This is a genomic window from Klebsiella sp. Lac1 (assembly GCF_009825425.1).
Lineage (GTDB): Bacteria > Pseudomonadota > Gammaproteobacteria > Enterobacterales > Enterobacteriaceae > Klebsiella > Klebsiella electrica.
Genome location: NZ_VJZJ01000001.1, coordinates 2,558,771 through 2,674,113 on the forward strand (window position 1 = coordinate 2,558,771; position 115,343 = coordinate 2,674,113).

Consider the following 115,343-nt stretch of genomic DNA (forward strand, 5'->3'; position numbering starts at 1 on the left):
GCTCAGCCCCTGCCCGTATTGCGCCGCAAAGGTCTCCAGCGGTTGAGTATTGTTATGCGGTACGGTAATCAGCTGTGGGCTTCCCACCAGGCGGCTTCCTTCCGGCGGCAGCGGATAACTGACAGCCAGCGCACTCTGGCTTGAGAGAATAATGAAAAGAGAGCACAACCATTTCACACGCCGCACCATTTATTTCCCTTCCTCAGTCGCGACAATCGTGAGTGCATTATAGCGTTTTTCTCACCGCCTCGTGGCAGCGGAGCGCAGTTCCTTTATCCGCCACCGCGATAATGTGTTAGATCTGATAATCAATCGCCACTTCTTCCGGTTCCATGGCCTGGCGTTTAATCTCATCCAGCGACAGTCCGGCATTGCACAACTCGATAAACCGCCAGACATAATTGCGTTGCAACTGCCCGCGTTTTAGCCCTAACCAGACGGTATTGGCATCGAAAAGGTGCCGGGTTTCGAGGCGGGTAAAGGTGTCTGATTCCCGGGCATCGCCCGATTGCTCCGCCACCAGCCCGACGCCAAGCCCGAGCTCAACATAGGTTTTAATGACATCGGAGTCCTGTGCGCTAAGGACAATATCCGGCATCAGCCCTTTACGATTAAAGGCTTCATCAATACGCGAGCGTCCGGTGATGCCCTGTCGATAGGTAATCAATGGCCAGCGAGAAATGGCTTCCAGAGTTAAAGGGGTAGTTTGTACCAGCGGGTGGTCTTTCGGCACCAGCAGGCTGTGATGCCAGCGGAACCAGGGAAAGGCCACCAGCGTCGGATCGTTACTCAGGCGTTCACTGGCGATACCGATATCCGCGCCACCGTTATGCAACAGCGCTTCAATCTCCTGGGGGGTTCCCTGAATCAGTTCCAGCCGCACATCGGAAAAGAGCTCGCGGAAAGCTTTGATTACCGGCGGCAGACTATAGCGCGCCTGGGTATGGGTCGTCGCAATCGTGAGCACGCCGGACGCATCGTTGGTAAACAAGTCGGCCAGACGGCGGACATTGCTGGCTTCATTGAGGATACGTTCCGCAATGGATAAGAGCGCTTTTCCCGGCTCCGTCATCCCCAGCAGACGCTTACCGCGGCGGATGAAGATCTCGATCCCCAGCTCTTCTTCCAGTTCACGAATATGACGACTCACGCCCGATTGCGATGTGTAAAGCATATTTGCGACTTCCGTCAGGTTGTAATCCTGACGGGCCGCCTCACGAATAATTTTTAGTTGCTGGAAATTCACCCTTTCCTCCGGGCTATCAGACATAACATATGCACTATTGTTAAAGTCTGTTGTCCTTACTAACAAATAATAAAAACCAGCAACTTATTCCTTTCAGGAATATAGATTAACTCACCAGCAACAATTCACGATTTTCCAGCGATGGACGACTCACCAGCGAAAGTAAAATCTCTTTCACCGCCTGCGCCTGCGGCGACAGGCTGCCTTTCGCCGACATGTTCAGAGATAAGGACAGGCTCATCGAAGGCGTACTGATCCGCGCCATCCAGCCGTTGGCCGCCCCACACAGCGAACGCGCGGCGGATTCTGGCAGTACGGTGACGCCCATTCCGCTGGCGATCGCCGCAGTTAGCGTCGTAATGGATTCGATTTCGCCGATAATCTTCGCCGACAAACGACGCAGCGTGAAGGCTTCCGTCACGCGCGCACGGACTGCGCTGTAATCACGCGGCAGGAACAGGTTCATCTCCGCCACCGCGGTCAGATCGACGCTCTGGCCTGGGCAATCGCGGGTTCCGACCAGATAAAGATCTTCTTTCAGCAGAGGCTGGCTGATGATACCAGCGACCGGCGAGCGCTCGTAAAGCACGGCCATATCCAGCTGGCCGCTGAGCAGTTTATCGTTAAGGACTGTTCCGCTACTTTCCTGCAGGTAGACCATCACTTCAGGCAGCTCATTGCGGACCGTCTGCAGCAGCGGCATGGTAATGGCAGAAGCCGCGGTCCCCGGCGCAAGGCCAATCGAGACCTGGCCGCTGAGCGTATGACCCACGTTATTTACCGCCAGCTGCGCCTGCTCGCACTGGCGCAGGATGGTGCGCGCATGGGTATAGAGTATCTTCCCGGCTTCGGTCGGCGTCACGCCGCGCTTTGTCCGAATCAGCAGCTGCTGGTCCAGTTCGCCTTCCAGGGTCGCCACCTGCTGGCTCAGCGCCGGTTGTGCGATGTGCAAGACTTCAGCAGCCTGGGTCAGACTGCCGATATCGACGATTTTTACAAAATACTTCAGTCGTCTTAAGTTCATTTTGCCTCCTGTAAGGAAAGCCAGTACCAACGCTGGCTATTGAGTTACAGAGGTTTTGCAATTTGCTTGCCAGTTTTTTCGCATCGGTGCAAAGGCCGCGCCAGGCGGCGTGATAAGCGATTCTGATAGCAATGGAGGATTTATTTGCCCGGTAAGCGGATTACGCTATGCCCCATTAGAGGTATACCCGCACCATAACGGTGCGTATTGATGGAAAATCGCGCAAGCGCACCCCCACTGCTGAAATTGTCAGCAATCAAACACATTCCGGTGATTCTGTCTTTGACAAGGCCATGCGCCGCCGTTAATATGCGCCCCGTTCACACGATTCCTCTGTAGTTCAGTCGGTAGAACGGCGGACTGTTAATCCGTATGTCACTGGTTCGAGTCCAGTCAGAGGAGCCATATTTAAGAAGCCCGCTTAAGGAAACTTAAGCGGGCTTTTTGCTTTTCAGCATCGGCAGGATGTTGATTCAACAGGCGAATGTGGCAATGCTTCCGGCGCATTTGATTTTTGCCTCTGCATCGGGAAAAACGGGTGGTCAAATTCGGGGACAGGTCAGTTCGGTAATGGAGTGACCACCATATGTCTCTGAACGACACTAAAACCCGCAGCTTAAAACCATCCGCTAAACCTTTCAAAGTTTCCGATTGTCATAGCCTGTACCTTTTAGTCAATCCTGGCGGTTCACGTCTCTGGTATCTCAAATATCGTATTAATGGTAAAGAATCCCACATCGGCTTAGGTGCCTATCATTCCCCAGCATCCGTAATCCATCCAGACCAATGAGTGAAATACGGTTAATAAGGCGCTGCGGCTGATGGAATATAATACTAAAGAGGATGTCTGCGGCCACGGATTTCGGGCAATGGTCTGTAGTGCCTTGATAGAAACAGGTCTCTGGTCACAGGATGCGGTTGAGCGTCAGATGAGCCATCAGGAGCGAATAACGTTGCTGACACGGTCATCCCGATGCTGCATCAGCATGGCAGTCAGCCTGCGGGCATAATTTTTATCGTGCGTTTTATGGATTGCTTTCTGCATCAGGCGTCGTTCGTCACGGGGAATGGGTGCTATGATCGGCATCGCTCAGTTTGGTTGGTGATTGGTTTGATTTGGCGATTGATCAGATCGCACAATCCGGGCTGAGTTCATCTGATTGCAGTCTGTTGCATCAGGTCCTGATGTCACGTGCTGTCGCCCCGATTCCCGGTACAGGCAAATGCAGAATAACGAGGACAGGTACAATGATTAATCAGCTTCGTCTTTATACAATAAACCCGGATTTACGTGATGAATTTCTGGCAAGATTTGAAAAACACGCGGCCAGAATCATGAGAGATAAGTATGGTTTTAATATACTGGCTATGTGGTTATCTGGTGAAAGTGCCAGACTCCGGTTTATATACCTGCTTTCATGGACAGACCAAACGGCCATGAACAACTCATGGGCAGAATTTATGGCAGATGAAGAATGGCGTACAATAAAAAAACAATTCTGGGAAACCACACCTGAACCCGTATTATCTATAGAGGATATTGTGCTGGAAGCGGCTGGGTTTTCATCTCCATTATAAATTTTAATCAAAAAACCTGTACAGTCTGAAAAATTACTTTCAGACTGCCTCAGAGAATGGAAATCCCCATTCGTCCGATGAGAAACAGTAATAGTATCAGGAAAAAAACTCTGATAAACCCACTGCCATACCGCAAGGCTAAAAATACGCCCGTAATTGCCCCTGCAACATTACAAATACCGACTATACCTCCGGTTATCCACAACACGTTCCCTGACGGTACAAAAAAAAGCAATGCAGCAGTAAAAGTCCCAAGGTTTATTAATTTGGCTGATGCAGAAGCATTCAGAAAATCAAAGCCAAAACATTTAACAAAGGCAAACAATAAAAGACTTCCGCTGCCTGCTCCGAATATGCCATCATAGAATCCGATAAAAGCGCCTAACACTATCCCCAACAGCATCTCTTTCAGACCAATCCTGATATCAGCATGTAGTCGTCCCAGATCTTTTTTTATGAATGTATAAACTGCCATAATAATAAGGACGACAAAAACCAGATATTCCATAAACTCTCTTGGTATAAGAGAGACCGTGTATGCGCCAGCGAATGAAAAAACAAATGCAGCGCCCATTACTGGAATAATGAGCTTCCATATAATCTTTACCCGGCGGAGATACCCTGAGACAGAAAATGCGTTCCCGAGCAGAACTGCCAGTTTGTTGGTACCAAAAATCGTTGCCAGACTGGATCCAGGTAGAGCATGAATAAGAGCAGGAATTTGAACAAGCCCTCCGCCACCAACAGCAGCATCGATCAGACCACCACAGAAAGCGAAGCCTCCCAGTGCAAAAAGAGAAATATCAATATTCATAACTTATTACAGTCTCCCACAAAAGCAACAAAGACATATTTTAAATTTATTTCTCTTGTAACACCTGAGGCATCATTACCTGCCCCATAACAGGCAACGAACAATAGGATAGCCAGTTCCATATTTCAGTGAGTCAGAACGTTTTGTAATGCAGAAAAAGCGACGCCAACTCTCCTGTTATAATCAAGCATGGCATGTTTAAGTCGTTCTGTATCGAATGACAGCCCCGCGATACGGCCAAAGGCCTGTAACGCGGCCAGCGCATGCAAGCCATGTCTGTTTTCCACCTCCCCGGCATGGCCCATGACGTAACCTTTGGCGTTACGCAAAGTTTTAGTGTCCTCATTTAACGATGCATTGAAGGACAATAATTTCCTCTCTATAAACTGGGCAAGAAAATTGTATTCGCGCCCGTTCCAGAGTTCAGAAGCGACAGAGACCATCATGGCATCCATGACAGACTGCAGATGTTGAGGAGAACGCATTGCAGACTTATGTTTTGCAATGCCAGTATTGTAGAGGAAATCAGAGAATTCATTACACCCATTGATTTTATATTGATCATCAACCCAGGCTGCAGCCCTGAAAGCATTTGTCATGTATTTATACATTCCGTCATGCCCCTTCTGGCCAAGTCCAAAGTCATCTTTTGTTACTTCATGCATATGAGCCAGAACGTTATGATAGATAGCCTGATCTTCATGTGAAATATAAAGTGCATCAGCGGACAGGCGCATGATTATTTTTCCGGATACCAGGCTTGTCGTTTTGTGCGTTTCATTCCAGCCATTAAAGAAGCTGAGGACACCGGGATCAACTTTATCCTTTCTCAGAAAGGCAAGAAAAGTCCCTTCTGCATAAGCCTGCGCCTCCTGAGTTATCTCATGACAAAGAACTTTGTACATCATATTCTGAATGTCTTTGACATGATCAATATGTGCGGGCACGGGTGACCTGCGAACATCTCCGGCAATCCAACGACCAGGAATTTTTAACATTGCGATATGTTCAGGCAAACCATCGATGAATATCTCACCCAGTTCCTGCATAGAATAAGATTTTTTCGATATGTCATCACAGCATTGCAAAGATAAGGAAGTCATAAATTCACCTCTGTTATTCGCGGACTGAAAGTATTTAAAGACTCCTGAGCCATTCATTGGTAAATGGATGAAAAATTAACTATTTTCGGTTTTCATTGCGGCATTTAAAAAATAATGTCTGATTCCACCTGCTCCAGGCATTGTAGGAGGATTGATTAACTCACTACAACTGACTTATAGTGAGTTATTTATTCACTTTTAGTGAGGTGTGAAGGGATGGATTTATCTCAGCTGAAAATGTTTAAAACCGTCGCCGAGCAGGGTAGCATCGCCAGAGCATCCGAAAGACTGCACTGCGTTCCCTCAAATATCACAAACAGAATCAAGCTCCTGGAAACGGAACTGGGTGTTTCTCTTTTTATCCGCAAGGGGCGCGGTCTGGTCATCACACCTTCGGGAGAAATACTGCTTGAGTACGCCAGCAAAATACTGACTTACTGCCAGGAAGCCCGCCGGGCACTTGAACCCTCATCAGAACCTGCCGGGATCCTGCGGATCGGAGCGATTGAATCTGCGGCAACAGGACGTCTACCGATGGTTCTCTCAAAATTCCACCAGAATTATCCTGCAGTCCAGGTACAGTTCAGTACAGGGACATGGCAACAGTTAGTCAGTGATGTCGCCGGGCATAAACTCGATTGCGCTGTCATCGCGACAAAGGATGACCATCCGGATATCACTTATGTGAATGCCCACCAGGAATCACTGGTATTGATTACCTCTCCTTTTACGGGAAAGATCTCTGCCCCTCAGGACCTGAAAGGTAAACGGATTTATATGTGGCCGCACGGGTGTCCTTACCGACACGCCCTGGAGCGTTGGGTCAATCAGCATCAGGTCACGGTCGATATCACCAGCATTGCAAGCTACGGAACTATTCTTGGATGTGTCAGCTCCGGAGCCGGTGTCTCGCTGGTACCTGCTGGCTTTTTTGAGCAGTTCAAAAGAACAGGTAATATCAGGGGGTATACTTTTAACGAGTTATTTCCCGTACAAAATTACTTTATAAAAAATAGCAGAATAGACCTTCATCACTCACGTAATGCGTTTGAAACGTTATTGCGTGCTGAATTAAACGATGTATGACTTTTTTATGGCCATAATCAGCACATCACACCGCGAGAACGTAGCCGTAGCGTGTTTCGCAGCGCTAAAACACCTGATGGTGTAATACAATAAATTTTAACGAGGATCAATAATCACTGAATATGAACCAGTTAACGTGCCGCACCAGAATCATTTTTTTCCTCAATCAGTCGTCTGTAGTGCCTTATTGTCGCCCGGGAGAGGCTTGTCGCGGTATCCACGATGGCAAAGTTAAAAGAATTCCTCGATATCAGTGGGCTAAGATCTGTACATGCAATAAGAACAGCATCGGCCTGAGTGCTCCCCACCATCGACATTAAATTATGCCATCTGGCCTGAACTTCCGGGTCCCTGAAGCCTTTTGCTTTTACTAACCCAATTAACGATGTGGTTGTGGAACGAAGCTCCTGCGAATCAATCCCTCTCTGCCTGAATCTCTTATCCGTTGCTGATAAAAACCGGCTTCATGCGTTGGCTCGGTAGCAAGTATTGCGACTTTACCTGCCTCTACTGGTAGGGCTTCAAGCGCACTGTCAGCGATATGGAGAAGTGGGATACCAGCACTAACCTCATTCATTTCATCAAAGTAGCAGTGTGCAAGGTTACAGGGCACGGCTATCAGACTTACGTCTGCTGATAGAAAATACATATTAAAAATCAATTAACTATATATATGTAACAGAAGGTAAATTGCTACTTTTTTTACAGTAAGATGTGATTGCGAGTCCGATAGTCTGAGCATTTCTGCTGAATGGGTGCCTGGCACAAAGCAGACTGCCAGGTTTTTTACTCAGGTTGTAAGTTCCACTACGGGGACAGGATCAACACAACCCTTGTAGATATGACAATAGTAAAGATCACTTAATGCACAAGACTGCTCAAATCAGTTTTATGTAATCAGATTCGATTGGTGGTCATTCTGGTGGTCTTGACAGATTGGGGATTCAGGTTTAGCTTATTTATTAGCCAGTTACTGGCAAAGGCGATCCCAGTCAGAGGAGCCATATTTAAGAAGCCCGCTTAAGGAAACTTAAGCGGGCTTTTTGCTTTCATACCTTCGCATAAATCATTATCTGATTTTGATTCAAAAGGTTAGCGTGAAAACTACTACCGCGCCGGATGGGATCTACCTTTACCTCAGTCGGGCACCCCTTCGTGAAATCATCCATGCGGGTAGGTTGGATTTTTGACGCACTTATCTAATAGCCTGAATTCAGTGCAACCGGAGCACTTCCGGACCGCAGATTTATTTTCAGTCAGAAGTTGTACCTCAGTCCGATACGGAAACGATAATTCTCGGCGTTTTCAGACACAACCCGATCCATCCAACCCGCTTCCAGATATGGCACCCAGTGGTGAAATCCAGTATAGGTCAGTACATTATTAACCTCCCAGTGATAAGTCCGATCGTTATCGGAGTGAAAATTGGCCGCCTGTTGAATATAAGTGGGTTCAATATAATAACTCCAGTCAGGATCAATAATATAGCTCACACCGATGTGAAATTCACCGGTATTATTTTCCTGTTCACCACCGTCAATTGTCATGGAATCATAATTACGGTAATTGTATCGGGTTCGCAGAACAAAATTTAGTTTTTGAGAAGCAAAATATCTAAAATCAAAATAGGCTGCACCTCCCGATCCCTCCGTATTCTCATTGACTATTCCCCCGCCCATTACGGCAAAATCTGCAGAGGACCAGAAAGGATACCACCCTTCAAGTTCATTCCAACTATGTTTAAGCTGATCATATGTTCCGGTGTTATAAGCGTTAGTCAACATGACGCCAGCGCTATTATCAAAATCATACCCCCCGCGAAATGCCAGCTCGTGCTGATTTGTAGCAGTCCAGTATGATTCGCGCCCTTCCACCCAGGGGCCGGCGCTGAACACCTGGCTACTGTAAAGTGCAAAAACTATCGACATTATCACTGTAACTTTCTTTATTTCATCCATAATTATCCCTTCAACTTAAATTATATGGTACATTACTAAAAATTAGCCATGTATAAAAATATCATTCAAGGCTTTAGCTTAATAACTTGAATATAGTTATCCAGGATAATCTATCAGTTCGACGTGTGGTATTTATCCAGCAGAGTGATATTTATTTTCCTCAGAAAATCCCCATTCAGCCTGTAAAATTTAAAGTAAAAGACTAAGGTTATTGCAAAAAAAATCGCGGGTAACAGGATCATAATAATCTGCATGCCATAAACTGTAGATGCTGACTGTGTCACTCTGGGGACATAGCCAATGACAGAAAGAACAAAGCTGACAATGAAACCAGCAAATGCGGCCCCCGCTTTAACTACCATTGTCTGAACTGAATAGGCAATGCTTTCGCTGCGAATCTTGAGTTTGAATTCACCATAATCCACAGTGTCAGCTACCATGATAACCTGCAATACCCAAAAGAGAGCCGTACCAATATTAAGCATAATGCCAGCAATGAAAATCAAGGATATCAATTGATGAGCCGTGATGGTAATCCATAACAATATTCCGCAACTCAGGATAGGCGTGATTGATGCACAGGCCCACAATATCCGGCGCGAGAACTTTTTAACCAGTTGAGGGAAAAATATTAAGGTAATAAGGTTTGCTACTCCAGCATATGACATATACCAGGGGAAAAGATCTGCATTATTCATCACGTAGCTAAAATAATAAATAGCAAACCCCTGAATAATATTAGAAGCGATATTATAAGCTAATGCCATAACCAGCATACAGGTTAACTGATCATTCTTAAAAATAAGACCTAATATCTGTTTTAGATTAGTACGCTCTGCCCCTCCGGTTGTACTGTTATCAGAAGAATAAACTTCGTGAACATTTCTCAATGTAACAATGGTTGATACAATAAAAAATGCAATTAAAACTAGCGTAAACATCTGGAATCCATATCCCCGGTCAGTTCCCCCTACCATATTAACAAACGGTAAAGTTATTCCGGCTGTAACAAAACTGGCTACGCTGGCAAAAAAGCGCGGCCAGGGGACCAGTTGTTCACGTTCCCGTTTATCCAGAGTAATGGTGGGAACCAGAGACCAGAATGGTACATCCATAATGGTGTAGGTAAACCCCCACAGCAGGTACGTTGCCCATACCCATACAAGCTGAGCAATACCTGTAAAGTGATGGGCACTGAATAGCATAAACAGCACAACAGAATTGGTCAGGGTGCCAATTAAAATCCATGGCTTGAACTTACCCCAGCGCGAGCGGGTACAGTCTACGATCCAGCCCATAATAGGGTCGGCTAGTGCATCAAGGATGCGGGCGACCAGAAACAACGAGCCAACCATACCTGCCGACAGACCAACTACATCGGTATAGTAATACATCAGATACATATAAACGATAATGATCGCGAAATCCTTACCAAAAGCACCAAACCCGTAACTCAACTTTGTTTTTATTGACACACTCATAGGGTACAGTCGCTGTTACCAGCGTCTCCATTTGCTATATTTTTATATATGGTCAGCCTTCCTGATAAGCTGACCAGGTGAGTTAGCAGGCAGCAATATGTTGTTGTGCCCAGGCAGGTAGCCAATCGCCATGACTTTCGATCAAATCATCTATAAGTGCGTAGATTTCATCAATACCCAGTACGGCGGCAGTATGCGGATCCATCATCGCGGCATAGTAAATATATTCATGGTTTTCCGTGAGAATCGCTTCGGTAATAAGCGTCTGTACATTTATGTTAGTGAGCATCATTGCAGCAAGATGCGCGGGCAGGCTCCCGACTTTAGTCGGCTGAATACCATTGGAATCGACAAGACATGGCACCTCTACGCAGCATCCTTGCGGCAGATTGTCGATCAACCCATTGTTGCGCACGTTTCCATAAATAACGCTCGGCTCACCGGTCCAGATAGCATTCATGATGGTGCTGGCGTATTCTCTTGATGGCTTAATATTAATGCGCGCGGCGGTTTTATACTCTTCCAACTCCTTCTGCCAGTTTTCCCGCTGTTCAATGCAACGTTTCGGGTATTCATCAAGTGGCACCTGATAGCGCTCAATCAAATCTTCACGCCCGGGTTTGATAAACCACGGTGTATATTCGGCGAAATGTTCGGAGGATTCGGTAACGAAATAACCGAGTTTTTTGAACATCTCATAACGCACGATATTCTGACAGCGAGGGTTGCCATGCATATTCGGCTTCGGTACACGCTTGTCAGCGTAGGCCTGGAGCAAATCCGGGTAGAGGCTGACATAACTACCATCCGCCTGCTTTTTCTCTAAAGATAAATAGAATGCCATATGGTTGATGCCCGCGCAGCGGTAGCGTAACAAGCCCGGATCGAGGTCGAGATCTCTGGCCAACTCCTCCGCAGTACCTTGCACCGAGTGGCATAACCCAACCTGTTTGATATGCGGATAACGGGCATACACCGCCCAGGTATTCATTGCCATCGGGTTAACGTAGTTCAACATAGTGGCGTGAGGACAGACCTCAGTCATGTCTTCGCAAATTTGCCACAAATGTGGAATGGTACGCAGGGCGCGCATAATACCGCCAGGGCCAAGAGTATCTGCGATAGTCTGTTCCAGCCCATGACGTTTACAGACGTCGAAATCTGTCACAGTACAAGGTTCGTAGCCGCCAATCTGAAAAGCGACGACGACAAAATCCGCGTCTTTCAGCGCCGTTTTCTGATCTGTGTGGCAACTGATTTTCCCATCAGCGCCAACAGAACTCATCAGTTTGCGAACAACAATGTGTGACTCTTCCAGTCGCGTAGGATCAATATCCATCAGCGCGACATGCGCAGATTTCAGCGCCGGACGCTGAAAAACGTCACCCAGTATGTTTTTAACAAACACTGTCGAACCGGCGCCGATAAAGGTAATTTTTGGTACAGACATTTCGATATCCCTCTTAGCAGAATTAAACGATCACATAATGCCACTGGCAGTGCCTCATTCCTTCCACCATACGGTCATATTATTCCCGGAAAGTAAGAACTCGCATCTGCTAAGAAAAAATCTGAGTTTCCGGGAATAGAGATAAAAAAAAATGGAGAAAAGTGTTTCAGAGTTAAGTTAAGCTATCAGCTTAACAAGCTTGAACCGGACGATTGTAACCAGTGAAGGAGGGGGGGAGAGATGAAGGTAACGATAGCGCCGCAACTGACTGGCGATCCATATTCACGCCAAAGTACGGAAACGGTAGCCTGTAGCCCTTTATCACTTAACTCTGATTACCAGCGTATGTATATAGAAATGCGCCCTCCCCATATAATGCCATCAAGCCATTGGCATGGACAACTTGAAGTCAATATTCCCTTTGATGGCGACGTTGAGTATTTATTTAACAACGAAACTGTCCGAATGAAGCAAGGCTATATTACTTTATTCTGGGCATGCATCCCACATCAGCTAACGAAGATAGAAAACTGCAGAAACATGGCGATATTTAATATTCCCATGCATCTTTTTTTATTGTGGCCATTAGACCGGGAGTTGATAAACAATATCACTCATGGACGCGTCATCAAATCTCGTTTTGCACAACAAATTGGCAAATTCGAAATTCGTAGATGGCAACGGGAGATCAACAGCGAAGACGGGCAGATACGACAACTGGCCATAGATGAAATGACAATAATGTTAAAAAGATTTTGCTTGTCCGGATGGACTCCTGTTTCAGTAAATAAAATTTCAAAGGTGCATAATAACAAAATTTCAGGGCATGCACAGTTTTATGTAAGTCAAATGTTAGAATATATCTCCCACAACTACCATCGTCCAGTTTGCATTAACGAAATTGCAAACCATGTTAGATTAAACCCTAATTATACGATGGGTATATTTCAGCGTGTTATGCAACTCACGATTAAACAGTACATTACAATTATGCGAGTTAATCATGCGCGAGCGCTTCTCAGTGATACAGATAAACCTATTCTGGACATCATGTTCGCATCAGGTTTTGATTCCAGCAGCCGTTTTTATCATGCATTCAAAAAATATACCGGTATTCCGCCGCAACAATATCGAAATAATGCGCAAAGATTTCATCTGCAAGAACAAGATGATAATTAAAAATAACCATTTTGTTATATAATTAACTATTTCTGGTAGCGAATAGTAGTATTCGCCGGGTTTACTGCCTGCTGAAACTGAATTTTCCTCCCTCCTTGTTTATGCTCACAGGCGCTATAGAGCAAGCACTGAGTCACCATACACGGCCGTACATCTGGAAGTCCGCAGGGCCAGTGCCCCATCGAATCTCTCACAGTTTATGCCGGCACGGCTTTATTGATTTATCCGACAATGTAAAAAACGATGACTGATTCCCGGACATACCTGTCATCCGGCGAAAAAAGGTAGCCAACGATCGCCGAAGATGATAGCTACTTTTAATCATTCGCTGCTATACTCTTTAACGGAATGTTTTATTTCTTCGGTATTTCAGTAATACTGATTGATATCGTTTCAGGAACAGGAGGCAGGGATCGTGTTCAGAATTCAAAGCTTCAATCGAACCGATGAAACACAGTTTTCATTGCCAACCAGTAATGTCAATTTACTTTATTATGACCTGCCAAAGAATTTTAGCGATGAGTATCGCTCTTATGATTCAGCACGGCTCTGTACGATTATCCAGGGTAGCAAAGAAGTCAGCATTAATAACTCTGAGCGATTCGTTTATAACCATAAACAATTTGTTCTCCTGCCGCCGCATTCCACCGTATTCATGTCAATGACAGAATATACCAAAGCCCTGGTTTATGAATTTAATGATGAGATCATTGATGAGGTATACCAGAAAGTATCTGACATACTTAGAATTGACGCGGTCCAGGAGATCTCTTATTCGGCCTTCCGGCTGGAGACGTTAACCGACCGGCTCTGCTCGCTACATCGCAGAACGCAGCAAATCATCATCGAAGAGGATGTTAACATCGACTTTTTGCTCGGGCTGACCAGCCAGGAGATCATCTATGAATTAATTAAGATAAAAGGATGTCATGAAATCATTCACCATCACCAGAAACATCCGATAAATAAAGCGATTCGTATTATGAACTCTTCAGAGGGTAATCGGATGTCAATTTCTGAAATCGCCGAGAGTGTCGATATGTCGCTGTCATTATTCAGTCAAAAATTTAAAACCATCACTTTACTGACGCCCAGAGACTATATAAAAAAACTTCGCCTAAGAAAATCCCTTGAGTATTTACAGAAAATGTCTGTGACGGATACTGCCTATGAGTTAGGTTTTGAAAACATCTCTCACTATATTAAAATTTTCAAACAAGAATATGGTATTACACCTAAACAATATCAATTAACAAAACCAGAAATTCTTCCGCTATTCGCCAGCAAATAAATTAACCTGAAGAATAGCGGAGCGCCAATCACAACGATTGAATGCATTCGCCACTGACGGTCAGGGTCGTTTCCCGGGCGACCTTATCTACCTGTTGTGCCTGAATAGCGGTCAGCGCAATGGTATAAACGATATCGTCCACCAGCGCCCCGCGAGAAAGATCGTTGACTGGCTTACGCATTCCCTGTAAGACGGGACCCATTGCAACGACATCTGCCGAGCGCTGCACTGCTTTATAAGCCGTATTCCCGGTATTCAAGTCGGGAAAGATGAGGACAGTGGCATTGCCAGCCACCGGTGAGCAAGGCGCTTTAGCCATCGCAACACTTCGTACCACCGCCGCGTCATATTGTAACGGGCCATCAATCACCAACCCGGGGCTTTTCCGTCTGGCGATACGCGTGGCTTCCCTGACTTTATCGACGCTACTTCCCTGCCCGGACTCGCCTGTGGACCAGGAGATCATGGCCACTCTCGGCTCAATACCGAATATTCGGGCGGTTTGTGCCGATTGTATGGCAATATCAGCAAGCTGTTGGGCATCTGGACAGGGATTAACCGCACAATCCCCGTATACCAGGACACGATCCGGCAGTAACATAAAAAAGACTGAAGAGACGCCCGACACCCCAGGCGCAGTTTTAATGATCTGCAGTGGGGGCGTCAGCGTCATGGCGGTCGTATGCCCGGCACCAGATACCAGACCATCGGCATCGCCATTTTCCAGCATCATCGTTCCAAGATAGTTGGGGTCCATTAACTTTTCCCGGGCTTTTACCTCATCCATGCCTTTTCCTGCACGTAACGCCACCAGACGGTCAAGATATTTTTCCCTGATGCTGTCAGGATCGATAATAATAATACTTTTACTTATTTTACATCGCGACTGCTCGGCAATCCGGCGCACCCGTTCAGGTTTACCGAGTAAAATACAGGTCGCCAGCCCCCTTTCAGCGCAAATCGTCGCCGCCTGAATCGTGTGGATTTCTTCCCCTTCCGGCAGGATAATTCGCTGCACCGTCTGACGGGCCATTTCTGCTATGCGATAACGAAAGAGAGACGGGGTCAGCGGCAGGCGTCGGTCAGGCGTATGCTTCAACCGCGCCAGCCAGTCGCAGTCAATATAACCGGCGATATAATGGCTGGTATTTCTGATCCTGACGCTATCATCCACTGGCAGTCCCATCCCTATCTCCGCAAGTTTTTGCGACACCTGCCAGCTCTCTTTTTTAATACCCAGCACTGGCAAGCCACTTTTCATCGCTTTGCGGCACAAGCTTTCCATATTGACAGACAAGTGAGTTTCGCCCAGCAATAACAGTGCGCCAAATTCAATCCCTGCCATAGCGGCCAGCGAGACGGAAGCAATAATATCCAGACGATCTGTGGTCGTGACCAGCAATGTGCCGGGGCGATAATAGTCAATCACATGCGAAAGCGCATGGCCGCAAAAAACAGTCTCACGTATCCGGCGAGTCATCATATCGCCGGGATTAATTATTGATGCGTCGAGCCCGCGGGCGACATCAACAGCCCGCAATAGCGTCAGCTCTTTACATGCCGGAATGCAGCCTATAATGGGCAGCGCGCAGTCCCTCAGCACCTGCATCACGTGATCATGTCTGGTATTCACCGGATAACGAAGCGTCGTGGCCTGTAAAGGCCCGATACCCCCCTCCTCATCATCCGGCACAATATATCTATTGATGATAATCCCGGAAATTTGCGATTTTAACCCACGCATCGCGGCACACGCCCATTCAACACGCGTCTTAATATCAATAATTCTTTCTCCGCCCTGAGACGCAACCAGAATCACATCCGCGCCTGATGTTTTCGCCAGTGCCTCATTTATCTGGTAGGCCCCAGGAAAATGGTCAGCCGGATAGATGCCTTCAACAAGGATAATATCAGCCGTCTGCGCCTCAGCATGATTTTCAATACGATAGATAACCTCTTCCAGAAATAGATTAAGTTGTTCGCTGCGCAGAGCATGATTCAGATGTGCGACTGAAAAGGACGCTATAACATGTGCACTACTGTTTAATCCAACCAGCATGCTGGCCATATTGCCAGGTATGACATCCCGGGTCTCCTGTGCGACAGGCCGAAAATAAGCACAGGTCATGCGCTGTTGCTCAATTGCCCGCAACAGACCAAGGCTCACGCTGGTTAATCCCGCTTCCTGGTCGATCGGGATCAGAATAATTATCTTAGGCATAATAAACTCTTTTATTAACCATCACTCCAGAGATAATGACCGTAGCGATCTCATCTCTCCCATATCAACCCATATTTAGTGGCAGGCCCTGATACGATGAATATTTTCACATAGCGGCAGACAATATTTCTTTAATTTGCTGTTTTGTTGCTATTCTGGGGTTAGTTAAGCTACAGGAATCCGCAAGCGTATTCTCGGCGAGGATATCGAAATCCTGCTCTTTAACACCTAATTCTGCTAACCCTCCCGGAATACCAATATCAGAAGAGAGTTGTTTAATTGCCGCCAGGGTTATGTCGACATTACGCACGTGATCTACGGATAGTTTAAGTCCCATCGCGTTAGCGATATCCATTAAACGCTGCGCGACCGCGGGAAGCCCGGCATTAAACCGCTGAACATGTGGCAGCAAAATAGCATTACATACGCCATGCGGCAGATTGTAAAAACCCCCAAGCTGGTGAGCAATCGCGTGCACATAGCCAAGGGATGCGGAGTTAAACGCCATTCCAGCCATAAATTGCGCAATGGCCATATTTTCACGTGCTGGTAAATTATCTCCCTGAAAGACCGTCGTACGCAGATTCTGCTGAATAAGATTAATCGCCTTCAGCGCCAGTCCGTCGGTCACGGGAAATGCCGATGTTGACATATAAGCTTCTATAGCATGGGTTAAGGCATCCATACCGGTAGCGGCAGTCAGCGATTTGGGCATATCCAGCATCAGTTCTGGATCATTAACCGACATAAGTGGGGTAACATTCTTGTCGATAATAGCCATTTTGATATGCCGCTGCTCATCGGTAATAATACAGAATCGGGTAATTTCTGATCCCGTACCGGCGGTGGTATTGATTGCGAAAAGAGGCAGTTGTTCTCTTTCTGAACAATTAATACCTTCATAATCTTCTATTTCACCGCCATTAGTAGCAAGCAACGCAATCGCTTTTGCACAATCATGGGGTGAACCACCACCAAAAGAGACAACCGCGTCGCAATGATGCTCCAGTAATACATTAAGCCCCGCTTTGACGTTGCTTGTAGTCGGATTAGGTAAGGCCCCTGGGAAAATGATGGTATCGACATCATGTCGATTAAGTAGCATTTTAAGCCGCCCCATCATCACTGATTCACTCAGAAAAACGTCCGTAACAATAAGACATTTATGAATACCAAAATCGCTAATTTTTTGAACCGCTTTGGCGATACAACCCGCTCCCATCATATTAATGGGAGGCATGAAAAATGTACTCTGCATAATATCTACCCTGATTTCAGGCAACATAAAGTTAAGCGAAAGCCGCTATTGCCATTTTAAATGGCAGCAATATTCATGATGTTTAGTAGAATTGGATAATTATAATAACATTAATTTTTCTGCATCATAGGCGACTCTTTTTATATTAATTAAGTGCTCCGGGCCGATATTATCCGATACCGAACTTCCTCCGATGGCACCGCACCCCAGCGTCAGCGCGGGCACCAGTTTTGTCGTCGCGCCGATCGCCCCCAGCGCACTGGGCGTATTAATCAAACAACGAGATACCGGCACCCGAGCAGCGTACTCACGGATCACCTGCGCATTTTGCGCATGAATTGATGCCGTATGACCGCTACCTTCGTTTTCCAGTAGCTCAACGCAACGGTCGATTGCATTCCCGGCATCTTCTTCGACATACAAAGCCAGAACCGGAGCCAGTTTTTCCCGTGAATAAGGATTTTGATGAGAAACGGAAAATTGCTGTGAAACTAATACTCTGACATCTCCCGGGATCTGGATACCCGCCATATCCGCAATATAACCAGCAGTACGACCGACAATTTCCGGATTCATCGAGCCATTGTCACGCAGGAGAATTTTGCTGATTTTTTCTGATTCCTGTTGTGAAAGGAGGTAACCGTCATTAATTTCAATAGCACGTTTCACCTGATCCTCAATAGATTTTTCAATCACAATAGATTGTTCAGAAGCACAAATCACGCCATTATCAAATGTCTTACTTTTAAAGATTTTCTTGATGGCCTCTTCTGTATCGGCTGATTTATCAATAAATGCCGGGCAGTTTCCGGGACCAACACCGATAGCCGGGTTTCCCGAACTATAAGCTGCCTTAACCATCGCTTCGCCGCCCGTGGCAAGGATCATGGCAATATCCGGGTGACGCATCAGTGCCTGCGTACCGTCCAGGGAAAGAAGGGTCATACAACCGATAATCCCTTCCGGGGCCCCCGCTTTAAGGGCTGCCTGATACACCACATTTACAGCTTCAATAATGCTATTTCGGGCAGAGGGATGGGGGGAAAGAACAATCCCGTTAGCCGATTTGATCGCAATAATCGTTTTATAAATTGCCGTTGATGTCGGGTTAGTGGATGGAATCAGAGCTGCCAGCACCCCCATTGGTGTCGCGATTTCAACGGTACTGGTCATCGGGTCTTCTTTCAAAACGCCAACGGTCTTCAGATCTTTGATGTATTGGTAAAGCGTAGTGCTAGCGAATCTATTTTTTACCATTTTATCTTCTACATTGCCGAAGCCGGTTTCATAGACGGCCATCTTCGCCAGCCGTTCCGATGCTTCTTCCGCCGCCGCAATCATCCCTGCGACAATAAAGTCAATTTTCTCCTGAGGATACATGTTCAATATTCGTTGAGCCTGTTTGGCTTTTTCGATCAGCGTAATAGCCTCATTTACAGAATCATTATGACAATTCATATCTTTCATCATTGGCTCCCGACAGCATCACTGTCTTTCTGGTTGGCTACACATATCTGCCTGCTTGCTTAGCAGCATAACGACCGGGAGAAATCGCAACTAATCTCCGTTAAAAAAAAATAGCTCTCATTTTAATCCAGCAGAAAAATATCCCTTATGCAGTTCACATTTTTGCTGTTTTTCTGATTTTACCCATTATGAACGCCACCCCGGCGGACAACGATGTGCCACCCGTGCCACATGCATCCACAAAGCAGAACATCGGGATACTCGTCATGTTGTGATCCCTGCGCGATCAGATCACCCGGATGATTGCTGGAAAGCGTTCATCCCATCATATATTTACATGCAACATCATCGTTTTTAGCAGACAAAATTTGCACAATTCATTATATTTCATGATGTTAAATAAGCTACGAAGGGAGATGGAATACCGGAGTGAAGGCGTAGGTAATTTTTTAATACCAATATTTCTTTTTGCGTTTCAGATCACGGATTGTTTTTTGATCAATGGAGTGAGGGCTCTATTAACCCAGGAGGTCGATCTCATGACACATTTTAAAAAGTCTTATCGCCTCATTGCATGTGGCGAGAAAAGCCAGGCCTGGTATAAAAATCAAGCCTGTCAATCACTGAAAAACATTGAGGAAATTCTAAAAAAAAGTCATGCATCGCTGGATACTGTAATTAAAACTACCTGTTTTCTTACCGATATGTCCCACTTTCCACAGTTCAATGAGGTCTATAAAAAATTTTTTAATGGTAAAAACCCACCCGCGAGATCCTGCATAGCCGTCTCTGGCCTGCCAAAAGAGGCTTTAGTGGAAATAGAGATAATAGCCTATATACCGTAAAGGCGATAAATTTTACCTTAGCGATATTCTGGCGCAATATTTTATAAACACTAAAAATATCCACCCTGCCTGATATATAATAGGGATAGTTATCTTTCTGCGTTGATGGCGTCACTATCCATCAACGCAGCTTATTAATGGCAGACAGTGCCAGTAGAATAACTCCCAGTCTCTGCTGTACAAGTCAGAAAAGCACCTCGACCTGCGCACCAAAACTTATCTGATAATTTTTATCGTCATTAAATCTCTGATGATCAATCTCGTTTTCCAGCGCTTTCAGATAAGTACTATAGAGACGTAACTCGGGGCGGGAGTTGAGGATACTGGTATCCACTTTATATACCTGTGCCAATGTCACCTTATAGCCAGACTCATTCAACGAGGTGTTATTGGTGCGATTTTCCTGTGTAAACCAGCCTAGTTCCAGGGCGGTCTGCATGTTTTTGTTCCAGATCCATGACGGGCGAATTACCGCGCGTGCGGTTTTAAAATCAGTATGCGCGCCGGTATAGGGTGAATACAGATCGTAACCACGGCCATATACCAATGCATGTGCCATGATGATTTTCTCTCCCAAATAAACCTCTCCTTGATCCACCAGTCGCCACCCGATTCCACCACGGTGAATACCATAGTAAGAACTATTGAAATCAAAATCAGGATTGGCGCTGGAGATATTCATAAACTGGCTAGCCAGAGAATTGTTGGCTATCTGCAGTGTTAACTCATTTGCCCCTTCCAGTACCGGGGTACGCAAAATCGCCTGCCCGAGCCAGGAGGATTTCACCTGATAATAGTCATTATCCGCCTGTGCTTTTTTCTGTTCATTCGTCTGGTTAGCGAAGGCATATTTCGCTCCCAGTTCCAGAGTTGAATGATCGGTTACTGGCAGGTTTTTATAACGAACTTCTGCAATATTAATGTTCACCTGTGTCGTATCGTTGCATGCGGAAGAGCCTGACGCGCAAACCGTACTGTAGTTATCTACATCATTACGCGTCAGCGCCATGCTGAGTGCGCCAACCGGTAGCTTCCAGTTTTCTATCCCTACGCCAGCACCTGATGAAGTCCGGTTGCTTTTCCAGTCCAGAAGCTGAATTTCATACTGAGGCAGCGTATGTTTGCCTACCCATACTGAGGCTTCAGGAGCAAACGGCAGCAGCCCGTTCCCCTCCACGTAGAGCTTACTGAGTTTGCCCATTCCACCGCCCGACATTCCTTTCTCAAATGACTCATTGCTCTGCGTGAGCCCCAGATCACCTTCGAATTGCACGTTTGCCCAGACGGATTTATCCCCGTCACGCCATGCCCGTTTTTTTAACGCCAGGTTATACCAGCCATCATATTCGTTACCAAAACGCCCCAGCGACCCCACGCCCCATGATTTAGGCCCACCGTTGGTGGTGGTCGCCCAACCGGAACGGAAATAACCGGAATATTTAAAGCCGCTGTCATCCTGTACGTACTGGCTGATCCTTTTCAACGTCCCGGGAGACAATTCCGGTTCTGCAGTTGGCGCTATAGCCGCAGTCTGCGTCGTCGCAACCGATTGAGGCGCAGTAGATATTGTGGATGCGGCAACAGCATGCTGCTGCGCTTTCTCTCTTTCTTCGTACATTTGTAGTTTCTGCTGTGTTGCGCGCAGCTGCGCTTCCATCACCTCCATACGCTGCTCGATAGTTAATTTTGGCGTCTTCGCCTGCCCGCCGGCTGCGTAACACGTCAATAATGCTACCGTAATTATGGTTTTTTTATAGATCTGGTTCTTAACCTTCATTATTTCCCCTCGATATTGAATCCCCTTAAAACAAAAAAGACCCGCAACCGGCGGATAAGAATCCGTCAGTTGCAGGTCTCGCCTGAATTAAATCAGTTACGTCCTGTAGGGTAGATCAGTTATGCATTAATATAGTTAAAACAGGCCATGATAATAATCATGGCCAGCGGTCACTATTATTCCACCATCAGCAAATTTACCGCGACAGCGACATCACTGCATCTCCAGATAGTATGTGAGTCCTGTCGCTGATTTGTAACCCATCCCAGGCTTCACTATTGGTAATGATAACCGGCGTTACGATGTCATAGCCTGCCTGTTTTATCTCATCTAGATCGAATATCAACAGGAGCTGGCCCTTTTTCACTTCATCGCCCTCTTTTACCTGCATATCGAAATATTGCCCATCAAGCTGAACGGTATTAATCCCGACATGAATTAATATTTCCGCCCCCGCCGTTGAACGAATGCCAATGGCATGACCGCTGGCGAAAGTGCTGGCAATGACCCCATCTACCGGGGCATAAATTCGCCCTTCGTCCGGAAGAATGGCCAGGCCGGGTCCAACAATCCCTGCTGAAAAAACCTTATCGTCGACCTCTGCTAGCGGGACAAGGGTGCCTGCAACCGGGGCAGTAATCTGCTCGGCAACAGCCGAAACCGCTTTTGCAGCCGGGGTTTTGCGTGACATGGCGCGATTTTCACCTGGCACACTTTCTGCAACGACTGGCGGTGCGACGGGATCATCGAACCCTACCACTAATGTCAGAGCCAGACTGCCAATAAAGGCGATGCTACAGCCGATAATGAAGCCAACAAAACCTTCACCATAGAAAATTGGCAGAGTCAGCAACCCCGGCATGCCCAGTGAAATAGCCGAGCTTTTGGCATAACCCACCACTGCGCCACCCAATGCTGCAGCAATCACCGCGCAGATAAAGGGTTTTTTAAGCTTCAACGTCACACCGTAAACCCCCGGTTCGGTAATGCCGAACAATGAAGCAATAAATGTACTCCCCGCCAGAGCTTTCAGTTTTTTGTCTCTGGTACGCAGCATGACTGCAAGTAATGCCCCGGCTTGCGCAAAAACAGACGGGCTGGAAGCGGCTTTAAGAAAGCTGTGTCCCATCACGGAAATATCGTTGATAAAGACTGTCACAAAACCCCAGTGCACACCGAAGATCACCAGTACCTGCCACGCTGCGGCCATCAGCGCACTGGCAATAATCGGGTTAAAGCTATAAATCGACACAAAGAGAGAGGCGACAAATTGGCTGATTGAAATGCCAACGGGCCCGATAGTCATTAGTGTCAGAGGGACCATCAACGTCAGTAAGAAGAACGGCGTCAGAATATTGCGCACACTTTCATGAATATACCGGTTCAAAAAACGCTCGATTATCGACATCAGCCAGATGCTGAAGATTACCGGGATCACCGTACCGGTATATTTCATCATGACGACCGGCAGGCCAAAGAATGTCACCGGCTGACCTGCATCGAATAACCCCTGAACGCTGGGGTAGATGAGTGCCCCTGCGATAGAAACGGCTACAAATATATTGGTTTCAAACTTTCGCGCCGACGTTATTGCCAGCAACATCGGCAGGAAATAAAACATACTGTCAGATGCTGCATGCAAAATAATATAAGTACTCTCTTTATTACTCAGCCATCCTGCGGCAAGTACAATAGCCAGAGCCCCCTTCAGCACCCCCGCAGCCGCCATCGCACCTAATAGCGGCGTGAAGATCCCTGCAACTAAGTCAATTAACCGCCCCAGTAATGAGACTTTATTTTTCTCCTCATGCTGAGCCGGTTGTTTTTTACCGTCATCCAATAGGCTGGATATTTCGCCAAACGCGCGAAAAACTTCCGGAACGCGGTTGCCAATCACCACCTGTAACTGACCAGACCCATTAACCACAGCGATGACGCCGTCCAGCATTTCGAGTTCTGCCAGATTCACTTTACCGTTATCGACAATTTTGAAACGCAGGCGCGTCGCGCAATGCACGAGCGTTGCAACATTACTCTCTCCACCCACCCGTTGCAGAATATCCTCTGCCAGTACTTTGCTATTCATAATGAGACATCCCGTTTCACAAACGACAGTAATAATCAGGCCACCCTTTGTATTGCCCATCTCTGCTGGCCAGCAGGAAAAAAAGCAAAAAAAAACCTGGATAAAACAGTGTGAAAACACACTGCTTTATCCAGGTCTCGCCCAGAAATTATCTGGTTACGTCCTTAGCTGATAACTACTTTTAACAAGTTCTGTTGAAAATTACCACTGCAACTGACTAATTTGTGAAACTTATCACTAAATTTTATCGCCGAGAAAATCAGAAAGCAGAACAGAGATAAATCAGGCCCTGTTGATTAATATCAGGTATGTCAATTCGGAACATTATTATTCCAACTCCGCTCTGTCTCCCCGTTTTTGACGTCTCTTATCAGCTTTTTATTACTGATAGCTAAAACTTCCGACATGATTAAACAGACCACTGACATTCCTCCTTCCCGGAAGGAGAACATAAAAAGGAACAAAAAAGCCGCAGGAGACGGTATAGATGATGTTGGGGTTGTCAAATCTATACCGCGATAAAAAACGGTTTGTTCCTCTTGCTGCGACTGGATATTAATCAGCCAGATTTGCGCCATTAGTGTGGATCACATCACGATACCAAAAGAAACTCTTCTTCCGTCGGCGTTCCAGTGTTCCGTTTCCGTCATCGTCACGATCGACATAGATAAAACCATAGCGTTTCGACATCTGCGCAGTCCCGGCGCTTACCAGGTCAATTGGCCCCCAACTGGTATAACCCAGCAACTCCACGCCATCTTCTATCGCCTCTCTGGCCTGCACAAGGTGAGCCTTCAAATACTGAATGCGGTAATCATCCTCAATTGAGCCGTCTGCTGCGGGTATATCTTTTGCCCCTAGCCCATTCTCTACGATAAACAATGGCTTCTGAAAACGATCGTGCAATTCATTAAGCAGGAAGCGCAGCCCCTGTGGATCGATTTGCCATCCCCATTCGGAACTCTCAAGATATGGGTTAGGGATCATCCGGGTAATATTCGTACGAGGGCTCTGATATAATTCCGGCTGCGCGGCAGCGCATCCACTCATATAATAACTGAAAGAGATAAAATCGACCGTTTCTTTAAGATCCTGCAAATCCTGTGCTGTCATGGTCAACTCAATATTATTATCGCGAAAAAATCGCTTAATCCAGGCTGGATACGCGCCACGGGCCTGTACATCACCAAAGAAAAGCCAGTCGCGATTAACACGTTGTGACTTCAGTACATCATCCGGTTTGCAGGTAACAGGATAACGTATTGCCCCCAACAACATACTGCCGATTCTGGCATCCGGGATGATCTCATGGCAGGCTTTAACTGCGCGCGCACTGGCGACCAGTTGATGATGGATAGCCTGATAAATTTCCTGGTGACTTCGTTCTCCTGTCAGCCCGACGCCAGTAAATGGCGCATGCAATGCCATATTAATCTCATTAAAAGTGAGCCAGTATTTCACTTTTTCCCGATAGCGGGTGAAGACTGTACGCGCATAACGCTCGAACAACTCAATCACTGCCCGACTGCCCCAGCCATCGTAGTGTTTGACCAACCCGTAAGGCATTTCGTAGTGGGAAAGCGTGATCAGCGGTTGGATCCCATAATGCGCCATTTCATCAAACAGACGATCATAAAAAGCCAGCCCTTCTTCATTTGGTTCGCCATCGTCACCATTCGGATAAATACGCGCCCAGGCAATTGAGGTGCGTAAAACTTTGAAGCCCATTTCGGCAAACAGCTTAATATCTTCAGGATATCGGTGATAAAAATCGATTGCGACATCCTTGATACAGTCGTTGGTGCCATCGCGTTCAACGACATTGCCATGTATCCCCTGTGGTTGCAGGTCTGAAGTCGAAATACCTTTTCCGCCTTCATTCCATGCACCTTCAATCTGGTTTGCGGCCATCGCGCCGCCCCACAGAAAACCTTCCGGAAATCTCATTTGCATTACTGCTTTCTCCTTATATTGCTGCTGTTAACCACCGCTCAGACGATTAATATGGATAGTCAAAAACATCACTTCATCGGTGGTGAGCTGGCATTGATAATTCCTTTCCACATAGCCATGAATTTTCATCGCGCAAGCATAGGCAGCGGGCATCATATCGGTAATCCCCTTATAAATACTTTCATCACCATGTTCGATGGTATTACGGTTCATCAGACGCAGTGCGAAGAATTTAAGATGGGTAATAAAGCGCTGATAATCCAGAGATTCTTCGTCATAGGTCAGGTTCAAATCGTATTTCAGGATCGTCAGTACATCCTTAATGATGGTGGCACTTTGCATCGTACTTTGCATATCACTGCTATTTCTGGCATTCGCCAGATGCAGGGCAATAAATCCAGCTTCATCTTCCGGAAGTCTGATGTTTAGCCTGCTCTCAATAAGTTGTAATGCCTCAAGTCCAACGGAATACTCCTGGGCATAAAAACGTTTAATATCCCACAGGAGAAAATTCTTTATCGCCAGCCCACTACTTTGCCGCTGAATGGCAAAATTGATGTGATCGCTTAATGAGAGAAACAAAGTATCCTGCACAGTAATAACCAGTCGCTGTTGCGCCAGGTTAATGATCTGCTGCGTGACGGCCAGATACGTCGGCGGAATTTCCGACAATAATTGCGAAAGAACATCAGCCAGACCTTCTGATTTTTTGATAAACTGACTCTCAATCTGGCTATTGTCGATCACATCTCCCGCTTTTTTGCCAAAACCAATACCCCGCCCAATTGCCACAATCTCTTCTTGCTTAGAGTTGGAGAGCAGGACAGCGTTGTTGCTGAGTATTTTTTCTACTTTCATTTCAGCCATCTCACTGTTTAATTCTGGGACCCTTTCTGACGAAGGCATACCAAAAAAAAGCAAAAAAAAACCTGATTCCATTGTTGCCGGATAAAGCAACAATGGAACCAGGTTTCGCTCAGGTCATTCTGATTACGTCCTGAGCATTCTTATAACGAATCACTGCATACAGCTCAAGTGCTTGTAGTGGAAAGTGTGACGATAATCATGGTTGGTTTGGCTACCGATGAAAAGCCGCGGTTCATCGAAGGCAGGGAGAGGCGCCAGCCCCATCAGGCGGCGCAAGCAAAAAGCACAGGTGGGATCGCTTTCCTCATGTAGCAGACAGGGAGCATCGCTCCCCTTAGATGACAATCCCATAGCCCTCTTGCAGAGAGTACAGGAACATACCAGGAGAGATTGTTGTCATTTGTATGTCATGAAAATGACATTTAATGAGTGTTGTAAGAGACATCGCCATGACAAGGGTTAGATTATGACAGTGATAAAAGCTGTGAATATTGAACAAACGTATGAACTACTCAACTCTAATCAGCACGAAGAAATAGAGCTTGATTTTGATATAGATACTGATGACTTTTTTAATATCGCAATCACCTATGGCGACAGAGGCGCAAAAATCAAAAGGAAAAAAGGCCGGTTTGTTATTAAACTCAAAAACAAGTAACCCTGTAAGGATGTTGCGAAGGGACTCTGTAAATAATTCTGTGTAACTGCCACCACGTCAAAGGTGATCGCTCAGGCGGTCACCGAACTCGATAATAAAGCGGCTCATCGCCAGTTCTGGATCGGCATACTCCATTTTTTCGATGCAACCTTGATTGCCAGGTAAATAACTTTTCGTACCGAGTCATCCGTCGGGAACACCTTGCGCTTCTTGATAGCTACGCGGATCACGCTGTTCAGCAATTCGATGGCATTCGTGGTGTAGATGGTATTGCGGATATCCGGCGGATAGCCGAAGAACGTATTGAGGTTTTCCCAGTGCGGACGCCAGCTTTTACTGATTGTGGGTATTTATCGTCCCAGGCATCCGCGAACGCATCCAGCGCCGTTTCAGCGGTCATAACACGCCATGTTCGCATACTGACTTACAGCGATCCTGCCCCGATGCCTCTGCTGGTGGCAAGTGAGAGCGTGGAAGTGGAAGCCATTAGCGCTTTACGCAATGCGTTTCTGTCTTTGAATATGCCGCAGGATGCCGTATTTTTACAGGTACTGGCGCTACAAGGCTTTATTGCTCCGCCTTCCGATGCCTGGAAAATTGTCAATGATCGGGCACAAATCTCATTCGCGCGAGGCTATGGAACGTTGCAATAAAAATAAAATCTCTTCCGAAAGTCATCGCGATTAAAACAGAAACAGCTAATCAAGATTACTGGGTAAATCAGGTAACCGACAAAACTTTCGCTTCATTCACGCTTGTTCAACCTTCCCATGTCATCCTCCCGGTAAGGCCATCTATCACGACACTCAGGTTCAATGCCTCCGACACATCATGATGTTTCCTTCGCGGTACCGTCCACTCCTCGCGCTCACCCGGTTTTCGTCACGACTCTATCTTTATTCAAAAACTGTGATCTTATACATTATTTTTTAAAACTATATAGTTTTAAAATGCATCGCCACACAACAAGGATAAAGATGAAAAACACACAATGACGGAATGAATCATGAAAAAAACAATACTGACAATTACATTAGCACTTGCTTCGTTCAATAGCTCAGCAGATATAAATTTCGATACCTCTTCCGGAAAACTTAAGCTGTACGGGGACGTCGAGTTCAATACCGATGCAGCCAGCAGCTCGAAGCAACTGACCTCCACACGCACCAGCCCAAATAAAGACTGGAGCGCAAGTGATAACGACCGCTGGAGCATTAATGGCCGTATATTACTGGGCCTGGACGGCTATCGAGAACTATCCAGCGGTAATTTCGCAGGTTTTACCGCTCAACCGTTGGCGGACATGAGTGGCCATATGAATCTGGATGATGCGGCCTTTTACTTCGGGCAGAAAGAGGGGGACAAAGATAGCTGGCGTGCCACTATAGGGCGCTTCGAAGCTTATGATATGTTCCCGCTCAACCAGGATACCTTTGTGGAATATTCAGGTAATACGGCTAATGACCTGTATGCCGATGGGTTTGGATATATCTATATGATGAAAGAAGGCCGCGGGCGTAGCAACAGTGGCGGTAACTTCATGTTAAGTAAATCCATTGATGAATGGTACTTTGAACTGAATAGTCTGGTGGAGGATGGCAGCGACCTGTTCGCTGGCGGCTCTTATCATGGAAATACCCTGACCAGAAAGAAAAACACGATCTACCTTCGACCCGTTATCGCCTGGCGTGGAGACAATTTCACTACCGCCGTTGCAGCAGAAAGCAATGTCATTAACAATGCCTATGGTTACCATGATGCCAGTGGAGAATGGCAGGATCAGTCCAGACGCAACGGTTTTGGCTGGACGTCAACCCTGAAAGTTGATAACGATATTACCACTAACATAAATCTCGCGTTTATGGATGCTGAGGATGAAAAAGATTTCACCGCAGGTGCGAATATTTTGTGGGATAAATTTGAAATAGGTTATATCTGGGCCAGGAATAAAATCGCCTCATTTAGTCCTACCCTGCATGTAAATAATGATGATTTTATCGATCGGGATGGAAAGTACCAGATTCACACTATCCACACCTCATATCGTTTTGCCCACGTATTAGATATGGATAACTTTGATATTTTTCTGGGAGCGTACTGGTCACAAATAAAACGCAATTCAGACAATCTCTATTCTGGTGAAGATAATTCTGACGACCGTTACGGTGTACGTGCACGTTTTAAATACTATTTTTAAACTTACTGTCATCCATTCACATTTTGCCGTAGAGAATGGGTTACAGGGGCCATGATGAAACATCAATCTCTGAAAACGGCATAGGTGTTGAGAACGAAAAAAACCGAATAGCCGATGGCCAGGTAAATAACGACTATCGTATCAGTTTTATGCGTCAGCAGCTGGTGGCAGCCCACCAGCAGAAGAATTAAAGGAGCCTTATGAATATCTCATTAGACAATATTGCCAGTTTTTCACAAAAACTGGCGGGACAGGTTCATCTGAGAAGCCTGCGAGATAGTTTTATCATCGCGATCCCCTTTCTGGTCCTGGCTGGTCTGGTCATTATGGTTAACTATGTTTTTCTTGATCCCAACGGATTCATGAGAAATATTATTTCTGCCGAAACCATGACCTATTATCGCGGGATCGGAGAGCGGGCATTAAACGGCACCATGAATATATTTTCCGTTATGCTCGCGGTACTGGTAGCTTATTCTCTGGCCAGTAAACGCAAAGCCGAAAGTCCAATTATTGCCGCAATGGTCTCGCTTGCCTGCTTCTATGTGATAATGCCAATCACGGTACAAGTCACACCACCAGATAGCGATGCCATAATGGTAAGCGGCGTCGTACCCTATGCGCTGACCAATGCAGGAGGGGTATTTCTCGCCATTATTTGTGCCTTCTTATCCACCACTTTGTTTCTGAAGATATCAGCCAGTTCGACGCTGAAAATCTCTCTGGGCGAAGAAGTACCGCCTATGGTGCAGCAATCATTTAATGCTCTGTTCGCCATTATGATCACCGTGGCACTGTTTGCCTGCGGTACGTTCGCTATCACCGGTTGGTTCGATACCGAACTATTTGCGCTGATTCAGACCGTGGTGCAAAAACCCCTGGTGCATCTCACTACCAGTCTGCCGGGCTTCATTACGTTAACCACCCTAACCAATCTGCTGTTTTCGCTCGGCATTCATCCTTCCGGGATTATTAACCCAGTTCTGGAACCCCCCTTATTGGTTGCCATGCAGGAAAACATGGCGGCATTCGCCGCCGGACATATACCGCCGCATATCATTGTCCTGCCATTTCGTGACCTGTACGGTCATATGGGCGGTACAGGCTCTACGTTAGCTTTGTTGCTGGCCATCATGCTCCGCAGTCGCATGAGCAGCCATAAAAAATTCGCCCGGACGGTGATTGCGCCAGGCGTCTTTAATATCAACGAGCCGGTCATTTTCGGTCTACCGGTGATCCTCAACCCGCTTTTGATGATCCCTTTTATCATCTACCCACAAATCAACTTTATCATCGCCTACTTCGCCACCTCATGGGGCTGGGTATCACACATTGTTGCCTACGTCCCCTGGTCCGTACCGCCCTTCCTCTCCGGATGGTTGGGCTCTGGTGGTGACCTACGTAACGTTGTGTTGCAGGGGATACTGATCATTATTGGTGTCGCCGTTTACCTGCCGTTTCTGCACGCCTACGAACGCGCAATCATGAGCAAAAACACCCGAAAAATCATTGAGGATATCGAACAAACGCCCTCAGACACGACAGAGATAAATAACACCTCGGACGGCCATGTGCTGGACGGCAAAACTATCATCCTGATGTGTAACGAAGGTATGTCCACCTCAATGGTGGCTAAAAAAATGCGCCTGTATGCTCAAAGTATCAATTGCACGGCCAATATCAGCGCAACAAACATAGGCAGTCTTGAAGATATTTATCCGCACACGGACCTTATATTCCTCTCACCACAATTGTCTTATATGGAAAGTAAAATACGGGAAACCGTACAGGATCAGTGTCGAGTTGCGCTGGTCAACCCACAACATTTCTCCCATATGGATGGTCAATCCATTATCGAACATGCCGTAACGTTGTTTAAATAAGGAAGCAGTATGATTAATTGTGCATTTATTGGGTTTGGGAAAAGTGCCACCCGATATCATTTACCCTATGTATTGATCCGCGATAAATTTAACGTCAAAACTATTTATGATATTACATCAAAGCCGGAGGTAGAGTCACAGTTGCAATACCGCGGCATTCAGTTTACCCGTGATGTAAATGACATATTAAAGGATAAATCGGTTCAGCTTGTGGTTATTTGTACACATCCGGACAGCCATTTTGAATATGCCAGAATATGTATAAGACATGGCAAAAATGTGATGGTCGAAAAACCCTTTACCACCACTCTGGCAGAGGCAAAAGAACTGTTATGTCTGGCTAAAGAACATGGGGTAACGGTAACCCCCTTCCAGAATCGCCGCTTTGACTCCTGCTTTCTTACTGTCCGGGAGGTGATTAAAAGTGGCCTGATTGGCGATATTGTGGAAATCGAAAGCCACTTCGACTATTACCGCCCCGAGGCTGAGCCCCAGGAGAATCATCCGTTTAACGGTGCGTTTTATGGCCTGGGTATTCATACCCTTGATCAGATGTTGTCCCTGTTTGGCAGACCTCGTCAGGTCGCTTACGATATCCGCAGTCTGCGTCGGGATGGAAATCCGGATGATATATTTGAAACCCAGTTGTTCTATGGTGATCTGAAGGCGATTATCAAAACCAGCCACATTGTCATGACCCCATATCCAAAATTCATTGTCCATGGTACACGCGGCTCGTTTATCAAAGGACAAATCGATCGGCAGGAAGCCTGTCTGAAAAACAACATTATGCCGGATGATCCTTTATTCTGCGCAGACAGCGAGCCAGGTATCATTGAGTACATCAACGAAAATAACGAGATCGTTAAACGAGAAGTCCCGGCCGCTCGCGGAGATTATGGCGGTGTCTACGATGCGCTTTATGAGACCATCGTCAACGGTGCGCCAGGTTACGTGAGTGAGACCGACATTATCACGAACCTCGAAATTCTTGAGCGCGGCTTTGAGCACGCTTCACCATCAATAATCACACTGGATTACTGACATGAAACGTCTACTAAACTGTCGTGCGTCAGATTTTCGGAACCAGCCCACGGCCAGCGGTCTCTTTACGGCCATCCAGGCATCGGAAGGGCGAGTCGTTCTTGCCGAGGTGGCCGCAGAGAGCACCCCGCTCTATCCTGATATCACGGGTGCGGAACTGGTCAGCGCATTCGGCGCCGATATGATTTTACTCAAGAGCTATAACACCGATACCCACACCATAGCAGGTATGCCGGAAGGGGGCGGCTGGCAGCGAATAAAAGATCTGACCGGCAGGCTGGTGGGTATTAGCCTTGAAATCAGCGATAAGCAGAATACGGAAAATCCACGTCAGCTTTCGCTCAGGACGCTGGAAAATATTCAACAAGCCGATTTTCTTTGCCTGACAGGGTATGACAAACCAGAACTGAATATGCAGACTATGCTGGAGGCGATAGACCTGGCGCAGGCGCATTTCCCTGGTTTCATCATCGCCGCGAAATTTTATGCCGCTGGTCTGGCTTCAGCAAAAGAGTATGCAGGCTATATTCACGCAGGTGCGCATGCCATCGTCGTTCCGGCCCCTGGTACCTGTCAGGGGAGCAGTGAAAGTGTCGTAGCCGATATTATCCACGCGGTTCATCAGGCCGGCGGGCTGGCGATAACCACCATCAGTAGTAGCCAGGAAGGAGCGGATGCTGAGACGGTTAAGCTAATTGGTCTGGCAAGCAAGCGCTGCGGCAGTGATATACATAACTTTGGCGATGCCGGTTGTTGCGGGATAGCCGATCCGGAAGCGATTCGGGCACTTTCTGTTGCAATACGTGGTAAAAGACATACTTATGTGAGGATGGCAGCATCCATCTTACGTTAGGATGTTTATCTGCCGTAAACTATAGTATAACAGACCTATGTCTATAGGTCTGTTATGAAAAGTATATGCCTAAGTATATTGATATATATAATGAATTAAAAAAGAGAATTATTTCTGGTTATTATGAACAAAACAGTCAACTGCCTGAAGGACGAAAGCTTGCGCTGGTTTTTGATTGCAGTGAACTCACAATTACCAAGGCGCTTGATATCCTTGTCAAGGAAGGTTTCGTCGTCAGAAAAAGAGGATTAGGCTCTTTTGTAAAACTTCCGTTCAATGCTTCTTTCAATAACCATCTGACAGGGACAAAAGCACGCTGCCTGGGCTCCGGGAAAAATATTGAAACCCGGGTAATTGAATTCTCCGCAATCCCCGCGCCTCCTGAGATTCAGGAAAAGCTACAGCTTAACAGCGATGAAATGGTTTATTCAATTCTGCGTGTAAGAGTGATCAACACGATCCCCTCGATCATTGAAAAAACCTATATGCCGGTAAATATTATCCCCGGGCTCAACTATAGTAACGTTGCCGATTCAATCTATGCTTATATTACCGAGGTACTGGGTTATAACGTACACAGCAGCCATATGATGATCACCGCAGCCCTGTCAGATGAACGACAACGCACCCTGCTTGAGTTCCCCTCCCCTGAAGTTGTTATTCACGTTGAACAAACAGCTTATTTAGATAACGGGAAGTTATTCGAATATTCTGTAGCCTCCCATCGCTATAATACATTTAAGTTTGCAACAGAATTTATCAAATACAATTAATCCCTGTTTTTTCCAAATCAATTCCGGGAGGAAATGGTGGCCTCCTGGTTTTTAAACTCTCATCACTGCTAAAGACTGGTTGCCTGACGGCAAACCGATTTTAGCTTCTGGGTCCAGACATCGCTGAATTTTCTGATTAGCGATCTCCACGGGTTTAGCCAGTCGCCGGTACACAGCAGCGATATTTCTACGGATGAGACTATCTCTTTGCGGATTGATGCCAATGATAATGCCGCCTCTTTTGCTATTATCCTGGTGAAAAGTGTGGTACCCGCCGGGTGGCGATGTGGAATACAGTAAGCTGGCAGACGAACACTTTACAGAACGTGGCGATGAGCGTTTTACCGGCGCATTTGTCGGCATTTGCTGTCAGGCATTCACCGATAAAAACATCCACACGGATTTCGATGACTTTGCCCATAGCACGCTGTAACCCGCCTCTCCGCCCACTCAACCTCATCACCCCTTCGTGGTTCTGACCGCCCCGCGCGACGGTATGGCAGGAACGCTCGCCTGGCGGCCCCTCGCTCTTTTTTACCCGGATCAGGGGCTATCCTCTGATCCGCGCTCAACAAGCCTGTACATTTTTTAGCCCCACCGCCACGGATACACCGCGGTATTCATCGAATAATGCCCTGTGCAAACATAAGTTTTATTTTACTAATAAGATGCGAAATATGATTTTCTTATTTACACCGCAATAATAGCCCCGCGCGGAAGGTGAGATGCCATTAAGCCGTATCATTTCTGTCTGACGAGGATTATGATGATGGTCATTTCGCTATTCGGTGGTTGAGAGTTAAATGGATCTTATCGGCATTATTATGTCGGCGGGAAAATCCTCCGTTGATGTCGCGCTTTATACGCTATTACCCATTATGGTCGTCATGCTGATGATCATGAAATATCTGGAAGTCCGCGGTGTGCTGGACGTTATCGTCCGCTGGGTCGCGCCGCTGCTCAAGCCATTTGGCCTTGGCGGGATGAGCGCATTCGCATTGATTCAGATAAACTTTGTCAGCTTCGCCGCGCCGTTGGCCACGCTGGCCATTATGGATAAGCGCGGCGTCTCAGATAGACAGATGGCCGCCACGCTCGCCATGGTCTTTGCCATGGGCCAGGGCAACGTTTTCTACCCTCTCACCCCTTTCGGCCTGCACTGGATGGCCTCGATTTGCATTTCGATTATCGGCGGTCTGTGCGCGGGTGCGGTCACCTGGCACGTCATCGGGCGCCGTCTGTCAGTGATGGAGAATGCCAGGGCGGAAGCGCTGCCCAACGCCGAACAAAACAGCCAGGGCGTGATTGCGGTCATTAACAATGCGGGATCTGATGCCATTCGTCTTGCGCTCGGCGCGGTGCCGATGTTGATCCTGTCATTAACCATCGTCGGGGTGTTGCAGGCGGCCGGCATCATTAACATGCTTCAGCAGCTGCTGATGCCGCTACTGCAGTGGCTGCATATTCCAGTCAACTTCGTCCTTCCTGCGCTGGTCAAATGTATCGCAGGCGGTACGGCCTATTTTGGCGTGGTCTCTGAACTGGTGCAGCAAGGCAAAGTCACCATCAGCCAGCTCAATGCCTCCGCCGGACTATTCATTCAGACCTTCGATCTGCCCGGCATTGGTATATTCCTCGGCGTGAGCTCGCGATTTGTTCGTCTGTTCCGCTTTGCCGCTCCCGGTGCTATCATCGGTATTCTTATTCGGACCATTATGCACGTGACAATATTCTGAATCTTTGTAAATTAAACGCAGCCTAAACCATTAGGCTATTCTTATTGTCATAAAAAAGGTAACGGGCAATTATCGCCGGAAATAGCGCTGATCAGGGAATGTCTTATGGAATGGTGGGTAAAAAAAGTACAATCTTCGGAGGAATCACCAGATTATTGCGCAGTATTGCAAAGCTCGCATTTATTGGTTATTGCCGAAATCACCACCCGGCAGTGCGCTTTACAGTGCGGAGATAAACTCACGCCGCTGGCAAATGCCCTGTATTGCCTCAATGACGATCCGGCAAAGATATTAAAAGTGATAAAAGCCACGCACTTCAGCAACGAACGCTGGGCGGAAATCGCCAAATCTGAGTAATAAATAAGCACCAGCCCCTTCAGCAATAATATTTAATGCAAACACCTTCACCGTACTGCGGATGAAATTCCCCTTCGCTCTTTTCCGTCTGTGACATACTATCAGGCATGTCAGCAGACCTGAAAAAAGGAGCGAAGATGAACCACAAGGCCGCCAGTCTGACCCCGGAACAAGCGCTGAATCAGCTTGAACTGCAGTATGAGCGTTCGGTCAATGCATTACGTAAAGCCATCGGCGAATATATCAACCACAGCGTTCTCCCGGATGACGACGCTCGTGCTAACGGCTTGTTTGTTTATCCGCAGCTGTCCGTGTCGTGGGACGGCTCGGACCATAAAGCGCTAAAAACCCGGGCCTGGGGACGCTTCACCCATGCCGGTTGCTACAGCACCACCATTACCAACCCTAAGCTGTTTCGCGCCTACCTGCTGGAGCAGCTAACATCGTTGTATCAGGATTACGGTGCGCATATCAGCGTCGGGTTGTCGCGGCATGAAATCCCTTATCCGTATGTCATCGACGGCTCCGCTTTAACGCTCGATCGCTCGATGAGCGCTGGCCTGACCCGCTACTTTCCGACCACCGAGCTGTCGCAAATTGGCGATGAAACCGCGGACGGACTGTTCCATCCCACCGAACACCACCCGCTTTCCCATTTCGATGCCCGCCGCGTCGATTTCTCTCTCGCGCGCCTGCGCCACTATACCGGGACGCCGGTCGATCATTTTCAGCCGTACGTTCTGTTTACCAACTACACCCGCTACGTTGATGAGTTCGTGAGCTGGGGATGCAGTCAGATTCTCGATCCTGACAGCCCCTATATCGCGCTTTCCTGTGCCGGCGGGATCTGGATAACAGCCGATACGCAAGCGCCGGAGCAGGCCATTTCCGATCTGGCGTGGAAAAAACATCAGATGCCCGCCTGGCATCTGATCACCAAAGAGGGTCAGGGAATTACGCTGATTAATATTGGTGTCGGTCCGGCCAACGCCAAGAACATCTGCGATCATCTGGCGGTGCTGCGTCCTGACGTCTGGCTGATGATTGGTCACTGCGGCGGTCTGCGTGAAAGCCAGACCATCGGCGACTACGTGCTGGCCCACGCTTATCTGCGTGATGACCACGTTCTGGATGCGGTGCTGCCGCCGGATATCCCGATTCCCAGCATTGCCGAAGTACAGCGCGCGCTGTACGACGCCACCAAGCAAATCAGCGGCATGCCTGGCGAGGAGGTTAAACAGCGACTGCGTACCGGCACGGTGGTCACCACCGATGACCGCAACTGGGAGCTGCGCTATTCCGCCTCGGCGCTGCGCTTCAACCTCAGCCGCGCCGTGGCCATCGACATGGAGAGCGCCACCATCGCGGCCCAGGGCTACCGCTTCCGCGTCCCGTACGGCACGCTGCTCTGCGTGTCTGATAAACCGCTGCATGGCGAAATTAAGCTGCCGGGCCAGGCCAACCGCTTTTATGAAGGGGCTATCTCCGAGCATCTGCAGATAGGCATTAAAGCCATCGATCTGCTGCGTGCGGAGGGTGACCACATGCATTCGCGCAAGCTGCGTACCTTCAACGAACCGCCGTTCCGCTAGCCCTTCACCCTCTTTGCCCGCCGCCACGGCGGGCAAAGATCAAGCGGCTAAGCGGCCTCGCCACCAACCACTATCGGCCCGGCGGCGGGTCCCGGTCAGGGTAAATCCTGAGCGCGATATAACTCATCGCCTTCCGTTATAACGCCTGTTAATCAAAGCGCGATAAAATCGTTTCTTTCTATTGGGAGTGGATATGCGACCACTTGCGCAGGCATCACAGGGTTTATTCTCCTCGGTAAACTATGTTCTGACCGATATGGATGAGACGCTCACCTTCCGCGGGCGGCTTTCTGCCGCCACCTATGGGGCATTAGAGCGGCTGCAATCTGCCGGGATCCGGGTGATACCGGTCACAGGCGCCCCGGCAGGATGGTGCGATCAGATGGTCAGAATGTGGCCTGTCGATGGTGTCATCGGCGAGAATGGCGGTTTTTTCTTTCAGCGTGCCGCCGAGGGTCATGGGGTAACACGCCATTTTTGGCATGCGGACAAGCAGGCCGATGAGCAGGAAAGACTCACCGTGATGGCACGGAAAATCACCGCACAATACCGCTGGGCAACCCTTGCGGAAGACCAGCCTTTCCGCCTGTCCAGCCTGGCCTTTAACCTGCCTGCTAATACCACGCACCTTGGCGCGCTGCGTCAGTCATTGCACGAGGCAGGGTTAAAGACCACGGTGAATAATTTATGGCTGCTGGCCTGGTCCGGGGAATACGATAAATTAATCATGAGCCGTCACGTCCTCAGGACGTTTTACCACCTGGATGAACGGGCCGCACAGGATAGCGTCTTTTATAGCGGAGACTCTGAAAATGACGCCCCGATGTTTGCCGGATTCCGGCATACCCTCGGTATGAGTACCCTGCGCCATCAGCGGGCTTCCATCCCGGCGCTACCGGCATGGATAAGCCAGGGTCCCGGGGGAGACGGTTTTATCGAAGGGGTGGATAAAATACTGGAGCACAAAAGAGCGCGCGCATCGCGGCTTAATGCCGAGCTTTAATCCGCCGGTAGCCGTTAGCAGGCATAGAGAGTTTACCTTCCCGCCAGGCGGAAATCGTTTTATCCCGGTCGGTCGCTTTGGGGGCGGGTGTCGGCACTCGCTTTTCCCTGCCCAGCATCCGGAGCACATCTTGCGGGAATGGCGAAGCCAGCAGATGAAAGCGAATGCCTGACGGCGATAGCAGCGCCACCCTCAGGGCCCTGCAGTCGCGTGGGTAGGACGACGCGGGATTGTGGTCGGCTATCGGGGATACCGTTGAAAGCAAAAAACCCGCTTAAGTTTCCTTAAGCGGGTTTCTCAAATATGGCTCCTCTGACTGGACTCGAACCAGTGACATACGGATTAACAGTCCGCCGTTCTACCGACTGAACTACAGAGGAATCGTGTGAACGGGGCGAATATTAACGGCGCTGCCTGACCTTGTCAAAGGCTGTTTTCACAATTTAAATCGTTTGCCGATTTATTCTCCACTTTGGGCAAAAAGTATCGTTTTGCCTGAAAAAGGGTTATGTTTCGTCCACTTGAATCTTGCTGCGCGGATATTTCCATAGCCAGCGCCCGCTGACCATTCGGCAATAGAACAGCACGCCACGCACCGCCCAGTCGAGCACCATTCCCAGCCAGACGCCAATCACCCCCATTCCCAGCACAATGCCCAGGGTATAACCCGCCACGACACGGCAGCCCCACATTCCCAGCATCGATACCCACATGGTGTAGCGCACATCGCGCGCGCCTTTAAAGGCGCAGGGCAGGATCCACGAAGTCGCCCAGATAGGCATAAAGAAGGCGTTGAGCCACAGTAGCTCTTTGACCACCACTTTGACATCTTCTTCGCTGGTGTAAAAAGAGGCGATCAGATTGGCAAACGGCGCCGTCCCCCACGCAATCACCGTCAGAACGATGGTTGATAACCAAAAGACATGCCACGCCTGACGCTCCGCCTGGCCGATTTGCCCTTTTCCCAGTCGTTTACCGGTAATTATCGTCGAAGCGGAACCCAGCGCGTTCCCCGGCAGGTTAATCAACGCGGCGAAGGAAAAGGCGATGAAGTTGCCGGCGATAACGTTGGTCCCCATCCCCGCAACAAACATCTGCGTCAGCAGCTTGCCGCCGTTGAACAGGACCGATTCAATACTCGCCGGGATGCCAATGCCCATCACTTCCCAGATAATCGCCAGGTTGAACGGCTGAAAGTAGCTCTTCAGCGAGATGCGCAGCGCCGGGTTAAAACCAATGGCCAGCACCCAGACTATCGCCACGGCGCCAATATAGCGGGCGATGGTCAGCCCGAGACCGGCGCCGACAAATCCCAGCCCCGGCCAGGAAAAAATGCCGTAGATCAGGATGCTGCTGATAATAATGTTGAGGATGTTCATCCCGCCATTGATCAACAGAGGGATTTTGGTATTACCCGCCCCGCGCAATGCCCCGCTGCCAATAAGCGCGATGGCCGCCGCCGGGTAGCTTAATACCGTCAGCTCCAGATAGGTCAGCGCCATGGCCTTCACCTGCGCAGAAGCCTCGCCGGCGACAAAATTAATGATCTCGCTGCCGAATGCATGGATCGCGGCCGCCAGCAGAACAGAGAACAGCGTCATGATTGCCAGCGATTGTCTTGCCGCCGCCCTCGCCCGCCGCCGGTCGCGTTTGCCGAGGCTAAAGGCGACCACCACCGTCGTGCCGAGATCGATGGCAGCAAAGAACGACATAATCACCATATTAAAGCTGTCGGCCAGCCCCACCCCGGCCATGGCCTCTTTTCCCAGCCAGCTGACCAGGAACGTACTCAGTACGCCCATCAGCAAAACGCAGGTGTTTTCGAGGAAAATAGGCACCGCAAGAGGGCTGATTTCACGCCAGTAAAGAACCCGATAACTTTTACGCTTTTTGAACCAGGAGGTGCGAGCAAAGACCTGGCTTACTGCGGAGGTGACGTTCAAAGGAGACCTTAGTGAGAAAAGTTGAAACTACATTTCAAATAATGATAGAGAATGGCGGATCCTGCAAAACATTTTTCCTGATTAATTGTCGTTAATAGCAACAAATTGTTGACGGAAGCGGCAGTTGAACATTTGCCGGCAAATTGATGTTTGACAAAATTTTTTTCGCCGCTAAGATACGACCCCACAACGATTCCTCTGTAGTTCAGTCGGTAGAACGGCGGACTGTTAATCCGTATGTCACTGGTTCGAGTCCAGTCAGAGGAGCCATATTTAAGAAGCCCGCTTAAGGAAACTTAAGCGGGCTTTTTGCTTTCATACCCTCTCATAAATCATTATCTGATTTTTATTCAACAAGTTAGCGTGAAAAGTCTTCCCGATACATGTTCACATCCCCTTGCGCATCGGGAACGAGTGATACGCAATGCTGACGTTGAACATTGATCCGAACGCCTGTAGAACGCTTTTAACATATTGCGTACAAGCCCGCTGTAACCAGCTCGGGCGGAGACGGCTCAATAAGTACATTGAATTTACTCAGCGGGGCTGAGTTTCGCGCAGGCCGATGCAATGCGCCGCCCGGCTTCAGCTACCGTGGCGTTGTCTGTGGCAATCGATAAACGGAAATAGGGCGACAAGCCATATGCGCTGCCGCCAACGCCGGACACGCCGTTTTCCAGCAGAAAGTCCAGCACGTCAGCTTCATTTTCGATTTTCGCCCCACCCGGCCGGTAACGCCCGATTAATCCGGCGCAGCGGCAAAAGACAAAGAAACCGCCCTGCGGCACCCGCAATTCCAGCCCGTCAATATTCGCCAGGATGTCGGTTATCACGTCGCGCCGTTGCTGATAAGCCGCAACCTGTGGCGCCATAAAATCCAGCCCGCCGTTAAAGGCTGCCAGCGCAGCCGCCTGACTCACCGAACTGGCACCGGAACTGATTTGCGACTGTACCACGGTCATGGCGGCAATAAGCGCTTGTGGCCCGGCAGCGAAACCAATCCGCCAGCCGGTCATCGCATACGTTTTGGATACGCCGCCCACCAGCAGGCTGCGCTCCTGCAAATCAGCGGCCACATTAAGCAGATTCTGGTGTTCACAGCCATCAAACAGAATGTGCTCATATAAATCATCGAGCATGACCAGCACCTGCGGATGCTCACGCAGGACGGCGGCCAGCGCCTGCAATTCCGCGGTTGAATATACCGCACCGCTCGGATTTCCTGGATGATTGAGCACCAGCCAGCGGGTGCGCGGCGTAATACTGGCGGCCAGCTGTTCTGGCGTCAGCTTGTAGGCCTGCTCCAGATGACATTCGACAAAAACCGGCGTGCCGCCGTTAAAACGCACGCTATCCGCAAACGTCGGCCAGTACGGAACCGGCACAATCACTTCATCGCCATCATTGAGCGTAGCGGCAAAGGCATTAAAAATGACCTGCTTGGCACCGTTAGCAATCAGGATGTTAGCCACAGCGAATTGCAGCCGGTTTTCCCGCTGCAATTTCTGCTGCACCGCCTCGCGCAGCGCCGGAATGCCCGGCGTCGGCGTGTATTTGGTTTCACCACGCGCAATCGCCTCGTATGCCGCCTGTTTAATGTGAGCGGGCGTATCAAAATCCGGCTCACCGGTAGTGAGATCCAAAATATCCACCCCCGCTTTTTTCAGGTCATTGGTGCGCTGTTTCGCCGCCGCATTGGCGGAAAGTGACACCCGCTGAACGCGGTCTGACAAAGAAATCGTCATCGTAATGTTCCAACGCTAAAGTTAAGTCTGAGGGTTAAAGTCAGGCTCAGGCAGACCGAGATTTTCACGCAGCGTGCTGAATTCGTATTCTTCACGGAACAACCCACGGCGGCGCAATTCGGGGATCACCAGCTCAACAAACAGCGAAAGCTGTTCCGGCATCACTGCAGGCATGATGTTGAAACCGTCTGCCCCGCCTTCTTCCAGCCAGTGCTGGAAATCATCGGCGATATCTTCCGCTGTACCGACCAGCACGCGGTGCCCACGCGAACCGGCAGCAATCGCGGCCAGTTCACGCAGGGTCAGATTTTCGCGATACGCCAGATCGGTCAGCAGTTTCACACGGCTCTGATTACCTTCACCGGCAGGCACATCCGGCACCGGGCCATCGAGCGGAAACGCACTCAGATCCCGATTAAAACGGGTGGAAAGCTGGCGGATGCCGTTATCAATATCCACCAGCGAATTCAGTTGGCGCCAGGTTTCATGCGCTTCTTCCCGCGTGCGACCCACGATGGGCATTACGCCCGGCAAAATCAGCACGTGATCTGGATGACGTCCGGCCTCTTTCACCTGCCGTTTCTGCGCACGGTAAAACGTTTGCGCTTCTTCCAGCGTGGCCGCCGCAGTAAACACGACTTCGGCGGTGGCCGCCGCCAGTTTCTGACCGTCAGCAGAAGAACCGGCCTCAATAATCACCGGACGCCCCTGCGGCGAACGGCTGATATTCAGCGGCCCCTGTACCTGAAAATATTTGCCCTGATGATTCACCGGCCGGATTTTCTCGTTCACGAAATACTGACCGCTGGCGTTGTCCGGCTGCACCGCCCCCTCCTGCCAACCTTCCCACAATTTGAACGTCACCTCGAGAAACTCATGCGCCACGGCATAACGTTCGGCATGCGTGGGCATATCATCGCGGCTGAAATTGCGCGCCACGTCAGCGGAAAACGACGTCACCACGTTCCACGCCGCCCGACCGTGGCTGATGTGATCAAGAGAAGAAAAGCTACGAGCCAGATTAAACGGATCGCTGAATGTCGTTGAAGCCGTGGCGGCCAGCCCGATATGGCGTGTTTGCACTGCCAGCGCCGACAGCAAGGTCAGCGGCTCAAGCCGCGCCATGGTAGACGGCAACCGGTAGACGCTGGTCGCCAGGGCATCGCCGACGAAGAACATATCGAACTTGCCCTCCTCGGCTTTTTTGGCTATCTCCGTCAGCCAGTCGATGTCGGTCGGCGAACCGAGCTTTTCAGTTAAGCGCCAGCCACTGACGTGATGCCCGAGCGGCTGTACAAACAGCCCAAGACGCAATTGACGTGTGTTTTTTGCAGAAGATGAAGCAGAGGCCATGGCGCTATCCCTGTGAATAATGGTGAGTTTCGGTTGCCTGCAGGGCTTTTTCGATATTTTCCGCTGCTATTGAAAACGGCAAACGGGCGGCATTTTCGGCGGAGAATTTCACTTCGCGGGCAATGGCCGCGATGATCACGTCCCGGTCGCCATTCAGTGGCGGCAATGCCAGCGGCGCGTCATATTCACGTAACAATGACAGCAACTGCGGCTCCGGCTGGCCGTCATCGCTTTCCATCAGCGACTGCAGCAGTAACCCGAAACCCACCTTTTCGCCGTGCAGCCAGTCATGCAATTCCGGCTGATGGGTGAAACGATTGTGGATCGCGTGCGCCACGCCCGGCGCGGGGGTGTCATCGCGCATGCTGTTAGCCATACCTGCCACCGCGATATTGGCGTCGATAACTTTCATCAGCGCCGGTGTGACGTCATGGCGGGCGTTGTCCTGCACCGCCTGAGCGCCGTATTGTTCAAAGACATCCAACGCCAGTTTTGCCGCCTGAACTTTCAGGTTCAGCGCCAGACTGTCGTCGCTTTTCTGTTTATACGGGCGGAATTCGTACCATTTCGCCAGCGCATCCACGATGCCCGCTTTGAGATAACGCACATCGTTTTGCGCAATCACATTCGTGTCGACCAGCAGCATCAGTGGCATACGCGACAACGGCTGGCTGCGCACCTGCCCGCCGTGCTCATTATAAATAATGCTGACCGGCGACCAGGCGGCGCAGGTCGCGGCAACGGTCGGTATGGTCACCAGCCCGACGTTAGTCAGCAGGTTCGCCACCGCTTTGGCGCAATCAAGCACCCGCCCGCCGCCAATGCCCAGCACCAGCGTGGCGTTTTGTTCCCGCACGTTATCCAGATGCATTGCGATAGCCGCATCGGTGCATTCCGAGGTGAAAAAATTGACCTGCCAGCGAATACCGGCTGCCTTCAGGCTGGTTTCCAGTTGCGGATTCACCGCCCGCCACGCTTGCGGGCTGGTGATGATGGCGATATCGGAGGAATGAACGGCGAGCAGCTCACCGCTGCGTGAAAGCAGGCCGGGCTGATGATGATAGGTCTGCGGTGATTTTATGGCGAACACGTCGATGCCCTGTATTTGTCGTCTGGTTAAAGAGAAACTGCCCGTAATTAAACAGGAATTTAATATGGAATATATTCAAGTGTTATTAAAAACATCCTACGAGAATTGAAAAAATTAACAAACTACTAAGTGGAGATCCTTATTAACTTATTCTCAATAGTATAGATTAATTTTTGCTATAGACTATAAACCCCTTGCATCCTGTGCTGGATCAAAGAAATGATAGCGCCAGAAAGGGCTAATTTAACGCAATGAAAACAGACGCATCTGGCATCTTCCTGTACCTGATACGCTATTTCGATAATTTGTTTTTAATGACGGCCTTAAAAACAACGTTAATTATCCCTTATATAAGAAGAGAGCATTATGTCCTCACATCCGATAGATTTTCTTTTACTTGGTAATAATTTTGGCACACCAGAAATGCGGGAAATCTGGTCAGAGCAAAATCGCCTGACACAGCAAATCAATGTCGAAGTTGCGCTGGCATTGGCCGAAGGTGAACTGGGTGTGATTCCGCAGCAGGCCGCGCTGAGTATTGCGGAGCTGGCCGATGCCAGCCAGCTGAATATAAAGGACATCGCCGCCTCCGGCGCGCAAATGAAACATTCCCTGATGCCGGTGCTCACCGCACTGCAACAGCAATGCGGTGACTCGGGGGAATACATTCATTACGGCGCAACCACGCAGGATATCATCGATACCGCCACCGTTTTACAGCTGGCACAAACTCTGAAAGTTATCGTCCGTGACAGCACCGCCGTGGCGAATGAGCTGAAAGCGCTGGCGCGTGAGCATCAGTACACGCTGATGGCTGGCCGCACCCACGGTATGCAGGCGCTGCCGACCACGTTTGGCTTTAAAGTTGCCGTCTGGCTGGATGAATTTATCCGTCATCTCGACCGCCTTGACACCATCACGCCGCGCCTGCTGACCGGCAATATCAGCGGCGCGATCAGTACCTACGCTGCGCTTGGCGAAGCGGGCCCGGAAGTTGAACGCCGTACACTGGCGCTGCTGAACCTCAATGCGCCGAATATCGGCTGGCAGGCTGCGCGTGACCGCTTTTCGGAATACGCCTCAGTGGCGGTGCTGATCAGCGGCACGTTGGGCAAAATCGGCAACGAACTTTACAACCTGATGCGCACCGAAATTAATGAAGTCGAGGAGCCGTTCAGCAGCGGGAAAATCGGCTCCACTACCATGCCGCATAAACGTAATCCCGCGGCCCTCGAAGGTCTCGCCAGCCTGACTCAGCCGCTGCTGCACAGCGCATCACTGATTTATCAGTCGATGCACGTGGAGCATGAACGCGATGCGATGAGCTGGCGCGCCGAGTGGATTGCCCTGCCGGAAATCTCGATTTATCTCTCTGCACAACTGCAAAACGCTCAGGCAATTCTCTCCGGCCTGACGGTCAATAAAGCCCGCATGCTTGCGAATTTGCAGATGCAGGACGGCCTGCTGCTGTCCGAAAAAGTGATGTTTGAGGTCGGTAAAAAACTCGGTAAACAAACCGCGCATCATCTGGTTTATGAATGCGCCATGCAGGCATTTGAAAAACGACTCGCTTTTAAAACCGTTCTGCTTGCGCATCCGGCGCTGGCGGCCTGTATGACTGAACAGGATCTTGACCACTGGTTAGATCCGGCTCATTACATCGGCTGCGCCGCGCAGAAAGTCGATGACGTCATCCGCTTTGCCGTGCAGTCCGGTCATCTGACTTCTCCTGAGGAATCCGGGTTATGACACAACATTTCAGGCGGCTGACGCTGGATGATAAACACGATTATCTGACACTGATGCTGGCCGCCTACGCGCCCATCAAAGCACTCGGGATTCAGTTTGATGCTGCCACCGCCGATCTGGTACGCGTGACGCGACACCTCGATGATCATGCGGTGTTTGCGCTCTTTGATGACCAGCGGATGGTGGCTTCGGTTACCCTGCGCTTCCCGTGGGGTGCCATGCCTGGCCCTCTGGGCCTGCCGCATATTGGCTGGTTTGGCACGCATCCAGATTACGCCGGTCAGAGCCTCGGCAAAAAACTGTTGGGCTGGCTGGAAGACAACATTCTGATCCGCGAACTGAAAGCCCCGGCTTACTCACTCGGCACCGCCACCAGCCATCCGTGGCTGCGCGATATGTACCTGAAACTGGGTTTTCAGCCGGTCTTCGAAAGAGACCTCGGCAAAGGACACACCACGCTGTACCTGAAAAAAATTCTCGATGAAAAAAGCCACGCCCACTGGCTGGAACGTCAGCCACCTACAGGAGTTTAAATGTCAGACATCACGCAGGAACATCAGCCACTGGCGGCGTTTATTCAGGATTTTCGCCACCACCTGCACCGCCATCCGGAGCTGTCCAACGCAGAATTTAACACCACCGCCAGCATCCGGGCGGTACTGGAGAAGCATCAAATCCGCGTAATAGATTTGCCGCTCAAAACCGGCCTGGTGGCAGAAATTGGCGGCATCAATCCCGGCGAACGGGTGGTGCTGCGTTCTGATATCGATGCCCTGCCGATTGAAGAAAACTCCGGCGTGGATTACGCCTCGCAAAATCCCGGTGTGATGCACGCCTGCGGCCACGATTTCCACGCCTCAGCGGCGCTTGGCGCAGCGATTTTGCTGAAAGCGCAGGAAGCGTTGCTTTCCGGCACGGTGCGCATTCTGTTTCAGGCGGCTGAAGAAACCGGTCACGGTGCTCCGGCGCTGATTGACACCGGCGCGCTCGACAACGCTGCCGTCATTTTCGGCATTCATAACGATCCGTCTTTGCCGGTCGGCGTTATCGGCAGCAAAGACGGCGCATTAACCGCGGGCGTGGATCGCTTTGCGATCGCCATCTCCGGTACCGGCAGCCACGCGGCACGTCCACACGAAGGCAACGACCCGATTATTATCGCCGGACAGGTGATTTCCGCGCTGCAAACCCTGATCGCCCGCAACGTGCCGTCCGCAGACAACGCGGTGGTTTCCATCACGCAGATTCACAGCGGAAGTACCTGGAACGTGATCCCGGATTCCGCCTGGCTGGAAGGCACCGTCCGCACCTTTAATCAGGGCACACGGGAACTGATCGAACGCCGTTTACGGCAGGTTCTCGCGGGCATCGCTGCGGCATTTGATACCGACATCCGCCTCGACTGGCAGCCGGGCCCGCCGTCAGTCGTCAACACCGCTAAATGGGTGGATTTCGCGCTGGCGCACGGTGAAGGCTCCGGCTTCGAAGCCCGCCGCATTGAAGCCAGCCCGATAGGGGAAGACTTCGCGTTTTATCAGCAAAAATTGCCCGGCGCATTCATCATGATCGGCTCCGGAGGCCCTTACGCGCTGCATCATCCGCAATTTCGCGTTGATGATCGCGCCCTGTTTCCGACGGCACACTACCTGTCGCAACTGGCGGTACAAGCGCTGCGCACTCTCAGTGCGGAAAAGGATAAAAGCGCATGAATCGACAAGCAGAAACCGACTTGCCGGGCATTGATTCTCATCGTTGACCCTTAATGGCCGATGAACCTGAATACCAGAGGCATCGGCAACGCCAGCGCGACGAGCGCCCGGTTTCTGGCGCTACCGCATGCGCTCTGCAAGCGTGAACCTTTTTTATTATCTCCGGTCGCTCAGGCCTGAAACGGGAAAGACACCGATGACATTAACGCAATCGCTGGCGAAACTTATCGTCAGCTCGTCCCCTTCCCCCGCGGCTCATGAAGCCGCACGCGAAGGGTTACTGGATTTTTTGGCGGTTACCCTGCCGGTTTTACGCGGCGACTTCCCCGATGCAGGGCTGAACAGTTTGCATCAGGTTTACCGCGCTGACGATCCGCCGACCCGCGCGTTGCTGCTCGGGTATGTCGGGCACGCGCTGGATTTTGACGATTTCCATCCCGATTTTCGCGGCCACCCCAGCGTGGTGATTTTGCCCGCGCTTCTGGCGCTGGCCTCACAAAGACCCGAGATCAATGGCGGACATTTTCTCGATGCGTACGTGACCGGAGTGGAAATGTCCGGACGCCTCGGGCTGGCCGTCGGTTCTCAGCATTACACTCTCGGTTTTCACAATACCGCCACGCTCGGCACGATTGCCGCCGCCGCAGCCTGCGCGCGGCTGGTGAATGCCACTGAACGGCAAACGGCGGTGATTCTGGGTATCGCGGCAACCCAGTCCGCAGGTTTACGTGCGCAGTTCGGCAGTGATGTCAAACCGCTGCACGCCGGTCTGGCGGCGCAAACCGCCGTCATTGCCACACAGCTGACGCTGGCAGGCTTTCACGGCCAGCCGGACAACGTGCTGGACAGCTTTTTATCGACTTATTGCGCCGGTCAGCAGCAGCCGCAAAAACTCATCTCAGGCTGGGGCACGCCGTGGCGGATTATCTCACCCGGTCTGGAATTCAAACCCTATCCGACCTGCGCAGGCACGCATAGCGCCGCCGATGCCGCACGGGCTCTCCGCCAGGAGTGGCTGCAAACGGGCAACAGCATGGATGCACGGATCGCGGCCATCGAGCGCATTGACGTGTCTTTTCCGCCGGGCGGCGATATTGCGGCGTCGGTGCGAAAACCCAACACCGGCGTTGAAGCCCGGTTCAGTCTGGAGTACGTGATTGCGGCGTGTTTGCTGCGCGGGGAACTACGCTTAGAGGATTTCTCATCGTCCCCGGTGGAGACAGATATTGCCGCGCTGGCAGAGAAGGTGGCGCGTTGCCCGGATTTCTCCGCGCCGCCGGACGAGCAGAACCCGGCCGCGCGTTTTCATCAGGTGACGGTGTTTTTGCGTGACGGCAGCGTGCTGCAGCAGCGCTTCACGCGGCAGCAAAGTCTGGCGATCCCGTTTGATTTACCGGCAAAACTGCGTGCCTGTTTGCCCAACTTCACAGACGCAAAGCGGATGGAGCTGGTGGCGCTGAGCAGGCTGGAAAACCGCGACAGTCTGCCGCGGCTGGTTGATATGTTATTTGCGAAACAAATTAACGCAGCGTCATTATAAAACCGTCGACAGGAAATGGCGGACACGGACGTTCTCCGTTTCATCGAGCACACTTTTCGTTGGCCCCGACGCCACAATCTTTCCGCCCTCCATAAAGATCACGTTATCTGCCACTTCTCGCGCAAAGCCGATTTCGTGGGTGACAATCACCATCGTTATCCCCGAATGCGCCAGCTTTTTAATCACCTGCAACACTTCGCCCACCAGTTCAGGATCCAGCGCGGAAGTGGGTTCATCGAACAACATCACTTCAGGGTCCATTGCCAGCGCACGGGCAATGGCTACACGCTGCTGCTGCCCACCGGAAAGCTGCTGCGGCCAGTCATCTTCACGACTGGCTAACCCCACCTGCCGGAGCAACGCGCGGGCTTTACTGAGTACCTGCTGACGGTTTTGCTTCTTCACCCGCAAAGGCGCATCGGTAATATTTTGCAAAACCGTGCGGTGCGGAAACAGGTTAAATTGCTGAAATACCATGCCGGTACGGCTGCGCTGCGCGGCGATTCTGCGGCTGCTCAGTTCATACAACGCCTGCCCTTTCTGCTGATAACCAACCAGTTCGCCACCGATACGGATCGTGCCACCATCCAGTTTTTCAAGATGATTAATACAGCGCAGCAAGGTGGATTTCCCTGAACCGGAAGGCCCGAGGATCACCGTGACCGAACCGGCCGGAATATCGAGGCTGATTTCATCCAGAATGGTATTACCGGAGAAACGTTTAGTGACTTTGCGAAATTCAATGGCTTCACCCATGGCTGGCTTCTCCTGCGCTGATACTGGGGGAACTCACCGCGCCTGATGCCGACGCTTTCCCGGCCTTGCGTTTTACCTTGCGGTGACTGCTGCGGCTGAAATGTCGTTCAACGTAATACTGAATCACTGAAAGCAATGATGTCAGCAGCAGGTACCACAAGGTGGCGACCAGCAGCAGCGGGATCACTTCATAGGTGCGCTGATAAATAATCTGCGCGGAGAACAGCACATCCTGTAATGAAATCACCGAGACAACCGCGGTGGTTTTCAACTGACCGATCACTTCATTCCCGGCCGGCGGCAGAATAGCGCGCATCGCCTGCGGCAAAATGGTGTGGAGGAATATCTGCGCCGGGCGGTAACCCAGAGCACGTGCAGCCTCGACTTGCCCGGTACCGACGCTCTGGATCCCGGCGCGGATAATCTCTGCGGCATAGGCAGACTGATGCATGACTAATGCAATCACGGCAGCGCTGAACGGGCTAATCAGTGAGTTCGCGGAAGCGCTCCAGATTTCCCCGACCCACGGCAGCGAAAGCGAAATATTTGGATAAAGCGCGGCAATGTTGTACCAGAGAAACAACTGAACCAGCATCGGCACCCCGCGGAAAAACCAGGTATATCCCCAGCTGACAGCGACCAGCACCGGATTGGATGACAGACGCATCAGCGCCAGAATCGTGCCGCCTGCAAAGCCCAAAATCACGGAAATTGCGGTCAGTTGCAATGTCATCAGTACGCCCTGAACGATCGACGGACCGGTAAAGTTTTCGGCAATCACCGACCATTCAAAACGCGGATTGCTGAGCATGGAGTTCCCCATAGCCAGCAATATCAGCAGAACTATCAGGGCGCTTATCCAGCGCCCGATATATTTTTTACCGATGATCCGCAGTTCTTCCGGCTGCCGATCGTGTGTTTCACTGCTCATCCGAAAATCTCTTCATTGCGTTTCGACTCTTTGACTGCGCCAAAACCGATGGACCATTTATCGAGGATCTGCTGGTAAGTGCCGTCCTTGATCAGCGAGTTCAGGGATGCCTGCACCGCCTCTTCCAGCGCCGACTGTTTAGGGAATGCCACGGATACAGGCGCATCATCAACATGAATAGTGCCGGTCAGCGTCAGCGGTTTAACCTGGCTAACCTGATACGTCAGACCTTCATACGGGCCGAAGAACATCGGTACGCGACCGCTGACCACGGCCTGTACGCCAGAAGGGCGATCCGGGAAGACGGCAATCTTGATCGGCGGTTTCCCCGCATCAGTACAAATTTTGCTGGCCGCTTCAAGACGCCCGATCTGCGTCGTGCCCGCGCCGGCGCCCACTTCCTGCCCGCACACGGCATTAAAAGAGGTAAATGGCGCAATATTAGCGTCTTTACGCGAGATAACCCCCAACCGCGACGCATCGTAGTAACTGACGAAATCGACCTGCTCGAGACGTTTTTTGGTGGCATTGATATTGGATAGCGCGACGTCATAGCGACCGGATTTCAACCCCGGAATGATATTGTCGAAACCGCCGGTATCCTGCCAGCGCACTTCCACACCGAGCCTTGCCGCCACGGCATTCATCACATCAATCTCACGCCCGGCGAGCGTTTTATTGTCTTGCTGGAAAAAAGTGGTTGGCGGCGTATTCGGATTGGTGCCTGCAACGATATACCCGCGTTTAGCGATATCCGGCGGAAGCTTACTTTTCAGCGCCTCATCAGCGGTGACATGAAAGGTGGTAGAAGACGGAACAATCTGCCCGGCAGCCCACGCAGAAGAGAGATTCCCGGCAATCAGCAAAGGGAGGAGTAATTTAGATAATGTCATAAAGAAGCCTTTTCCTGGTGAAAACCTGTAAAAACCACAAAAGAGGTGTGGTAAAAGAGGCAAAGCCATCAGAGGAGTTTTATCGTTCACAGAGCAACCCCCTCCCTGCCTTAGACATGATTTTGCGGGCATATACCTTTTACTGACAAATGAGAAAAAGAGATAAAGATTGCGAAAAAGTGGCAAAGTCAGAGGCGGACTGAAGAACGGTTTTAATTCAAACTCAAGGTCAACACCGTGGGTTCGCAGCACACACCAGCCAAAAGGGTTGTCAACGGATAGGGGCGGTACAGGAGGAGAGAGCAGACACCGGGGTGTCTGCCTGATGCATTGACGGTAAAGCTACCAGCCGCAAACGTTGGTCTCTTCATCCGATTCATAACCGCGCACGATATTAATCAGATCTTTGATGGCATCGGCAGCCACGCCCGGCGCCTGCAGTTCACTCAGGGAGGCAAACTCCTGATCCACCGATACGCCATTATTATTATTGGTCACCGACAGCGTGAACCCCTTCCCTTGCGTATTGTCAGACGACAGCCGGGCAACCAGTTCCGCCAGCGCCTGCTCGGCCATGGCGGGAATATATAGCGCCATCGGCTTCAAATAGACTTTCTCTTGCCTGTCATTATTGTTGCCATTCGCAACAGCCAGTGAATAACCCCTGTTTTCGTCGTTCATACCGGTAACCTTACCCCTCTATCAGAATTTGAGGATCAACATAGAAATCCACATTGAAGACGGTGTCTTCAGTCAAGGCTTCAATTCGGTGCCATTTCTCCGGCGGAAATACGCCAAACTGGCCGGCTTCAATCGTCAGTGTGTCCACCGGCTGCGGGCTGGTCTCATCGGCATAGCCGTAATAGCGGATAGTCCCCTGCATCACAGCCAGACGGGGATAGACCCCCTGCCGCGTTCCGGCATCCAGATGTCGCTGCCAGATTGAAGCGGGCGCTGTCTCTTTCGTCCACAAAGGCGTAGTGCGCGTGTGAACATAATGGGTGGGAATAATAATTCGCTGCATGATTCGGCCTCTCTTTCCGCACCCTTGCGTGCGGTGGCAACGGTGAAATATGTTGCATATGATATACCCCTTTCAATCACTGAGGGTATTATTTTTAGAGAGGATAATTTTCTACCCCTGTTAATACTCAATAAGGGTTAGTTTTGTTTAAATATAAAGATGGACGGATCTGATGAGTCAGATCCGCAATAAGACAGGAGCGCAGATGATTTATTTTAGCGGCGTGTTCAGGGGGCCGGGTTTACCAATTAGATAACCCTGAACCAGATCGCAACCTAATTGTTGCAGCGACTGGAGTTGTTCTTCTGTTTCGACGCCTTCGGCGACAATACACATATGCAAACTTTTCCCCATACTGATGATCAAACGCACAATATCGAGATCGTCTTTTTGCTGCGGAATATTAATCACGAACGAGCGATCGATTTTTATCTTATCAAACGGGAAATAGCTCAGCCGCGACAATGACGAGTAGCCGGTACCAAAATCATCAATCGAAATCTGGATCCCCAGCTCGCGCAACTGGCTGAGGATCTCTAAGGAGCGGGTGTTTTCATTGAATACGTCCGACTCGGTAATTTCCAGATCCAGACGATGCGGATCGAGACCCGTTTTTTGCAATACGTTGACAATCACCTCGGTCAACGAGCAGTTAATCAACTGAATCGGCGACACGTTTACCGAGACCTTAAGCGGCGATGACCAGCGCGCCGCCTCTTCGCAGGCGGTGCTGAGCACCCACTCGCCGAGGGCGTTTATCATGCCCGTTTTCTCGGCTATCGGAATAAAGGTGCTCGGGGGAACCAGGCCACGTATCGGATGGAACCAACGTACCAGCGCTTCATAACCGTAAATTTCGCCGCTGACCGTATCGGCTATCGGTTGGTAATAAACCCGGAATTCATCATTATCGAGCGCCTGCAGCAGGTCATCCTCAAACGATTTATTCTCCTGGAGACGTTGCAGCATACCGGGACGGAAGACCTTAACGGTACCTGGGCCCTCTTTTTTCGCCTCATACAGCGCAAGATCGGCGCATTTATACAAATAATCGGTACGCGTTTCGCGATCGGAAAGCACGATGCCGATACAGGCATCGATGTTGATCATCGAGTCATAGATTTGATAGGGCTGGGTGATTTTTTCCCGAATCACCATCGCCCGTTCCAGCGCCATCTCTTCGCTCAGGTCGCAGGAGATCAGCGCGAACTCATCGCCTCCCAGACGATAGAGCGTTTCCGCGGTTTTACGGAAAAACGACAGGCGACTGGCCAGTTCCTGCAGCAGTTTATCGCCGGAATCGTGGCCCAGGGTATCGTTGACTTCTTTAAAATTATCGAGGTCGAACAGCATCACCACGGCACAACCATCGTAAGGCCTGACCTGATTGACGATTTCCTGCAACTTTTGCCAGAAGGAGAGCCGGTTAGGCATACCGGTCAGCGAATCATGGTAGGCATCGTACTGCAAGCGGCGGTTTTGCACCTGCAGTTTCTCTTTTGATAACTGCAGATCGTCGGCCAGCAGTTTCATTCGCACGTGGGCGCGGCGCAGATTATTATTCTGCCGCAGCATCAACAGCCCCAGCGTAATACAGGTTGTAATCAACAGGATGGAGATAATTGAATAGATATAATACAGATTCTGAATTTTATCGTGGGTATGATTAACCACGTCAATCCCCTGCACCAGCGAGGTGGAGGAAAGCGAGGTCATCGGGCCGTCAATCTCTCTCATTTTGCTTAACACCACCTTAATCTGGGCAGGTGTCATCTTATCCAGCCCGCTATCGAGCTGCTGCAAAATACTGTTCAGACGATCGACGGTGGCCTGGCGCCCGGCATCTTTATGAATAAAATTCCCCAGGTCGCCCTGCTGCAACAGCTCCACCTGGCTCAACATAATATCCAGACGCAGACGGACCTGATCGTGGTCAGCGCTCTCCACGCCAAGCGCGTATGCGCCTAAACACGACTCCAGCCGCATGTACTCGGAAACCACCTGAGAGACTGACCAGGTATCCGTATAGCGGGTTAATTTCTGCAACTCACTTTGACGCTCATGCACCAGATACATAATGTATCCGGTGATGATGAACAGCGACAAAATAATTCCAGTAAGTATTCGATTCAAGATCAAACCCTTACTCTATGATAATTTTTGAAACTTGCCACGCCGAACGGGAATAATAAACCTGGTTTTGCAGTTCAGGGCTGCTATCGTACGGATAAACAATAAATAAAGGGCCTTTATCACGGATGTGCATATATTCGCCATTCAATTTTAGCGCGAGGATAACAGGGAACTTGCGAAAATCATCAAGCGGGACCGTCGTCGTATAGTCGTTCAAGGCAATGACCTTGGCCGTTGTCCCCCTGGCGCCGACTAAATCCATGAGTTTGCTAAGGGAAACGCCATCAAAGCGCACTTTTCCTGAGTACCAGGGCGTGGTGGTGACAATCGTCTCCATCCCCAGTTTTTCTAATCCAGCCAGGTCAAACACCGCGGTATCGCCTGCATTTGTATTTCCAATCAAGCCGGAAATGGTTAAAACAGGCTTCCCGACTGGGGCAGACAATTTTTCTGCAAAAGCATTAGGCAAAACCATAACACAAAATAAAACTGCGAAAAGTAGACGCATTTAGCTCACCATTCAGGAATTGGAGATAAGTTAATTGTAAACCATTAAGGCCAATTCTTAAAAGACGTCAGCAGCGGGTTGTGAGGTTCTCGATTAAAAATATTCTCTCTTTCCAGAACACTCTGAACCCGTGTTTACGCCTGACGATAAAAAGCACATTTTTTACCATTAAAGCAGTACTTTCGGTAAAAATCTTTTCTCTCATCCGGTGGCGCGGTAGTCTCTGTACAGACGCCGCCAGGACTGCGTCTCATTCCAATAATGATAAACACAGCAACAGACAGGACAGGTATGGACTCAACGCTTATTTCCTCCCGCCCCGGCAGGGAGACATGCTCACTCAATCGCGCCAGAAGAGCTGCCTGGGGCAGCTTTGCCGGCGCCGTGGTTGACTGGTACGATTTTTTACTCTACGGCATTACCGCCGCCCTGGTTTTTAACCGCGAATTTTTCCCGCAGATTAGCCCGGCAATGGGCACGCTGGCCGCCTTTGCCACTTTCGGCGTCGGTTTTCTGTTCCGCCCCCTCGGCGGTATCATCTTCGGTCATTTCGGCGATCGCCTTGGGCGCAAACGAATGCTGATGATGACCGTCTGGATGATGGGAATTGCGACCGCCTGCATCGGTCTGCTCCCTTCTTTTAATCAAATCGGCTGGTGGGCCCCCGTGCTGCTCGTCACCCTACGCGCTATTCAGGGCTTCGCCGTCGGCGGAGAATGGGGCGGTGCGGCGCTGCTGGCAGTAGAAAGTGCACCCAAAAATAAAAAAGCCTTCTATAGCAGCGGGGTCCAGGTGGGGTACGGCGTGGGTCTGCTGCTTTCCACCGGCCTGGTCTCGCTGATCAGCGCCAACACCACCAACGAGCAGTTTCTCAGCTGGGGCTGGCGCCTGCCGTTCTTGTTCAGCGTGGTGCTGGTGTTAGTCGCGCTGTGGATCCGCAACGGTATGGCTGAATCAGCTGAATTTGAACATCAGCAGCAGGAGGCCCATCTAAAGACGGCCAAAAAACGCCTGCCAGTGGTCGAAGCCCTGTTCCGTCATCCCGGCGCGTTTTTGCTGATTATCGCCCTGCGTCTGTGCGAACTGCTGACCATGTATATTGTCACCGCCTTCGCCCTGAATTACTCAACGCAGAATCTCGGCCTGCCGCGTGAGCTGTTCCTGAATATTGGTCTGCTGGTCGGCGGGATTAGCTGTCTGACGATCCCCTGCTTCGCCTGGCTTGCGGATCGCTTTGGCCGTCGGCGGATCTACATTACCGGCGCGTTCATCGGCACGCTCTGCGCGTTCCCGTTCTTTATGGCGCTGGAAAGTCAGTCGTACTTCTGGATCCTCTTTTTCGCCCTGATGCTGGCTAATATTTCCCATGACATGGTGGTTTGCGTTCAGCAACCGATGTTCACCGAGATGTTTGGCGCCAGCTATCGTTATAGCGGGGCTGGCGTCGGATATCAGGTCGCCAGCGTCATTGGCGGCGGCTTTACGCCCTTTATTGCCGCGGCGTTAGTCGCCTTCTCCGGTGGTGCCTGGCACAGCGTGGCGATTTACCTGACCGGCGGCTGTCTGCTCTCCGCTGTCACTGCCATGTTGATGAAAAAGAACCCTCGCGCCTGATGGCGTGGTGCGCGGCGGGAAACCGCCGCGCAGATGGAGACCTTATGATTCAGGATAACCGCCCGGCCTGCTGGCCGGCACAGTTTCATCCTCAACCGCTGCCGCTGCGCTACTGCCCTGACCCGACGCTGGCCGAGCAGCCGCTGTTTGAGCAAGCTCGCCGCGGCGAAGCGGCGGCGCAGATCTGGCAGGCTCCGCAAGGGCTGGTGGTCCCCGGTAGCTATCGCAAATTCAGTGAACTCAGCGCCGTCAGCGCGCTTTTTTCCCGTCGCGGCTGGCCGGTGTGGCTGCGCCGCTCCGGCGGCGGCCTGGTCCCACAGGGCCCCGGGATTATCAATCTCAGCCTCGCCTGGCCGGTCACGCAGCCGCTGGGCGAAGCGGCAGAACCTATTTATCTACAGCTCTGCGGGCTCCTTCAGCGCACGCTGGCGACGTTTGGCGTCGGGAGTCATTATCAGGCGGTGACAGGGTCATTTTGCGACGGACGCTACAACCTGGCCTGCGGCGAGGGCGACCATGCCCGCAAAATTGTCGGCACCGCCCAGTACTGGCGGCCGCTGGCCGCTGATCAAGGACATGTGGTGCTTGCTCATGCGGTGATTTTGCTGGACACCGATCTGATCGGCGCCCATCAGGCCGCGAATGATTTTGAAGCGCGCCTCAACAGCGGCCGGGTCTATCGGGCTGATAAGACCGTAACCCTGGCGCAGCTGCTGCCCGGCGAAACAGACTTGCTTCCCCGCTTTCACCAGGCGCTGACAGAACAGCTGGCGCTTTTCAGTTGAAGGTGTGCTTCAAATAGTGGCTGAACGTCTCGACCGCGCGGAGCATAGGGCCGGATGACATACGGGTTTGGCGCGAAGACCTCAACCGGTCGCCAGCCTGGCAGCAACTCCTGCACCAGCCCGCGACCAATGGCCTCCCGGGCGCTGAAATCAGGCAACAGCGCAATACCCAGCCCTGCCAGCACCGCATCACGAAGCGATTCGCTGTTATTGGTGGCGAACGGGCCATGAACCTTGACACTCAGCCGTTCGCCCGGTTGCTCGCGGGACTCAAACGTCCACTGCGGGCTTTGCGTCCCGCGCGGATAGGTCAGGCACTGATGGTGGCGCAACGTCTCCGGCGAGTCCGGGCGACCAAAGCGGCGGATATACTCTGCCGAGGCGACAATCAGCGTCGCCCAGTATATAACCGGAGAGCTGTAACCCTCCCGGCACCGTGCCGTTATGCTTTCGGCGCGGTGGCCATTCGCCTTCGCGCCTTTTGCTCGATATTTTCCAGCAGTTCTGTACATCATCCTCATCAATATCAAGGAACTGACCGTCGAGAAGCGCGGCATGAATATCTTCGCGGGTCACCGGGATCCCCAGCGGCACGATGTTGGGTTTGACCTCTTCAGCCGCCAGAGAGTGAGGATAGCGCCGCCCGACGAGGTTGTTGAAGATGATTGCCAGTAACGCCAGCATCATTGAATTGAGCAGTACCGGCGTCAGGACAAAGTGGTATCCCGCGCTATGGACGCCCGCTCCGCCGAGGATCGCCGTCAGCGCAACGGCGCCGCCGGGCGGATGCAGACAGCGGAGGAAATACATGGCGGCAATGGCCAGTCCGGCTGCCAGACCGCAGGCCAGGGCAAGATGAGGCACCCACATCCCTACGGTCACGCCGATCAGCGCCGACACCACATTGCCCCCGACGATTGACCAAGGCTGCGCCAGCGGACTATTCGGTACGCCGAACAGCAGCACCGCGGAGGCCCCCATCGGCGCGATAAACCACAGATTCATTTCACCCAGCAGCCAGTGGCTGAACAGACTGGTGACGGCCAGCCCCGTACCGGCACCTAACGAGCCGAGGAGGATATGTTTTCCGGCAACGGGCAGCGCATGCGGCTTTAATCGCCCAAGAAAAATGCGCACCCGCGAGAACAGTGCGGTCGGTAAAACGCTTAACATCGAACGGCTCACTCACGTCATAGGAATAACTTATATTTTATTTTCATTTTTTAACCATATTTTAACAACCATATCTTTCGCAGGGTGACTTCCCCGCGGAATTTAGCGGTACGCCGCCGTTATGTGATCGCGGAACACTACGTTAGAATCATTTCCCCACCGGGATTTAACCCACTCTACGGATTGAAGGTCACAACACATTGAATAATAAGATAAATTTAGTGAAAGACGTGGCATGGGCCAGCCAGAATATGCCGCGCACGCTGCGTCAGGTCGCCGCCCTTCCCGATCTGAGCCATGTCCGACTGGCCTGCTGTATGCATCTGGATATGAAAATGATTCCGCTGGTGCAGGGGATTCTGGAGAAAGGGGCGAAAGTCTTTCTGACCACCTGTAACCCCACCACCGTGCAGGATGAGGTTGTCGCCTGGCTGGTAGAGCGCGGCGCACAGGCCTGCGCCTGGCGCGACATGAGCGATGCCGACTGGCAGCACTCCTGGGAAAAAGCGATCGCCTGGGATCCTACCCACCTGTGCGAAATGGGTGCCGATCTCACCACCCTGCTGCACCAGCGCGGCGAATTTGGCCACATCGTCGCCGGCCTGGAAGCCACCGGCTCCGGCGTCAGCCGCCTGGGCGATATTCGTCCCGGCTACCCTATCTTTAACTGGGACGATCTCCCGGTTAAAGAGGGACTGCATAACCGCCACATGGTGGGCCTCACGGCCTGGCACACCTTCTTCCAGACCACTCACCTGACGCTGCATGAGAAGAAAGTGCTGGTCATTGGCTACGGTCTGGTGGGACAAGGCGTTGCCGCCGCAGCGAAAGCCTTTGGCGGACAGGTGATGGTGGCAGAAATCGATCCCGCCCGTCGCCTGCAGGCAGCCTATGATGGCTGGCATGTTGTGGATTTACAGGATGCCATCGCCTCGGCCGATGTGGTCGCCACGGCAACCGGCGCGAAGAAAGTGGTCAATAGCGCGGCGCTGGATAACGCCAAAGATGGCGTATTCATTCTCAATGTCGGCCACGTTGCGGAAGAGATCGACTGCGGCTATCTGCGTCAGTTCAGCCACGACGAGGTGATGCCGCATATCAATGCGTACCGGGTGGGCGATAAAACCGTCTACCTGATGGCCAACGGCTCAATGCTGAACCTGACCGCAGGATTTGGTGACAGCCTGAACGCCTTTGACGTCACCCTGGCCGTGATGGCCAGCGGGATTCATCATATTGTAACGGACGGTATGAACGCGAAAGCCGATGTCTATCTGCTGCCGCAAAGCGTCTGGCAAAAAGCGCTGTAAATCCGCAAAAACTCAGGGCGACAGCGGTCGCCCTGAGTCCGGCTTAGCGGCTTTCCGGCAGGACAATATGGCTTTCCGCCAGCGTGCCCATGTCGTTAAATACCGTGCATGCCGCCTGCACAAGATGCATCGCCAGCGCGGCGCCGCTGCCCTCTCCCAGCCGCATATCCATATCCAGATAGGGCTTCAACTGCAGATGTTCCAGCGCGATACGCGCCCCTTTTTCCGCCGACAGATGCGAAGGGATCAGATACGGATGCACGCCCGGAGCCAGACGGCAGGCTGCCAGCGCGGAGGCATAGGAGAGGAAACCGTCCAGCACAACCGGCAGTCCGCAGGAGGCGGCGCCCAGCATCACGCCGGTCATCCCCACCAAATCAAATCCGCCCACTTTCGCCAGCACGTCGAGACCATCATCGGCCTGCGGCTGGTTGACCGCAATCGCCCGGCGGACGACATCGGCTTTGTGTCCCAGCTGCGATACCGGCAGGTTAGCGCCAATGCCGACCACATCCTGCGCATCGCTGTCGGTAAGCACGCTGACGACCGCCGCCGCCGGGGTGGTGTTCGCCATCCCCAGTTCGCCAACGCCGAATATGCGTACGCCCTGCGCGGCCAGTTCTCGCGTATAGCGGATGCTGGCCAGCAGCAGCGCCGTCGCCTGTTCCCGGCTCATGGCCGCCGTCCGGGCGATATTACCGCTGCCGCGCGCCACTCGCATATCCACCAGACCAGGGATCGGATCCGCGTCGATACCGGCATCAACCACATGCACCTGCACGCCCGCCTGGGCCGCCAGCACGCAGACGCCGGTATTTTTGCGGGTCATGTTTATCGCCTGAATCGCCGTGACGGCCTGCGGCGAGATAGCCACCCCTTCATGCCAGACGCCGTGATCGGCGCACATCACCACAATCGCTTTTTCCGCCACTTGCAGTTGGCCGTGCAGCCCCGGCATTCCGGCCAGCTGCACTGCCAGCGCCTCCAGCCGTCCCAGACTGCCCGGCGGTTTTAATAAACCATCCAGATGTTGTTGCGCCTGAGCCATCGCCGCGCGGTCCGGCAGCGGAATGTCGGCGATGAAAGCCGAAAGATTGTCCATCATGTTCCTCGTAGCACTTGCAGGTGATTTGCCATTGCCCGTGGTGAACGCCGTCGCGCGTGAAAGCTGGCGTGGCGCGGCGGTTCGCCGCCGGGGGAAGGAGATAAATCCAGAGAGGGGATCATTCCCGACGGCGAGAGCCGCCGCCGGGCAGACGCGATGCGATTACTCTTCGACCTTCTCTTCGGCCTTCGCTTCGCCCATGACTTTCAGCTTTTTGGAAATGTCACGACGTTCTTTGGACAGCTCGGCATTTTTGATGATGTAGTCATCAACACGATCTTCGTAATCGCTTTTCATGCTGGCGATGATGCCCTGAATAGCTTCAACGCTCATGCCCGGTTTGATGTAATCGCTGAGGTTGTCCAGCAGCAGTACGCGCTTCTGGTTATCACGGATCTTTTTCTCAACGTCCTGAATTTCACGCTGCAATTTGTTCTTACGACGATACAGACGAACAAACTCCAGTACGTCCTGGAAAGAAGGCTTAGTTGTTTCCATTTTTACACCCCTAATATTTGAGATTCGGATTCGCTAAAGCGACTGCTATATAGGGCTAACATAACTGTTAGCAGCCGCGGATGACAATGTTTTTTCCTTTATGTTTATCATACCCCTAAATGCTGCTGAATCGAAGCAACCTGTGGGCAAATGGCGTGCATCTGGTTTTTATTTACGCAAAGCCCGGCAGATTAAATTCGACAGCAGTTCAAGCTGGCGCGCCAGTTCTATCGACAGCCAGACGTAGCCGTGGATCGGAGTTTCCGCCAGGCTATCTCCCTGATGTTCTTTCATAAGTTCGCGCAGTTCGGCGACGATCTCATTAAGTTTTTCGGTGTTGGCGCGAATCGGCTGCGGATTACCTTCATACAGCGCATGCGCAATCGTCAGCAGCGTTTGCTGGGTCATCTGCTGGGTTTCGCGCAAGGTGTGGGCGTTGAGCATCACAAAATGACCGGGACGTGAGCTCCAGTATGCATTGATCTGCAGTTCCAGCATGCAGACCAGGTTACGATTCACGGTTTGAATGGCTTCAAAGATAGCTTTCTGGATATGGGTTTCTTTGCTTGCCGGCGTAATCAGCCCGCGCATCTTGACCACGTCGTTAAGCACTTTTTGCAGATGTTTTTCCAGCCGCGGTCTTTCCACCAGATTGGGGGAGAACCCGGCCTGATACAGGCGGTTGAAGGCGGTGACGTAATTTGCCATCTGGATTCGCCAGTGCAGGAACGCCCGCTGCGGCCAGATGCCGGTGAACAGCATAGCCAGCAGGGAGCCAAAGATAACATCGCCGCTTCGCCATAGCGCCGTGTGCATATCCCCGGGCGGCGCGCCGACCACGACCGCCAGCGTAATGCCGATGAGCAGCGCCTGATACGGTTTTTTGCCCAGCGCCAGCCAGCCGCAGAGGAACATCGCCCCCGCGCACCACAGCACCATCACGGGTAGGGAGATAAGCTCAAGCTTTAACGCGACCAGCCCGAGCGCCGAGCCGAGGATAGTGCCGCCAATACGTTCAAAAGCGCGTGGTACCACGTTACCCCAGAATGAAATCGGCCCCATCACCACCACCAGGGTGATCAGAGGCCACGTCCCTTCCGGTACATTCAGCAAACGAACCAGTAAAAAAGTGAGGACAAAGGCCAAAGCAATTCGAATACCATGCACCACGCGATAGTGGCGATACAGACGGATTTCGAAAGGCTTAAGTGATTTATCAGCGCGCACAGACCTCTCCAACAAGCAAACGGCGGCAGGAAGCAAAGGCCAATTGTAACTGCTTTTTCAGCGTAAGCTGTACGCTAATGTAAAAAACCTTGTCCACAGAAGGGGTAAGCGCTTATTTCTCCACCCGTTCGACCGCGACATACATTTCGATATCCCAGTAGCCGTCCTGATTGCCGTCGTTGAGATAGACCTCAAAACAGGGCTTTGCCGCCAGCTGATACTCTTTGCTCTGCACCAGGCTATTGAAGAACGCCAGCCACGGCGTCGAGAAGTCGTGATTTTCCACCCGCGCGCTGGCGAATGCGTACTTTCCCCCCGCAATCTCAGTGATAATGACCCCTTCGCTGTTGGGCGGAACGACAAAATCGTCGGCCACGGTGACCACCGTAGCGCAGCGCAGCTTCTCCGGCGGGACCTGATCGGGATTGTCATAGTAGACGGCCACCCACTCCTGTGCCGGAATCTGACGGCCGCTGACCCACGCCATGAGCTGCTCAAAACCCTGTTTAACGGTCTGATCCCAGGGCCCCACCCTATGAAAACCGGCAATGGTACGTTTGCCGACGGACTTAACGCTGTAGTTCATAGTGCCTCCACCAGTGATAACAACTGTATAAATGTACATATACTGTAGCCAGGTGATGCACATCAGTATGTGCGCTGATTCACAGAGTGGCCAATGCGGGAGGAAGAAAAATGAGGCAAAAAAAACGCCCCGGACGGGGCGTTGCGGTCACAGCGCGTGATGCAGATAATCGCTCATCCGCGAGAACACACCGCCTTTGCCAACGCTTTCCAGCGTCACCAGCGGCCAGTGGGCGACCACTTTGTCGCCATCATAGAGTGAGATTTCCCCGACCCGTTGATTCGCGGCAATCGGCGCTTCGAGATCTTTTTTATCCAGCACGTATTTGGCTTTAATACGCGACACTTCCGACTTCGGCAGCGCCAGCCAGAAATCCTGATCGGTGCCCAGCTGGATTTGCTCTTTATCTCCGTACCAGATCCGCTCGCTACCGACCTTCTTGCCCTTTTGCAGCACCTGAACGGTATCGAAATTTTGCTGGCCCCAGTGCAGCAGTTTAGCCGCCTGCTGCTCGCGCCCTTTCGGGCTGTCGGCGCCCATCACTACGGCTATCAGGCGCCGCTGGCCATCCACCGCGGAGGCAATCAGGTTAAAGCCGGCGCCGGAGGTATGCCCGGTCTTTAACCCATCGACATTCATGGTCTTATCCCACAGCAGACCGTTGCGGTTTTGCTGGGTAATCCCGTTCCACGTCAGGCTTTTTTGGCTGTACATGTGGTAAACGTCCGGCTCGCCGTGAATGATCGCCCGCGACAGTACCGCAAGATCATACGCCGAGCTGTGCTGACCCGGCGCATCCAGGCCATGCACGGTTTCAAAGTGAGTATCCTGCAGATGCAGTTTTTTTACGTACTCATTCATCATGGCCACGAACTGCGGCTGGCCGCCAGCGACATAATCGGCCAGCGCCACGCAGGCATCATTACCGGAGTCGACGATCAGGCCGCGGCTTAAATCACGAACGCTGACCCGATCGCCAGCCTTAAGGAACATCAGCGACGAGCCGTCGAAAACAGGGTTGCCTTTGGCCCAGGCGTCGCGGCCGACGGTCACAACATCATCAAAGGAGATGCGATGGCTGTCGATGGCGCGATCGACGACATATCCGGTCATGAGTTTGGTCAGGCTGGCAGGATTGCGCTGCTGGTGTTCATTACCCGCAGTCAGTATCTGGCCGGTCGTGTAATCCATCAGTACCCAGGATCCCGCCTGAATGGACGGTGGCGGCACGGTGACGGGCAAATCATTGGCAGCAAATGCGCAAGAAACGCTCGAAGCGAGCAAAGTGACAGCAATAAAAAAACGGCCTTTCAACGGCATATCCTCTAAATTGACAGATTCGCCGTCCTTTTTACGGAAGTTCTCCTTTCAAATCAGGGATTAATTGCAAGAAAATATGACACGACGGAGGCATCGCTCGGCCAACGCCCTTCTGATGCCCAGGTAAATCGTTTACCATAACGGGTGCCAGCCACCATGGAAAATGAACAGATTATGCAAGATAGCGCCAACCAGCCCGGATTTTTATTCCACGATTATGAGACCTTCGGTACCCACCCCGCGCTCGATCGTCCGTCCCAGTTCGCCGCCATTCGCACCGACGCCGGGCTGAATATCATCGGCGAACCGGAGGTTTTCTACTGCAAACTGGCCGACGACTATCTGCCGCAGCCGCAGGCGGTGATGGTAACCGGGATCACCCCGCAGGAGGCGAACGCCAAAGGCGATAACGAAGCCGCCTTTGCCCGCCGGATTCACGATCTGTTCACGGTGCCGAAAACCTGCATCGTCGGCTACAACAATGTGCGCTTCGATGATGAAGTCAGCCGGAATATTTTTTATCGTAACTTTTACGATCCCTACGCCTGGAGCTGGCAGCACGACAACTCTCGCTGGGATCTGCTGGATGTGATGCGCGCCTGCTATGCGCTGCGCCCGGAAGGGATCAACTGGCCGGAGAACGAGGACGGCCTGCCGAGCTTTCGCCTTGAGCATCTGACCGTCGCCAACGGCATTGAACACAGCAATGCCCACGACGCGATGGCCGACGTTTACGCCACCATCGCCATGGCGCAACTGGTCAAAGCCCGGCAACCGCGTCTGTTTGACTATCTCTACAGCCATCGCAATAAGCGCAAGCTGGCGACGCTGATCGACGTTCCGCAAATGAAGCCGCTGGTCCATGTTTCCGGCATGTTCGGCGCGGCGCGCGGCAACACCAGCCTGGTGGCACCGCTGGCCTGGCATCCGGATAACCGCAATGCGGTGATCATGGTCGATCTGGCCGGCGATATGACGCCACTGCTGGAACTGGATGCCGATACCCTGCGCGAGCGGCTATACACGCCAAAGGCCGATCTGGGGGAGCTGGCGGCGGTGCCGGTTAAGCTGGTTCATCTCAATAAATGCCCGGTGCTGGCCCAGGATAATACGCTGCGCCCGCAGGATGCCGACCGGTTGGGGATTCAGCGCCAGCGCTGCCTGGATAACCTGCAGCTGCTGCGCAGCCATCCGCAGGTGCGGGAAAAAGCGGTGGCTATTTTCGCCGAGGCAGAGCCGTTTGTTCCCTCCGACAACGTCGATACTCAGCTCTATAACGGCTTCTTCAGCGATGCCGATCGCGCGGCGATGAAAATCGTGCTGGAAACCGAGCCGCGCAACCTGCCGGCGCTGGATATTACCTTTGCCGACAAGCGGATAGAGCGTCTGCTGTTCAACTACCGCGCCCGCAACTTCCCCGGCAGCCTTGACGAGGCCGAGCAGCAGCGCTGGTTAGAGCATCGTCGCGAGATATTTACACCGGCGTTTTTGCAGGCCTATGCCGATGAGTTGCAGATGCTGTATCAGCAGTACGCGGACGATAAAGAGAAGCTGGCGCAGTTGAAGGCGCTGTGGCAGTACGCGCAGGAAATTGTTTAACCTGCGGCAATTCCCGGGTCGCGGCTGACGCCTTACCCGGGCTACAAACGATGACAGGGCTCGTAGCCCGGGTAAGACGCCACGCGTCGCAACCCGGGAACGTTTCTTTAGCTTTTAGCGCGGCTGGCGATAATCGCTTCCGCTACGTTGCGCGGGGCTTCCGCGTAGTGATGGAACTCCATACTGTAGGTCGCTCGTCCCTGCGACATTGAGCGCAGCGTGGTGGAATAGCCAAACATTTCAGCCAGCGGAACATCGGCGCGGATAATCTGGCTACCGAAGCGCTCTTCCATCCCCTGCACCATGCCACGCCGCGAAGAGAGATCGCCCATAATATTCCCGGCATACTCTTCCGGGGTTTCCACCTCCACATGCATCACCGGTTCGAGAATCACCGGATCGGCTCTGCGCGCCCCCTCCTTGAAGCCGAAAATCGCCGCCATGCGGAAGGCCATTTCCGATGAGTCGACATCATGATACGAACCAAATGTCAGGGTCGCTTTGACATCGACAACCGGATAACCCGCCAGCACGCCGGTACCCATCGCTTCACGCAAGCCTTTCTCCACCGAAGGAATGTACTCGCGCGGCACCACCCCGCCTTTGGTTGCGTCCTCAAACACAAAGCCGCTCCCCGGCGCCAGCGGTTCGAGGGTCAGCACAACATGGCCATACTGCCCCTTCCCGCCGGACTGACGGACAAATTTCCCCTCCACCTCTTTCACCGTTTTGCGCAGTGTCTCGCGGTAGGTGACCTGTGGTCGACCGATATTGGCCTCCACGCCGAACTCGCGCTTCATGCGATCGACGATAATTTCCAGGTGCAGTTCGCCCATTCCGGAGATAATCGTCTGCCCGGACTCCTCATCAGTATGCAGACGGAACGACGGGTCCTCAGAGGCCAGGCGCTGTAGCGCAATCCCCATTTTCTCCTGATCCGCTTTGGTTTTCGGCTCAATCGCCAGCGAGATCACCGGTTCCGGGAACTCCATCCGTTCGAGGGTAATCACCGCGTCCGGATCGCATAGCGTGTCGCCGGTGGTGACATCTTTCAACCCGACACAGGCGGCAATATCCCCGGCATGCAGCTCATCCACCTCGTGGCGATCGTTGGCATGCATCAGCACAATACGCCCGATACGTTCTTTTTTCCCTTTGACCGGATTGTAGACCGCGTCGCCTTTTTTCAGGGTGCCGGAATAGACGCGAATAAAGGTCAACTGGCCAACGTACGGGTCAGTCATCAGTTTAAACGCCAACGCCGAGAACGGTTCGTCGTCGCCAGGATGGCGCTCCGCCGGCTGCCCTTTCTCATCAACACCCTGAATCGCCGGAATATCCAGCGGCGACGGCATCAGTTCGATCACCGTATCCAGCATCCGCTGCACGCCTTTATTTTTAAAGGCGCTGCCGCACAGCACCGGCTGAATTTCGCCGCTGACGGTACGTTTACGCAGCCCGGCCACGATATCGGCCTCGCTCAGCTCGCCGCTCTCAAGATATTTATCCATCAGCTCATCGGTAGCTTCCGCCGCGGCGGAGACCATTTTTTCTCGCCACTGCCGGGCGGTTTCCCGCAGTTCGTCCGGCACCGGCGCATAGCTGAAGGTCATCCCCTGGGTCACGTCATCCCATAAAATGGCGCGCATTTTGATGAGATCGACCACGCCGGTGAAATGCTCCTCGGCGCCAACAGGGATAACGATCGGTACCGGATTCGCCTTCAGGCGATCAATCATCATCTGCACGACGCGGAAGAAATCGGCGCCGGGGCGGTCCATTTTATTGACGAAGGCCAGCCGCGGAACGTTATATTTATTCGCCTGTCGCCACACGGTTTCCGATTGCGGCTGCACGCCGCCGACGGAGTCATAGACCATCACCGCGCCATCCAGCACGCGCATTGAGCGCTCCACCTCAATGGTGAAATCCACGTGGCCCGGGGTGTCGATAATATTGATGCGATGTGGCTCGAAACTACGGTCCATACCGGGCCAGAAGCAGCTCACCGCAGCGGAAGTAATGGTAATTCCGCGCTCTTGCTCCTGCGCCATCCAGTCAGTGGTTGCCGCGCCATCGTGTACTTCCCCCAGCTTGTGGCTCATTCCGGTGTAAAACAGAATGCGCTCGGTGGTGGTGGTTTTACCGGCATCGATATGCGCGGAGATACCGATGTTGCGATAACGTTCGAGAGGGATGGGTCGGGGCATGATACGTCCTTAGTCATTTTGACTGTCAGTAAGCGGCCAGAGTGTGCCGCAGCGTGGTTAACTGCCGCTATCATAGTACAACTGTACGAGTATATTCGAACTATTTTACTATCACTGCCATTGGTGAAACGACGGCTGGCACGCGTAGCGTTAGACCTTCAGTTTGGATATATTACCCGGCAGCCGCCGATACGGGCTGCGACTCCCGGGAGTCGCACAACCGCCGACACAGGAATATTATGATCGCCAATCACCCCGAACGTGAACACATTCGCCTGGAAAATGTGCTTTTTGCCCTTGGTAACCCGATGCGCCTCGAGATCGTTCGCATCCTGGCCGATGGCAGCGAGCAGAGCTGCAACGCGCTGCGCCATGAGGATGTCGCTAAGTCGACGATGACCCACCACTGGCGCGTCCTGCGCGATAGCGGCGTCATCTGGCAGCGCCCTCAGGGGCGGGAGAATATGATTTCTCTGCGCCGGGAGGATCTCGACGCGCGCTTTCCCGGACTGCTGGATGCGCTTCTGAAGGTGATGTAGGAAGGGGTTATTCGGGCTGTCGCGCGGCCAGATCGCGGACTCCCAAGGACAAAAACAAAAAGCCGGAGGTTTCCCTCCGGCTTTTTTCATCACTACGGGCGAGGATTACGCCACGTCTTCGTACTGCGGTACCGGGTTGCGGAAGCTTTTGGTCACGCAGGCCAGGTACACCAGACCAATACCGCCCCAGATCAGACCCAGAATCATAGAGCTCTCTTCCAGGTTAATCCACAGCGCGCCTACGGTCAGGGCGCCGCACACCGGCAGGATCAGGTAGTTAAAGTGGTCTTTCAGCGTCTTGTTACGCTTTTCACGGATCCAGAACTGGGAGATGACCGACAGGTTAACGAAGGTAAATGCCACCAGCGCGCCGAAGTTAATCAGCGCCGTCGCCGTCACCAGGTCGAATTTAATCGCCAGCAGCGCAATCGCGCCAACCAGCAGCACGTTCCACGCCGGAGTACGCCATTTCGGGTGTACGTAGCCGAAGAAACGGGTCGGGAACACGCCATCGCGGCCCATGACGTACATCAGGCGAGAAACGCCCGCATGCGCGGCCATACCGGAGGCCAGCACGGTCACGCTGGAGAAAATCAGCACGCCCCACTGGAAGGTTTTACCCGCAACGTACAGCATAATTTCCGGCTGCGATGCGTCCGGATCTTTAAAGCGCGAGATATCCGGGAAATAGAGCTGCAGGAAGTAAGAGGCACCGATGAAGATCAGGCCGCCAATCAGCGCAGTCAGGAAAATAGCCTTCGGAATCACGCGCTCAGCGTCTTTGGTCTCTTCAGACAGCGAAGAGATGCCATCGAAGCCCAGGAACGAGAAGCACAGGATGGTCGCACCGGTAATCATCGGCACCACGTGCGCCCCTTCAGACCAGAACGGACGAGTGCTGGTCAGTGTGCCTGCGCCTTCGCCGTGCATCACGCCGTAGATAATCAGGCCGACAATCACCGCCACGATACCCATCTGCAGGATAACGATCAGGGTGTTGAAGTTCGCCACGGTCTTGATGCTGCGCAGGTTAGAGATGGTCATAAAGGCCACCAGCGCGACAACGAAGATCCACGAAGGAACAGAAGGCACCAGCGCTTCAAAGTAAATTTTCGCCAGCAGAATGTTGATCATCGGCATGAACAAGTAGTCCAGCAGCGACGACCATCCCACCATAAAGCCCACCGCCGGGCTGATAGATTTCTGGGCGTAGGTGTAAGCGGAACCCGCTGACGGGAAACGACGAACCAGTTTACCGTAGCTCAGTGCCGTAAAGAGAATCGCGACCAGGGCGAAGGCGTAAGCCGTCGCGACGTGGCCGTCGGTCAAACCAGAGACGATACCAAACGTATCGAACAGCGTCATCGGCTGCATATAGGCCAGGCCCATCATTACAACCGGAATCAACGTAAGCGTTTTACGTAATTCCACGCGAGAGGTTTTTGGAGTAGCGTTATGCGACATAGTTATCCCCTTTTACGGCGAAGGCCAGCGCGTAAGCAAAAAATTGCCCCATTTTTTCTATTCCTCAGCGACAACGACTGTCGGTTTTTAGTAAATATCTATCCGGTACGAAGCCCGGCCTCTTGGTATTGAATGATGTGTCTTGAAAACAAAAAAATAACCGACTCTTCAAAAAAGAGTCGGTCAATTTCCATTTTTTCAGGCCGCGTATTTTGCAACACTTACTGGCCAGATGACAAGATGTTGAGACGGCAAATCAACGCCATGCTTATCTAACAGATTAATATTCATACGATTTTAATATCATAGATCGTATGGATAGCATTATTTGCTAAAATTTCGCTACGCCACCACGCGCAAGAGAGCCCAGCGGCGTCTTCATTCCAGCCAAGCCATGCCCGATGCGCCGGTAACGGCGAGGAAACCTCTTTTTCTATCAGCTCGCCGCTCTCCAGCTGAGCCTGTACCAGATACCTTGGCACATACCCCCATCCCAGCCCCGCGCTAATCAACATCAGCTGGCCGGCAAAATCGTACGTCACAAGGCTTTCCTGATCGTCAACCGGCGGCCATTGCTCCCCGCAGACGATGGCCCGATAGTGTTTCATCGCCCGCCAGCTTAGCGGTGCCGCCATTTTTGCCAGCGGATGCTGCGGCGCGATAACAAAGATGTGCGCCAGCTCGCCCAGCGGGCTAAACCCATAGCCGACGAGCGCCGGCGGGTCGCCTGATACCCCCACAATGAGATCCGCCCGTCCTTCCACCAGCGCACTCCAGCCGCTGGACGGTGCCTCGCGGACAAAACGCAGCCGGGCGGCGGTATGCTGCTGATAGAACCGGCTCACCAGAGGCGCCAGTAAAAAAAAGGGGAACGTGCTATCCACCGCCAGCACCAGCGCATTTTCCCAGCCCTGATGCAGTTTAATCGCCTGTTTTTCCAGCTCGCGGACGGTATGCAGAACTTCACGCCCCTTTTCCAGCAGCATCTGTCCGGTGGGGGTAAAGCGCGCCCGATGACCGCTGCGATCAAGCAGCTGAATATTGAGATCGCTTTCCAGTTTATGAATGGTGTAGCTCAGCGCAGAAGGCGTTTTGTACAGCTTTGCCGACGCGGCGGCAAAGCTCCCCCTCTTTTTCCAGCGCATCCAGAATGACGAGGACATCCAGCAGTGGTTTCATCGCCGCCCCCTTAGGTTCGCGATTTCCCGCTGGCGGATTACTCCATCGGCATCACCAGCGGATCGGGGTACTGATAATCAAACCCCAGTTCATAGCAGATACGGTTACCATCAATCAGTTTTCCGCTGTCGCCGTTTGGGCTGTCGGCAAACACCGGCGCCGGCAACCCAAGTTCACGGGCCATTTGCGGGTAGAACACGCCGCGCGCCGGATGTTTGGGCGCACATATATTATAGATGTGTCCGCCCTTCGGAGCCTGCAGCAGCAGCTCGATAGCCGAAATGACATCCTGCAGGTGTACAAGGTTTACGCCGTGCTGACCGTCCGGCGCAGACTTCCCGGCAAAGAAACGCCCGGGATGACGAGAGGGCCCCACCAGCCCGGCCAGACGCAAAATATCCACCGAGGTGCCCGGAAGGTTATGCAGCCAGTCCTCCAGCTCTTTTAGCACCCTACCGCTGGCGGTTTGCGGATCGCGCGGTGAATTTTCTTTTAACATCCCGCTGGCATTGCCGTATACGGAAGTGGAACTGGTAAAGACGATCCGCGGGATATGGTAGGCCAACGCCGTATCGACGAGCTCCTGTACCGCCTGCAGATAAAAATCTTCCCCCGGCCCGCTGCGACGAGCCGGCAGCGTAATCACCAGCGCATCCACATTCATCAATGCATCCAGATCTTCGGCATCGCAGACCAGCTGCGGCTCCAGGCGTAACGGATAGCTTTCGATACCGCACATCCTCGCCGCCTCCACGCCGTCCTGGGTGGTTTTGCTGCCGGTAACCTGCCATCCCCGCGCGCTCAATGACAAAGCGAGCGGCATGCCCAGCCATCCTAAACCGACAATTGCGACCTTTTTCATACCTGGCTCCTGACTCTTTCGCTGTGCTGACTTAAGGCTACGCCAGCCAGCGGCAACTGACAATTTCTTCAGTGAAGATGAAATGAATTAATGATGGTAAAAAGCCCTTGCTTTCTGCGCTTGAAGTGGTTTAGGTTAAAAGGCATCAAATGCATAGTCATTCAAAGAGAATTTTATGAACCGCGTTCAATTTAAACATCACCATCATCACCATCATCCTGACTAGTCTTTCAGGCGATGTGTGCTGGAAGACGTTTAGATCTTCCAGAGGTGCATGAGCGCGAATAGAGCCCCCGGAAGATTTACTTCCGGGGGCTTTTTTTTGAACCAAATTCGGACAGATTCAGACAGGTATTAAGAGGAAAACAAGAATGTTAGACAACAGCCGTTTACGCATAGCTATTCAAAAATCAGGCCGCCTGAGCGAAGATTCACGCGAATTACTGGGCCGTTGCGGCATTAAAGTGAATTTGCACACCCAGCGTCTGATTGCGCTGGCGGAAAATATGCCCATCGACATTCTGCGTGTCCGCGATGACGATATCCCGGGCCTGATTATGGACGGCGTAGTGGATCTGGGCATCATCGGCGAGAACGTGCTGGAAGAAGAGCTGCTGAGCCGCCGCGCTCAGGGGGAAGACCCGCGCTATTTTACTCTGCGTCGTCTTGATTTTGGCGGCTGCCGCCTGTCGCTGGCCACTCCGGCGGATGAGGCCTGGGACGGTCCATCGTCGCTGGACGGCAAACGTATTGCCACCTCCTACCCGCACCTGCTGAAGCGCTACCTCGATCAGAAAGGTATCTCCTTTAAATCCTGTCTGCTGAACGGTTCCGTTGAAGTCGCCCCGCGCGCTGGCCTGGCCGACGCGATTTGCGACCTGGTCTCCACCGGCGCCACCCTGGAAGCTAACGGTCTGCGCGAAGTGGAAGTGATGTTCCGCTCTAAAGCCTGCCTGATCCAGCGCGATGGCGAAATGGCCGATGCCAAACAGCAGCTAATCGACCGCCTGCTGACCCGTATTCAGGGGGTGATTCAGGCGCGCGAATCCAAATACATCATGATGCACGCCCCGACCGAACGTCTGGAAGAAGTGGTGGCCCTGCTGCCTGGCGCTGAACGCCCGACCATTCTGCCGCTGGCCGGTGACAAACAGCGCGTTGCCATGCACATGGTCAGCAGCGAAACCTTGTTCTGGGAAACCATGGAAAAACTGAAAGCGCTGGGCGCCAGCTCCATTCTGGTACTGCCCATCGAGAAAATGATGGAGTAATCCACGGGGAACAGGCCCGACGGGCCTGTCTCAGAGATTAGACAGGGGAAACGACCATGAGCTTCAATACCATCATCGACTGGAACAGCTGTAGCGCCGAACAGCAGCAGCAGCTCTTAATGCGCCCGGCGATTTCTGCCTCCGACACCATCACCCGCACGGTGGCGGACATTCTTGATAACGTCAAAAACAATGGCGATGCGGCGCTGCGCGAATACAGCGCAAAGTTTGATAAAACCGACGTCAAAACGCTGCAGGTCAGCGAAGAAGAGATTGCCGCAGCCGGCGCCCGCCTCAGCGATGAGCTGAAACAAGCCATGGCGGTCGCGGTCAGCAATATCGAGACCTTCCACAACGCGCAAAAACTGCCGGGTGTGGACGTGGAAACGCTGCCGGGCGTGCGTTGCCAGCAGGTGACCCGCCCTATCGCCTCCGTCGGCCTCTATATTCCCGGCGGTTCTGCGCCGCTGTTCTCGACGGTGCTGATGCTGGCGACGCCAGCGCGCATCGCAGGTTGCCAGCAGGTGGTTCTGTGTTCGCCGCCGCCGATTGCCGATGAGATCCTTTACGCGGCCCAGCTTTGCGGCGTGCGCACAATCTTCAACGTCGGCGGCGCTCAGGCCATTGCCGCGCTGGCTTTCGGCACCGAGTCGGTGGCGAAAGTCGATAAAATCTTTGGCCCAGGCAACGCCTTCGTCACCGAGGCCAAGCGCCAGGTCAGCCAGCGTCTGGACGGCGCGGCGATCGATATGCCGGCGGGACCGTCAGAAGTGCTGGTGATTGCCGACAGCGGCGCGACGCCGGACTTTGTCGCCTCCGACCTGCTTTCCCAGGCGGAGCACGGCCCCGATTCGCAGGTGATCCTGCTGACCCCGGATGCGGCGATGGGTGAACAGGTCGCCCGCGCCGTTGAGCGCCAGCTGGCGGCGCTGCCGCGTGCGGAAACCGCCCGCGAAGCGCTCTCGGCCAGTCGGATTATCGTGGCCCGCGACCTCGCCCAGTGCGTAGATATCTCCAACCAGTACGGTCCGGAACACCTGATTATCCAGACCCGTCAAGCCCGTGAACTGGTTGACGACATTACCAGCGCCGGTTCGGTGTTCCTCGGCGACTGGTCGCCGGAATCCGCCGGCGATTATGCCTCCGGCACCAACCACGTGCTGCCGACCTATGGCTATACCGCCACCTGTTCAAGTCTGGGACTGGCGGACTTCCAGAAACGGATGACCGTGCAGGAGCTGTCGCGCGAAGGCTTTGCCTCTCTCGCCTCGACCATTGAGATCCTCGCCGCCGCCGAGCGCCTGACCGCCCACAAAAATGCCGTTACGCTGCGCGTTGCAGCCCTTAAGGAGCAAGCATGAGCATCGAAGATTTAGCCCGCGCCAACGTGCGTGCCCTGACGCCGTATCAATCTGCTCGCCGTCTGGGCGGCAAAGGCGATGTCTGGCTGAACGCCAATGAATTCCCGACCGCCGTCGAATTTCAGCTGACCCAGCAGACGCTGAACCGCTATCCGGAATGCCAGCCGAAGGCGGTGATCGAGAATTACGCCCGCTATGCCGGCGTTAAGCCGGAGCAGGTGCTGGTCAGCCGCGGCGCCGATGAAGGTATCGAACTGCTGATCCGCGCCTTCTGCGAGCCGGGACAAGATGCGGTGCTCTATTGCCCGCCAACCTACGGCATGTACAGCGTCAGCGCCGAAACCATCGGCGTGGCCTGCCGTACCGTGCCGGGCCTCAGCGACTGGCAGCTCGATCTGCCGGGCATCGCCGCCAGTCTCGATGGCGTGAAGGTGGTATTTGTCTGCAGCCCCAATAACCCGACCGGGCAGGTCATTAACCCGGACGATATGCGCGCGCTACTGGAGATGACCCGCGGCAAAGCGATCGTCGTCGCCGATGAAGCCTATATCGAGTTTTGCCCGCAGGCGACGCTGGCGGGCTGGTTGAGCGACTATCCGCACCTCGTGGTCCTGCGCACGTTATCAAAAGCCTTCGCCCTCGCCGGACTGCGCTGTGGGTTTACCCTGGCGAACGCCGAGGTGATTAGCCTGTTGATGAAGGTCATCGCCCCCTACCCGCTGTCGACGCCGGTGGCCGACATTGCTGCCCAGGCGCTCAGCGAGCAGGGTATCGCCGCGATGCGCGCGCGGGTGGCGCAAATTCTCGACGAGCGTGAGTATCTGATTAGTCAGCTGCGCGCGATCCCGTGCGTTGAGCAGGTCTTCGACTCCGCGACTAACTATGTCCTCGTGCGCTTTAAAGCGTCCAGCGCGGTATTTAAATCTCTGTGGGATCAGGGCATTATCTTACGAGACCAGAATAAACAACCCTCATTAAGCGGCTGTTTGCGTATCACTATCGGTACCCGTGCAGAGAGCCAGCGCGTGATTGACGCTTTGACTGCGGAGAATGTATGACCCAGAAGTTTCTCTTTATTGACCGTGACGGTACGCTGATTTCCGAGCCACCGGTTGATTTTCAGGTAGACCGCTTTGAAAAGCTGGCTTTTGAGCCGCAGGTGATCCCTGTTCTGCTGAAACTGCAGCAGGAAGGTTACAAGCTGGTGATGATCACCAATCAGGACGGTCTGGGGACCGACAGCCTGCCGCAGGCGGAGTTTGACGGTCCGCACAATCTGATGATGCAGGTGTTTTCTTCCCAGGGCGTCAATTTCGACGACGTGTTGATTTGCCCGCATCTGCCAGCTGACAACTGTGAATGCCGCAAGCCTAAAACCCAGCTGGTGCTGCCGTGGCTGGCAGAGGGCGTGATGGATAAAGCCCACAGCTACGTGATCGGCGATCGCGCCACAGACATCCAGCTGGCGGACAATATGGGCATCATCGGCCTGCGTTATGACCGCGAGACCCTGAACTGGCCGGCTATCGGCGAACAGCTGACCCGCCGTGACCGCTATGCCCACGTGGAGCGCAACACCAAAGAGACCCAGGTGGATGTCAAAGTCTGGCTGGATCGCGAAGGCGGCAGCAAAATTCACACCGGCGTCGGCTTCTTTGATCATATGCTCGATCAAATCGCCACCCACGGCGGCTTCCGTCTGGAAATTAACGTCGGCGGCGATCTCTATATTGACGATCACCACACCGTGGAAGATACCGGTCTGGCGCTGGGCGAGGCGTTGAAACTGGCGCTGGGCGATAAGCGCGGGATCAACCGTTTTGGGTTTGTGCTGCCGATGGACGAATGTCTGGCCCGCTGCGCGCTGGACATTTCCGGTCGCCCGCACCTGGAATATAAAGCCGATTTTGCCTATCAGCGCGTTGGCGATCTGAGCACCGAGATGGTTGAGCACTTCTTCCGTTCGCTCTCCTACACCATGGCGGTCACGCTGCATCTGAAAACCAAGGGCAAGAACGACCATCATCGCGTCGAAAGCCTGTTCAAGGCCTTTGGCCGTACGCTGCGTCAGGCGATTCGCGTGCAGGGCGATACGCTGCCCTCATCGAAAGGAGTACTGTGATGAACGTGGTGATCCTCGACACCGGCTGCGCCAACCTCAATTCGGTGAAGTCGGCAATCGGCCGTCACGGCTACGAGCCGGCGGTCAGCCGCGACCCGGATGTGGTGCTGCGCGCCGATAAACTGTTTTTACCCGGCGTCGGTACCGCGCAGGCGGCGATGGACCAGATACGCGAGCGCGAGCTGATTGAACTGGTGAAAGCCTGCACCCAGCCGGTACTCGGTATCTGTCTCGGCATGCAGCTGCTGGGGCGGCGCAGCGAAGAGAGCAACGGCGTGGATCTGCTGGGCATTATTGAAGAAGACGTGCCGAAAATGACCGACCACGGACTGCCGCTGCCGCATATGGGCTGGAACCGGGTCTATCCAAAAGCAGGGAACCGTCTGTTCCGCGGTATCGATGACGGCGCTTATTTTTATTTCGTTCACAGCTATGCCATGCCGGTGAATCCTTACACCATCGCCCAGTGCCATTACGGCGAGCCGTTCACCGCGGCGGTACAGAAAGATAACTTTTTTGGCGTCCAGTTCCACCCGGAACGCTCGGGCAGCGCCGGCGCGCAGCTGCTGAAAAACTTCCTGGAGATGTGATGATCATTCCTGCTTTAGATTTAATTGACGGTACGGTTGTCCGTCTCCATCAGGGCGATTACGGCCAGCAGCGCGACTATGGCAACGATCCGCTGCCGCGCCTGCAATCCTATGCCGCGCAAGGAGCCGAGGTGCTGCACCTGGTCGATTTGACCGGGGCGAAAGATCCGGCGAAGCGCCAGATCCCGCTGCTGAAAACGCTGGTTGCCGGAGTGAACGTACCGGTGCAGGTCGGCGGCGGCGTGCGCACGGAAGAGGATGTGGCGGCCCTGCTTACCGCAGGCGTGGCGCGCGTGGTAGTGGGTTCGACGGCGGTGAAGGCGCCGGAAGTGGTAAAAGGCTGGTTTAAGCGTTTTGGCCCGCAGCATCTGGTGCTGGCGCTCGACGTGCGTATCGACGCGGAAGGCAACAAGCAGGTGGCGGTCAGCGGCTGGCAGGAAAACTCCGGCGTGACGCTGGAAGAGCTGGTAGAGAGCTATCAATCCGTCGGCCTGCAGCATGTCCTGTGTACCGATATTTCTCGCGATGGCACCCTGGCGGGGTCAAACGTCTCGCTGTATGAAGAAGTGTGCGCCCGCTATCCGCAGGTGGCGTTCCAGTCTTCCGGCGGCATCGGCGATCTGCAGGATATTGCCGCGCTGCGCGGCACCGGCGTGCGCGGGGTGATTGTCGGTCGCGCGCTACTGGAAGGTAAATTTAACGTAACGGAGGCCATTCAATGCTGGCAAAACGGATAATCCCCTGCCTCGACGTTCGCGACGGCCAGGTAGTGAAAGGCGTGCAGTTCCGTAATCATGAAATCATCGGCGATATCGTGCCGCTGGCGAAACGCTATGCCGATGAAGGCGCGGATGAGCTGGTGTTCTACGATATCACCGCCTCCAGCGACGGCCGCGTCGTCGATAAAAGCTGGGTGTCGCGGGTCGCGGAAGTGATCGATATTCCTTTCTGTGTCGCCGGCGGAATTAAATCCCTCGACGATGCGGCGCAGATTCTCTCCTTCGGTGCCGACAAGATTTCGATTAACTCCCCGGCGCTGGCCGATCCGACGCTGATTACCCGTCTGGCCGATCGTTTTGGCGTGCAGTGTATTGTGGTGGGCATCGATACCTGGTTTGATGCTGAGAGCGGTAAATATCACGTTAACCAGTACACCGGCGATGAGAGCCGCACGCGCGTGACCCAGTGGGAGACCCTCGACTGGGTGCAGGAAGTGCAGAAACGCGGTGCCGGCGAGATCGTGCTGAACATGATGAATCAGGATGGCGTGCGTAACGGCTACGATCTTGAGCAGTTGAGCAAAGTCCGCGCCGTCTGCCACGTGCCGCTCATCGCCTCCGGTGGCGCCGGCACCATGGAACATTTCCTTGAAGCCTTCCGCGACGCCAACGTCGACGGCGCGCTGGCGGCATCGGTGTTCCACAAGCAGATTATTAATATTGGTGAACTAAAAACGTACCTGGCAGCACAGGGCGTGGAGATTAGGGTATGTTAACTGAACAGCTGGACTGGGAAAAAACCGACGGCATGATGCCGGCCATCGTGCAGCACGCCATCTCCGGCGAAGTGCTGATGCTGGGCTACATGAATCAGGATGCGCTGGCGAAGACCGAAGAGAGCGGTAAAGTGACCTTTTATTCGCGGACCAAACAGCGTCTGTGGACCAAGGGCGAAACCTCCGGCAACTTTCTCAACGTGGTGAGCATTACCCCGGATTGCGACAACGACACCCTGCTGGTGCTGGTTAACCCGATCGGCCCGACCTGCCATAAAGGCACGTCCAGCTGCTTCGGCGACGCCGGTCACCAGTGGCTGTTCCTGTATCAGCTGGAGCAACTGCTGGCCGAGCGTAAGCATGCGGACCCGGAAAGCTCCTATACCGCGAAGCTGTATGCCAGCGGTACCAAGCGTATTGCGCAAAAAGTGGGTGAAGAAGGCGTGGAAACCGCGCTGGCCGCGACGGTGCATGACCAGTTCGAACTGAAGAACGAGGCATCGGACCTGGTGTATCACCTGCTGGTGCTGCTGCAGGATCAGGGGCTGGATTTGACGGCAGTGGTCGAGAATCTGCGGAGCAGACATAAATAAGTCGATAACGGGAGGGGATTCCCCTCCCCTTTTCTCCGCCGGGCGTTCCCGGCCGCAGCGCAGGAACCCATTAAATACCGCGCAATAAAACGCAACGGAGCATTAGCTTATTTTGGCGATCTGGCGCTTTAACGCGCGATAGAGAGGATAATCGATAAACCGGGCATAAATATAGGCAATGAATATGGCGGAAAATGCCGCTACTGATATTGATACCCAGGCATTTTCAGGGTCGAAAATGAATCCAGAGACAATAACCAACTCATGCAATAGATACAAAGGGAAACTAATATAGCCGAGAAACAAGAATAAATTAGAGGTGAAAATCCGTTTTATCAACTGATTATCGGGGAGATAATCTATGAACAGCATCGGGATAAACGCCAGGAATAAAAAATAATCCAGTCGACTGTGATTCATAGCATAAACACCAACGATTGATACCATCGTCGCCGCGCCAATAAAACAGGCCATGAACTTTTCTTTCATCAGACACTTGAAATACTCTGTCTGTGATAAAGAGAAAAACAGTGAACCAATCAGCATAGACAGCATAGCGGTCAGCATTGAGGGTGGTATCCCGGATGGGTATTTATGCCACAGAAAAATAAAGAATAACCCTGCAACAACGGCGCGCGTCATATTTCCTAATCGCGCAAAGACCAGAGGGATTAAAAGCGATGCCCAGAACTCAATGCTTATACTCCATGATGGCTCATTAATTAACTTGAAGTCATGCCAGTAAAGACCATGAAGAAATAATATATTTTTTAGTATCACAGTAACAGAAAACACATCCGGGCTGGAAACATAGCCGCCATGGTGGGCATTATAGTAATAAATGCCGACCATCAGAATGGTCGACAAAAAATGCAGCGGCCATAGTCTGGCAAACCGCGTCAGAAGGTATTTGAAAAAGTTACCCGACGCGTGGGCATAGGTCAGAACAAAGCCGCTCATGATGAAAAAGTACACCACGCACAGATAGGCACCACTAAATGGTCTGACTTGCGGCCAGCCCATAAAGCTACCAAACATATGGCTGAGCATGACCATGCCCGCCAATATCCCACGAGTGCCATCAATGGCATCAAATCTGTTAACAGACAATCTACACCCCGTAATTCAATGAGTAAAACTACATTCTTTTAGAAGAAAGAATTTATTAGTAATAAATAGAATAGCCATCAATATTTAAAAGTGATTTCCGCCTGGAAAATTTTTTAGAAAGGCAGATATTCACGTAAAAAAGAAAACCAGTTACACACATTGAGACATTGCTGCCCCCAGCAAAGACTCAACGAGAAATCGATTACCTGCCAACTAATAAATTATTAATCCAACCGAAAAAGCGCTCCTCAAATCATGTGATAAGGAGCTCTTTTATATAATGAGAAAATATTTTTATAAGAAATTATCCAGAAAGAAATGAAACTTGTTTAACCTTCTGTCAAAATCTTTTAAAAAAGCGTCTTACTCCTCTTAGCGGCTGAGTCAACTTCCATGATAAAGAAGAGATTAACTCTTTGTAATGCTGGTAAATTTCATTTAACTCTTGCTGTTTAATCGTCATTTCATGACGCAAAGCATTATTTTTTTCAGTTAACTGATGAATATTTTTTTCCTGTTCAGTCACCCGCTCTTCAATCTCATCTAATTGGGTATGCAATAGCGTATTTTCACTCTTTTGCTCAGCAAACGAGTGTGTAAGCCCCTCAACTTCTTGCTCTAATGTGGCGCTCCTGGCCTGGAAAAACTCAAGCTCTTTCAGGACACGATCTTTAAGGGAGAAGATATACTCTTCAGCAGACAGCACGGTGATCCTACGGTATGCGGCAGTGATAAATTCATCATAAAAATCGTCATCCCTGGCATCCAGCTCCCCAATAAACTCTTGTACCTGCTGATAAAACGGCTGGAATGTCGGTCCAGAGATCGTGTTTAAATGCCACTCCAGGAAAACGACCGCATAGTTTTTGTAATCTCTGAGGCGTTGCCCCATCATCCCCTGCTGACAGATAAACATTTTAAGAGCAGCCAGTGCTTCAACAGCACAGTGGTGCGACTCCGCCCTGGTGGCGGATAAGGATTCAGGACGGTTGATGGTATGAGAAATTAGCGTTTCATCTAAGACCGAAATTCGGTTCGCCATAAGCATGAAAGCACAAACGAAGAAAAGGTCGTTCGTTGTTCTGATTTCCTGAAAACGAAGCTGGTGAGCGGCAATAAACTGACGTCTGAGAAGCTTGTCCCATGGCCACCAGATAAAGGCGCGGAAAAAATCAGAGGGAATATCCTAGGATGAAAAAACCATAAGATCAGGTAGCAACTCCTGACGCACGGACCACGGCATCGGGGCATAAACCTGCAAGGCGGGATCAAACGACTGGCTACGACAGATAACGACATCCGCTTGTATATCGATAGCCCGCGCATACATGTGTTCCAGCATCTGGTGTTCAACATGATCGTCGTCATCGAGGAAAATAACGTACTCACCGATAGCGGCATCTAATCCGACGTTTCTCGAACCTCCGCCACCGAGGTTTGTCGCGTTGTTAATCACTCTAATCCGTGAATCAGTTTCCGCCAGCGCAGAGACAATCTCGGAGGTATTATCGTCGGAACAATCATTGACAATAATGATTTCGATGTCGTTCAGTGTTTGAGACAAAACCGTGCTTAAGGTATCTGAAATATATCCAGCAGCATTGTGTACAGGGATAATAACAGAAATAACAATGCTCTTTTTATCAGACATGCTATCACCTTGACGCTTAGCTTATAAACGCGATTATATTTTTTTTGATAGCGTTTAATGTGTAGGTTGCCAGTTTTTAAAGACAGGTAAGATGAAAGCGTCTTAGCTTCATCAAAAACTACTCTTCAACAACATCACGGTATGTTTTTAATGTTTTATTGATGATCATCACACTCGAGAATTTATCCTGAATGCGCTTTCTACCATTAATGCCCATTGCGACGCGAGTTTCAGGGTTATCTAACAGGAAGCCGAGCTTTTCCGCCAGTTCTTCGACAGATTTACTTTTTACAATCAACCCATTATCGTTATTGATAATTAAACTATCGCAGCCACCAACATCATAAGCAATACAAGCGCGCCCTACCGAAGAGGCTTCCAGCAAAATACGCGGTACGCCTTCAGCATAGACTGACGGCAAAGCAACGATATTTGATTCTTCAATCAAATCAAAGACATTAGAGCAATGACCAAGCCAGTTAATCATGCCTTCACTTTGCCACTGCTGTACCGTCGCGAGCGGAATCGCGTCTTTGTCATTTTCCACTAAGATACCGGCCACATTCAGCGTAAAGTGGATATTTTTATTGCTCAGTATTTTTTTGGCTTCAATCAGATCGCCAAGTCCTTTACTCCACAGCATCCGACTGGCAAAAAGGACGACCGGGACATCGCGCTGTTGCTCCAGAGAATACTTGTAAATCTCGGGGTTAATGCCTGCACCATCAATCACAATAGTTTGCTTGTAATCGATACCAACAAGGTCGGCGAGTCTGGCTCTGTCTTTATCATGTTCGAACATAAACAAACTGCATTTGTTACTGGCGATATACTTATATGCCATAACCGTAAAATTACGCAGCAGTTTAAGGCCGACTGACTCTGCGGAAAACACCCGCCCTAAACCGACAAAACTCAAAATAACAGGCCGCTGGGTACTTTTTGCCAGAAAGCCACCAATCAAACACGGCTTGATCGTAATGCAGTGCAACAAGTCCGGATTTATATTTTGAATAATTTTCCGCGCCTGAGAAAAGGCCCGAAAGAAAATCAAAATGTTGAATGATTGAGCGACAAGAGGGATGTTATGACAAATAAAACCTAATGCCTTAAATTTTTTTGCTATTTTATCTTCGACAAAATGGCTAATAATGTGAATCTCATAACCGGCATCTCGGGCGGCAATTGCACGATCGGTCCAATGCAAATCAAAGTACCAATCCGAATTTATGAAATAACACAGTTTTTTCATTGCTATGTCCACTTAGTGAAACTTACCGCTGATTCCTTTTACACCATGAATAATCCCACGGCATAAAAACTTTAGATATACCCATTTCCGGCGTTGCAGTGGGAGTATCGAAATATATTTGCAGAGGCGTAAAAGGATTGATGAACGACTAAAAACCGCCACTTCTGTGAATATTCTCTTAGCCAAAATCAAATTTCGACAAAGATAGTAAACCTTCCACTCAGGCGATATAACCTTCCCCTGGATACTCACATCATGGGTAAACACAAGCTGCGGATTATAGGAGATTTTCTCGCCACTTAAAGTTAACTGATAACCAAAGTAAAGGTCATCAAAATAAAGAAAAAGCTCATCATAAATATGCTGAAGATGCTCATTCAAAACTTCACGTTTAATGATCATGCCAACGAATGAAACCGTCTGGACCAGCGTTTCCTTATTATCTGGTACAAAGCGTTGGGGATCCTTGATATATTGCAAGGTATCACTAAACGAGGTCGGAACTTTTGCGAATGGGACATTCATCGTGCATATACGGCCCTGCAAGTCTTTCACTAGCGCCGTATAAACACGACAATCGGCTTTATTTATCGCGGCAAACTTATCCAGAATATCACTTTGCGGATAAGCATCATCGTCATAAAAGAAGATCCAATCGCTATCAACAGAACGACATATGTATTCACTACCGGCCTTGAAACCTCCGGCGCCACCGTTGTTACTGGCCAGATTCAAAACAATAACACGCGAGTCCGTGATTGTCTGGAGCCAGTCAGCGGTCCCGTCCGTGGAACCGTTGTTGACGATAACAATAGAGGAAAAGTTCAGCTTAACAGTTTCAGCAACCGTCTTCTTTAGCTTTTCCAGACGGTTAAAAGTGACTATTAATGCAGTATTTTTCATCGTACTTCGGCCACGAATACAGGCATCGCTTCGTCGTTGGACAATGAAGACAGGTATTTATCGGCCGTTTTCAGTGCTTCTGCAATCGTGACATCCATATCAAGATAGCGATAGGTGCCTAAGCGTCCGACGAAAGTGATATTTTTCTCACCTTCAGCCAGTGATAAATATTTATCCAGCAGCGCCATTTCGCCCATCTGGCGGATGGGGTAGTACGGAATATCATCTTCACCGCAGGCGCGGCTATATTCCTTATAGCAGACAGAGCCTTCGTGGTTCTCCCACGGGGAAAAATATTTATGTTCAGTAATGCGCGTATACGGGACATCAATGGAGCAATAGTTCATGACTGCGCAACCCTGATAATCACCTTGATACGTAAATCGCTCAAAGTCCAGAGTACGGTAGCCAAGACGCCCGTGCTGGTATGAGTAGAACGCATCTAGTGGGCCGCTATAAAATACATGATCGTAATTTTCGCGATTTTCAGCAGCAAACTCACGCTGTAATTCCAGAGTGATATTTTCATGATCGGCGATCGCTTCAATCATATGGGTATAACCAAACTTCGGCATTCCCTGGAATTTATGATTAAAGTAATTATCGTCATAATTGAAACGTACCGGCAAACGTTTAAGTATTGATGCCGGAAGTACAGAAGGCTGCATCCCCCACTGTTTAATGGTGTAGCCTTTGAAGAACGCTTCGTATAGTTCTTTACCAATGAAACGCAAGGCCTGCTCTTCAAAAGTCTTCGGTTCCATAATGGAACTATCGCCTTTTTCGCTAATGAGCGCCCGCGCCTCATCAGGAGAGCAGGTTTTAGCAAAAAACTGATTAATGGTATGCAGATTAATTGGCAGAGAAAAAACCTGGCCATTGACCGTGGCTTTTACTCTGTTCACATAGGGCATCATTTCCGCATACTGGTTGACGTAGTTCCAGACGGTTTCATTGTCCGTATGGAAAATGTGCGGGCCGTAAACATGTACCATGACATCAGTCTGCGGATCGCGGGTGTCATACGAATTTCCGCCGATATGGTCTCGCTGATCGATAATTTTAACTTTGTGACCTTGTTCAGCAAGTTGACGGGCAATGACCACGCCTGAAAAACCTGCGCCGACGATGAGAATATTGTTACGCTTCATAATGTGTCTCCAGTTGCATTAGCCAAGAATCGTACGGCGAACTTTATAATAATATTTAATGAGCTTATTTCTTCTTGGTGAACCGACAGGAGCATATTTATTAACATATGGCATCAAAGTTCTTTTAATCTTTGTCTGCAGCAACACAGTTTGCTTCAGTTCACTATTCTGGTTATGTCCTGCCGAGGCCACAGGTAACTGGCGATAGTAAACTTCTTTTTCCCATGGGGTATTTAAAACATTTTCCAGAAAATCATCATAGAAATCGACTTTCTCAGTATTCCATGGTTTGTTTTCACCCGCATAGTGAATCATTTTCGGATTTCTTCTGGCCTGCAGAAAACGCATATAGGTCGCGAACTTGAGGTTTGGGAAGAAATCATCGGTATTACCATTGCCATGGTATACGTTCCATTCCAGCGGTAAAAACTCGACTCTGCCAAAGAACACTTTGTTCATGATATCCTGATCTAAGAACCAATATTTTTTGGCTTTCAGGGCTGCCATCAACTGAGCAAAGGTGTTCTCTTTAACCATTTGTTCGACATTGAAAACGATAATCCCGGCCTGGAAATATGCGTCAGGATTCGTCATTCCTAATGTCTTTTTCAGGTACTGCTCTGCGGGCATAATGCCATCATCAGATTCTGACATCGTGCCAAACTTCACAAACCCTTCCATGACAATATCTTTAACCGCAGCAACCAAATTGCTACCGATATTAACATCCAGAAGCGTCGCCAGATCGGCCTTCACGACGGTATCAGAATCGATAAACACAACTTTTTTATAATCACGGAAAAGTTGCGGAATGAACAAGCGGGCATAGGTCGAGGCACTAAAATGCGCGCGGGTATGCACATCGCTTATCTCAGTGAATGAATTCACATCGAAAAAGCGCAACGATATGTTGTTATGACCAGCAACCAGATTGATAAGGCGTTTTTTATTTAGATGACTAACCTTGTTTTCCAGAACAACAATATCATAGTTCTTGTTCGCATCAGAATGGCGCACGATTGAATTTATTAATGCCCCGCCACTTAATGCATAGTTATTATCAAAGCTGATAACAACCGGAACACTTGTCTCAGCGTCAAAAACAGGATTTAATTTACCATTAAATGTTTCAGCAGTGACAAACGTGCGCTGTAGTTCTTTTATTTTTAGCTGTTTATCTTGTTGACATTTAATGATATAGATATTGAATAAACGCTCAGCAATGTGTCCAATCACACGTTTCTCTTGAGCATTATAGTTATTCATCGAAATCCGGTTTTCAAGATTAGACAAAATAGCAAAAAGCCATTCTGAATAATCCACAAACATGTCTTTGCGCATAACAAACATGTTCGTGTAATAGCCATCCGTTGCATTATTGAATTGTTGAATCGCATCTTTATATGTCGGATACAACTCTTCAACAACTTCCAGGGCGGACTGATAATCTTTGATATGTAAAAATTCACCTTTTGTATAATGATCAAGGTTATTTTTACTCCCTGCGAATGTTACCGACCATTTTTTAGGTAACAGCAGATCATATCCATCGACGCAGGTCTGTATAGACTCATCACTTAATCCGAACTGATTTTCATATTCAGCATTGATCGCCGGGTAGTTGACCACTCCCCAGTTATCCTCAGGATGATTTTGTTGTTCGGAAAAGTTCAGATGTCGACGGTAATGCATGAATCCAACATAATCAGCGAGGGATTCATTCTTCCACACCCAATAATGGGCTGTCAGCTCACAATAAAAAGGATTTTTAAAGGAAATGTTGTCTCCGCTATCATCTCCTTCACAGCCAATATCATTGTAGGTATTCGCTTTCCCGACATGCAGTGGTTTAATAATAGAGGCGTTTAGAAAAGCACTGGGTTTGTGGTGACATGTGTAAATTTTAATACTGTTCATCTTATTACCAATTATTAAGCCATTGCTTGTCTGTAGAGTTCGATGATTCTCTCAGCTGAGCCAATTTCGCGGAGTTTGTGGTCTTCGATCCAAACAACCCGATCACAGATTTTTTCAACATCACTCATATTATGGCTAACGAATAATATCGTTACACCTTTATTTTTGAAGTCTTTTATTGTCTGGATACACTTGGCCTGGAACGAAATATCACCAACAGCAAGGACTTCATCGATAATAAGGATATCGGGTTCTACCTGACTGATGACAGAGAATCCGAGTTTCGCCAGCATACCACTCGAATACACGCGAATAGGCTCGTCAATGAAATCCCCTAACTCGGAGAACTCTACTATCCGATCCATGCGCTGCTGAACTTCTTTGCGGCGTAGACCAAGCAGGGTCGCATTGAGAAAAATATTTTCCCGACCGGTTAATTCAGGATGAAAGCCGCCGCCTAACTCAAGCATCGAGGCAACACGCCCCTGAGTGGTGACTGTGCCTTTCGTTGGCTTAATCACCCCGGCCACCAGCCCGAGAGAGGTACTTTTCCCTGCTCCGTTACGGCCAATCAGGGCGACGGCCTCGCCTTTACCAACGGTGAAGGTGATATCTTCGATCGCAAGATATTTACGCCCTTTTAACAGCTGAAAAGCTCTTTTCGGGTGAAATACGAGATCCTTAATGCCTGAGCCAATATGGTGGTAAAGCGGATACTCTTTCGTAACGTGACTAAAATTTATTACTGGTTCCATTACAAAATCTCTGCAAATCGATATTTTAATTTATTAAAAATACTCAGGCCCACAATTGTCAGGACTAAACCCGTAATATAAAGGATTGAAATATATTCATAATTTAAGACGCCATCCATGAACAGCTGCCGCCAGCTGAGGATCATGCTTGCCAGAGGATTATAGGTAATAATCCAGCTAAATTTTTCCGGAATCATATCTGACGCATATAATATCGGTGTGCAATAAAACATGAGCATGATGCCAAGGCTGACAAATCGCTCTAAGTCCCTGAAGAACAGGTTTAGCGTAGAGAATATGATTGAGATACCAAAGGTAAAAATCACCTGACCCAGTGCAATGATGGGTACGCCCCAGATCCATGATAGCGACGGACGCATACCATAGACGAACAGGAATGCAATAATCACCGGAATCGTACACAAGAAATGTAGCCCTTCCATCATGACATTACTCAACGGTATGACTGAACGCGGAAACACCGTCTTTTTGATTATTTGCGCATTGGCTATAAAAGAGAACAGGGAGTTGGTTGCCGAGCTGGCAAACCATTGCCATGGAAATAATCCGGTAATCAAGAAAAGAGTATAATTCGGAATCTGCACTCGCATAACGAGCTTAAAAATGAAATAATATATCATTGCAAATAGCAGCGGGTTTGCAATTGACCACAGGTAACCAAATACGCTGCTTTTATAACGCACCTTTAAATCTTTGTTTGTTATGACAACAAGAAGATCAAATAAATACCCTATATTATACTTCATTTTTATACTCATAAATTATTCTACAAAAAATTCCGTACGTAATATGTATCAAACAGAATTATCGATAACATCTGCTGCGTTCAAGAGGCGAACAGCTATTCCCATAACTGGAGACCAATTGTAACATTATTTTGCGAAAGCAATCTGCGAACGATGGCTTCCGCACAGGTCAACACTGCAAAACCGGATATAAGCCCTAACCTCAGTAAAAGCTGAATGAAAATGTGGTTCTGGTGGAAACACATAAAACATCCCTTCGTTTTGTAAACAAAATGTTAAATCGTAACCGCGGGTTTATTCTGAAATTCAGACACGCTACCGCCATTGGCTATCGCAACCAAAACGCGGACTCCCCTCTCAAAAGTGCCTGTCTACCCGGTCTTACCGTAACGAGGAGGATACACTCATCGTTAGCTCAATAATCGTTGCTGGCGCAGAGTTCATGAAGCCATCAACAGACTCGTCAGCGTTCAGCTAAAAAGCTAAAACACACGGACAGCTGTATTCATCGCAGCTCTCCGGACTCGCATCCATCACCACACGGCAACAAATGCACCACTACTCTCCCCAGTTTATGGCATCCTATCTATCGGGACTTTCTCATTTCACCCTTGAAACCCAAAAAATACGTCACTCTCAACAGTATGGCTGCGATAGCCATACGGCTGGATTACGCATCGCGACGTGAGTCACGCAGAGTATCAAGTTCGCGGGCAGATACCGGTAGCACCACCAGGTAACACTCTTTCTCCCCCTCTTTGACATAAAAGCGGGTTTGACTTTTCTTCCACGGTGGTTTCGCCCGTAGCTTCGCAGGATACGTTGTAGAGCATTATCAATAATGCATCCGTACGTTGTGAATTCCGCGCGCATTATAGCTCTGGTCTGGGAGAATAAAAATGAAAAAGCATAGCCAATCCATTCAGCCCAAAAATAAACATCCGTTGCACATTATTCGAACACCGAACTAAAACAACATAACCACATGATAGTAAAAGAAAAAATAGTCTTCACTGTTATCATTACGATAGTAATGCTGAATGATTATTCAGGAATTGTTCGGAAAATATATAAAAAGAAACAATATTGAACAGACTCTGTCTTCCCCCGCTGGGCTTGCATCCACACCCGAAAAACTATCGCCAGCAGAAATGATTATTATGCAGGCGCACCAATTCAATAATGATTATCATTTGCAATTTCATCTTGAATCCTCTGCGCTCACAACGCCCCGGTGCACATGCCCCCTGCTCGTTCTACGGTACCCACTTATATCCTGCAACGGTAAAGCAGATGATCCCTAAGGCAAGCCAGTGTAAAATCAGCAAATATATATAGCGGGGAACACCGATCCCGGAGGATGAATATGAAGTTTTTAGTCACTGGAGCCGCAGGATTTATCGGCTTTCATGCAAGCCAGCGCCTTCTGGAGGCGGGTCACGAGGTTGTGGGCATCGACAACATGAACGATTACTACGATGTTAATCTCAAGCAGTCTCGCCTGGATCTCCTGCAATCCCCCCTGTTCAGCTTTTACAAAACCGATCTCGCCGATCGCGAAGGCATGGCGCAAATTTTCGCTACTGAGAAGTTTGATCGCGTGATCCATCTGGCAGCGCAGGCAGGCGTGCGTTATTCGCTGGAAAACCCTCACGCCTATGCTGATGCGAATCTGATTGGTTATCTGAACATTCTGGAAGGCTGCCGACATAACAAAGTTCAACATCTGCTGTATGCCTCCTCCAGCTCCGTGTATGGGCTGAATCGCAAGATGCCGTTCTCCACGGATGATTCGGTCGATCACCCGGTTTCCTTATATGCGGCCACCAAAAAAGCCAATGAGCTCATGGCGCATACCTACTCTCATCTCTATGGCATTCCCACCACCGGCTTACGTTTCTTCACTGTTTATGGCCCGTGGGGACGCCCGGATATGGCGCTGTTCAAATTCACGAGGGCGATGCTGGAAGGTAAGAGTATCGACGTCTATAACTACGGGAAGATGAAGCGCGATTTCACCTACATTGATGACATCGTGGAAGCGATTGTCCGTGTGCAGGATGTCATTCCGCAGCCAGACCCTGAATGGACCGTAGAAAATGGCTCGCCGGCCAATAGTTCAGCCCCTTACCGGATCTACAATATCGGCAACAGCTCGCCGGTGGAGTTGATGGACTACATCACCGCTCTGGAAGAAGCGATGGGGATGGAAGCGGAGAAAAACATGATGCCTATCCAGCCAGGCGATGTCCTGGAAACCAGTGCGGACACGAAGCCACTGTATGATCTGGTGGGCTTTAAACCGCAGACGTCGGTCAAGGATGGCGTGAAGAACTTTGTGGACTGGTATAAGGCGTATTACAGCGCCTGAGTTGTGACCTGATTCGTTCTGAACCGCAATAGCCCGGGTTGCGGTTTTATCCTTCCCACGCGTTACCGAATCGTTGCCGGAGCATCCGCGTTGGCCGCAACGCCTGCCTGTCTTGTGCTCAATCCCATGTCTACATGACTAGTCCTGCTATAGGTTGACAGTTTTTTGTCTGTAAAACGCCTGATGAACATCATCGGGCGTTTTGTATTTCAGGGCCAGATGTGGCCGCTCATGGTTATAAATTGCCACGGATTCTTTTACCATCGTTCTGGACTGCGCAAGGTCTGCAGGACGCGAGAGTAAAAACTCATTTTTCAGGATACCGTTGACTCGCTCAGCCAGCGCATTCTGGTAGCAGTCGTAACCATCTGGCATTGAACAGGTTATCCCGTTTCTTTCATGGACTGACTGATAAAGCGGTGAACAGTATTGCAACCCTCTGTCAGAGTGATATACTAGGGGACCTGTAGTTTTTCTCCTTCTCAGCGCCTGCCTGAACGCTTTGACCACATTTTCTGTCTGCAGGTTTTCCCCAACATGGTAACCCATGATTTTTCTGGAGCAGGCATCTGTGACCAGACTCAGATAAGCCGTGCTGCTGCGCAGTGGAAGGTAAGTCATATCGGCGACCCAGACCTGCTCTGGCTCAAGGGCGGTAACCCGTTCAGGGCCGGGTTTTAGCAGGTTCGGATGCCGGTAAAAGCGATGATGGCTGTTGGTGGTTTTGTGATATGCCCGTATCACGGGCACCATAAGCCGGTGTTCATCCAGCAGGTTAAACAGATGGTCTCGTCCGATACTCAGCATGTTATCGGCCTGAGTGTTCAGCAGATAATGCAGTTTACGCGTACCGATTCGCGGCTGACGACACCTGACGCGGGCAACAAACTCAAGAACCTGAGCATGGTGTTCCTGTCGTTTTCTGCGCCTTGCGTTGTCCTGATACCATGCCTGTCTGCTGTGTCCCAGGAACTGACATGCGCGCGTAACGGTTATTTTTGATGTCTGACTTTGCGCGAGGACTTGCCGGGCCGCTTTTTTACGACACTCACCCCGTAATCATTTTTCAGGGCATTGATAACCGACTCAAAAAACTCAGCTTTCTGGTTCGCCAGCTCAAGCTGTTCTTCGAGTTCTCTGATTCTTTGCTCGGGTGTAGCGGGATAGTTGTCTGAGCCACAGGCAGTTTCCTCTTCACCAGGTCAGGAAGCCCGGGGCTCCAGTCAAGCCGGCCATATTTACGCAGCCAGACAAGCACGGTGGAGCGCCCCTGAATGCCATATCACTGCCGGGCCTGTTTACAGGTCATCTCGCCTTTTTCGACCTGCTCAACGACGGCTATTTTAAAGGATAGAGGATAATCACGTTGGGTGCGTTTGAACTCAGTCATCATCACGTTCTCCGGATTTAAGTCAGGAACGTGTCAACGCTATTCAGGACGGGTCAACAAAAACAAAAAAAGCCCGCGTAGCAGGCTTCTTTTCCCTTCCGGCGCTTATCTCCGGCATCTACATCTCAGTGACGGTAGCTCTTCACAAGGTGTGATTTAACATATCTGACCACCGCAGGCCGGGCAATGAGTTTAGTGCAAAATTACAGGCTGCATCACATTACAGAGATCGCGAATAAGGAAAGTAGAAGATTGGTGAAAGCAGGGACAAGGACGGGATAAGGCCAGCGGCAGCACCGCTGGCACTCAGCATCAGAAAAGACTAATCGTTACCAAACAGATCGCGGGTATAGACCTTATCCTCAACATCAGCCAGCTCTTCCGCCATACGGTTAGAAATGATGACATCAGCTTCTTGTTTAAAGGAATCCAGAGCGCGAACAGGAGATGAAATAACAAATCCACTCTCATCTCCTGTTCGTAAACTGTAATCAGGATATCTTATAAATCAATTATTTTGGAAATCAACTGACAATAAGAAAAGAAGGCTGATGTACTACCCAAAAGAGCAATGACAGAATTTTACATACCCGATATACTTTTTATATAACGAACCGTTTTATCCGCCCATGGCTTGGTTAGATGGTTCGTATCAAACATATAGGGAATTTCATTCTCATCAATAAGAGTACATATATCTTTAATACACCCGGTATTAAACACATTGATATAGTTCAAACCCACATCTGAAAAAGATTTACTCAACGTATTATTTACATTTACTGAATCATTTGTTTTATAGTTATCTAGCCGACTAGCATCTTCCTTTTGAGCTATCCGGAAGAAGTCCATATCAAATACTTTAGTTTGCCCAACTATAAATACCTTGTCGACTTTTGACTTAACTTTTTTTATACTGCTTAGTAACCCACGAACAACATCTTCATTTTTACCGTCAATCCAGTTAGCTGCGATAAATATCGCATCCACTTTGTTGTTCATAAGAAAATCATCATAAACATAATTAACTAAATCCCTACATCTTTTCTGTCCACTCGACCCAACATAAGGCATGCAACCAGATGAAGTTGCCTGGAGAACATTGTAATCAGGAAAAATCTCTTTCATTGAAAGAGCTATTTCAGCAGCATGGCTGTCACCAATTAATAATATATTTCTTTTCGTACTTGATAGTTTCAAACAATTTTCTTTGTCAAAATTTTTAATATCATTATTCTCAGTAGATAAAAAACAAATAAATTCTTTATTACCAAATTGTCTTTTCATCATGTCACTATTACTGTACGACTGGTAACGATCTAATTTCATTACTTTTTCAGATGACCAATACTTAGTTATTTCTTGCATTGCTGCACTCGATGATAAAATCACAAATCCAATAGCCGAGACAAATAACCATGATGTTTTCTTTTTATTCCAACGTTCTAAGTATTTATAAGAAAAAAAACCAAGTAGTATAGAAACACATAGGGCAACAAATTTAGTCAGTGCATTCAAATCAATATTGTTATTATATACATAAGAAACAACAGGCCAATGGAATAGATATATCGAATATGATGCCGAACCAATATATTGAAATGGTCTGAATCTTAATATTGTTCTATCATTGCCAATATTAGAATGTATTATCGCAGCTGCCGCTAAAGTAGGGATTAAAGTCAATCCCCCCGGCCATCCAAGCCCTTCTTTGACATATAGAGAGAATATTACGATTGTTGCTAATGAAATAATTTCTGTTGTTCTTGGATATTTATTTTTGAACGATAAACTAGCAACTATCCCCCCAAGCAATAACTCCCACGCTCTGGTTGGTAGAAGGTAAAAAGCTGCATTTTGATGGTTTTTTGCTATGAAAATACAAAAAATGAAAGAAATGGCGAAAGCAAATAAATAAAATAAAGTTAAATATTTACCGTTGAATATTTTTTTAGCACAGAAGAAAAAAAATGGAAAGATAAGATAGAATTGCCACTCTACTGAAAGAGACCAGGTATGTAAAAACCAATATGATTCAGAAACACCAGAGAAATAACCGCTAGTTTCTTTCCAGTAGAAAATATTAGAAAGAAATAAAACAGCACTCACTGCTTGTTTTACAGCTATTTTTAATCCAGATGGAGATTCAGAAAAAGATATAATCAGAAATGAAAAAATAACCATGGCTATTAACGCTGGATATATTCTGTCGAATCTTTTCTTATAAAAATTGAGCATCCATCCCTTTGCGCCATAGTCTTTTGTACAAATCTCATGCATTAAAAAACCAGAGATGACAAAAAATATATCCACTCCCATATAACCACCGACAAAGGGCGGAATTTTAAAATGAAATGCCACAACTAAAAATACGGCTATAAAACGCAGGCCATTTATATCTAACCGAAAAGGCATACTTTCCCCTCAAGGAATAATTGATAACACTCCACATCCTTACATTACATACCGTTATATGTAATGTAAAAATATACTTTCTTCATAAAAGTAAAGAGTTTCATTTTAAAATCGAAGCATTCAGAACACTTACAATAACTGCGAGTCAAATAAAAACATGCTTTAAAAAGCAATAAAGATCGGTGAAATTATAAAGTTCACCGATCCTATTTTAAACTAATCGTTACCAAACAGATCGCGGGTATATACCTTATCCGCAACATCAGACAGCTCTTCCGCCATACGGTTAGAAATGATGACGTCAGCTTCTTGTTTGAAGGCATCCAGATCGCGAACGACGCGGGAATTAAAGAACTCATCCTCTTGCATCACCGGTTCGTAAATAATAACCGGAATACCTTTGGCTTTAATGCGCTTCATAATCCCTTGAATCGAGGAGGCGCGGAAGTTATCTGAGCCGCTCTTCATGATCAGGCGATAAACCCCAACCACTTTCGGTTTACGCGCAAGGATAGAGTCAGCAATAAAGTCTTTACGGGTACGGTTAGCATCGACAATCGCACCGATGATATTGTTTGGCACCGATTCGTAGTTTGCCAGCAGCTGTTTAGTATCCTTCGGCAGGCAGTATCCGCCGTAACCGAATGACGGGTTGTTATAGTGATTGCCGATCCGCGGGTCCAGGCAAACACCTTCGATAATCTGCTTGCTGTTGAGACCCTGGCTTTCCGCATAGCTATCCAGCTCATTGAAATACGCTACCCGCAGAGCAAGATAGGTATTAGCAAACAGCTTGATCGCCTCTGCTTCGGTCGAATCGGTAAACAGCGTTGAGATATCCTGCTTAATTGCGCCTTCCTTCAGCAGGTTAGCAAAACGCTCTGCGCGTTCCGAACGTTCACCAATAACGATACGAGAAGGATGAAGGTTGTCATACAAAGCACGTCCTTCACGCAGAAACTCCGGGGAGAAGATGACATTGTCGATACCCAGACGCTCTTTAATATCACGGGTGAAACCGACCGGAATGGTCGATTTGATGATCATGACGGCGTTGGGGTTAATCTCCGCAACATCACGAATAACGGCTTCAACGGTTGAGGTATTGAAGTAGTTAGTTTTCGGATCGTAGTCAGTCGGTGTGGCGATAATGACATAGTCAGCATTGCGATATGCATCTTGTTTGTCAGTTGTCGCACGAAAATTCAGTGGTTTTTCGGCCAGATATTCCTGAATTTCTTTATCGACAATCGGCGATATCTTCTGGTTCAGCATATCAACTTTAGATTGTACGATATCCAGCGCGACCACTTCGTGGTTCTGCGCAATCAGGATGCCATTCGATAAACCAACATAACCGGTACCGGAAATAGTAATTTTCATTCGTTCACACTTTAATCAGTTAACTGGACGGCGGCATAGTAGCCACCCTGTGATCAACACTTCTGCCGGTTGTACTCTTTGAGAAGATAAGTGTCAAGAAAGGCACAAAATGGCGCTCTTAAAAAGGCCCTGGTCGGGCCTTTTCAGGAAGCATAAATAATCATCAATAGAATATTTATTTATACACTTCAGCGGTTGCCAGAGTATGGGCCTGCATATCTTTCTCTGACAAAGAAAGCGTGCAGCCGTCCAGTTCAGGCCAGTTAATGCCAATATCCGGATCATTCCAGAGAATGCTACGCTCTGACTGCGGGGCGTAGTAGTTGGTCGCTTTATAGACAAACTGCACCGTCTCGCTCAGCGCCATAAATCCATGCGCAAACCCTTCCGGGATCCACAGCTGACGTTTGTTTTCCGCACTCAGCACCACCCCGACCCACTGGCCAAAGGTTGGCGATGAACGACGGACATCCACCGCCACATCGAACACTTCCCCTTCCGTACAACGCACCAGTTTGCCCTGTGAGTGCGGATCCAACTGGTAGTGTAGACCGCGCAGCACGCCCTTCTGCGACTGCGAGTGGTTGTCCTGCACAAACTCAACATGACGACCGACCGCCTCGTCAAACACCTTGCTGCTGAAGCTTTCGAAGAAAAAACCACGCGCATCGCCGAACACGCGAGGTTCGAAAATCAGTACGTCAGGAATGTCTGTTTTAATAATATTCATCTTGTATGCCCTTACTTGCCTGAAACTTCAACGACCACGCGCTCTACACCCTGACGCCAGTCCGGGAGCGTGACACCAAATACGCGCTGGAATTTCTCATTCGACAGGCGGGAATTCAGCGGACGTTTTGCCGGTGTTGGATAGGCCGTTGTCGGGATCCCGTTAACCTCATTGATAGCCAGCTGCACGCCGTTAGCTCGTGCCACGTCAAAAACAAAGCGGGCATAGTCATACCAGCTCGTTTCACCGCTGGCGACCAGATGGTAGGTTCCGGCAACCGATTTATTACGCAACTCTTCACGGATGGCGATGGCAGTGCAGTCTGCCAGCAGCTCTGCCCCGGTCGGCGCGCCGTGCTGATCGTTAATGATCGACAGCGTCTCTTTTTCAGCGGCCAGGCGCAGCATGGTTTTGGCAAAGTTCGCCCCACGCGTTGCATAGACCCAACTGGTGCGGAAGATCAGATGGCGGGGATTCCCCTGCTCCAGCGCAATTTCTCCGGCACGTTTGGTTTCGCCATAGACGTTGAGCGGCCCGGTGGCCTCATCTTCCTGGCGATAATGGCTACCCAGACCGTCAAACACATAGTCGGTAGAGTAGTGGACCATCAGCGCCCCCAGTTTTGCCGACTCTTCCGCCAGCACCGCCACGCCCTTATCATTCAGCAGGTCAGACAGTTCACGCTCGCTTTCAGCTTTATCTACCGCGGTGTGGGCCGCCGCATTGACAATGACGTCCGGTTTTACCTGACGAACAGTTTGCGCAATGCCTTCAAGATTCGTTAAATCACCGCATAATTCTTTATCGAAATAATCAACGGCGACCACCTCACCCAGCGTCGACAGCGAACGCTGCAGCTCCCAGCCAACCTGGCCGTTTTTACCAATCAGTAAAATTTTCATTATTGAATACCCTGTATGCGATCGGCAGGCGATTAACGTTCGTTAAACAGGCGTTTGAGATAAGCGCCATATTCGGTTTTCTTCAACCGTTCTGCCTGTGCCGCAACCCCTTCGGCGCTCAGCCAATCATTGCGGTAGGCAATCTCTTCCAGACAGGCCACTTTCATGCCCTGGCGCTTCTCAATAGTGTGAATGAACTGCGAAGCCTCAATCAGGCTGTCATGAGTACCGGTATCGAGCCAGGCAAAACCACGGCCCAGCAGTTCAACCTGCAGATCTCCACGATCCAGATACATCTGGTTCAGGGTGGTGATTTCCAGCTCGCCACGCTCAGACGGCTTCACCTCTTTCGCCATTTCCACAACATTGTTGTCGTAGAAATAGAGTCCGGTGACTGCCCAGTCTGATTTTGGTTTTAGCGGCTTTTCTTCAATCGACAAGGCGCGGAAGTTTTCATCAAACTCCACCACACCAAAACGTTCTGGATCGAGCACCTGATAGCCAAACACGGTGGCGCCCGATGTTTTGCTGGCAGCGGCTTCCAGTTTTTTACCAAAACTCTGACCGAAATAAATATTGTCACCCAGCACTAACGCACAGGCATCATTACCGATAAATTTCTCACCAATAATAAAGGCCTGCGCCAGACCGTCCGGAGACGGCTGAATGGCGTAGCTGAAGTTAACCCCAAACTGCGAACCATCGCCCAGCAGACGCTGGAAGGCAGGCATATCTTCCGGCGTGGTGATGATCAGAATATCGCGGATCCCCGAAAGCATCAGCACAGACACCGGATAATAAATCATCGGTTTATCGTAAATCGGCAGAAGCTGTTTGGAGACACCTTGGGTAATCGGGTACAGACGCGTACCGGAGCCGCCGGCCAGAACAATACCTTTCATTTGTCAGTTTCCTTAATGAGTGAGCCAAGCCAGGACAATTAGTTATTCAGACCAAGACGTTCACCGGCATAGGAGCCGTCCAGCACACGCTGCCACCAGTTCTGATTGTTCAGATACCAGTGAACCGTTTTTTCAATTCCACTTTCAAAAGTTTCTTGCGGGACCCAGCCCAGGTCGCGCTGAATTTTTGCCGCATCGATCGCGTAGCGCAGATCATGGCCCGGACGATCTTTCACAAAGGTGATGAGATCGGCAAACTGGCTGATGTTGCCCGGCTTCTGTTCTACGACTTTATCGAGAATGGCGCAGATAGTACGTACTACATCAATATTCTTACGTTCGTTATGGCCGCCAATGTTGTAAGTTTCACCGCTCTCACCCTCGGTAGCGACTTTATAGAGCGCACGTGCGTGATCTTCCACATAGAGCCAGTCACGAATCTGTTCGCCGTTGCCATACACCGGCAGCGGTTTACCCGCCAGCGCATTGAGAATGGTCAGCGGGATCAGTTTTTCCGGGAAGTGATACGGGCCATAGTTATTGGAGCAGTTGGTCACCACTACCGGCAGACCGTAGGTACGGTTCCAGGCACGAACCAGGTGATCGCTACCGGCCTTGGAGGCAGAGTACGGACTGCTCGGCGCATACGGCGTTTCTTCCGTAAACAGGTCATCAGTGCCGTGCAGGTCACCATAAACTTCATCAGTAGAGATATGGTGGAAACGGAACGCCTGCTTCTGCGCGGCATCCAGGGTAGAGTAATAGTGACGTGCCGCCTCCAGCAGGGTAAAGGTACCGATCAGGTTAGTCTGAATAAAGGCTGCCGGACCATCAATTGAGCGGTCGACATGGCTTTCTGCCGCCAGGTGCATCACGATATCCGGACGGAAATCGCTGAACTGCGCCGAGACGGATTTTGCATCGGTGATATCAGTTTGAGTAAAGGAGAAACGTTCGCTATCGGCAACCGTCGCCAAGGATTCAAGATTCCCCGCATAAGTCAGGCAATCCATCACGCGTACTTCGTCCTGGGTATTTTCAATTATATGACGAACAACTGCAGAACCAATAAAACCCGCGCCGCCAGTGACAAGGATCTTCATATTTAACTTACCTTAAATGTTATATTCAACTGAAGAATATAGCTTATCAGTAATAAATGAAAAGTATGTTCTTCAATTAATGAAGGCGTATATAAAAATTGATAAAGAGGGTATACTTACAAGAGAAAAAACAGAAATAGTTCTTCGGAATGACAATTATTAAAAGCAATAATCACAAAAAACCCGGAAGTTTATTCCCGGGTTTGTGAAATTATTTTATTCAATCCATTCGGTGTGGAAAACACCTTCTTTATCGGTACGCTTATACGTATGGGCACCGAAATAGTCACGCTGAGCCTGGATCAGGTTAGCTGGCAGGACTGCAGAGCGATAGCTGTCGTAGTAGGCAATGGCAGCAGAGAATGTCGGGACCGGGATACCGTTCTGAACAGCATAAGCCACAACATCACGCAACGCCTGCTGATATTCATCAGCAACCTGTTTGAAGTACGGCGCCAACAGCAGGTTAGCAATGCTTGCATTCTGCTCGTAAGCATCAGTGATCTTCTGCAGGAATTGCGCACGAATGATGCAACCCGCACGGAAAATTTTGGCAATCTCACCGTAGTTCAGATCCCAGTGGTATTCATCCGATGCAGCACGCAGTTGGGAGAAGCCTTGAGCATAAGAAACGATCTTGCCCAGATACAAAGCGCGACGAACTTTCTCTACAAACTCAGCCTTGTCACCTGCTGGTTGAGCTTCTGGCCCTGTCAGGACTTTAGAAGCAGCAACACGCTGATCTTTCAGAGAAGAGATGTAACGAGCGAAAACGGACTCGGTAATCAGGGACAGAGGTTCGCCCAGATCCAGTGAACTCTGGCTGGTCCATTTACCGGTACCTTTGTTGGCTGCTTCATCAAGAATCACATCAACCAGGTATTTACCTTCTTCATCTTTTTTAGTGAAGATGTCTTTGGTGATATCAATCAGGTAGCTGCTGAGCTCGCCTTCGTTCCACTCGGTAAAGGTTGTCGCCAGTTCTTCATTAGAAAGCGCCAGACCACCTTTCAGTAAAGCATAGGCTTCGGCAATCAGCTGCATGTCGCCATATTCGATACCGTTGTGAACCATTTTGACATAGTGGCCCGCACCGTCAGCACCAATATAGGCGACACATGGTTCACCATCTTCAGCACGCGCAGCAATTTTCTCGAGAATTGGCGCTACCAGCTCATAAGCTTCTTTCTGGCCGCCAGGCATGATAGAAGGGCCTTTCAGTGCACCCTCTTCACCACCAGAAACACCGGTACCGATAAAGTTGAAACCTTCGGCAGACAGCTCACGGTTACGACGGATAGTGTCCTGGAAGAAGGTGTTACCACCATCGATGATGATGTCGCCTTTATCCAGATACGGCTTAAGGGAATCGATCGCGCTGTCGGTACCTGCGCCCGCTTTCACCATTAACAGGATGCGGCGTGGAGTTTCGAGGGATTCAACAAACTCTTGCACGGTATAGTACGGGACCAGTTTCTTGCCTGGATTTTCGGCAATCACTTCTTCGGTCTTATCACGGGAGCGGTTGAAAACAGAGACGGTATAACCACGGCTTTCGATGTTGAGCGCAAGGTTACGCCCCATCACTGCCATACCGACAACCCCGATCTGTTGCTTAGACATTACATACTCCTGTCAGGTGTGGTCGCTTCAATACAATTATAACTATACATAGTAACTATAATAACTCAAACGTATTAAAATGCATAGCCTAGATTTAAATTATAAAACTGTATATTGATATTAGTGATGCAAAAGAACCATAAATAAAATAGAAACACCTCATAATAAAAAATAAAAAATTTTAAGCTACTTAATAATAACCGTCTTGTTATCGACATGACTTGCGTTGCTACGATTCAATATAATATTAGTTCGATGATTATTTTTTCCTGTAACCTTGTTATTATCAATATTAATATTTCTTATCCCTTGACCATTGAATGATGACAAGACACCGGTCGAATCATCAATAAATATGGTATTGTTTGTTATTTTGACACCTGAAGCATTTCCTTTCCCCCCACCAAAGGAAAAAAAAGAATCAGTTATATATGACAATTCGTTATTGTTGACTATCACATTTTTCATATCTCCAGTAAAGTACATACCTGAAGAAGAATGAGATATAGAGTTACCTTCAATTGTAATATTATTTGGCAAGCCATGAATCCGATTGACGTGAACCCCAGATTCTTTCATGTTAGATAAATTATTATTATATACCTTACCATTTGAAACAGTTTCAGGGAAAACACCATTAAGGCAAAAAGATACTTCATTGTTAAATATAGAGAAATCATTTCCGTTAGTTACATTAGAAAATCCTTTCCCTAAATCACCATAAATATCAATACCATTATCTCCGCAGTGCGAAACGGCATTGTCATGGATGCTTAACCCTCGAAATTGGCTGACTTGTATGCCAATTTTTTTACAATTATTAACAACACAATTATCAATAGTTACATTTGTAACTGAGAGGTCTTGAGATACTCCACCTCGCACTAATATTCCATTACCGTTAGCATTAATGCTTGTGACTTTTGATATTTTAATATTACTCTTACACTCTAATAAAATATTGCTCGCCTGAATGCCATCAGTTTGAAGCGATGAATTCCCATCAAAGGTGATACCTATAATATCGCAGTTTTCAATTCTATTATTTTTATCACTCGCCAAAATGCGAAAGTACGCACCATTTCCATATTGACGTGGTAATAGCTTTAATGTTCCTTCACCTTTGATAACTAAGTTACTACGCATCAGTAAACAAAAAGCGCCAATGACATTTTCATTGGAAGTAGTAGCTGATAAGAAAAACACTCCTTTTGGTATATATATTGTTACTCGATAATTTTTTTTAAGGCTTAGTAAAGAACAAGCATCTAATATATTTTGAAGGGGTTTTCTATTGTCAAAATATTGGTTACCATTTTGATGGATGCGACACCCATAATCTAATATATTTATAGTGCATGCCCCATTACCGACGCATGAAACCTCATTTGCGATAGCGAGTTTCGACAGCGGGAAAATTGCACTAATTGCAAGCACTTTTTTTACAAAAAATCTTCGATTCATGCAATATCCTTAATTAATAATCATTTTCTATAGTGTTGTGATAAAAAGCTGGCAGGGAATAAATCATCTCATTTTTTTAATATTTTTAAGATTAAATGCCCCTATATGCATCTTTAAAATAACTCTTTCTCGAAAAAAATAATTCATAATAGTCAAAGATAACAACTCAATAATTAAAACACTATAAGCAGCGCCATTCATACCAAAAAAGTAAACCATTAGTGTTGAAATTGGAATGCTAAAGATTAAAATTATAACAGTCTTCTTGGATAGATATCTATACCCTGACATCTTGACGATATATCTATTTGACACAAAACCCAAAGATGTTATTACGGTCGATATACATAAGATAATAAGCAAGTTATATGCTTGCAAATATTTTACACCATACAAAATTTGAATAATGCTTTTACCGAAAAAATAGAAAAAAAATGGAAAAGTCAAAAGCACAATAAATACACATGCTGATAAACCAGATGCTTTATTCAAGGCAACATCATCATCTTTTTCAGCATAGATTTTTGATAAAAAAGAAATCGCAAGTGCATTTCCTATGAAAACCCATGCAGTACCAAGCGTCAGAGCAACCGAATATATACCAAGATCATAGCTTCCTTTAAAATACGATAATGAAAATTGATTTATCCTAGAATAAATAGTCATAGAAACCGTTGATATAACTAAGGGAATCCCTGTGTGAATCAGATATTTATTATATCGAACCTTATCATGTAATTTTATTAATGGTATTGATGGAGCATAATACAACCTAATTATAAATGGAATCAACGTGGTCAATACAATTGGTAGCGCCAAATAATATATAGGCATTTCAAAGTAAGCAACAATATAACGTAATACCAAACCGGCAACTAAACCTATAACATTAGCTATTGTATTAAATTTAGAATTAAGAGTAGCATCATTATATATAACAAAAACATCCATGGAAGTAAAAAAACAAGCAATACAAACAGAAGCAAAAAAAATCAAATTAATGGAATCAGCTTTAGGAAAAAAATACAATAATACAAGTGACGATAATGTCACATATATACATCCGCGCACAAAAAAAGTCGAATATATTAATTTAATTCCAGATAGTGTTTTTTGCGAAACACGTTTAAAAATTATATTATCACATCCCATTTGTGCTACAACCTGGACTACTTGAAAAATAGCAATAGCAAGAGCAAGCTGACCAAATCGATAAGGGCCTATATACTTAGCGACAAACGAAGTAACAAAAAACAGACCGAATAGTGTAACAAGCTTTTCTGACATCATCCACAATGCATTAATGACACTACGGTTTTTCATTGTCATCCTATTAAGAATTAAATTAAACATCAGACTTATTGAAGAATGAATACTTGCTCTATTAGTCCATTTTATTTAGTGAGGAGTAAAGTGACTCATATGCTTTCTCCCAAGAGAAGTAACTAGAGATAAAAGTATGTTGTGCAATTAAATCACATTCTTTCGCTTTTAAATTATCAATAATAGAAGTAATATCATTTAATTTATTAGGATCTAAGTATATTGCTCTATTTCCGAGATAACCATCTGTATGCCCGTGAATAGATGAAATTACATGGCATCCATAAGCATATGCTTCCAAGTCGACAAGAGATGCAACCTCAAACCAACTCGCCGACAAATGAATTTTACTGCGTAAATATATTCCTGGCATTTTTCCTGGGTCTACTCGCCCTAAGTAGGTCATATTTTCACATGACTCTATTAAATTCGTAAACCGCTCACCGTATTCTTTATCATTATTATTAATAGCACCTACAAAAGTAATTTTGTACTTAGTATTTTTAAAATGCTCGGCAATAGCTAAAGTATTTTTTCTAGACTCAATTCTTCCGCAGACTAACACATCAATATCTCTTTCTTTTTTATAATCCAGTTCAGATATTATTGTTAGATCAACACCATTTTTAACTATAAAGCTATCACTTACTGTTGTGTCATAATCAAATTCAATTGTGTTCTTTTCACCCTCAGCAATCAAAATAATACTACGAACATTGCATATAATTTCTTTTATTTTTTGTTTATAATCTAGCGAAGTTTGAAGAACACTTGGTATGAATAAATTTTTATATTTAAGTGATCTTGCTATATTTTTTATTTTTTCACGACGATGGAATGATGATATCATTTTAAAAACCATACCAAGCTTTCCGCTTCTTACTTTACTTTCAAAATAATCGATTGCTTTGTATGAATGATGAATACTTAAAAATAAAGTTTTATTCATCCTGTCTAAACCCTCCAACTTTTTATAATACGCAATGAGTTCAAGGGGTCTATCCATATTAACCAATATATAATAATCACAACTATCTGGTATTGATAAATCTGTAACAATTAATGCTTCATGACCATTTTTTTCAAAATATTTTTTATACATTTGAATTTGATAAGTATCTCCACCATTTTTATCAAATGCATCAACCCTAGTCAGAAATGCAACTTTCACGATACAACCCCTTTAATTTTAATTTCTTGCTGACTATATATATAGTAGCCATAGAAGAACCAGAAAAAAAACATAGCCTTGAAAGTGACAAATATATCAATAAATAAGGCCGTAACCGCCAAGATTAAAACATAATTAATTAATAGTTTTTGCTTTATATTTCGTAGGCACGATATAAGGAAAATAAAATACGAGAGAAGCCCGAAAATACCGGTTTCAACAAATATACGAACATAGTTCCCATCAACTGCCTTACCTGCATAAGATGGTCCAAGCCCGATTAATAATGTGACTAAATTACTACTAGTTGTCTTCACCAATGTGACCCATCGTGTAAACCTTATGAAGGCACTAGTATCACCATCACCAGAACTCGTAATGATATCATTTAAACCTTCACCATATGTTTTATTAAAATAGTCCTGTCTATTATTTGCAGCTTTCGTATTTGTAAAGATATCATCTAAGGTACTTAGAGTATCATTACTACCAAATGTTTCAAATCGAGCAGTTACACCACTAGCTGATGTAGCACTGTTTTGCTCTGATATAGTTGATGTATATGCAACGTATATTAAAGATGAAATTGATAATATGCAGATACAAAAAATCACAATTTTTTTTCTGATAATTTTAGCGACACTTGCCATATTACCAAATATTAAAACCAACACTGCACCAACAAGGGTTATGCGTGATTGTGTAAGTAAAAGCATAAATGATGAGAGAGCACTGAAGGTGGCATTTTTTGTCATAACAAAATATGACATTAAAAACGCAGCTACAGCAGCAAGTTCCCATGGCCCTCCAGTATTTGCAATTGCTCTATTAAAAGAAAAATTACTTACACCACCGATAATACCGAGAGTTTGGCCGCCAATCAGAATGAGACAATATACTACATATATTCTTAGCGTTAAATCTGGGGAGAATTTTAGCTTAGCTAATTCATAACCCAAAGCTATATATATATAATACTCCAACGGACGTATCGTAAATAATATGCTGGATAAGAAATCAACCTCTCCAAAAATGGAGTTATAGACTGTTGATATTGTTGATACGAGAAAATATAACAGAAAGAAAAGAACTGGTTTTTTACTTAAGAATATACTTCCTGACTTACCTTTTAATAAGTATATTAAAACGAAGAGCATGATCATTATATCATCAATTCTGATGGAGGATAATATACCTCCTCCCTGCTCATCACCGCTACGACCTAATAGTGATAACTTAAAACCAAAAATGGTATAGACAAAAATAAAGATCAAGAATTTTTTGTACATAAGGCACCTCAATGCCTCTCTTTTAGGATTCTTGCAGGATTTCCGACAGCTACTGAATTATCCGGAATATCCTTTGTTACAACAGCGCCAGCACCTATAACAACACCATCACCTATATTTACTCCATCTAATATAATAACATTATTCCCAATCCAACAATCATTTCCAACAGTAATACCTTTGCGAGTAACGCCTTGTTCAAAAATAGATGAATCTGCACTAAAGCTATGATTCTCAGCAATGAAACTAACACCTGCTCCGATCTGACATTTTTCACCTATTCTTAGAAAGGCAGCAGCTCCAAGATTACATCTTGGACCAATATAAGTTTCGTTACCTATAACGATACCTTCACCTAAATTATTTGTATCGCTTGTAATTTGTAGCCATGCATACTCTCTGATTGTTACTCGGTCACCTAACTTAACTCCATGCTTACTTAAACAGTTGATATATGAAAAATCACCAATATAACAAAACTGACCAGTGACAAGATGGTTAGAATGAATAATTCTAGTTCCTTTTCCTCTAAAAAAAGGAAATTTTACTTTATTTAACTGATAGACGCTAAGACATAACCCACGCATCAGAGGAGTAATACCTCTTCGAGTAAGATATATGAGGTAATCGAAAAAATTTAACTCATTAGCTCGTAGCTTATTTTTTATTTTATTAAAGCTCATTAAGTACCTCTTTATAGGTCTCTAAGTATGCATGTGTTGAATAATTGATAGTGAATTTATTTAAATCCACACGTGCATTACTAACTAACTTAGTATTATGCAACTGAATTATGCTTTTCATTGATGAGAAATAATCATTGTCACTACATACAGTTCCCACTACACCAGGAACAATCTGTTCGGGAAGGCCTCCACGGTCAGATACAATGACACTTTTCCCCATAAAAATAGATTCCATCGCTACGCGCCCAAAGGGTTCATTATATCTTGAGGGAACAACAACACAATCAACTTGATTAAAGAAATCAATGTTTTCAGTATAACCGATGAAATGTATATCTGTTCTTTGCTCAATTAAATTCTTGTAATCAGGATATATCTCCAAAAAGTCATCCAAAGTAGATCCCGCAATTAGCAATTGATAATCACTATTCCCAAATTTCAAAAAACCGTCAATCAGAAGGTCTAACCCTTTTTCTTTCGCTGCTCTACCTATAAACCCAAACACCTTTAGTGTTTTTATTTCTGAGCTAAGCGCAGTTTTTCTGTAAGTATTAGGATCAAACCCATTATATATAACTTTATTTTTTGTGTCGTTAAAAAAACCACAAGTTTGGTGATAACTACGCATGTACTCACTATTATATATGACACAATCAACAGATTTAGAAAAAATATTCTTTAAGCATCTTTTTATTTTCAGTATTTTTGTGTTATGCTCAGAATAAATATCCCTATACCAAGACTCATTATCCAACAAATAATAATCCCTTGTTGTATGGACAATTTTAAAACCAAATAGTTTTAGGATTGGAAATACTAACGGGGAAACACCCTTTATATTATTAGTGTGTACAATGTTAACCCCTTGTTTTTTTAAAAATACAGCAAGCATTATACACATCGGTAGGTTGGCGATATCAAAAGTGTTCCATATTATTTTTTTTAAAACACTCTTCTTTGTTTTATCAGTCGGCCAATAAACATTTAATAATGGAATCTTATATATATCAACACCATTATATTGTATCTTTTCGGATCCTTTTTTAAACGGATTTAATGTTACAACTCTGACGTCTTCGCCCAAGGAGATCAACTCCTTCGCTAGCTCCAGACATGAGCGCTCACTTCCTCCCGACATTTCTGGATATGTATTCAGATTATATATTGCTATTTTTCTTATCATAACTCTCCCCTAGAAATAACTCTTGCTAGTAAATAAAAAAACATTATATTTTAAGATTTATTCCTTGACTTTATACTTTACCTTAAAGCTAATGACATTACCCTCCTAATTAAACCATAAGCCCATGGTAATATTCACAATATCTTACAATGGCACTTTATAAAAATCACCAATAAAATATTAAAATGAACTTAGTTTTTCCAGAATCGCTTATGCATGCTGCAGATTTTTACTAGACTCTTTGGAAGATGTTTATACTGCTGACCTAGTTTATACCCTGTTATCTTCATTACATTATTGAGCAGAGCCAAAGGAATATATAATATTCCCTTTCTTAGAAGGTAACGGAATTCTGAAATTATAAATTTTTTTCCTTCACCACCGGCGCCACCAAATTTTTCTCGTATCCAAGGCTGCTCAGAGTGAAAAACTCCAATATCAAAATATCGCTTAAACTCCTCTTGCGGCAGATAGTTATGCGAATGGCGAACGACCGCATCAGCTACATATGCTACTTTATAGCCAGCAAGAACGGCTTTGGCCGTAAAATACATATCTTCGCATAAAATTGTGTTAGACGGAAACCCCCCTAACTCTTGAAAAACACTAATCCTATATGCAGAGAATGAATTAGACATGAATACTGTTTTCAAACCCAACACAGTACTATCCTCGTACCCACATGTATGGCTTTCTTGCGGATAATTAAAATACCTTGCATGTTGGGCAATAGGGTTTGCATTCGAGTGAGGTAATTGACGCCCCCAAGCGCAAGCAATTGATGGATCATCAAATACACTGATTATTTTTTTAACGAACTCCGGTTCAGGTATTGCGTCTTGAGTTAAGAATATAACAATATCATTGTTATCTACATTGTTGCTAACAGCTAGATTTCGTGTACCTCCATGATTGAAATCAGCGCTGGAAATGATTTCAACACCAAAACCTGAATTTTTTGCTATATTCACAGTTTGATCTTTACTACTTGAATCAATAATATATACCAGAGTATTTTCAGGTGTATATTTCTGAATATTACAAGCTGCTTCCTTCCAAATTTCCCCACCGTTATAAGTAGGTATAGCAATAAAAAATTTCATAGCATCCTTATTTCCATTAATTCTTGCTTACTCAATATGCCCCATCTTTTTTTAACACAACACCGATGGTCTTGAATAAAATAGCTATGTCGTTCCACATAGACCAATTTTTAACATACCAAGCGTCTAAATATACCCTAGTCTCATAATCTACGTCACTCCGCCCGCTTACCTGCCATAAGCCAGTCATCCCTGGTTTACTCAGTAAATAATAATCCACCTCATCATTATAACGCTCTAGTTCTGCTGTAATAATTGGTCGAGGCCCCACCAGACTCATTTCTCCGCGAAGTACGTTAAATAACTGCGGTAACTCATCAAGACTAGTCCTACGGAGAAATCCTCCAATCTTAGTAATACGCGGATCATTTTTTAATTTGAAAGTTGCATCCCACTCTTCTTTTGCTGCAGGATCATTTTCTAATAATTCAGCCAATACTTCTTTTGAATTAATAACCATGGAACGGAACTTCAAACATTTAAATGACTGTCCATCCTTTCCTATGCGCTCATGCCCATAAATAGCAGGACCACCGTCTTTTTTCACTTTTCGACTAATATAAATTAATGCAGGGGAAAGAACTATAATAATGGCCAATGAGCCTATAATATCAAATAGTCGCTTAAGAACCCTCGATGACCATTTAGCCAGATTTTGTTGTACACGAAATATCATTACCTCATGGCTAAAGATGAAAGACATATCAGTACTATCTAATGGCATCCCGCGTAATGTTGGAATTACTGAAACATAGCGATATCCCTTTATCATAAAGTTACGTAGCCATGTATTCCTAATTTCGCTTTGATGTGATTCTACTGCCACAATGAATTGCGTCTTTTTATCTTTTGTTGCTAACCAATTAAGGTCATTTTCTAATACAGGAATCCCATATATACTCTCTCTTGAGTTGAATTCCTCTTCACTATTAATAAAACCAACAATAACTAACCCAAGATTACGCTCACTGCTGATTGCTTTATATGCTTCGAGTGCATTAACACCACTACCGATAATCCATGTATCACGCTGCCATAAATTAAAATAATCAAGAAATCTTTTCGTACTCATTCTCATAACAGGCACAAGGAGTAATACAAAAAACCAAGTCAATACCCATAACAAGCGTGGAAATGACCACGTAGTGAATGCCATGACTGCAATTTCAATAATTGCAAAAATAACTAACGTACGCAGTATTTCTTTTAATTCAAACCAAAATGTTTTACGGTAAAAGTAATGACGTAATCTCATTGAATACCAAGCAACACAACACATTCCTAACAACCAATGTAGTGCAATCCATCCATCTAGATGATTTTCTTGAACTACATTCGTATAATTATTTGTTATTAACTCTAGCAACCCCATTGCCAGATAAATAGATATTGTGAAACTTACAAAATCAGATAATGCTAATGCAAGACTGACAAGAATATTCCTGCCGAATAGCGTCATAATTCCCTCTCATCGATTGTAGGGCATTTGAATAATTAATATGCTGGGTAGTCAATATCAAGACTCTTGTAGCAACCGAGGCGAATTACGCCTCGGTTAGGGCTAGATAGCTAATTATTTATCATCACTATATGAATATCCATAGTGGCTATATCCGTATCCATAATAACTGCTAGCTTTCTTAACTATCCCATTCAAAATACAGCCTTTGACTAATACTCCACTTTGTTCAAAACGTTTAACACTCACTTCTAATTCTTTAACTGTATTTTGTTCGAAACGCGCAACAAGCAATGTCGTACCTGCATAATGCCCGATAACTGCAGCGTCAGTGACTGCTAGGATTGGAGGTGTGTCTATTATAACAATATCATAGTGTTGACTGGCCCATGTTATTAGCTCACCAAACCGGCGGTGCATCAGGAGTTCAGCAGGATTTGGGGGGACCATACCTCTTGAAATAAAATCGAAACCTATCATTTGTACTTTTTTTACAGATTTTTCGATATCAATCTTCCCAGATAAAAAATCTGACAGGCCATTCTCATTTGATACATTAAATAATTTATGCGTGTATCCTTTTCTCATATCAGTATCAATCAAAAGGACTTTTTTACCAGTTTGCGCAATTATTGTTGCTAGGTTTGTACTGACAAACGTTTTACCCGCGTTTGGGCTGGCGCCTGAAATCATCAGTACATTATTCCTAGCTTCCATCATTGCAAAATGCAAGCTAGTTCTTAGGCCCCTAATTGCCTCAATCGCGATATCGGCCGGGTTTTCAACTGCAAGAAATCCTTGAGCCTCATCATTCGATTTTCTTTTCCAACCCTTTTTCTGCATTGATTTTTGCGAAAGCGTCTCAGCAACTGGTATGCTAGCGTAAACGTTTATACCTATCTCTTCAAGTTGTTCAGGACTCTCTATTCCACGACGTAAAAAAACTCGAAGTAGCACTAAGCTAATAGAAAATATTCCACCGAGTACAATACCAATTATTACGATAACAACCTTTTTAGGCTTAACAGGTTCCGGTAATGTAACGGCATTATCAATAATACGAACATTCCCAATAGCGCTAGATTTTGAAATACTCAACTCTTGTTGACGATTCAGTAATTGCATATAAACTGCACGTCCTGATTCTACATCTCTACTATATCTCAATATCTCTTGCTGAGTTTCAGGCATACTTGAAACTCGTTTATTTAACTTTGTTTTCTCATCTTGTAATGTTTTTCTTTTTTCCATCAAGGCTTTATAAGTTGGGTGCTCTTTTGTATAAAGCTGAGATATTTCAGACTCGCGAAACGTCAATTCATTTAACTGATTATCTACATTAACTATCTGATCTAAGACTGACTTCGCCTCTAAAGACAAATCCACAGAGTCATTCTGTCGTCTGTATGTATTTAATTTATCTTCCGCCTTATCTAACTCTTCTCTAACCTTTGGAAGTTGTTGATTTAGAAACTCTAAACTCTTTTGATCTTGAGCAGCCTGACGTGCGATATTTTGTGCAAGATAATTTCCACTAATACTGTCAAGTATATTTTTTATTAGTGTCGGATCGTCTCCCGTAACCGTTAAGTTTAGCATTCCAGTATCTTTCCCTTGATCTGATACAGAAAACACTTTTTGGAGTTCAGTGATAGCATCCAACTTAGTAACTGAATAAATATCGAATACAGTACCTGTTGGCGCGGATATATTATCAACTTTGATTGAAATACCATGTTCGTTTACTAACTCACCAACATGCCCCTTCAATTCAAAGCCATTTCCATACAATATATAATTCGAACTATCGATGATTTTAATCTTGGCCTTAGCATCATTACCTTCGATTTCTGTGATATAAAATCTCGATACCGAGATTGTACTCTCTTTTTCTCCGCTTAATCTTGCCCACCCAGCACCAACTAATGGAAAATGACTCTGTACTACTTTTGTCTGAAGATTTAGATCCTCCACTGTTTTGCCTAATATCATTCGAGACTGCAGCAGCGCAATTTCAGGTGCTGATTGTGGTTGACTGTCAGGCAACATTTGGCTCAAATTGCTTAAAATAGAATTCGCCTGTTTCTCTTCGACTTGGATCATTGCATCTGCTTGATAAATTGGAGTCGCAAATAATGCATAAACAAGTGCAAAAAGTGTAAATAATGCCGTAACAGATACAATTAGTTTACGATGATCTATTAACTCACCAACTAAACGCCCCAAATCAATCTCATCAGAATCTTTTTCTGCGGTTTTCTTATTTACTAACATGCATTCATT

At 48.8% G+C, this 115,343-nt stretch carries 97 protein-coding genes, 3 tRNA genes, 10 pseudogenes and 1 other annotated feature (1 of these 111 cut by a window edge); of the genes and pseudogenes, 41 read left to right on the forward strand and 69 right to left on the reverse strand.

Annotated features, from left to right (window positions below):
* The 3 genes from ldtA to nac all read right to left on the reverse strand — a co-directional run.
* Positions 1 to 186, reverse strand: partial view of a L,D-transpeptidase gene (gene ldtA / locus FNY10_RS12640; protein WP_160703289.1) — the 5' end (the start) only. The gene continues 756 nt to the left of window position 1, outside the view; 186 of the gene's 942 nt are visible here — the first part of the coding sequence; its start codon is at positions 184 to 186; the stop codon falls past the left edge of the window.
* Positions 187 to 295: 109 nt separating this feature from the next.
* The gene (gene cbl, locus FNY10_RS12645; RefSeq protein WP_100684125.1) at positions 296 to 1,246 is read right to left on the reverse strand and encodes an HTH-type transcriptional regulator Cbl; all 951 of its coding nucleotides are present in this window, start codon (positions 1,244 to 1,246) and stop codon (positions 296 to 298) included.
* A 106-nt stretch (positions 1,247 to 1,352) separates the two neighbouring features.
* Positions 1,353 to 2,270, reverse strand: coding sequence for a nitrogen assimilation transcriptional regulator NAC (gene nac, locus FNY10_RS12650; RefSeq protein ID WP_100684126.1), 918 nt, complete (start codon positions 2,268 to 2,270; stop codon positions 1,353 to 1,355).
* A gap of 329 nt (positions 2,271 to 2,599) precedes the next feature.
* Between nac and FNY10_RS12655 the strand changes: the two genes are divergently transcribed.
* The 3 genes and pseudogenes from FNY10_RS12655 to FNY10_RS27345 form a co-directional block, all read left to right on the forward strand.
* Positions 2,600 to 2,675: transfer RNA gene (locus FNY10_RS12655), tRNA-Asn, on the forward strand.
* A 181-nt stretch (positions 2,676 to 2,856) separates the two neighbouring features.
* Positions 2,857 to 3,024 (forward strand): annotated as a pseudogene (locus tag FNY10_RS26970) (Arm DNA-binding domain-containing protein); the annotation flags it as partial.
* Positions 3,021 to 3,280, forward strand: a pseudogene (locus FNY10_RS27345) (hypothetical protein); the annotation flags it as partial. The pseudogenes FNY10_RS26970 and FNY10_RS27345, both read left to right, overlap by 4 nt.
* Here FNY10_RS27345 and FNY10_RS12665 read toward each other — a convergent pair.
* A pseudogene (locus FNY10_RS12665) lies at positions 3,211 to 3,357 on the reverse strand (IS630 family transposase); the annotation flags it as partial. The pseudogenes FNY10_RS27345 and FNY10_RS12665 overlap by 70 nt on opposite strands.
* A gap of 161 nt (positions 3,358 to 3,518) precedes the next feature.
* Here FNY10_RS12665 and FNY10_RS12670 point away from each other — a divergent pair.
* Positions 3,519 to 3,848 (forward strand): NIPSNAP family protein, encoded by a 330-nt coding sequence (locus FNY10_RS12670; protein ID WP_160702646.1) that lies wholly within the window; start codon positions 3,519 to 3,521, stop codon positions 3,846 to 3,848.
* Positions 3,849 to 3,897: 49 nt separating this feature from the next.
* Here the strand turns inward: FNY10_RS12670 and FNY10_RS12675 are convergent, their stop codons facing one another.
* Complete coding sequence (locus FNY10_RS12675; RefSeq protein WP_160702658.1) at positions 3,898 to 4,662, reverse strand: TSUP family transporter; 765 nt, start codon at positions 4,660 to 4,662, stop codon at positions 3,898 to 3,900.
* A 125-nt stretch (positions 4,663 to 4,787) separates the two neighbouring features.
* Complete coding sequence (locus tag FNY10_RS12680; RefSeq protein ID WP_160702660.1) at positions 4,788 to 5,765, reverse strand: hypothetical protein; 978 nt, start codon at positions 5,763 to 5,765, stop codon at positions 4,788 to 4,790.
* Positions 5,766 to 5,981: 216 nt separating this feature from the next.
* Here FNY10_RS12680 and FNY10_RS12685 point away from each other — a divergent pair, with 216 nt between their 5' ends.
* Positions 5,982 to 6,851, forward strand: a complete 870-nt coding sequence (locus FNY10_RS12685; protein ID WP_131048042.1) for a LysR family transcriptional regulator — start codon at positions 5,982 to 5,984, stop codon at positions 6,849 to 6,851.
* A gap of 379 nt (positions 6,852 to 7,230) precedes the next feature.
* On the opposite strand, the gene FNY10_RS26975 is transcribed toward FNY10_RS12685, so the two are convergent.
* The 4 genes from FNY10_RS26975 to FNY10_RS12705 all read right to left on the reverse strand — a co-directional run bounded on the left by FNY10_RS26975 (position 7,231) and on the right by FNY10_RS12705 (position 11,740).
* Positions 7,231 to 7,500, reverse strand: a complete 270-nt coding sequence (locus tag FNY10_RS26975) for an aspartate/glutamate racemase family protein (RefSeq protein WP_227699381.1) — start codon at positions 7,498 to 7,500, stop codon at positions 7,231 to 7,233.
* A gap of 607 nt (positions 7,501 to 8,107) precedes the next feature.
* Positions 8,108 to 8,809, reverse strand: coding sequence for an oligogalacturonate-specific porin KdgM family protein (locus FNY10_RS12695; protein ID WP_160702662.1), 702 nt, complete (start codon positions 8,807 to 8,809; stop codon positions 8,108 to 8,110).
* 113 nt (positions 8,810 to 8,922) lie between these two features.
* A complete protein-coding gene (gene melB, locus FNY10_RS12700) occupies positions 8,923 to 10,290 on the reverse strand; it encodes a melibiose:sodium transporter MelB (RefSeq protein ID WP_160702664.1) in 1,368 nt (455 codons plus the stop codon).
* A gap of 82 nt (positions 10,291 to 10,372) precedes the next feature.
* Positions 10,373 to 11,740, reverse strand: coding sequence for an alpha-glucosidase/alpha-galactosidase (locus FNY10_RS12705; RefSeq protein WP_103786951.1), 1,368 nt, complete (start codon positions 11,738 to 11,740; stop codon positions 10,373 to 10,375).
* Positions 11,741 to 11,980: 240 nt separating this feature from the next.
* On the opposite strand from FNY10_RS12705, the gene melR reads away from it, so the two are divergent.
* The gene (melR, locus tag FNY10_RS12710; RefSeq protein ID WP_160702666.1) at positions 11,981 to 12,919 is read left to right on the forward strand and encodes a transcriptional regulator MelR; all 939 of its coding nucleotides are present in this window, start codon (positions 11,981 to 11,983) and stop codon (positions 12,917 to 12,919) included.
* A 415-nt stretch (positions 12,920 to 13,334) separates the two neighbouring features.
* On the forward strand, positions 13,335 to 14,210 hold the full coding sequence (locus FNY10_RS12715; RefSeq protein ID WP_100684138.1) for a helix-turn-helix transcriptional regulator: 876 nt from the start codon (positions 13,335 to 13,337) through the stop codon (positions 14,208 to 14,210).
* A 28-nt stretch (positions 14,211 to 14,238) separates the two neighbouring features.
* Here FNY10_RS12715 and pta read toward each other — a convergent pair whose 3' ends face one another.
* The 3 genes from pta to FNY10_RS12730 all read right to left on the reverse strand — a co-directional run bounded on the left by pta (position 14,239) and on the right by FNY10_RS12730 (position 19,159).
* A complete protein-coding gene (gene pta, locus FNY10_RS12720) occupies positions 14,239 to 16,431 on the reverse strand; it encodes a phosphate acetyltransferase (protein WP_160702668.1) in 2,193 nt (730 codons plus the stop codon).
* Between the two features lie 106 nt (positions 16,432 to 16,537).
* Complete coding sequence (locus FNY10_RS12725) at positions 16,538 to 17,692, reverse strand: iron-containing alcohol dehydrogenase (protein ID WP_416309036.1); 1,155 nt, start codon at positions 17,690 to 17,692, stop codon at positions 16,538 to 16,540.
* Between the two features lie 96 nt (positions 17,693 to 17,788).
* Positions 17,789 to 19,159 (reverse strand): acetaldehyde dehydrogenase (acetylating), encoded by a 1,371-nt coding sequence (locus FNY10_RS12730; protein WP_202395303.1) that lies wholly within the window; start codon positions 19,157 to 19,159, stop codon positions 17,789 to 17,791.
* 536 nt (positions 19,160 to 19,695) lie between these two features.
* Here FNY10_RS12730 and FNY10_RS12735 point away from each other — a divergent pair.
* On the forward strand, positions 19,696 to 20,001 hold the full coding sequence (locus FNY10_RS12735) for a RidA family protein (protein WP_160702672.1): 306 nt from the start codon (positions 19,696 to 19,698) through the stop codon (positions 19,999 to 20,001).
* A 184-nt stretch (positions 20,002 to 20,185) separates the two neighbouring features.
* Here the strand turns inward: FNY10_RS12735 and FNY10_RS12740 are convergent, their stop codons facing one another.
* The 4 genes from FNY10_RS12740 to licT all read right to left on the reverse strand — a co-directional run bounded on the left by FNY10_RS12740 (position 20,186) and on the right by licT (position 26,675).
* Complete coding sequence (locus tag FNY10_RS12740; RefSeq protein WP_160702674.1) at positions 20,186 to 21,778, reverse strand: carbohydrate porin; 1,593 nt, start codon at positions 21,776 to 21,778, stop codon at positions 20,186 to 20,188.
* A 196-nt stretch (positions 21,779 to 21,974) separates the two neighbouring features.
* Positions 21,975 to 23,864: a beta-glucoside-specific PTS transporter subunit IIABC gene (locus FNY10_RS12745; protein WP_160702676.1), complete on the reverse strand. Its 1,890-nt coding sequence runs from the start codon at positions 23,862 to 23,864 to the stop codon at positions 21,975 to 21,977.
* Between the two features lie 555 nt (positions 23,865 to 24,419).
* Complete coding sequence (locus FNY10_RS12750; protein ID WP_160702678.1) at positions 24,420 to 25,817, reverse strand: glycoside hydrolase family 1 protein; 1,398 nt, start codon at positions 25,815 to 25,817, stop codon at positions 24,420 to 24,422.
* A gap of 27 nt (positions 25,818 to 25,844) precedes the next feature.
* The gene (gene licT / locus FNY10_RS12755) at positions 25,845 to 26,675 is read right to left on the reverse strand and encodes a BglG family transcription antiterminator LicT (protein ID WP_160703293.1); all 831 of its coding nucleotides are present in this window, start codon (positions 26,673 to 26,675) and stop codon (positions 25,845 to 25,847) included.
* A 475-nt stretch (positions 26,676 to 27,150) separates the two neighbouring features.
* Here licT and FNY10_RS12760 point away from each other — a divergent pair, with 475 nt between their 5' ends.
* Positions 27,151 to 27,342, forward strand: coding sequence for a hypothetical protein (locus FNY10_RS12760; RefSeq protein WP_160702680.1), 192 nt, complete (start codon positions 27,151 to 27,153; stop codon positions 27,340 to 27,342).
* 57 nt (positions 27,343 to 27,399) lie between these two features.
* On the opposite strand, the pseudogene FNY10_RS12765 reads toward FNY10_RS12760, so the two are convergent.
* Positions 27,400 to 27,727 (reverse strand): annotated as a pseudogene (locus tag FNY10_RS12765) (transposase); the annotation flags it as partial.
* A 34-nt stretch (positions 27,728 to 27,761) separates the two neighbouring features.
* Between FNY10_RS12765 and FNY10_RS12770 the strand changes: the two are divergent.
* The 11 genes from FNY10_RS12770 (at position 27,762) to FNY10_RS12820 (ending at position 38,780) form a co-directional block, all read left to right on the forward strand.
* Positions 27,762 to 27,995: a hypothetical protein gene (locus FNY10_RS12770; RefSeq protein WP_416308802.1), complete on the forward strand. Its 234-nt coding sequence runs from the start codon at positions 27,762 to 27,764 to the stop codon at positions 27,993 to 27,995.
* Positions 27,996 to 28,345: 350 nt separating this feature from the next.
* Positions 28,346 to 29,539 carry a carbohydrate porin gene (locus FNY10_RS12775; RefSeq protein ID WP_407081252.1) on the forward strand — a complete coding sequence of 398 codons (1,194 nt, stop codon included), beginning with the start codon at positions 28,346 to 28,348 and terminating at the stop codon, positions 29,537 to 29,539.
* Positions 29,540 to 29,739: 200 nt separating this feature from the next.
* The gene (locus tag FNY10_RS12780) at positions 29,740 to 31,422 is read left to right on the forward strand and encodes a PTS transporter subunit EIIC (protein WP_160702682.1); all 1,683 of its coding nucleotides are present in this window, start codon (positions 29,740 to 29,742) and stop codon (positions 31,420 to 31,422) included.
* A 9-nt stretch (positions 31,423 to 31,431) separates the two neighbouring features.
* Entirely contained in the window at positions 31,432 to 32,466 is a 1,035-nt protein-coding gene (locus FNY10_RS12785; protein WP_160702684.1) for an oxidoreductase, read from the forward strand.
* 1 nt (position 32,467) lies between these two features.
* Positions 32,468 to 33,319, forward strand: coding sequence for a hypothetical protein (locus tag FNY10_RS12790; protein ID WP_160702686.1), 852 nt, complete (start codon positions 32,468 to 32,470; stop codon positions 33,317 to 33,319).
* Positions 33,320 to 33,384: 65 nt separating this feature from the next.
* On the forward strand, positions 33,385 to 34,092 hold the full coding sequence (locus tag FNY10_RS12795; protein ID WP_160702688.1) for a GntR family transcriptional regulator: 708 nt from the start codon (positions 33,385 to 33,387) through the stop codon (positions 34,090 to 34,092).
* A 262-nt stretch (positions 34,093 to 34,354) separates the two neighbouring features.
* Positions 34,355 to 34,525, forward strand: coding sequence for a hypothetical protein (locus FNY10_RS12800; RefSeq protein WP_160702690.1), 171 nt, complete (start codon positions 34,355 to 34,357; stop codon positions 34,523 to 34,525).
* 370 nt (positions 34,526 to 34,895) lie between these two features.
* On the forward strand, positions 34,896 to 35,828 hold the full coding sequence (locus tag FNY10_RS12805; RefSeq protein WP_160702692.1) for a nucleoside recognition domain-containing protein: 933 nt from the start codon (positions 34,896 to 34,898) through the stop codon (positions 35,826 to 35,828).
* 105 nt (positions 35,829 to 35,933) lie between these two features.
* Positions 35,934 to 36,185 carry a histidine kinase gene (locus FNY10_RS12810; RefSeq protein ID WP_131048062.1) on the forward strand — a complete coding sequence of 84 codons (252 nt, stop codon included), beginning with the start codon at positions 35,934 to 35,936 and terminating at the stop codon, positions 36,183 to 36,185.
* Positions 36,186 to 36,322: 137 nt separating this feature from the next.
* A complete protein-coding gene (locus tag FNY10_RS12815; protein WP_160702694.1) occupies positions 36,323 to 37,777 on the forward strand; it encodes an AMP nucleosidase in 1,455 nt (484 codons plus the stop codon).
* Between the two features lie 193 nt (positions 37,778 to 37,970).
* Positions 37,971 to 38,780, forward strand: a complete 810-nt coding sequence (locus tag FNY10_RS12820) for an HAD-IIB family hydrolase (protein ID WP_131048064.1) — start codon at positions 37,971 to 37,973, stop codon at positions 38,778 to 38,780.
* 304 nt (positions 38,781 to 39,084) lie between these two features.
* Here the strand turns inward: FNY10_RS12820 and FNY10_RS12825 are convergent.
* From FNY10_RS12825 to FNY10_RS27350, 3 genes are all read right to left on the reverse strand, one after another.
* Positions 39,085 to 39,160 (reverse strand) — tRNA-Asn (locus tag FNY10_RS12825).
* Between the two features lie 126 nt (positions 39,161 to 39,286).
* Positions 39,287 to 40,723 (reverse strand): EmmdR/YeeO family multidrug/toxin efflux MATE transporter, encoded by a 1,437-nt coding sequence (locus tag FNY10_RS12830; RefSeq protein WP_131048065.1) that lies wholly within the window; start codon positions 40,721 to 40,723, stop codon positions 39,287 to 39,289.
* Positions 40,724 to 40,731: 8 nt separating this feature from the next.
* Entirely contained in the window at positions 40,732 to 40,911 is a 180-nt protein-coding gene (locus FNY10_RS27350; protein WP_416309023.1) for a DUF5951 family protein, read from the reverse strand.
* A 6-nt stretch (positions 40,912 to 40,917) separates the two neighbouring features.
* Between FNY10_RS27350 and FNY10_RS12835 the strand changes: the two genes are divergently transcribed.
* A tRNA-Asn gene (locus FNY10_RS12835) sits at positions 40,918 to 40,993 on the forward strand.
* A 263-nt stretch (positions 40,994 to 41,256) separates the two neighbouring features.
* On the opposite strand, the gene FNY10_RS12840 is transcribed toward FNY10_RS12835, so the two are convergent.
* The 3 genes from FNY10_RS12840 to FNY10_RS12850 are packed head-to-tail and all read right to left on the reverse strand — an operon-like array spanning position 41,257 to position 44,911.
* Positions 41,257 to 42,468 (reverse strand): aminotransferase class I/II-fold pyridoxal phosphate-dependent enzyme, encoded by a 1,212-nt coding sequence (locus tag FNY10_RS12840; RefSeq protein ID WP_160702696.1) that lies wholly within the window; start codon positions 42,466 to 42,468, stop codon positions 41,257 to 41,259.
* A gap of 21 nt (positions 42,469 to 42,489) precedes the next feature.
* The gene (locus FNY10_RS12845; protein WP_141964283.1) at positions 42,490 to 43,821 is read right to left on the reverse strand and encodes an LLM class flavin-dependent oxidoreductase; all 1,332 of its coding nucleotides are present in this window, start codon (positions 43,819 to 43,821) and stop codon (positions 42,490 to 42,492) included.
* A 4-nt stretch (positions 43,822 to 43,825) separates the two neighbouring features.
* Positions 43,826 to 44,911: an iron-containing alcohol dehydrogenase family protein gene (locus FNY10_RS12850; RefSeq protein WP_141964282.1), complete on the reverse strand. Its 1,086-nt coding sequence runs from the start codon at positions 44,909 to 44,911 to the stop codon at positions 43,826 to 43,828.
* Positions 44,912 to 45,277: 366 nt separating this feature from the next.
* Between FNY10_RS12850 and purB the strand changes: the two genes are divergently transcribed.
* The 4 genes from purB to FNY10_RS12870 all read left to right on the forward strand — a co-directional run bounded on the left by purB (position 45,278) and on the right by FNY10_RS12870 (position 49,909).
* Entirely contained in the window at positions 45,278 to 46,660 is a 1,383-nt protein-coding gene (gene purB, locus FNY10_RS12855) for an adenylosuccinate lyase (RefSeq protein ID WP_141964281.1), read from the forward strand.
* The gene (locus FNY10_RS12860) at positions 46,657 to 47,193 is read left to right on the forward strand and encodes a GNAT family N-acetyltransferase (RefSeq protein ID WP_160702698.1); all 537 of its coding nucleotides are present in this window, start codon (positions 46,657 to 46,659) and stop codon (positions 47,191 to 47,193) included. The genes purB and FNY10_RS12860 overlap by 4 nt, the downstream gene beginning before the upstream one ends.
* Positions 47,194 to 48,369, forward strand: coding sequence for an amidohydrolase (locus tag FNY10_RS12865; protein ID WP_160702700.1), 1,176 nt, complete (start codon positions 47,194 to 47,196; stop codon positions 48,367 to 48,369).
* A 196-nt stretch (positions 48,370 to 48,565) separates the two neighbouring features.
* Entirely contained in the window at positions 48,566 to 49,909 is a 1,344-nt protein-coding gene (locus FNY10_RS12870) for an MmgE/PrpD family protein (RefSeq protein WP_160702702.1), read from the forward strand.
* Here the strand turns inward: FNY10_RS12870 and FNY10_RS12875 are convergent.
* The 7 genes from FNY10_RS12875 to FNY10_RS12905 all read right to left on the reverse strand — a co-directional run bounded on the left by FNY10_RS12875 (position 49,904) and on the right by FNY10_RS12905 (position 56,154).
* The gene (locus tag FNY10_RS12875; RefSeq protein ID WP_131048071.1) at positions 49,904 to 50,665 is read right to left on the reverse strand and encodes an amino acid ABC transporter ATP-binding protein; all 762 of its coding nucleotides are present in this window, start codon (positions 50,663 to 50,665) and stop codon (positions 49,904 to 49,906) included. The two genes, FNY10_RS12870 and FNY10_RS12875, sit on opposite strands and share 6 nt — an antisense overlap.
* Positions 50,658 to 51,596: an amino acid ABC transporter permease gene (locus FNY10_RS12880; RefSeq protein WP_160702704.1), complete on the reverse strand. Its 939-nt coding sequence runs from the start codon at positions 51,594 to 51,596 to the stop codon at positions 50,658 to 50,660. The genes FNY10_RS12875 and FNY10_RS12880 overlap by 8 nt, the downstream gene beginning before the upstream one ends.
* Entirely contained in the window at positions 51,593 to 52,489 is an 897-nt protein-coding gene (locus FNY10_RS12885) for an ABC transporter substrate-binding protein (RefSeq protein ID WP_131048073.1), read from the reverse strand. Before FNY10_RS12885 ends, FNY10_RS12880 begins: the two co-directional genes overlap by 4 nt.
* Before the next feature lie 342 nt (positions 52,490 to 52,831).
* Positions 52,832 to 53,170, reverse strand: a complete 339-nt coding sequence (locus FNY10_RS12890) for a DUF1869 domain-containing protein (RefSeq protein ID WP_100684172.1) — start codon at positions 53,168 to 53,170, stop codon at positions 52,832 to 52,834.
* Between the two features lie 10 nt (positions 53,171 to 53,180).
* A complete protein-coding gene (locus FNY10_RS12895) occupies positions 53,181 to 53,513 on the reverse strand; it encodes a DUF1971 domain-containing protein (protein WP_160702706.1) in 333 nt (110 codons plus the stop codon).
* Positions 53,514 to 53,723: 210 nt separating this feature from the next.
* On the reverse strand, positions 53,724 to 55,646 hold the full coding sequence (locus FNY10_RS12900) for a putative bifunctional diguanylate cyclase/phosphodiesterase (RefSeq protein WP_131048074.1): 1,923 nt from the start codon (positions 55,644 to 55,646) through the stop codon (positions 53,724 to 53,726).
* 10 nt (positions 55,647 to 55,656) lie between these two features.
* A complete protein-coding gene (locus FNY10_RS12905) occupies positions 55,657 to 56,154 on the reverse strand; it encodes a molybdopterin-dependent oxidoreductase (protein ID WP_131048075.1) in 498 nt (165 codons plus the stop codon).
* A 291-nt stretch (positions 56,155 to 56,445) separates the two neighbouring features.
* Here FNY10_RS12905 and shiA point away from each other — a divergent pair, with 291 nt between their 5' ends.
* Both shiA and FNY10_RS12915 read left to right on the forward strand, forming a co-directional pair.
* A complete protein-coding gene (gene shiA, locus FNY10_RS12910; protein WP_160702708.1) occupies positions 56,446 to 57,768 on the forward strand; it encodes a shikimate transporter in 1,323 nt (440 codons plus the stop codon).
* A gap of 44 nt (positions 57,769 to 57,812) precedes the next feature.
* Entirely contained in the window at positions 57,813 to 58,553 is a 741-nt protein-coding gene (locus FNY10_RS12915; RefSeq protein WP_160702710.1) for a lipoyl protein ligase domain-containing protein, read from the forward strand.
* Here the strand turns inward: FNY10_RS12915 and FNY10_RS12920 are convergent.
* A pseudogene (locus FNY10_RS12920) lies at positions 58,546 to 58,966 on the reverse strand (LysR substrate-binding domain-containing protein); the annotation flags it as partial. The gene FNY10_RS12915 and the pseudogene FNY10_RS12920 sit on opposite strands and share 8 nt — an antisense overlap.
* A gap of 29 nt (positions 58,967 to 58,995) precedes the next feature.
* Positions 58,996 to 59,726 (reverse strand): annotated as a pseudogene (locus FNY10_RS12925) (HPP family protein).
* 200 nt (positions 59,727 to 59,926) lie between these two features.
* Here FNY10_RS12925 and FNY10_RS12930 point away from each other — a divergent pair.
* Positions 59,927 to 61,036: an adenosylhomocysteinase gene (locus tag FNY10_RS12930; protein ID WP_160702712.1), complete on the forward strand. Its 1,110-nt coding sequence runs from the start codon at positions 59,927 to 59,929 to the stop codon at positions 61,034 to 61,036.
* A 43-nt stretch (positions 61,037 to 61,079) separates the two neighbouring features.
* Here the strand turns inward: FNY10_RS12930 and cobT are convergent, their stop codons facing one another.
* From cobT to dacD, 5 genes are all read right to left on the reverse strand, one after another.
* Positions 61,080 to 62,138 carry a nicotinate-nucleotide--dimethylbenzimidazole phosphoribosyltransferase gene (cobT, locus tag FNY10_RS12935; RefSeq protein WP_142255860.1) on the reverse strand — a complete coding sequence of 353 codons (1,059 nt, stop codon included), beginning with the start codon at positions 62,136 to 62,138 and terminating at the stop codon, positions 61,080 to 61,082.
* A gap of 165 nt (positions 62,139 to 62,303) precedes the next feature.
* Positions 62,304 to 62,639: a DUF496 family protein gene (locus tag FNY10_RS12940; RefSeq protein ID WP_100684181.1), complete on the reverse strand. Its 336-nt coding sequence runs from the start codon at positions 62,637 to 62,639 to the stop codon at positions 62,304 to 62,306.
* A gap of 168 nt (positions 62,640 to 62,807) precedes the next feature.
* Complete coding sequence (locus FNY10_RS12945; protein WP_100684182.1) at positions 62,808 to 63,866, reverse strand: FUSC family protein; 1,059 nt, start codon at positions 63,864 to 63,866, stop codon at positions 62,808 to 62,810.
* A 112-nt stretch (positions 63,867 to 63,978) separates the two neighbouring features.
* Complete coding sequence (sbmC, locus tag FNY10_RS12950; RefSeq protein ID WP_160702714.1) at positions 63,979 to 64,452, reverse strand: DNA gyrase inhibitor SbmC; 474 nt, start codon at positions 64,450 to 64,452, stop codon at positions 63,979 to 63,981.
* Positions 64,453 to 64,599: 147 nt separating this feature from the next.
* On the reverse strand, positions 64,600 to 65,736 hold the full coding sequence (gene dacD, locus FNY10_RS12955; protein ID WP_227699433.1) for a serine-type D-Ala-D-Ala carboxypeptidase DacD: 1,137 nt from the start codon (positions 65,734 to 65,736) through the stop codon (positions 64,600 to 64,602).
* Here dacD and FNY10_RS26985 point away from each other — a divergent pair.
* The gene (locus FNY10_RS26985) at positions 65,666 to 65,836 is read left to right on the forward strand and encodes a hypothetical protein (protein WP_224742592.1); all 171 of its coding nucleotides are present in this window, start codon (positions 65,666 to 65,668) and stop codon (positions 65,834 to 65,836) included. The genes dacD and FNY10_RS26985 overlap by 71 nt on opposite strands.
* A 110-nt stretch (positions 65,837 to 65,946) precedes the next feature.
* Complete coding sequence (gene sbcB / locus FNY10_RS12960; RefSeq protein WP_160703295.1) at positions 65,947 to 67,371, forward strand: exodeoxyribonuclease I; 1,425 nt, start codon at positions 65,947 to 65,949, stop codon at positions 67,369 to 67,371.
* 107 nt (positions 67,372 to 67,478) lie between these two features.
* On the opposite strand, the gene fusA is transcribed toward sbcB, so the two are convergent.
* Positions 67,479 to 69,581, reverse strand: a complete 2,103-nt coding sequence (fusA, locus tag FNY10_RS12965; protein ID WP_160702718.1) for an elongation factor G — start codon at positions 69,579 to 69,581, stop codon at positions 67,479 to 67,481.
* 239 nt (positions 69,582 to 69,820) lie between these two features.
* Between fusA and FNY10_RS12970 the strand changes: the two genes are divergently transcribed.
* A complete protein-coding gene (locus FNY10_RS12970) occupies positions 69,821 to 70,120 on the forward strand; it encodes an ArsR/SmtB family transcription factor (RefSeq protein ID WP_100685859.1) in 300 nt (99 codons plus the stop codon).
* Positions 70,121 to 70,225: 105 nt separating this feature from the next.
* Here FNY10_RS12970 and FNY10_RS12975 read toward each other — a convergent pair whose 3' ends face one another.
* The 4 genes and pseudogenes from FNY10_RS12975 to FNY10_RS12990 form a co-directional block, all read right to left on the reverse strand.
* Positions 70,226 to 71,584: an APC family permease gene (locus FNY10_RS12975; RefSeq protein WP_165785421.1), complete on the reverse strand. Its 1,359-nt coding sequence runs from the start codon at positions 71,582 to 71,584 to the stop codon at positions 70,226 to 70,228.
* Positions 71,574 to 71,636 (reverse strand): membrane protein YoeI, encoded by a 63-nt coding sequence (gene yoeI / locus FNY10_RS27355; RefSeq protein ID WP_098949253.1) that lies wholly within the window; start codon positions 71,634 to 71,636, stop codon positions 71,574 to 71,576. The genes FNY10_RS12975 and yoeI overlap by 11 nt, the downstream gene beginning before the upstream one ends.
* A gap of 235 nt (positions 71,637 to 71,871) precedes the next feature.
* Positions 71,872 to 72,763 (reverse strand): annotated as a pseudogene (locus FNY10_RS12985) (LysR family transcriptional regulator).
* A gap of 37 nt (positions 72,764 to 72,800) precedes the next feature.
* The gene (locus FNY10_RS12990) at positions 72,801 to 73,625 is read right to left on the reverse strand and encodes an SDR family oxidoreductase (RefSeq protein ID WP_100685862.1); all 825 of its coding nucleotides are present in this window, start codon (positions 73,623 to 73,625) and stop codon (positions 72,801 to 72,803) included.
* 175 nt (positions 73,626 to 73,800) lie between these two features.
* On the opposite strand from FNY10_RS12990, the gene hisL reads away from it, so the two are divergent.
* From hisL to hisIE, 9 genes are all read left to right on the forward strand, one after another.
* Entirely contained in the window at positions 73,801 to 73,851 is a 51-nt protein-coding gene (gene hisL / locus FNY10_RS12995; RefSeq protein WP_004899375.1) for a his operon leader peptide, read from the forward strand.
* Positions 73,827 to 73,949 (forward strand) — a sequence feature (His leader region). (Overlaps the previous gene by 25 nt.)
* A gap of 47 nt (positions 73,950 to 73,996) precedes the next feature.
* Positions 73,997 to 74,896, forward strand: a complete 900-nt coding sequence (hisG, locus tag FNY10_RS13000; protein ID WP_100685863.1) for an ATP phosphoribosyltransferase — start codon at positions 73,997 to 73,999, stop codon at positions 74,894 to 74,896.
* Positions 74,897 to 74,952: 56 nt separating this feature from the next.
* Entirely contained in the window at positions 74,953 to 76,257 is a 1,305-nt protein-coding gene (gene hisD / locus FNY10_RS13005; protein ID WP_131048085.1) for a histidinol dehydrogenase, read from the forward strand.
* Entirely contained in the window at positions 76,254 to 77,315 is a 1,062-nt protein-coding gene (gene hisC, locus FNY10_RS13010) for a histidinol-phosphate transaminase (protein WP_131048086.1), read from the forward strand. The genes hisD and hisC overlap by 4 nt, the downstream gene beginning before the upstream one ends.
* The gene (gene hisB, locus FNY10_RS13015) at positions 77,312 to 78,379 is read left to right on the forward strand and encodes a bifunctional histidinol-phosphatase/imidazoleglycerol-phosphate dehydratase HisB (RefSeq protein ID WP_141964264.1); all 1,068 of its coding nucleotides are present in this window, start codon (positions 77,312 to 77,314) and stop codon (positions 78,377 to 78,379) included. Before hisC ends, hisB begins: the two co-directional genes overlap by 4 nt.
* Positions 78,379 to 78,969, forward strand: a complete 591-nt coding sequence (gene hisH / locus FNY10_RS13020) for an imidazole glycerol phosphate synthase subunit HisH (RefSeq protein WP_015583936.1) — start codon at positions 78,379 to 78,381, stop codon at positions 78,967 to 78,969. Before hisB ends, hisH begins: the two co-directional genes overlap by 1 nt.
* Complete coding sequence (gene hisA, locus FNY10_RS13025; RefSeq protein ID WP_160702720.1) at positions 78,969 to 79,706, forward strand: 1-(5-phosphoribosyl)-5-[(5-phosphoribosylamino)methylideneamino]imidazole-4-carboxamide isomerase; 738 nt, start codon at positions 78,969 to 78,971, stop codon at positions 79,704 to 79,706. The genes hisH and hisA overlap by 1 nt, the downstream gene beginning before the upstream one ends.
* Complete coding sequence (hisF, locus tag FNY10_RS13030) at positions 79,688 to 80,464, forward strand: imidazole glycerol phosphate synthase subunit HisF (RefSeq protein WP_131048088.1); 777 nt, start codon at positions 79,688 to 79,690, stop codon at positions 80,462 to 80,464. The genes hisA and hisF overlap by 19 nt, the downstream gene beginning before the upstream one ends.
* Positions 80,458 to 81,057 (forward strand): bifunctional phosphoribosyl-AMP cyclohydrolase/phosphoribosyl-ATP diphosphatase HisIE, encoded by a 600-nt coding sequence (gene hisIE / locus FNY10_RS13035; RefSeq protein WP_141964263.1) that lies wholly within the window; start codon positions 80,458 to 80,460, stop codon positions 81,055 to 81,057. Before hisF ends, hisIE begins: the two co-directional genes overlap by 7 nt.
* Before the next feature lie 102 nt (positions 81,058 to 81,159).
* Here the strand turns inward: hisIE and FNY10_RS13040 are convergent, their stop codons facing one another.
* The 8 genes and pseudogenes from FNY10_RS13040 to FNY10_RS13075 form a co-directional block, all read right to left on the reverse strand.
* Positions 81,160 to 82,167, reverse strand: a complete 1,008-nt coding sequence (locus FNY10_RS13040) for an acyltransferase family protein (protein ID WP_160702722.1) — start codon at positions 82,165 to 82,167, stop codon at positions 81,160 to 81,162.
* A 340-nt stretch (positions 82,168 to 82,507) separates the two neighbouring features.
* A pseudogene (locus tag FNY10_RS13045) lies at positions 82,508 to 83,818 on the reverse strand (glycosyltransferase).
* A 118-nt stretch (positions 83,819 to 83,936) separates the two neighbouring features.
* The gene (locus FNY10_RS13050) at positions 83,937 to 85,082 is read right to left on the reverse strand and encodes a glycosyltransferase family 4 protein (RefSeq protein WP_160702724.1); all 1,146 of its coding nucleotides are present in this window, start codon (positions 85,080 to 85,082) and stop codon (positions 83,937 to 83,939) included.
* The gene (locus FNY10_RS13055; protein WP_131048091.1) at positions 85,083 to 85,973 is read right to left on the reverse strand and encodes a glycosyltransferase; all 891 of its coding nucleotides are present in this window, start codon (positions 85,971 to 85,973) and stop codon (positions 85,083 to 85,085) included.
* Complete coding sequence (glf, locus tag FNY10_RS13060) at positions 85,970 to 87,124, reverse strand: UDP-galactopyranose mutase (protein WP_160702726.1); 1,155 nt, start codon at positions 87,122 to 87,124, stop codon at positions 85,970 to 85,972. The genes FNY10_RS13055 and glf overlap by 4 nt, the downstream gene beginning before the upstream one ends.
* Before the next feature lie 18 nt (positions 87,125 to 87,142).
* Complete coding sequence (locus tag FNY10_RS13065) at positions 87,143 to 89,041, reverse strand: DUF4422 domain-containing protein (RefSeq protein WP_160702728.1); 1,899 nt, start codon at positions 89,039 to 89,041, stop codon at positions 87,143 to 87,145.
* Positions 89,042 to 89,055: 14 nt separating this feature from the next.
* Positions 89,056 to 89,796, reverse strand: a complete 741-nt coding sequence (locus tag FNY10_RS13070; RefSeq protein WP_100685874.1) for an ABC transporter ATP-binding protein — start codon at positions 89,794 to 89,796, stop codon at positions 89,056 to 89,058.
* A complete protein-coding gene (locus tag FNY10_RS13075) occupies positions 89,796 to 90,563 on the reverse strand; it encodes an ABC transporter permease (protein ID WP_100685899.1) in 768 nt (255 codons plus the stop codon). Before FNY10_RS13075 ends, FNY10_RS13070 begins: the two co-directional genes overlap by 1 nt.
* A 1,366-nt stretch (positions 90,564 to 91,929) precedes the next feature.
* On the opposite strand from FNY10_RS13075, the gene FNY10_RS13080 reads away from it, so the two are divergent.
* Entirely contained in the window at positions 91,930 to 92,934 is a 1,005-nt protein-coding gene (locus FNY10_RS13080) for an NAD-dependent epimerase (protein ID WP_131048093.1), read from the forward strand.
* A 147-nt stretch (positions 92,935 to 93,081) separates the two neighbouring features.
* On the opposite strand, the pseudogene FNY10_RS13085 reads toward FNY10_RS13080, so the two are convergent.
* The 18 genes and pseudogenes from FNY10_RS13085 to FNY10_RS13170 form a co-directional block, all read right to left on the reverse strand.
* Positions 93,082 to 94,327 (reverse strand): annotated as a pseudogene (locus FNY10_RS13085) (IS3 family transposase).
* Positions 94,328 to 94,646: 319 nt separating this feature from the next.
* Positions 94,647 to 94,757: pseudogene (locus tag FNY10_RS13090) on the reverse strand (UDP-glucose 6-dehydrogenase); the annotation flags it as partial.
* A 149-nt stretch (positions 94,758 to 94,906) separates the two neighbouring features.
* Positions 94,907 to 96,739 (reverse strand): acyltransferase family protein, encoded by a 1,833-nt coding sequence (locus tag FNY10_RS13095; RefSeq protein WP_160702730.1) that lies wholly within the window; start codon positions 96,737 to 96,739, stop codon positions 94,907 to 94,909.
* Between the two features lie 216 nt (positions 96,740 to 96,955).
* Positions 96,956 to 98,122, reverse strand: coding sequence for a UDP-glucose 6-dehydrogenase (gene ugd, locus FNY10_RS13100; protein ID WP_160702732.1), 1,167 nt, complete (start codon positions 98,120 to 98,122; stop codon positions 96,956 to 96,958).
* 175 nt (positions 98,123 to 98,297) lie between these two features.
* On the reverse strand, positions 98,298 to 98,852 hold the full coding sequence (rfbC, locus tag FNY10_RS13105) for a dTDP-4-dehydrorhamnose 3,5-epimerase (RefSeq protein WP_046852079.1): 555 nt from the start codon (positions 98,850 to 98,852) through the stop codon (positions 98,298 to 98,300).
* 11 nt (positions 98,853 to 98,863) lie between these two features.
* Positions 98,864 to 99,787 (reverse strand): dTDP-4-dehydrorhamnose reductase, encoded by a 924-nt coding sequence (rfbD, locus tag FNY10_RS13110; RefSeq protein ID WP_416309037.1) that lies wholly within the window; start codon positions 99,785 to 99,787, stop codon positions 98,864 to 98,866.
* Positions 99,787 to 100,656, reverse strand: a complete 870-nt coding sequence (rfbA, locus tag FNY10_RS13115) for a glucose-1-phosphate thymidylyltransferase RfbA (RefSeq protein ID WP_160702736.1) — start codon at positions 100,654 to 100,656, stop codon at positions 99,787 to 99,789. Before rfbA ends, rfbD begins: the two co-directional genes overlap by 1 nt.
* A 38-nt stretch (positions 100,657 to 100,694) precedes the next feature.
* A complete protein-coding gene (rfbB, locus tag FNY10_RS13120; protein WP_160702738.1) occupies positions 100,695 to 101,759 on the reverse strand; it encodes a dTDP-glucose 4,6-dehydratase in 1,065 nt (354 codons plus the stop codon).
* Positions 101,760 to 101,975: 216 nt separating this feature from the next.
* Complete coding sequence (gene gndA / locus FNY10_RS13125) at positions 101,976 to 103,382, reverse strand: NADP-dependent phosphogluconate dehydrogenase (protein ID WP_160702739.1); 1,407 nt, start codon at positions 103,380 to 103,382, stop codon at positions 101,976 to 101,978.
* Positions 103,383 to 103,568: 186 nt separating this feature from the next.
* Positions 103,569 to 104,846 carry a right-handed parallel beta-helix repeat-containing protein gene (locus FNY10_RS13130; RefSeq protein ID WP_160702741.1) on the reverse strand — a complete coding sequence of 426 codons (1,278 nt, stop codon included), beginning with the start codon at positions 104,844 to 104,846 and terminating at the stop codon, positions 103,569 to 103,571.
* Positions 104,847 to 104,909: 63 nt separating this feature from the next.
* Positions 104,910 to 106,169 (reverse strand): oligosaccharide flippase family protein, encoded by a 1,260-nt coding sequence (locus FNY10_RS13135; protein WP_160702743.1) that lies wholly within the window; start codon positions 106,167 to 106,169, stop codon positions 104,910 to 104,912.
* Between the two features lie 61 nt (positions 106,170 to 106,230).
* Positions 106,231 to 107,340, reverse strand: coding sequence for a glycosyltransferase (locus FNY10_RS13140; RefSeq protein WP_160702745.1), 1,110 nt, complete (start codon positions 107,338 to 107,340; stop codon positions 106,231 to 106,233).
* Positions 107,337 to 108,629, reverse strand: coding sequence for an O-antigen ligase family protein (locus FNY10_RS13145; RefSeq protein WP_160702747.1), 1,293 nt, complete (start codon positions 108,627 to 108,629; stop codon positions 107,337 to 107,339). The genes FNY10_RS13140 and FNY10_RS13145 overlap by 4 nt, the downstream gene beginning before the upstream one ends.
* Positions 108,630 to 108,637: 8 nt before the next feature.
* Entirely contained in the window at positions 108,638 to 109,312 is a 675-nt protein-coding gene (locus FNY10_RS27225) for a DapH/DapD/GlmU-related protein (protein WP_160702749.1), read from the reverse strand.
* Positions 109,302 to 110,498, reverse strand: a complete 1,197-nt coding sequence (locus FNY10_RS13155) for a glycosyltransferase (RefSeq protein WP_160702751.1) — start codon at positions 110,496 to 110,498, stop codon at positions 109,302 to 109,304. Before FNY10_RS13155 ends, FNY10_RS27225 begins: the two co-directional genes overlap by 11 nt.
* Before the next feature lie 191 nt (positions 110,499 to 110,689).
* Positions 110,690 to 111,601, reverse strand: a complete 912-nt coding sequence (locus tag FNY10_RS13160; protein WP_160702753.1) for a glycosyltransferase — start codon at positions 111,599 to 111,601, stop codon at positions 110,690 to 110,692.
* A 31-nt stretch (positions 111,602 to 111,632) separates the two neighbouring features.
* Positions 111,633 to 113,060 carry an undecaprenyl-phosphate galactose phosphotransferase WbaP gene (gene wbaP / locus FNY10_RS13165; RefSeq protein WP_160702755.1) on the reverse strand — a complete coding sequence of 476 codons (1,428 nt, stop codon included), beginning with the start codon at positions 113,058 to 113,060 and terminating at the stop codon, positions 111,633 to 111,635.
* 114 nt (positions 113,061 to 113,174) lie between these two features.
* Positions 113,175 to 115,334 (reverse strand): polysaccharide biosynthesis tyrosine autokinase, encoded by a 2,160-nt coding sequence (locus FNY10_RS13170; RefSeq protein WP_160702757.1) that lies wholly within the window; start codon positions 115,332 to 115,334, stop codon positions 113,175 to 113,177.
* Between the last annotated feature and the right edge of the window lie 9 nt (positions 115,335 to 115,343).

What these genes read in the sequence shown, in the direction of transcription:
- FNY10_RS12670 (WP_160702646.1), top strand. Translation starts at nt 3,519, where the DNA reads ATGATTAATCAGCTTCGTCTTTATACAATAAACCCGGATTTACGTGAT.
- cobT (WP_142255860.1), bottom strand. Translation starts at nt 62,138, where the DNA reads ATGGACAATCTTTCGGCTTTCATCGCCGACATTCCGCTGCCGGACCGC.
- gndA (WP_160702739.1), bottom strand. Translation starts at nt 103,382, where the DNA reads ATGTCTAAGCAACAGATCGGGGTTGTCGGTATGGCAGTGATGGGGCGT.
- sbmC (WP_160702714.1), bottom strand. Translation starts at nt 64,452, where the DNA reads ATGAACTACAGCGTTAAGTCCGTCGGCAAACGTACCATTGCCGGTTTT.
- FNY10_RS12940 (WP_100684181.1), bottom strand. Translation starts at nt 62,639, where the DNA reads ATGGAAACAACTAAGCCTTCTTTCCAGGACGTACTGGAGTTTGTTCGT.
- FNY10_RS12685 (WP_131048042.1), top strand. Translation starts at nt 5,982, where the DNA reads ATGGATTTATCTCAGCTGAAAATGTTTAAAACCGTCGCCGAGCAGGGT.
- FNY10_RS12905 (WP_131048075.1), bottom strand. Translation starts at nt 56,154, where the DNA reads ATGCGTCTACTTTTCGCAGTTTTATTTTGTGTTATGGTTTTGCCTAAT.
- FNY10_RS12840 (WP_160702696.1), bottom strand. Translation starts at nt 42,468, where the DNA reads ATGACGATTTCTTTGTCAGACCGCGTTCAGCGGGTGTCACTTTCCGCC.
- purB (WP_141964281.1), top strand. Translation starts at nt 45,278, where the DNA reads ATGTCCTCACATCCGATAGATTTTCTTTTACTTGGTAATAATTTTGGC.
- FNY10_RS13070 (WP_100685874.1), bottom strand. Translation starts at nt 89,796, where the DNA reads ATGGAACCAGTAATAAATTTTAGTCACGTTACGAAAGAGTATCCGCTT.
- FNY10_RS12795 (WP_160702688.1), top strand. Translation starts at nt 33,385, where the DNA reads ATGCCTAAGTATATTGATATATATAATGAATTAAAAAAGAGAATTATT.
- sbcB (WP_160703295.1), top strand. Translation starts at nt 65,947, where the DNA reads ATGCAAGATAGCGCCAACCAGCCCGGATTTTTATTCCACGATTATGAG.
- FNY10_RS13160 (WP_160702753.1), bottom strand. Translation starts at nt 111,601, where the DNA reads ATGAAATTTTTTATTGCTATACCTACTTATAACGGTGGGGAAATTTGG.
- FNY10_RS12780 (WP_160702682.1), top strand. Translation starts at nt 29,740, where the DNA reads ATGAATATCTCATTAGACAATATTGCCAGTTTTTCACAAAAACTGGCG.
- FNY10_RS26975 (WP_227699381.1), bottom strand. Translation starts at nt 7,500, where the DNA reads ATGTATTTTCTATCAGCAGACGTAAGTCTGATAGCCGTGCCCTGTAAC.
- FNY10_RS13075 (WP_100685899.1), bottom strand. Translation starts at nt 90,563, where the DNA reads ATGAAGTATAATATAGGGTATTTATTTGATCTTCTTGTTGTCATAACA.
- FNY10_RS12845 (WP_141964283.1), bottom strand. Translation starts at nt 43,821, where the DNA reads ATGGCCTCTGCTTCATCTTCTGCAAAAAACACACGTCAATTGCGTCTT.
- FNY10_RS13080 (WP_131048093.1), top strand. Translation starts at nt 91,930, where the DNA reads ATGAAGTTTTTAGTCACTGGAGCCGCAGGATTTATCGGCTTTCATGCA.
- wbaP (WP_160702755.1), bottom strand. Translation starts at nt 113,060, where the DNA reads ATGACGCTATTCGGCAGGAATATTCTTGTCAGTCTTGCATTAGCATTA.
- FNY10_RS12865 (WP_160702700.1), top strand. Translation starts at nt 47,194, where the DNA reads ATGTCAGACATCACGCAGGAACATCAGCCACTGGCGGCGTTTATTCAG.
- FNY10_RS12740 (WP_160702674.1), bottom strand. Translation starts at nt 21,778, where the DNA reads ATGAAGGTTAAGAACCAGATCTATAAAAAAACCATAATTACGGTAGCA.
- hisB (WP_141964264.1), top strand. Translation starts at nt 77,312, where the DNA reads ATGACCCAGAAGTTTCTCTTTATTGACCGTGACGGTACGCTGATTTCC.
- nac (WP_100684126.1), bottom strand. Translation starts at nt 2,270, where the DNA reads ATGAACTTAAGACGACTGAAGTATTTTGTAAAAATCGTCGATATCGGC.
- pta (WP_160702668.1), bottom strand. Translation starts at nt 16,431, where the DNA reads ATGCCTAAGATAATTATTCTGATCCCGATCGACCAGGAAGCGGGATTA.
- hisD (WP_131048085.1), top strand. Translation starts at nt 74,953, where the DNA reads ATGAGCTTCAATACCATCATCGACTGGAACAGCTGTAGCGCCGAACAG.
- FNY10_RS12750 (WP_160702678.1), bottom strand. Translation starts at nt 25,817, where the DNA reads ATGCAAATGAGATTTCCGGAAGGTTTTCTGTGGGGCGGCGCGATGGCC.
- hisC (WP_131048086.1), top strand. Translation starts at nt 76,254, where the DNA reads ATGAGCATCGAAGATTTAGCCCGCGCCAACGTGCGTGCCCTGACGCCG.
- FNY10_RS12790 (WP_160702686.1), top strand. Translation starts at nt 32,468, where the DNA reads ATGAAACGTCTACTAAACTGTCGTGCGTCAGATTTTCGGAACCAGCCC.
- shiA (WP_160702708.1), top strand. Translation starts at nt 56,446, where the DNA reads ATGGACTCAACGCTTATTTCCTCCCGCCCCGGCAGGGAGACATGCTCA.
- melB (WP_160702664.1), bottom strand. Translation starts at nt 10,290, where the DNA reads ATGAGTGTGTCAATAAAAACAAAGTTGAGTTACGGGTTTGGTGCTTTT.
- FNY10_RS12745 (WP_160702676.1), bottom strand. Translation starts at nt 23,864, where the DNA reads ATGAATAGCAAAGTACTGGCAGAGGATATTCTGCAACGGGTGGGTGGA.
- FNY10_RS12860 (WP_160702698.1), top strand. Translation starts at nt 46,657, where the DNA reads ATGACACAACATTTCAGGCGGCTGACGCTGGATGATAAACACGATTAT.
- FNY10_RS12970 (WP_100685859.1), top strand. Translation starts at nt 69,821, where the DNA reads ATGATCGCCAATCACCCCGAACGTGAACACATTCGCCTGGAAAATGTG.
- FNY10_RS12760 (WP_160702680.1), top strand. Translation starts at nt 27,151, where the DNA reads ATGACAGTGATAAAAGCTGTGAATATTGAACAAACGTATGAACTACTC.
- hisF (WP_131048088.1), top strand. Translation starts at nt 79,688, where the DNA reads ATGCTGGCAAAACGGATAATCCCCTGCCTCGACGTTCGCGACGGCCAG.
- FNY10_RS26985 (WP_224742592.1), top strand. Translation starts at nt 65,666, where the DNA reads ATGGACGGTGGCGGCACGGTGACGGGCAAATCATTGGCAGCAAATGCG.
- glf (WP_160702726.1), bottom strand. Translation starts at nt 87,124, where the DNA reads ATGAAGCGTAACAATATTCTCATCGTCGGCGCAGGTTTTTCAGGCGTG.
- rfbB (WP_160702738.1), bottom strand. Translation starts at nt 101,759, where the DNA reads ATGAAGATCCTTGTCACTGGCGGCGCGGGTTTTATTGGTTCTGCAGTT.
- hisA (WP_160702720.1), top strand. Translation starts at nt 78,969, where the DNA reads ATGATCATTCCTGCTTTAGATTTAATTGACGGTACGGTTGTCCGTCTC.
- hisIE (WP_141964263.1), top strand. Translation starts at nt 80,458, where the DNA reads ATGTTAACTGAACAGCTGGACTGGGAAAAAACCGACGGCATGATGCCG.
- FNY10_RS12990 (WP_100685862.1), bottom strand. Translation starts at nt 73,625, where the DNA reads ATGAAAAAGGTCGCAATTGTCGGTTTAGGATGGCTGGGCATGCCGCTC.
- FNY10_RS12675 (WP_160702658.1), bottom strand. Translation starts at nt 4,662, where the DNA reads ATGAATATTGATATTTCTCTTTTTGCACTGGGAGGCTTCGCTTTCTGT.
- hisH (WP_015583936.1), top strand. Translation starts at nt 78,379, where the DNA reads ATGAACGTGGTGATCCTCGACACCGGCTGCGCCAACCTCAATTCGGTG.
- rfbA (WP_160702736.1), bottom strand. Translation starts at nt 100,656, where the DNA reads ATGAAAGGTATTGTTCTGGCCGGCGGCTCCGGTACGCGTCTGTACCCG.
- FNY10_RS12680 (WP_160702660.1), bottom strand. Translation starts at nt 5,765, where the DNA reads ATGACTTCCTTATCTTTGCAATGCTGTGATGACATATCGAAAAAATCT.
- FNY10_RS12885 (WP_131048073.1), bottom strand. Translation starts at nt 52,489, where the DNA reads ATGACATTATCTAAATTACTCCTCCCTTTGCTGATTGCCGGGAATCTC.
- FNY10_RS12880 (WP_160702704.1), bottom strand. Translation starts at nt 51,596, where the DNA reads ATGAGCAGTGAAACACACGATCGGCAGCCGGAAGAACTGCGGATCATC.
- hisG (WP_100685863.1), top strand. Translation starts at nt 73,997, where the DNA reads ATGTTAGACAACAGCCGTTTACGCATAGCTATTCAAAAATCAGGCCGC.
- FNY10_RS12735 (WP_160702672.1), top strand. Translation starts at nt 19,696, where the DNA reads ATGACACATTTTAAAAAGTCTTATCGCCTCATTGCATGTGGCGAGAAA.
- FNY10_RS12705 (WP_103786951.1), bottom strand. Translation starts at nt 11,740, where the DNA reads ATGTCTGTACCAAAAATTACCTTTATCGGCGCCGGTTCGACAGTGTTT.
- FNY10_RS13135 (WP_160702743.1), bottom strand. Translation starts at nt 106,169, where the DNA reads ATGAAAAACCGTAGTGTCATTAATGCATTGTGGATGATGTCAGAAAAG.
- FNY10_RS12895 (WP_160702706.1), bottom strand. Translation starts at nt 53,513, where the DNA reads ATGCAGCGAATTATTATTCCCACCCATTATGTTCACACGCGCACTACG.
- FNY10_RS13065 (WP_160702728.1), bottom strand. Translation starts at nt 89,041, where the DNA reads ATGAACAGTATTAAAATTTACACATGTCACCACAAACCCAGTGCTTTT.
- FNY10_RS12875 (WP_131048071.1), bottom strand. Translation starts at nt 50,665, where the DNA reads ATGGGTGAAGCCATTGAATTTCGCAAAGTCACTAAACGTTTCTCCGGT.
- FNY10_RS13170 (WP_160702757.1), bottom strand. Translation starts at nt 115,334, where the DNA reads ATGTTAGTAAATAAGAAAACCGCAGAAAAAGATTCTGATGAGATTGAT.
- FNY10_RS12805 (WP_160702692.1), top strand. Translation starts at nt 34,896, where the DNA reads ATGGATCTTATCGGCATTATTATGTCGGCGGGAAAATCCTCCGTTGAT.
- FNY10_RS13145 (WP_160702747.1), bottom strand. Translation starts at nt 108,629, where the DNA reads ATGTACAAAAAATTCTTGATCTTTATTTTTGTCTATACCATTTTTGGT.
- ugd (WP_160702732.1), bottom strand. Translation starts at nt 98,122, where the DNA reads ATGAAAATTACTATTTCCGGTACCGGTTATGTTGGTTTATCGAATGGC.
- FNY10_RS12815 (WP_160702694.1), top strand. Translation starts at nt 36,323, where the DNA reads ATGAACCACAAGGCCGCCAGTCTGACCCCGGAACAAGCGCTGAATCAG.
- FNY10_RS12785 (WP_160702684.1), top strand. Translation starts at nt 31,432, where the DNA reads ATGATTAATTGTGCATTTATTGGGTTTGGGAAAAGTGCCACCCGATAT.
- FNY10_RS12730 (WP_202395303.1), bottom strand. Translation starts at nt 19,159, where the DNA reads ATGATGAAAGATATGAATTGTCATAATGATTCTGTAAATGAGGCTATT.
- fusA (WP_160702718.1), bottom strand. Translation starts at nt 69,581, where the DNA reads ATGCCCCGACCCATCCCTCTCGAACGTTATCGCAACATCGGTATCTCC.
- FNY10_RS12890 (WP_100684172.1), bottom strand. Translation starts at nt 53,170, where the DNA reads ATGAACGACGAAAACAGGGGTTATTCACTGGCTGTTGCGAATGGCAAC.
- melR (WP_160702666.1), top strand. Translation starts at nt 11,981, where the DNA reads ATGAAGGTAACGATAGCGCCGCAACTGACTGGCGATCCATATTCACGC.
- FNY10_RS12820 (WP_131048064.1), top strand. Translation starts at nt 37,971, where the DNA reads ATGCGACCACTTGCGCAGGCATCACAGGGTTTATTCTCCTCGGTAAAC.
- FNY10_RS13055 (WP_131048091.1), bottom strand. Translation starts at nt 85,973, where the DNA reads ATGAAAAATACTGCATTAATAGTCACTTTTAACCGTCTGGAAAAGCTA.
- FNY10_RS13155 (WP_160702751.1), bottom strand. Translation starts at nt 110,498, where the DNA reads ATGATAAGAAAAATAGCAATATATAATCTGAATACATATCCAGAAATG.
- FNY10_RS13130 (WP_160702741.1), bottom strand. Translation starts at nt 104,846, where the DNA reads ATGAATCGAAGATTTTTTGTAAAAAAAGTGCTTGCAATTAGTGCAATT.
- FNY10_RS12915 (WP_160702710.1), top strand. Translation starts at nt 57,813, where the DNA reads ATGATTCAGGATAACCGCCCGGCCTGCTGGCCGGCACAGTTTCATCCT.
- licT (WP_160703293.1), bottom strand. Translation starts at nt 26,675, where the DNA reads ATGAAAGTAGAAAAAATACTCAGCAACAACGCTGTCCTGCTCTCCAAC.
- FNY10_RS12975 (WP_165785421.1), bottom strand. Translation starts at nt 71,584, where the DNA reads ATGTCGCATAACGCTACTCCAAAAACCTCTCGCGTGGAATTACGTAAA.
- FNY10_RS12695 (WP_160702662.1), bottom strand. Translation starts at nt 8,809, where the DNA reads ATGGATGAAATAAAGAAAGTTACAGTGATAATGTCGATAGTTTTTGCA.
- FNY10_RS27225 (WP_160702749.1), bottom strand. Translation starts at nt 109,312, where the DNA reads ATGAGCTTTAATAAAATAAAAAATAAGCTACGAGCTAATGAGTTAAAT.
- FNY10_RS13095 (WP_160702730.1), bottom strand. Translation starts at nt 96,739, where the DNA reads ATGCCTTTTCGGTTAGATATAAATGGCCTGCGTTTTATAGCCGTATTT.
- rfbC (WP_046852079.1), bottom strand. Translation starts at nt 98,852, where the DNA reads ATGAATATTATTAAAACAGACATTCCTGACGTACTGATTTTCGAACCT.
- FNY10_RS12810 (WP_131048062.1), top strand. Translation starts at nt 35,934, where the DNA reads ATGGAATGGTGGGTAAAAAAAGTACAATCTTCGGAGGAATCACCAGAT.
- FNY10_RS12870 (WP_160702702.1), top strand. Translation starts at nt 48,566, where the DNA reads ATGACATTAACGCAATCGCTGGCGAAACTTATCGTCAGCTCGTCCCCT.